Source organism: Acidovorax sp. HDW3 (assembly GCF_011303755.1).
Lineage (GTDB): Bacteria > Pseudomonadota > Gammaproteobacteria > Burkholderiales > Burkholderiaceae_C > Paenacidovorax.
Map to the genome: position 1 here is coordinate 2,540,039 of NZ_CP049885.1, position 111,540 is coordinate 2,651,578.

The 111,540-nt window shown below is 67.1% G+C and carries 105 protein-coding genes and 2 tRNA genes (1 of these 107 running past the window's edge); 37 read left to right on the forward strand and 70 right to left on the reverse strand.

Annotation, left to right across the window (positions count from 1 at the left end; genetic code table 11):
* The first annotated feature begins 21 nt into the window (after positions 1-21).
* From G7045_RS11655 to G7045_RS11675, 5 genes are read left to right on the forward strand one after another with little or no spacing between them, the layout of a single operon-like run.
* Entirely contained in the window at positions 22-2,133 is a 2,112-nt protein-coding gene (locus G7045_RS11655; protein ID WP_166159795.1) for a TonB-dependent receptor domain-containing protein, read from the forward strand.
* A 17-nt stretch (positions 2,134-2,150) separates the two neighbouring features.
* A complete protein-coding gene (locus tag G7045_RS11660; RefSeq protein WP_166159796.1) occupies positions 2,151-3,203 on the forward strand; it encodes an ABC transporter substrate-binding protein in 1,053 nt (350 codons plus the stop codon).
* A 14-nt stretch (positions 3,204-3,217) separates the two neighbouring features.
* Positions 3,218-4,009, forward strand: a complete 792-nt coding sequence (locus G7045_RS11665) for an ABC transporter permease (protein ID WP_166159797.1) — start codon at positions 3,218-3,220, stop codon at positions 4,007-4,009.
* Positions 4,006-4,806, forward strand: coding sequence for an ABC transporter ATP-binding protein (locus G7045_RS11670; RefSeq protein WP_166159798.1), 801 nt, complete (start codon positions 4,006-4,008; stop codon positions 4,804-4,806). The genes G7045_RS11665 and G7045_RS11670 overlap by 4 nt, the downstream gene beginning before the upstream one ends.
* Before the next feature lie 38 nt (positions 4,807-4,844).
* Positions 4,845-6,080 carry an NnrS family protein gene (locus tag G7045_RS11675; RefSeq protein WP_166159799.1) on the forward strand — a complete coding sequence of 412 codons (1,236 nt, stop codon included), beginning with the start codon at positions 4,845-4,847 and terminating at the stop codon, positions 6,078-6,080.
* A gap of 41 nt (positions 6,081-6,121) precedes the next feature.
* Here G7045_RS11675 and recG read toward each other — a convergent pair whose 3' ends face one another.
* Complete coding sequence (gene recG / locus G7045_RS11680) at positions 6,122-8,251, reverse strand: ATP-dependent DNA helicase RecG (RefSeq protein WP_166159800.1); 2,130 nt, start codon at positions 8,249-8,251, stop codon at positions 6,122-6,124.
* Between the two features lie 104 nt (positions 8,252-8,355).
* On the opposite strand from recG, the gene G7045_RS11685 reads away from it, so the two are divergent.
* The 7 genes from G7045_RS11685 to G7045_RS11715 all read left to right on the forward strand — a co-directional run bounded on the left by G7045_RS11685 (position 8,356) and on the right by G7045_RS11715 (position 16,836).
* Positions 8,356-9,606: an HD-GYP domain-containing protein gene (locus tag G7045_RS11685; RefSeq protein ID WP_166159801.1), complete on the forward strand. Its 1,251-nt coding sequence runs from the start codon at positions 8,356-8,358 to the stop codon at positions 9,604-9,606.
* A gap of 96 nt (positions 9,607-9,702) precedes the next feature.
* Positions 9,703-10,794 (forward strand): tRNA preQ1(34) S-adenosylmethionine ribosyltransferase-isomerase QueA, encoded by a 1,092-nt coding sequence (queA, locus tag G7045_RS11690; RefSeq protein ID WP_166159802.1) that lies wholly within the window; start codon positions 9,703-9,705, stop codon positions 10,792-10,794.
* A 119-nt stretch (positions 10,795-10,913) separates the two neighbouring features.
* On the forward strand, positions 10,914-11,186 hold the full coding sequence (locus tag G7045_RS11695; RefSeq protein ID WP_166159803.1) for a hypothetical protein: 273 nt from the start codon (positions 10,914-10,916) through the stop codon (positions 11,184-11,186).
* Positions 11,173-11,487 carry a hypothetical protein gene (locus G7045_RS11700; protein WP_166159804.1) on the forward strand — a complete coding sequence of 105 codons (315 nt, stop codon included), beginning with the start codon at positions 11,173-11,175 and terminating at the stop codon, positions 11,485-11,487. Before G7045_RS11695 ends, G7045_RS11700 begins: the two co-directional genes overlap by 14 nt.
* Complete coding sequence (locus tag G7045_RS11705) at positions 11,484-13,085, forward strand: PepSY domain-containing protein (protein WP_166159805.1); 1,602 nt, start codon at positions 11,484-11,486, stop codon at positions 13,083-13,085. Before G7045_RS11700 ends, G7045_RS11705 begins: the two co-directional genes overlap by 4 nt.
* 5 nt (positions 13,086-13,090) lie before the next feature.
* A complete protein-coding gene (locus G7045_RS11710) occupies positions 13,091-15,223 on the forward strand; it encodes a TonB-dependent siderophore receptor (RefSeq protein ID WP_166159806.1) in 2,133 nt (710 codons plus the stop codon).
* Entirely contained in the window at positions 15,223-16,836 is a 1,614-nt protein-coding gene (locus tag G7045_RS11715) for an enterochelin esterase domain-containing protein (protein ID WP_166159807.1), read from the forward strand. The genes G7045_RS11710 and G7045_RS11715 overlap by 1 nt, the downstream gene beginning before the upstream one ends.
* A gap of 11 nt (positions 16,837-16,847) precedes the next feature.
* Here the strand turns inward: G7045_RS11715 and G7045_RS11720 are convergent, their stop codons facing one another.
* Positions 16,848-18,437 carry a GMC family oxidoreductase gene (locus G7045_RS11720; protein WP_166159808.1) on the reverse strand — a complete coding sequence of 530 codons (1,590 nt, stop codon included), beginning with the start codon at positions 18,435-18,437 and terminating at the stop codon, positions 16,848-16,850.
* A gap of 132 nt (positions 18,438-18,569) precedes the next feature.
* Here G7045_RS11720 and G7045_RS11725 point away from each other — a divergent pair, with 132 nt between their 5' ends.
* The 3 genes from G7045_RS11725 (at position 18,570) to G7045_RS11735 (ending at position 22,183) form a co-directional block, all read left to right on the forward strand.
* Positions 18,570-19,418, forward strand: coding sequence for a 3-hydroxybutyryl-CoA dehydrogenase (locus G7045_RS11725; RefSeq protein ID WP_166159809.1), 849 nt, complete (start codon positions 18,570-18,572; stop codon positions 19,416-19,418).
* Positions 19,419-19,526: 108 nt separating this feature from the next.
* Positions 19,527-20,573 (forward strand): serine/threonine protein kinase, encoded by a 1,047-nt coding sequence (locus G7045_RS11730; protein ID WP_166159810.1) that lies wholly within the window; start codon positions 19,527-19,529, stop codon positions 20,571-20,573.
* 50 nt (positions 20,574-20,623) lie between these two features.
* Positions 20,624-22,183, forward strand: coding sequence for a glycosyltransferase family 39 protein (locus G7045_RS11735; RefSeq protein WP_166159811.1), 1,560 nt, complete (start codon positions 20,624-20,626; stop codon positions 22,181-22,183).
* A 49-nt stretch (positions 22,184-22,232) separates the two neighbouring features.
* On the opposite strand, the gene G7045_RS11740 is transcribed toward G7045_RS11735, so the two are convergent.
* The 6 genes from G7045_RS11740 to petA all read right to left on the reverse strand — a co-directional run bounded on the left by G7045_RS11740 (position 22,233) and on the right by petA (position 26,364).
* Positions 22,233-22,308, reverse strand: a tRNA-Thr gene (locus G7045_RS11740).
* A 31-nt stretch (positions 22,309-22,339) separates the two neighbouring features.
* Complete coding sequence (locus G7045_RS11745; protein ID WP_166159812.1) at positions 22,340-22,825, reverse strand: ClpXP protease specificity-enhancing factor; 486 nt, start codon at positions 22,823-22,825, stop codon at positions 22,340-22,342.
* A 22-nt stretch (positions 22,826-22,847) separates the two neighbouring features.
* Complete coding sequence (locus tag G7045_RS11750) at positions 22,848-23,459, reverse strand: glutathione S-transferase N-terminal domain-containing protein (protein ID WP_166159813.1); 612 nt, start codon at positions 23,457-23,459, stop codon at positions 22,848-22,850.
* Positions 23,460-23,558: 99 nt separating this feature from the next.
* On the reverse strand, positions 23,559-24,317 hold the full coding sequence (locus tag G7045_RS11755) for a cytochrome c1 (RefSeq protein WP_166159814.1): 759 nt from the start codon (positions 24,315-24,317) through the stop codon (positions 23,559-23,561).
* 16 nt (positions 24,318-24,333) lie between these two features.
* Positions 24,334-25,749 carry a cytochrome bc complex cytochrome b subunit gene (locus tag G7045_RS11760; RefSeq protein WP_166159815.1) on the reverse strand — a complete coding sequence of 472 codons (1,416 nt, stop codon included), beginning with the start codon at positions 25,747-25,749 and terminating at the stop codon, positions 24,334-24,336.
* 15 nt (positions 25,750-25,764) lie between these two features.
* Positions 25,765-26,364, reverse strand: coding sequence for a ubiquinol-cytochrome c reductase iron-sulfur subunit (gene petA / locus G7045_RS11765; protein WP_166159816.1), 600 nt, complete (start codon positions 26,362-26,364; stop codon positions 25,765-25,767).
* A gap of 163 nt (positions 26,365-26,527) precedes the next feature.
* Between petA and mscL the strand changes: the two genes are divergently transcribed.
* Complete coding sequence (gene mscL, locus G7045_RS11770; RefSeq protein WP_166159817.1) at positions 26,528-26,950, forward strand: large conductance mechanosensitive channel protein MscL; 423 nt, start codon at positions 26,528-26,530, stop codon at positions 26,948-26,950.
* Between the two features lies 1 nt (position 26,951).
* Here mscL and pdxA read toward each other — a convergent pair whose 3' ends face one another.
* Both pdxA and G7045_RS11780 read right to left on the reverse strand, forming a co-directional pair.
* A complete protein-coding gene (pdxA, locus tag G7045_RS11775; protein WP_166159818.1) occupies positions 26,952-28,004 on the reverse strand; it encodes a 4-hydroxythreonine-4-phosphate dehydrogenase PdxA in 1,053 nt (350 codons plus the stop codon).
* Between the two features lie 56 nt (positions 28,005-28,060).
* The gene (locus G7045_RS11780; RefSeq protein WP_166159819.1) at positions 28,061-28,810 is read right to left on the reverse strand and encodes a Nif3-like dinuclear metal center hexameric protein; all 750 of its coding nucleotides are present in this window, start codon (positions 28,808-28,810) and stop codon (positions 28,061-28,063) included.
* Positions 28,811-28,877: 67 nt separating this feature from the next.
* Here G7045_RS11780 and G7045_RS11785 point away from each other — a divergent pair, with 67 nt between their 5' ends.
* Entirely contained in the window at positions 28,878-30,020 is a 1,143-nt protein-coding gene (locus G7045_RS11785; RefSeq protein WP_166159820.1) for a trypsin-like peptidase domain-containing protein, read from the forward strand.
* A 13-nt stretch (positions 30,021-30,033) separates the two neighbouring features.
* Here G7045_RS11785 and tatC read toward each other — a convergent pair whose 3' ends face one another.
* The 9 genes from tatC to galE form a co-directional block, all read right to left on the reverse strand.
* Complete coding sequence (gene tatC / locus G7045_RS11790) at positions 30,034-30,825, reverse strand: twin-arginine translocase subunit TatC (RefSeq protein ID WP_166159821.1); 792 nt, start codon at positions 30,823-30,825, stop codon at positions 30,034-30,036.
* Between the two features lie 55 nt (positions 30,826-30,880).
* Positions 30,881-31,351, reverse strand: coding sequence for a Sec-independent protein translocase protein TatB (tatB, locus tag G7045_RS11795; protein WP_166159822.1), 471 nt, complete (start codon positions 31,349-31,351; stop codon positions 30,881-30,883).
* 24 nt (positions 31,352-31,375) lie between these two features.
* Positions 31,376-31,621: a Sec-independent protein translocase subunit TatA gene (gene tatA, locus G7045_RS11800; RefSeq protein ID WP_166159823.1), complete on the reverse strand. Its 246-nt coding sequence runs from the start codon at positions 31,619-31,621 to the stop codon at positions 31,376-31,378.
* 94 nt (positions 31,622-31,715) lie between these two features.
* The gene (locus G7045_RS11805; protein ID WP_166159824.1) at positions 31,716-32,072 is read right to left on the reverse strand and encodes a histidine triad nucleotide-binding protein; all 357 of its coding nucleotides are present in this window, start codon (positions 32,070-32,072) and stop codon (positions 31,716-31,718) included.
* A 33-nt stretch (positions 32,073-32,105) separates the two neighbouring features.
* Positions 32,106-32,501 (reverse strand): hypothetical protein, encoded by a 396-nt coding sequence (locus tag G7045_RS11810; RefSeq protein WP_166159825.1) that lies wholly within the window; start codon positions 32,499-32,501, stop codon positions 32,106-32,108.
* A complete protein-coding gene (locus G7045_RS11815) occupies positions 32,498-32,881 on the reverse strand; it encodes a phosphoribosyl-ATP diphosphatase (RefSeq protein ID WP_166159826.1) in 384 nt (127 codons plus the stop codon). Before G7045_RS11815 ends, G7045_RS11810 begins: the two co-directional genes overlap by 4 nt.
* 5 nt (positions 32,882-32,886) lie before the next feature.
* The gene (gene hisI / locus G7045_RS11820) at positions 32,887-33,276 is read right to left on the reverse strand and encodes a phosphoribosyl-AMP cyclohydrolase (RefSeq protein ID WP_205737240.1); all 390 of its coding nucleotides are present in this window, start codon (positions 33,274-33,276) and stop codon (positions 32,887-32,889) included.
* A gap of 111 nt (positions 33,277-33,387) precedes the next feature.
* A complete protein-coding gene (hisF, locus tag G7045_RS11825; protein ID WP_166159828.1) occupies positions 33,388-34,167 on the reverse strand; it encodes an imidazole glycerol phosphate synthase subunit HisF in 780 nt (259 codons plus the stop codon).
* Positions 34,168-34,212: 45 nt separating this feature from the next.
* Entirely contained in the window at positions 34,213-35,229 is a 1,017-nt protein-coding gene (galE, locus tag G7045_RS11830; protein ID WP_166159829.1) for a UDP-glucose 4-epimerase GalE, read from the reverse strand.
* A 93-nt stretch (positions 35,230-35,322) separates the two neighbouring features.
* Here galE and G7045_RS11835 point away from each other — a divergent pair, with 93 nt between their 5' ends.
* The 8 genes from G7045_RS11835 (at position 35,323) to G7045_RS11870 (ending at position 48,809) form a co-directional block, all read left to right on the forward strand.
* Positions 35,323-38,133 carry a bifunctional glycoside hydrolase 114/ polysaccharide deacetylase family protein gene (locus G7045_RS11835; RefSeq protein ID WP_166159830.1) on the forward strand — a complete coding sequence of 937 codons (2,811 nt, stop codon included), beginning with the start codon at positions 35,323-35,325 and terminating at the stop codon, positions 38,131-38,133.
* Positions 38,093-42,016 carry a tetratricopeptide repeat protein gene (locus tag G7045_RS11840; RefSeq protein WP_205737191.1) on the forward strand — a complete coding sequence of 1,308 codons (3,924 nt, stop codon included), beginning with the start codon at positions 38,093-38,095 and terminating at the stop codon, positions 42,014-42,016. Before G7045_RS11835 ends, G7045_RS11840 begins: the two co-directional genes overlap by 41 nt.
* 14 nt (positions 42,017-42,030) lie before the next feature.
* Entirely contained in the window at positions 42,031-42,579 is a 549-nt protein-coding gene (locus G7045_RS11845; RefSeq protein ID WP_166159831.1) for a penicillin-binding protein activator LpoB, read from the forward strand.
* A gap of 16 nt (positions 42,580-42,595) precedes the next feature.
* On the forward strand, positions 42,596-43,936 hold the full coding sequence (locus G7045_RS11850) for a PelD GGDEF domain-containing protein (protein ID WP_166159832.1): 1,341 nt from the start codon (positions 42,596-42,598) through the stop codon (positions 43,934-43,936).
* On the forward strand, positions 43,929-44,933 hold the full coding sequence (locus G7045_RS11855) for a hypothetical protein (protein WP_166159833.1): 1,005 nt from the start codon (positions 43,929-43,931) through the stop codon (positions 44,931-44,933). The genes G7045_RS11850 and G7045_RS11855 overlap by 8 nt, the downstream gene beginning before the upstream one ends.
* Positions 44,930-46,483: a GT4 family glycosyltransferase PelF gene (gene pelF, locus G7045_RS11860; RefSeq protein WP_166159834.1), complete on the forward strand. Its 1,554-nt coding sequence runs from the start codon at positions 44,930-44,932 to the stop codon at positions 46,481-46,483. Before G7045_RS11855 ends, pelF begins: the two co-directional genes overlap by 4 nt.
* Positions 46,471-47,844 (forward strand): exopolysaccharide Pel transporter PelG, encoded by a 1,374-nt coding sequence (gene pelG / locus G7045_RS11865; RefSeq protein WP_166159835.1) that lies wholly within the window; start codon positions 46,471-46,473, stop codon positions 47,842-47,844. Before pelF ends, pelG begins: the two co-directional genes overlap by 13 nt.
* Before the next feature lie 86 nt (positions 47,845-47,930).
* Entirely contained in the window at positions 47,931-48,809 is an 879-nt protein-coding gene (locus G7045_RS11870) for a spherulation-specific family 4 protein (RefSeq protein ID WP_166159836.1), read from the forward strand.
* On the opposite strand, the gene G7045_RS11875 is transcribed toward G7045_RS11870, so the two are convergent.
* The 36 genes from G7045_RS11875 to G7045_RS12045 form a co-directional block, all read right to left on the reverse strand.
* Positions 48,778-49,638 (reverse strand): D-hexose-6-phosphate mutarotase, encoded by an 861-nt coding sequence (locus G7045_RS11875; protein WP_166159837.1) that lies wholly within the window; start codon positions 49,636-49,638, stop codon positions 48,778-48,780. The genes G7045_RS11870 and G7045_RS11875 overlap by 32 nt on opposite strands.
* The gene (gene hisA / locus G7045_RS11880; protein ID WP_166159838.1) at positions 49,631-50,374 is read right to left on the reverse strand and encodes a 1-(5-phosphoribosyl)-5-[(5-phosphoribosylamino)methylideneamino]imidazole-4-carboxamide isomerase; all 744 of its coding nucleotides are present in this window, start codon (positions 50,372-50,374) and stop codon (positions 49,631-49,633) included. Before hisA ends, G7045_RS11875 begins: the two co-directional genes overlap by 8 nt.
* Before the next feature lie 27 nt (positions 50,375-50,401).
* Positions 50,402-51,058, reverse strand: a complete 657-nt coding sequence (gene hisH, locus G7045_RS11885; protein ID WP_166159839.1) for an imidazole glycerol phosphate synthase subunit HisH — start codon at positions 51,056-51,058, stop codon at positions 50,402-50,404.
* Positions 51,059-51,100: 42 nt separating this feature from the next.
* Positions 51,101-51,724, reverse strand: a complete 624-nt coding sequence (hisB, locus tag G7045_RS11890; protein WP_166159840.1) for an imidazoleglycerol-phosphate dehydratase HisB — start codon at positions 51,722-51,724, stop codon at positions 51,101-51,103.
* A complete protein-coding gene (gene hisC, locus G7045_RS11895) occupies positions 51,721-52,824 on the reverse strand; it encodes a histidinol-phosphate transaminase (protein ID WP_166159841.1) in 1,104 nt (367 codons plus the stop codon). The genes hisB and hisC overlap by 4 nt, the downstream gene beginning before the upstream one ends.
* An 8-nt stretch (positions 52,825-52,832) precedes the next feature.
* On the reverse strand, positions 52,833-53,267 hold the full coding sequence (locus tag G7045_RS14735; protein WP_240919218.1) for a PIN domain-containing protein: 435 nt from the start codon (positions 53,265-53,267) through the stop codon (positions 52,833-52,835).
* On the reverse strand, positions 53,264-53,539 hold the full coding sequence (locus G7045_RS14740) for a hypothetical protein (RefSeq protein ID WP_240919219.1): 276 nt from the start codon (positions 53,537-53,539) through the stop codon (positions 53,264-53,266). The genes G7045_RS14735 and G7045_RS14740 overlap by 4 nt, the downstream gene beginning before the upstream one ends.
* A 78-nt stretch (positions 53,540-53,617) precedes the next feature.
* Positions 53,618-55,168, reverse strand: a complete 1,551-nt coding sequence (locus G7045_RS11905) for a BCCT family transporter (RefSeq protein ID WP_166159842.1) — start codon at positions 55,166-55,168, stop codon at positions 53,618-53,620.
* Positions 55,169-55,437: 269 nt separating this feature from the next.
* A complete protein-coding gene (locus G7045_RS11910; RefSeq protein WP_166159843.1) occupies positions 55,438-56,523 on the reverse strand; it encodes a tellurite resistance/C4-dicarboxylate transporter family protein in 1,086 nt (361 codons plus the stop codon).
* A gap of 41 nt (positions 56,524-56,564) precedes the next feature.
* Entirely contained in the window at positions 56,565-57,884 is a 1,320-nt protein-coding gene (gene hisD / locus G7045_RS11915; RefSeq protein ID WP_166159844.1) for a histidinol dehydrogenase, read from the reverse strand.
* On the reverse strand, positions 57,881-58,906 hold the full coding sequence (locus tag G7045_RS11920; protein ID WP_166159845.1) for a YhcG family protein: 1,026 nt from the start codon (positions 58,904-58,906) through the stop codon (positions 57,881-57,883). The genes hisD and G7045_RS11920 overlap by 4 nt, the downstream gene beginning before the upstream one ends.
* Complete coding sequence (gene hisG / locus G7045_RS11925; protein ID WP_166159846.1) at positions 58,906-59,541, reverse strand: ATP phosphoribosyltransferase; 636 nt, start codon at positions 59,539-59,541, stop codon at positions 58,906-58,908. The genes G7045_RS11920 and hisG overlap by 1 nt, the downstream gene beginning before the upstream one ends.
* Positions 59,538-60,815 carry a UDP-N-acetylglucosamine 1-carboxyvinyltransferase gene (gene murA, locus G7045_RS11930; RefSeq protein WP_166159847.1) on the reverse strand — a complete coding sequence of 426 codons (1,278 nt, stop codon included), beginning with the start codon at positions 60,813-60,815 and terminating at the stop codon, positions 59,538-59,540. Before murA ends, hisG begins: the two co-directional genes overlap by 4 nt.
* Before the next feature lie 80 nt (positions 60,816-60,895).
* On the reverse strand, positions 60,896-61,141 hold the full coding sequence (locus G7045_RS11935) for a BolA family protein (protein ID WP_166159848.1): 246 nt from the start codon (positions 61,139-61,141) through the stop codon (positions 60,896-60,898).
* Between the two features lie 20 nt (positions 61,142-61,161).
* Positions 61,162-61,917 carry an ABC transporter permease gene (locus G7045_RS11940; protein WP_166159849.1) on the reverse strand — a complete coding sequence of 252 codons (756 nt, stop codon included), beginning with the start codon at positions 61,915-61,917 and terminating at the stop codon, positions 61,162-61,164.
* Positions 61,914-62,831 carry an ABC transporter ATP-binding protein gene (locus tag G7045_RS11945; RefSeq protein ID WP_166159850.1) on the reverse strand — a complete coding sequence of 306 codons (918 nt, stop codon included), beginning with the start codon at positions 62,829-62,831 and terminating at the stop codon, positions 61,914-61,916. Before G7045_RS11945 ends, G7045_RS11940 begins: the two co-directional genes overlap by 4 nt.
* A 49-nt stretch (positions 62,832-62,880) precedes the next feature.
* Complete coding sequence (locus G7045_RS11950; RefSeq protein WP_166159851.1) at positions 62,881-64,167, reverse strand: diguanylate cyclase; 1,287 nt, start codon at positions 64,165-64,167, stop codon at positions 62,881-62,883.
* A gap of 49 nt (positions 64,168-64,216) precedes the next feature.
* Positions 64,217-64,495 carry a lipid asymmetry maintenance protein MlaB gene (locus G7045_RS11955; protein WP_166159852.1) on the reverse strand — a complete coding sequence of 93 codons (279 nt, stop codon included), beginning with the start codon at positions 64,493-64,495 and terminating at the stop codon, positions 64,217-64,219.
* 5 nt (positions 64,496-64,500) lie between these two features.
* Complete coding sequence (locus G7045_RS11960; protein WP_166159853.1) at positions 64,501-65,136, reverse strand: phospholipid-binding protein MlaC; 636 nt, start codon at positions 65,134-65,136, stop codon at positions 64,501-64,503.
* A 3-nt stretch (positions 65,137-65,139) separates the two neighbouring features.
* Positions 65,140-65,955, reverse strand: a complete 816-nt coding sequence (locus G7045_RS11965) for a VacJ family lipoprotein (protein ID WP_370521643.1) — start codon at positions 65,953-65,955, stop codon at positions 65,140-65,142.
* Positions 65,952-66,422, reverse strand: a complete 471-nt coding sequence (gene mlaD, locus G7045_RS11970) for an outer membrane lipid asymmetry maintenance protein MlaD (protein ID WP_166159854.1) — start codon at positions 66,420-66,422, stop codon at positions 65,952-65,954. The genes G7045_RS11965 and mlaD overlap by 4 nt, the downstream gene beginning before the upstream one ends.
* A gap of 13 nt (positions 66,423-66,435) precedes the next feature.
* Positions 66,436-67,218 (reverse strand): lipid asymmetry maintenance ABC transporter permease subunit MlaE, encoded by a 783-nt coding sequence (gene mlaE, locus G7045_RS11975; protein ID WP_166159855.1) that lies wholly within the window; start codon positions 67,216-67,218, stop codon positions 66,436-66,438.
* Positions 67,215-68,045 (reverse strand): ABC transporter ATP-binding protein, encoded by an 831-nt coding sequence (locus G7045_RS11980; RefSeq protein ID WP_166159856.1) that lies wholly within the window; start codon positions 68,043-68,045, stop codon positions 67,215-67,217. The genes mlaE and G7045_RS11980 overlap by 4 nt, the downstream gene beginning before the upstream one ends.
* A 93-nt stretch (positions 68,046-68,138) precedes the next feature.
* Positions 68,139-68,924 carry an amino acid ABC transporter ATP-binding protein gene (locus G7045_RS11985; protein ID WP_304503221.1) on the reverse strand — a complete coding sequence of 262 codons (786 nt, stop codon included), beginning with the start codon at positions 68,922-68,924 and terminating at the stop codon, positions 68,139-68,141.
* The gene (locus tag G7045_RS11990) at positions 68,905-69,558 is read right to left on the reverse strand and encodes an amino acid ABC transporter permease (RefSeq protein ID WP_166159857.1); all 654 of its coding nucleotides are present in this window, start codon (positions 69,556-69,558) and stop codon (positions 68,905-68,907) included. The genes G7045_RS11985 and G7045_RS11990 overlap by 20 nt, the downstream gene beginning before the upstream one ends.
* Positions 69,559-69,662: 104 nt before the next feature.
* The gene (locus G7045_RS11995; RefSeq protein WP_166159858.1) at positions 69,663-70,466 is read right to left on the reverse strand and encodes an amino acid ABC transporter substrate-binding protein; all 804 of its coding nucleotides are present in this window, start codon (positions 70,464-70,466) and stop codon (positions 69,663-69,665) included.
* 161 nt (positions 70,467-70,627) lie between these two features.
* Positions 70,628-72,106, reverse strand: a complete 1,479-nt coding sequence (locus G7045_RS12000; RefSeq protein ID WP_166159859.1) for a glutamate synthase subunit beta — start codon at positions 72,104-72,106, stop codon at positions 70,628-70,630.
* An 81-nt stretch (positions 72,107-72,187) separates the two neighbouring features.
* The gene (locus tag G7045_RS12005) at positions 72,188-76,918 is read right to left on the reverse strand and encodes a glutamate synthase-related protein (protein ID WP_166159860.1); all 4,731 of its coding nucleotides are present in this window, start codon (positions 76,916-76,918) and stop codon (positions 72,188-72,190) included.
* Positions 76,919-77,098: 180 nt separating this feature from the next.
* Positions 77,099-77,797, reverse strand: coding sequence for a transposase (locus G7045_RS12010; protein ID WP_166159861.1), 699 nt, complete (start codon positions 77,795-77,797; stop codon positions 77,099-77,101).
* Between the two features lie 54 nt (positions 77,798-77,851).
* Positions 77,852-78,745: an SAM-dependent methyltransferase gene (locus G7045_RS12015; RefSeq protein WP_166159862.1), complete on the reverse strand. Its 894-nt coding sequence runs from the start codon at positions 78,743-78,745 to the stop codon at positions 77,852-77,854.
* Entirely contained in the window at positions 78,742-79,338 is a 597-nt protein-coding gene (locus G7045_RS12020; protein WP_166159863.1) for a DUF1415 domain-containing protein, read from the reverse strand. The genes G7045_RS12015 and G7045_RS12020 overlap by 4 nt, the downstream gene beginning before the upstream one ends.
* Positions 79,339-79,416: 78 nt before the next feature.
* Positions 79,417-80,607 carry an acetate/propionate family kinase gene (locus G7045_RS12025; RefSeq protein ID WP_166159864.1) on the reverse strand — a complete coding sequence of 397 codons (1,191 nt, stop codon included), beginning with the start codon at positions 80,605-80,607 and terminating at the stop codon, positions 79,417-79,419.
* Positions 80,608-80,628: 21 nt separating this feature from the next.
* Positions 80,629-82,077: a bifunctional enoyl-CoA hydratase/phosphate acetyltransferase gene (locus tag G7045_RS12030; protein ID WP_166159865.1), complete on the reverse strand. Its 1,449-nt coding sequence runs from the start codon at positions 82,075-82,077 to the stop codon at positions 80,629-80,631.
* A gap of 55 nt (positions 82,078-82,132) precedes the next feature.
* Positions 82,133-82,906, reverse strand: a complete 774-nt coding sequence (gene fabI / locus G7045_RS12035; RefSeq protein ID WP_166159866.1) for an enoyl-ACP reductase FabI — start codon at positions 82,904-82,906, stop codon at positions 82,133-82,135.
* A 21-nt stretch (positions 82,907-82,927) separates the two neighbouring features.
* Positions 82,928-83,374: a hypothetical protein gene (locus G7045_RS12040; protein ID WP_166159867.1), complete on the reverse strand. Its 447-nt coding sequence runs from the start codon at positions 83,372-83,374 to the stop codon at positions 82,928-82,930.
* Positions 83,364-85,157 (reverse strand): alpha/beta hydrolase, encoded by a 1,794-nt coding sequence (locus G7045_RS12045; RefSeq protein ID WP_240919220.1) that lies wholly within the window; start codon positions 85,155-85,157, stop codon positions 83,364-83,366. Before G7045_RS12045 ends, G7045_RS12040 begins: the two co-directional genes overlap by 11 nt.
* Before the next feature lie 316 nt (positions 85,158-85,473).
* Between G7045_RS12045 and G7045_RS14845 the strand changes: the two genes are divergently transcribed.
* The 5 genes from G7045_RS14845 to G7045_RS12070 are packed head-to-tail and all read left to right on the forward strand — an operon-like array spanning position 85,474 to position 93,082.
* Positions 85,474-87,087 (forward strand): methyl-accepting chemotaxis protein, encoded by a 1,614-nt coding sequence (locus G7045_RS14845; protein WP_166159869.1) that lies wholly within the window; start codon positions 85,474-85,476, stop codon positions 87,085-87,087.
* A gap of 42 nt (positions 87,088-87,129) precedes the next feature.
* Entirely contained in the window at positions 87,130-89,829 is a 2,700-nt protein-coding gene (locus tag G7045_RS12055) for a bifunctional acetate--CoA ligase family protein/GNAT family N-acetyltransferase (protein WP_166159870.1), read from the forward strand.
* Entirely contained in the window at positions 89,826-90,539 is a 714-nt protein-coding gene (locus tag G7045_RS12060; RefSeq protein WP_166159871.1) for a lysoplasmalogenase, read from the forward strand. Before G7045_RS12055 ends, G7045_RS12060 begins: the two co-directional genes overlap by 4 nt.
* 60 nt (positions 90,540-90,599) lie before the next feature.
* On the forward strand, positions 90,600-91,229 hold the full coding sequence (locus tag G7045_RS12065) for a DUF2760 domain-containing protein (protein ID WP_166159872.1): 630 nt from the start codon (positions 90,600-90,602) through the stop codon (positions 91,227-91,229).
* On the forward strand, positions 91,226-93,082 hold the full coding sequence (locus G7045_RS12070) for an Hsp70 family protein (protein ID WP_166159873.1): 1,857 nt from the start codon (positions 91,226-91,228) through the stop codon (positions 93,080-93,082). The genes G7045_RS12065 and G7045_RS12070 overlap by 4 nt, the downstream gene beginning before the upstream one ends.
* A gap of 74 nt (positions 93,083-93,156) precedes the next feature.
* Here the strand turns inward: G7045_RS12070 and G7045_RS12075 are convergent, their stop codons facing one another.
* The 3 genes from G7045_RS12075 to G7045_RS12085 are packed head-to-tail and all read right to left on the reverse strand — an operon-like array spanning position 93,157 to position 95,399.
* Positions 93,157-93,900, reverse strand: coding sequence for an amino acid ABC transporter ATP-binding protein (locus tag G7045_RS12075; protein ID WP_166159874.1), 744 nt, complete (start codon positions 93,898-93,900; stop codon positions 93,157-93,159).
* Positions 93,897-94,577 carry an ABC transporter permease subunit gene (locus G7045_RS12080; RefSeq protein WP_166160452.1) on the reverse strand — a complete coding sequence of 227 codons (681 nt, stop codon included), beginning with the start codon at positions 94,575-94,577 and terminating at the stop codon, positions 93,897-93,899. The genes G7045_RS12075 and G7045_RS12080 overlap by 4 nt, the downstream gene beginning before the upstream one ends.
* Before the next feature lie 18 nt (positions 94,578-94,595).
* Entirely contained in the window at positions 94,596-95,399 is an 804-nt protein-coding gene (locus G7045_RS12085) for an amino acid ABC transporter substrate-binding protein (protein WP_166159875.1), read from the reverse strand.
* Between the two features lie 333 nt (positions 95,400-95,732).
* Here G7045_RS12085 and G7045_RS12090 point away from each other — a divergent pair, with 333 nt between their 5' ends.
* The 4 genes from G7045_RS12090 (at position 95,733) to G7045_RS12105 (ending at position 101,195) form a co-directional block, all read left to right on the forward strand.
* Positions 95,733-96,638 (forward strand): amino acid ABC transporter substrate-binding protein, encoded by a 906-nt coding sequence (locus tag G7045_RS12090; RefSeq protein WP_166159876.1) that lies wholly within the window; start codon positions 95,733-95,735, stop codon positions 96,636-96,638.
* Positions 96,639-96,827: 189 nt separating this feature from the next.
* A complete protein-coding gene (locus G7045_RS12095) occupies positions 96,828-97,712 on the forward strand; it encodes an amino acid ABC transporter substrate-binding protein (protein WP_166159877.1) in 885 nt (294 codons plus the stop codon).
* Positions 97,713-97,778: 66 nt separating this feature from the next.
* The gene (locus tag G7045_RS12100) at positions 97,779-98,375 is read left to right on the forward strand and encodes a phosphatase PAP2 family protein (protein ID WP_166159878.1); all 597 of its coding nucleotides are present in this window, start codon (positions 97,779-97,781) and stop codon (positions 98,373-98,375) included.
* Between the two features lie 12 nt (positions 98,376-98,387).
* On the forward strand, positions 98,388-101,195 hold the full coding sequence (locus G7045_RS12105) for an Hsp70 family protein (protein ID WP_166159879.1): 2,808 nt from the start codon (positions 98,388-98,390) through the stop codon (positions 101,193-101,195).
* Positions 101,196-101,204: 9 nt separating this feature from the next.
* Here the strand turns inward: G7045_RS12105 and ruvB are convergent, their stop codons facing one another.
* Genes ruvB through ruvA form a run of 4 tightly spaced genes read right to left on the reverse strand, consistent with a single transcriptional unit; the run spans position 101,205 to position 104,706 of the window.
* Positions 101,205-102,257 (reverse strand): Holliday junction branch migration DNA helicase RuvB, encoded by a 1,053-nt coding sequence (gene ruvB, locus G7045_RS12110; RefSeq protein ID WP_166159880.1) that lies wholly within the window; start codon positions 102,255-102,257, stop codon positions 101,205-101,207.
* Positions 102,254-102,892: a DUF4276 family protein gene (locus G7045_RS12115; protein WP_166159881.1), complete on the reverse strand. Its 639-nt coding sequence runs from the start codon at positions 102,890-102,892 to the stop codon at positions 102,254-102,256. The genes ruvB and G7045_RS12115 overlap by 4 nt, the downstream gene beginning before the upstream one ends.
* Complete coding sequence (locus tag G7045_RS12120) at positions 102,889-104,112, reverse strand: AAA family ATPase (RefSeq protein WP_166159882.1); 1,224 nt, start codon at positions 104,110-104,112, stop codon at positions 102,889-102,891. Before G7045_RS12120 ends, G7045_RS12115 begins: the two co-directional genes overlap by 4 nt.
* Before the next feature lie 21 nt (positions 104,113-104,133).
* Positions 104,134-104,706, reverse strand: coding sequence for a Holliday junction branch migration protein RuvA (ruvA, locus tag G7045_RS12125; RefSeq protein ID WP_166159883.1), 573 nt, complete (start codon positions 104,704-104,706; stop codon positions 104,134-104,136).
* A 54-nt stretch (positions 104,707-104,760) separates the two neighbouring features.
* On the opposite strand from ruvA, the gene G7045_RS12130 reads away from it, so the two are divergent.
* The 3 genes from G7045_RS12130 to G7045_RS12140 are packed head-to-tail and all read left to right on the forward strand — an operon-like array spanning position 104,761 to position 107,029.
* On the forward strand, positions 104,761-105,705 hold the full coding sequence (locus tag G7045_RS12130; protein WP_166160453.1) for a PhoH family protein: 945 nt from the start codon (positions 104,761-104,763) through the stop codon (positions 105,703-105,705).
* 56 nt (positions 105,706-105,761) lie between these two features.
* Positions 105,762-106,226, forward strand: a complete 465-nt coding sequence (gene ybeY / locus G7045_RS12135; protein WP_166159884.1) for an rRNA maturation RNase YbeY — start codon at positions 105,762-105,764, stop codon at positions 106,224-106,226.
* Positions 106,227-106,282: 56 nt separating this feature from the next.
* Positions 106,283-107,029 (forward strand): sulfite exporter TauE/SafE family protein, encoded by a 747-nt coding sequence (locus G7045_RS12140; RefSeq protein ID WP_166159885.1) that lies wholly within the window; start codon positions 106,283-106,285, stop codon positions 107,027-107,029.
* Positions 107,030-107,083: 54 nt separating this feature from the next.
* Here G7045_RS12140 and G7045_RS12145 read toward each other — a convergent pair.
* The 8 genes from G7045_RS12145 to secY form a co-directional block, all read right to left on the reverse strand.
* Positions 107,084-107,160, reverse strand: a tRNA-Met gene (locus tag G7045_RS12145).
* A 25-nt stretch (positions 107,161-107,185) separates the two neighbouring features.
* The gene (gene rplQ, locus G7045_RS12150; protein WP_166159886.1) at positions 107,186-107,584 is read right to left on the reverse strand and encodes a 50S ribosomal protein L17; all 399 of its coding nucleotides are present in this window, start codon (positions 107,582-107,584) and stop codon (positions 107,186-107,188) included.
* Positions 107,585-107,677: 93 nt separating this feature from the next.
* Entirely contained in the window at positions 107,678-108,673 is a 996-nt protein-coding gene (gene rpoA / locus G7045_RS12155; RefSeq protein ID WP_166159887.1) for a DNA-directed RNA polymerase subunit alpha, read from the reverse strand.
* Positions 108,674-108,792: 119 nt separating this feature from the next.
* The gene (gene rpsD / locus G7045_RS12160; RefSeq protein WP_166159888.1) at positions 108,793-109,416 is read right to left on the reverse strand and encodes a 30S ribosomal protein S4; all 624 of its coding nucleotides are present in this window, start codon (positions 109,414-109,416) and stop codon (positions 108,793-108,795) included.
* Between the two features lie 89 nt (positions 109,417-109,505).
* Complete coding sequence (rpsK, locus tag G7045_RS12165; protein ID WP_166159889.1) at positions 109,506-109,910, reverse strand: 30S ribosomal protein S11; 405 nt, start codon at positions 109,908-109,910, stop codon at positions 109,506-109,508.
* An 18-nt stretch (positions 109,911-109,928) separates the two neighbouring features.
* On the reverse strand, positions 109,929-110,294 hold the full coding sequence (gene rpsM, locus G7045_RS12170) for a 30S ribosomal protein S13 (protein ID WP_166159890.1): 366 nt from the start codon (positions 110,292-110,294) through the stop codon (positions 109,929-109,931).
* Positions 110,295-110,317: 23 nt separating this feature from the next.
* Positions 110,318-110,431 (reverse strand): 50S ribosomal protein L36, encoded by a 114-nt coding sequence (gene rpmJ, locus G7045_RS12175; RefSeq protein WP_003050535.1) that lies wholly within the window; start codon positions 110,429-110,431, stop codon positions 110,318-110,320.
* Positions 110,432-110,564: 133 nt separating this feature from the next.
* Positions 110,565-111,540, reverse strand: partial view of a preprotein translocase subunit SecY gene (gene secY / locus G7045_RS12180; protein WP_166159891.1) — the 3' portion only. Its footprint extends 344 nt past the window's final position; the window shows 976 of its 1,320 coding nt (coding positions 345-1,320); its start codon lies beyond the right edge, outside the window; it ends in the stop codon at positions 110,565-110,567.

The following is a 111,540-nucleotide window of genomic DNA, read 5'->3' on the forward strand; positions in this document are numbered from 1 at the left end:
AAATCACTCTCATTTATTTTTATGGATCGCCTGCTGCCCCTGCTTCGCACCCCCCTGGCCTGTGCCTGCGCTGCGGCGCTGTCACCGTTGCCGGTGCTGGCCCAGTCCACCTTGGCGAGCCTGCCCGCCGTCACCATCAGCGCTGAAGAAGGCAGCGGCGCGCCCCTGGCGCCGTCGCTGCAGGCCGAGCGCGCCCGCCTGGAGCGGGTGCCCGGCGGCACCAACCTCGTCACGCCGCAGCAGGAGGCGCGCCTGGCCACGCTGCGCGACGCGCTCGACTACCAGCCGGGCATCGTCATCCAGGATTTTTTTGGCGCCACGGACCAGCCGCGCCTGAACATCCGGGGCTCGGGCATTCAAAGCAACCCGCTCAACCGGGGCGTGCTGCTGCTGCAAGACGGCCTGCCGCTCAACGAGGCCGACGGCTCCTTCATCATCGGCCTGCTCGAACCGCGCAACGCCGCCCTGGTGAGCGTGCGCCGGGGCGCCAACACCCTGACCCCGGGCGCCACCACGCTCGGCGGCGAGCTTGATTTCCAATCGCTCACTGGCGCCGACGAGCGCGCCCGCGTGCGCAGCGAATACGGCAGTTTTGGCCGGCGCGCACTGCAGGCGGCGCTGGGCCAGGCGGGCCAGGGGTGGGACGGACGCATCAGCGCCAGCGCCGACCGCTACGACGGCTGGCGCCACCACAGCGCCTCGCGCCGCGACGCGCTGCAGGCCAACCTGGGCTGGAAAAGCGGCACGCTGGAAAACCGCAGCTACCTCAGTTGGACGGATTTGCAGTTTGATATTCCCACCGTCGTGCCCAAGGAGCGCGTACACAGCAACCCGCAGGGCGTGCTCGGTGACGGCAACACGCTGCAAGACCAGCTGCTCAACGTCTACCGGCGCGACCCGCGCCGCGCCGCACGCCAGCTGCGCCTGGCCAACCGCACCCTCTGGGGCGACGCCGCACTGCGCCAGGAGCTGGGCTGGTACTGGCAGAGCACCGACGATTTTTTCAACGACCAAACCACCCACTTTGGCACCCAAAGCCACACCAGCGGCCTGCAATGGCAGGCCAGCGGCCAGGTGGGCAGCGCGCTGCACTGGCGCGGCGCCCTGGCCTGGTCGCGCAGCCGCATGGAGCGCACGCTCGACGCCAACAATCCCGCCAACGGCAGCGCCCTGCAGCGCTTTGGCAGCTACGACCTGCAGGCGCAGAACCTGCAAGCGCAGCTGGGCCTGGACTGGCAATGGGCGCCCGCCTGGACGGCACACGCCCAGCTCGGCGCCAGCCGCCAGACGCGCGATGCGCGCGAGCAGCGCACCGGCCAGGCGCTCGACCAAAGCTGGCGTTTTGCCACCCCCAAGGTGGGCGTGAGCTGGACGCCCCAGCCCCGCCAGCGCTGGTGGGCCAGCTTAAGCCGCAGCCAGGAGGCGCCCACGTTCTGGGAGATCGTCAGCGCCAGCGTGCTGCCGCCCAACCCGGCCTCGGCCCAGGCAGCGCTGGTGGCACTGCAGCTGCAGAGCGCCAGCACCTTTGAAATCGGCGGCCAGGGCCGTTGGGGCGAGGGCGCGAACGCGCCGCAGTGGCAAATCACCTACTACCGCAGCGAGGTGCAGGACGAGCTCATGAGCACCGCCGACGCCAACGGCATCAAGATCGGCACCTACAACTACGCTGGCGGCACGCGCCACCAGGGCATAGAGGCCGGGTTCTCGGGCCGCAGCGGCGCCTGGGACTGGCGCAGCTCCTGGACGTACAGCGACTTTCGCTTCAAAGACGGGCGCTACGCCGGCAACCGCATCGCCGGCGTGCCGCGCCACCTGCTCAACGCCGAACTGCTGTGGCGCCACGCCAGCGCCAGCGGCACCTGGCGCATGGGCCCCAACGTGCGCTGGCAACCGGGCGCCACCCCCATCGACCACGCCAACACCCCCGGCAGCACGCAAGACGGCTACGCCCTGCTGGGCCTGAAGCTGGAGTGGAAAAATGGCCCCTGGAACGCCTACCTGCTGGCCGACAACGTCACCGACCGGCGCTACGCCAGCAGCTACGCCATCCGCAACCAGGCCAGCGCCGCCATGCCGGGCTACCTGCCCGGCCTCGGGCGCAGCCTGGCAGCGGGCCTGAGCTACCAATTCTGACCACCCCAAGGCAAGCCATGCAGCCAGCCAGCCCCACCTTCGCGCCCCCACTCTCGACCACCACCGCCACCCGCCGCCAGTTGCTGCAAGGCGCTGGCGCCCTGGGCCTGGCCAGCCTGCTGGCGCCAGCGCCCACCCACGTGCACGCCGCACCCCTGCCGCGCCTGACCCTGGCGGGGCCGCCGGCCATCGTCTCGGCGCCGCTGATCCACATGGCCGAAAGCGGCGCCCTGGCCGCCGTGGCGCAGCAGACCATCTTCCAGCCCTGGCGCGACCCCGACCAGCTGCGTGCCATGGCCATTGGCCAGAAGGCCGATGTGCTGGCCATGCCCAGCAACGTGGCCGCCAACCTCTACAACCGGGGCGTGGGCCTGCGCCTGCTCAACATCTCCACCTGGGGCGCGCTGTGGATCGTCTCGCGCGATGCGCAGCGCACCACCCTGGCCGACTACCGGAGCGAAGAAATTGCCGTGCCCTTTCGCGGCGACATGCCCGACCTGCTGCTGCAACTGCTGGCCACCGAACAGGGCCTGAACCCGGCGCGCGACCTGCAGCTGCGCTACGTGCCCACGCCCATGGAGGCCATGCAGCTGCTCATCACGCGCCGCGTGCGCCACGCGCTGCTGACCGAGCCCGGGGTGTCGCTGGCGCTGCGCAAAACCCAGTCCTTCCCCATTGGCCTGGTCGCACCCGAGCTGCACCGCAGCCTTGATCTGCAGCAGGAATGGGGGCGCCTGCTGCACCGCCCGGCGCGCATTCCGCAAGCGGGCATTGCCGCCATCGGCGCGCTGCGCAGCCAGCCCGAGGTGCTCGCCGCCGTGCAGCAGGCCTACGCCCAATCGGCCGCCTGGTGTCTGGCGCACCCCCAGGAATGCGGCACGATGCTGGCACGCCATATCGACCTGCTCACGCCCGAGGCCGTGATGGACGCACTGCCGCGCAGCCAGCTGCAGGCCGTGCCGGCGGCGCAGGCGCGCAGCGAGCTGGAGTTCTTCTTCGCCCGGCTGCAAGCGCGCAGCCCCGGCCTGATCGGCGGCAAGCTGCCCGAGGCCGGCTTTTACGGCGCCTGACGGAGCGCGCTGCCATGCATCTGCTGTGGTATGGGCTGCGCCGCCTGCCCGCCTACCTCTGGAGCGGCTGGGGCGCCATCGCCAGCTTGCTGCTTTTCATTGCCCTGTGGGAGCTGGGCGCGGCCTGGTACGGGCCGCTGATCCTGCCCGACCCGCTGAGCACCTTCACCACCTTGGCGCAGCTGCTGCAGTCGGGCGCAGCCTGGCCGCAGCTGGCCATTACGGCGCGGCGCGCCCTGCTCGGGCTGCTGCTGGCCCTGGGCCTGGGCAGCAGCCTGGGCCTGCTCGCCGGGCTGTCGATGACGGCGGCCATGATGGCCCGCCCCTGGGTCACGCTGCTGCTGGGTATGCCGCCCATTGCCTGGCTGGTGCTGGCCATGCTGTGGTTTGGCCTGGGCGACGGCACGCCCATCTTCACCGTCTTCGTCGCCTGCCTGCCGGTGGTTTTTGCCGGCGCGCTACAGGGCACGCGCACGCTGGACCTGCACCTCAAGGACATGGCGCGCGCCTACCGCCTGCCCTGGCGGATGCGCCTGTGGGACCTGTACCTGCCGCATGTCGCCGCCTACCTGTTTCCGGCGAGCATCACAGCCCTGGGCTCGTCGTGGAAGGTGGCCGTCATGGCCGAGCTGCTGGCCAGCAGCGACGGCGTGGGCGCCGCCCTGGCGGTGAGCCGCTCGCAACTGGACATGAGCGCCTCCCTGGCCTGGATTTGCGCCGTCGTCGCCAGCTTGCTGCTGCTCGAATACGGCCTGCTCGAACCCATCAAGCGCGGCCTGGAGCGCTGGCGCGAGGCTGGCACATGACGGCAGCGCTGCAAGTACAGGCCCTGAGCCACCGCTACGGCCCGACGCTGGTGCTCGACGGCATCGACCTCACGCTGCACGCCGGCCGCACCCTGGCCCTGGTCGGCCCCTCGGGCTGCGGCAAGACCACGCTGCTGCACCTGTGCGCCGGGCTGCTGGACGTGCAGCAGGGGCAGATCCACCCCGGGCTGCAGCCGGCGGCCGTCATGTTCCAGCAGCCGCGCCTGCTGCCCTGGCTGACGGCGCTGGACAACATCGCCCTGGGCCTGAAAGCGCGCGGCCTGGCACGCGCGCCGCGCCAGGCCCAGGCGCGCACCATGGCGCTGGCCCTGGGCCTGCCCGAGGCGGCGCTGGCGCAGTACCCGGCCGAGCTCTCGGGCGGGATGCAAAGCCGCTGCGCCCTGGCGCGGGCGCTGGTGCTCAACCCGGCGCTGCTGCTGCTCGACGAGCCCTTTGCCGCCCTGGACATCGGCCTGCGCTACCAGCTGCACCAGCTGCTGCTCGAACGCCAGGCGCAGGCCGGCCTGGCGGCGCTGCTCATCACCCACGACCTGATGGAAGCCGTGCGCCTGGCCGACGACGTGCTGGTGCTCGCGCCCACCCCCGGGCGCATCGTGGCGCATTACCAGCCCCCCGGCACAGCCCTGGAGCGCGACGACAGCCTGGTGCACCGCTGCGCCGCCGAGCTGCAGCAGCACCCGGCCGTGCGCGCCGCATTTGACCTGCCCGGCCCCGGCGCCATCGCCGCAGCACTGGGGCGCTGGCAACCCATAAATATCAATCAAAACAGCCTCTAGCCCTTATCCATCAAGCGCGAGCAGCTATCATTTTTGCAATGCCACCCAGCCCCTCTTTCCTGCACCACCGCCACCCCCTGTGGAGCTGCGGGATGCGCCCCTTCTTTTTGCTGGCCATGCTCGCGGCGCCGCTGCTGCTGGCCTGGTGGAGCCTGGCGCTGGCGGCCCACTGGCCGCTGCCGCCCATTGCTGGCGGCGCCCTGGTGTGGCACGCGCACGAGCTGATCCTGGGCTTTGCCATGGCCGCCGTGGCCGGCTTTGTGCTCACCGCCCTGCCCGAGTTCACCGCCACCGCTGGCGCCCGCCCCCAGGCGCTGCAGGCGCTGGTGCTGCTGTGGCTGGGCGCGCGCCTGGGGCTTGTGCTCTCGGGTTGGTGGGGGGCGCCCGCCCTGTGGCTGGCGGCCTGCGCCCAGGTGGGCCTGCCGCTGGGGCTGCTGGCGCAGCTGTGGCCGGCGCTGCGCAGCCCCGCCGGGCGCGCGCACCAGGCGTTTGGCTGGCTGCTGCTGGCGCTGGCGGGCAGCAGCGCCGGGTTTTATGCCGACGCGCTGCGTGGCGCCCCCAGCCTGCGCTGGCTGCACGCCAGCCTGGGCCTCTTGATGCTGCTGACGGTGGTGGCGGCGAGCCGGATTTCGATGCAAATCCTCAACCGCGCCATCGAGCAGCTGCGCCCGGGCGCGCCGCCCTACATCGCCCGCCCACCCCGGCGCCACCTGGCGGCGCTGTGCATCGGCTTGGCGACCGTGGCCGAATTTTTCGCCCCCGCCAGCCACCTGGCCGGCTGGCTGGCACTGGCCGCCAGCGCCGCCGTGCTGCACCTGCTCACCGACTGGCATGTGGGCGCACCGCTGTGGCGGCGGCGTTTTACGCTGCTGCTCTACAGCATGTATTTGTGCATGGCCCTGGGCTACGCCGGCCTGGGCCTGGGCGCGCTCGGCCTGCTCGACGGCGCCTTGGCGGCGGGCCGCCACCTGCTGACCATGGGCAGCGTGGGGCTGGGGATTTTCATCGTCATCGGCATTGCCGGGCGCGCCCACGTGGGCCGCAGGCCCGACCCCGGCCCCTGGCTGGGGCTGGGCGGCGCGCTGCTGCTGCTGGCCACGGCGGCGCGTGTGGCGGCGGCCCTGGGCGCAGCGCCCACGCTCTGGCTCGCCGTGGCCAGCCTGGGCTGGTGCGCGGCGTTTGCCCTGCTGCTGTGGCGCATAGCGCCGGGGCTGTGGCAGGCGCGCAGCGACGGGCAGCAGGGCTGCGCCGGCGTGCTGCCGACGGCGCCCTGACGCTGGGCGTTGACACTGTTTTTTGACCCCGCGCCTTGGCGCTACGCCTTGAGGAAGTCGGCGCGCCCGCCCAGCCAGCGCGCAATGTGCTCGCGCGCGAGTTGCGGGTGCTGCGCCAGCATGACGGGCGCCGTCTCGCGCGCCCAGGCCAGGAGCACGGTGTCGGTGGCCAGGTCGGCAAAGCGCAGCAGCGCATCACCCGACTGGCGCGCCCCCAGGAACTCGCCCGGGCCACGGATCTCCAGATCGCGGCGGGCGATTTCAAAGCCGTCGGTCGTCTCGGCCATGGCCTGCAGGCGCTCGCGTGCGCTCTCGCCCAGGCGGCCGCTGTCGCCCACGCTGTAGAGCAGCACGCAGGCCGAGGCCGCCGCGCCGCGCCCGACGCGCCCGCGCAGCTGGTGCAGCTGGCTCAGGCCAAAGCGCTCGGCGTGCTCGATGACCATGAGCGAGGCGTTGGGCACGTCCACGCCCACTTCGATCACCGTCGTCGCCACCAGCAGGCCCAGGGCGCCGTCTTTGAAGGCTTGCATGACGGCTTTTTTCTCTGCCGCCGCCATGCGCGAGTGCAGCAGCCCCACCTGCACGCCCGGCAAGGCAGCAGCGAGCTCGGCGTGGGTGGCGGTGGCGTTGGAGAGGTCGAGCGCCTCGCTCTCCTCGATCAGCGGGCACACCCAGTACACCTGGCGCCCGGCGGCGAGCTGCGGCGCCAGGCGGGCGATGACCTCGTCCTTGCGGCTGTCGGCAATCACCCGCGTGACGATGGGCGTGCGCCCGGGCGGCAGCTCGTCGATGGTGGAGACGTCCAAATCGGCGTAGTACGTCATGGCCAGGGTGCGCGGGATGGGCGTGGCGCTCATCATCAGCAGGTGCGGCTCCATGCCCTGGTGGCTGAGTTTTTGCCGCAGCGCCAGGCGCTGGGCAACGCCAAAGCGGTGCTGCTCGTCGATGACCGCCAGGCCCAGGCGGGCGAACTGCACCTGCTCCTGGATGACGGCGTGCGTGCCCACGACCAGCGCGGCGGCCCCGCTCTCGACCAGCGCCAGCATGGCGGCGCGCTCTTTTTTCTTTTGCGCCCCGGCCAGCCAGGCGACCTGCAAACCCAGCGGCGCCAGCAGCGGCGTGAGCCAATCGACGAGCTTGCCAAAGTGCTGCTCGGCCAGAATTTCCGTCGGCGCCATGAGGGCGCATTGCCAGCCGGCCTCGATGGCGCGCAGCGCCGCCAGCGCGGCCACCACGGTTTTGCCGGCGCCGACATCGCCCTGCAGCAAGCGGTGCATGGGGCGCGCCAGGGCCAGGTCGGCGTTGATCTCGGCCACCACGCGCTGCTGCGCCCCGGTCAGGGCAAAGGGCAGCGCCGCCTGCAGCTGGCCGGGCAGGTCTTGCGCGCCAGGCGTGAGCACCGGCGCGCGCAGGCGTGCGCGCTGCTGGCGCGCCGCGTGCTGCGACAGCTGCTGCGCCAGCAGCTCCTCGGCCTTGAGGCGCTGCCAGGCCGGGTGGCTGTGGTCTTCGAGCGTGGCGAGCGCCACGTCGGGTTGCGGATGGTGCAAAAAATGTAGCGCGTCACGCAGCATCCACGGGCCTTGCAGGCCAGTTTGCCTATCAAAAACAGCCAGGGGCGGGAGCAGCGGCGCCGGAATCGTCTCGGGCAGGGCGACGCGCTGCAGGGCGCTGGCGATGGCGCGGCGCAGATAGGCTTGGGGCAGCTGCGCCACCGTGGGGTACACCGGCGTGAGCGCCTGGGGCAGCTCGCCGCCCGCCTGGCGAAACGCCGGGTGCAGCATCTGCCGGCCCCAGAAGCCGCCCCGAATCTCGCCGCGCAGGCGCAGGCGCGCGCCCACGGCCAGGGTTTTGAGGTGCGAGGGGTAGAAGCTGAAAAACGTCAGCTCGCAGCGCCCGCTGCCATCGTCCACCACCACCTTGAGCAGGCGGCGCGGGCGCTGCTGCACTTCGCTGCTGACGACCTCGGCCTCGATCTGCGCCACCTCGCCCTCGCGGGCGTTTTTGAGCAAGGTGATGCGCGTTTCATCCTCGTAGCGCAGCGGCAGGTGCAGCGCCAGGTCAATGTCGCGCACCAGCCCGAGTTTGCGCAGCGCCTGCTGGGCAGGGCTGAGGGCGGGGGTGGCGGGTTTTGCAGGCGCGGCGGTGGGGGCAGGGGACGAACGGGCGGGCACGACAAAAGGCTACCACGGCCCCATACTGTGCTGAATCGAACCCTGGGCTACCATCACATTTGGTTTTTTGGTTTTTTGGTTTTTTGGTTTTTTTGGTTTTTTCCATGCTCAAGCGCATTCACGTTCAACATTTGACCTTGGGCATGTACCTGCACGAGTTCTGCGGCTCCTGGATGGAGCACCCGTTCTGGCGCACCCGCTTCCTGCTCGAAGATGCCCACGATCTGGAGTTGATCCACGCTTCAGAGATCCACGAGGTCTGGATCGACGTCAGCAAAGGGCTGGACGTTGCCGCCGGCACGCACAGCGTCTCGCGCGCCGAGGCCGACGCCCAGGCCGAGGCCGATTTGCAGCAGGCCGCCGCCCACAGCGCCAGCGCCCATCCCGCCCCCAACATCCGGCGCCAGCCCAGCCCCATGGTGCAGGAGCTGCGCCGCGCCGCGCAGATTTGCGCTGCCAGTAAAAAAGCGGTGGTATCGATGTTCCACGAGGCGCGCATGGGCCGCGCCGTCGATCCAGCACAAGCGCAAGAGCTGATCGAGGACATGAGCGACTCCATCGCCCGCAACCCCGGCGCCCTGGTCAGCCTGGCGCGGCTCAAAACCGCCGACGACTACACCTATATGCACTCGGTGGCCGTGGCCGCGCTCATGATCTCGCTGGCGCGCAACCTGGGCATGAACGAGGAGGCCGTGCACATCGCCGGCACCGCCGGCCTGATGCACGACCTGGGCAAGGCCAAGATGCCGATGGAGGTGCTCAACAAACCGGGCAAGCTCACGGACGAGGAATTTGCCATCATGCGCGCGCACCCGGTGCACAGCCACGCCATGCTCAAAGACTCGGGCCTGCACCCGCAGGCGCTCGACGCCTGCCTGCACCACCACGAAAAAATGGACGGCACCGGCTACCCCGACCGCCTGCAGGGCGAGCAGATCAGCGTGCTGGCGCGCATGACGGCGATTTGCGACGTGTACGACGCCATCACTTCCAACCGCCCCTACAAAAACGGCTGGGACCCGTCGGAATCGCTGCGCCGCATGGCCGAGTGGAGCAAGGACCATTTCGACGCGCGCCTGTTCCAGGCCTTCGTCAAAACCATGGGCATCTACCCCGTGGGCTCGCTCGTGCGCCTGGGCTCGGGCCGCCTGGCCGTGGTCACCGAGCAATCGCCCGACGCCCTGTTGGCGCCGCGCGTACGGGTGTTTTATTCGACCAAATCGCAGCTGCGCATTCCGCCCGAGCTGCTCGACCTCTCGCGCCCGGGTTGCACGGAAAAAATCGTCGCCCGCGAAGACCCGGCGCAGTGGAATTTTCCGGACCTGAACGACCTATGGAGCAGCGCGGGCGCGTAGTCCGCAAAAAGTCCGCAAGAGACAGCGCCGCGCAGGCGACAATCGCGCCCTGTTTTTTTGCCCTCTTGGCACGGGTCTGTCCGACCCTCAAGCACCATGACCGCTTCTGTCCGCACCTTCACCCTGAGCGATTTCGACTTCGAACTGCCCGAGCTGCTCATCGCCCAGCACCCGGCCCCCGAACGCAGCAGCGCACGCCTGCTCGACGGCCGCGCCAGGGCCCCCACCGACCGCATTTTTCGTGAATTCCCCGGCCTGCTGCAGCCGGGCGATCTGCTGGTGTTCAACGACACCCAGGTGCTCAAGGCGCGCCTGTTTGGCGAGAAGGCCAGCGGCGGCCGCCTGGAGCTGCTGATCGAGCGCGTGCTCGGCGGCAACGAAGTCGTGGCGCACATGAAGGTGAGCAAAAAGCCCCAGAGCGGCGCCACCTTGCACATGGCCGGCGGCGCGCACAGCGGCGGCTTTGATGCCACCTTGCTCGGGCGCTGGCCCGAGGCGGACGGCCCGCTGTTTCGCCTCGCGCTGCAAGGCCCGCAAGGCGAGACACCCTGGGAGCTGATGCAGCAGCACGGCCACCTGCCGCTGCCGCCCTACATCGCACGCCAGCAAAACGCCGCCCACGACCCCGACGCCGCCGAGGATGCCGAGCGCTACCAGACCGTGTTCGCCCGCCAGCCCGGCGCCGTCGCCGCGCCCACCGCCGCGCTGCACTTTGACGCCGGCGTGCTCGCCGCGCTGCAAGAGCGGGGCGTGGAGCGCGCCAGCGTCACGCTGCACGTGGGCGCGGGCACGTTCCAACCCGTCAAAACCGAGAACCTGGCCGAGCACCGGATGCACAGCGAATGGTACGAGGTGCCGCCCGCCACCCTGGCCGCGCTCGAACGCTGCCGCCAGCGCGGCGGGCGCATCGTTGCCGTCGGCACGACGACGGTGCGCACGCTCGAATCATGGGCCCAAAGCGGCCAGCCCAGCGGCGACACCAGCATCTTCATCACCCCCGGCTACCAGTTCCAGGTGGTGGACATGCTGCTGACCAACTTCCACCTGCCCAAGAGCACGCTGCTGATGCTGGTCAGCGCCTTCACCGGCTACGAGCACGCCATGGCGCTGTACCGCCATGCGGTGGCGCAGCGCTATCGCTTCTTCAGCTATGGCGATGCCATGCTGCTGGCGCGCCACAGGCCGTAGCACGTCGATTTTCTGCAGCCGTATTTTTTCCACAACTCCGCACAATCGCCAATAGGAACAATTATCATTACCATTCATTAATTTTCCGCGCACCGGGCTGTTGTCGGTGCACTTGCACCATGACTGTGCCTTTTGTCACCCTCTTGGCCTTGTTGCTGGCCAGTGGGGCCGCCTTGTGCGCCACTGAGCGCGCCGCCACCCGCATCACTGGTGCCAGGGGTTGGTTTTTGTTTTTGTTGTTTACCCTGGGAGCGACCCTGCTGCTGCAAAAGCAGGTGGGCGATATTGAGGCCTGGGCCATCGTCACCGTGGTGCTGATGACCACCCTGCCCTGCATGGCAGCCCTGCTGGGCTGGCAACGCCGCCAGGAGGCCCGCCATGGCCGCCACTAAAACGCACAAAACTGTCCGCCAGAGTCCACCACTGGACTTGCTGCACCACGGCTTGGTGGCGGCCTTGTTGGCAATGCCGCTGGCCATCTGGCTCAGTGGTGCGTTGGTTTATCACGCGCCCTGGGCTGCTGATTCGCTCAACGACATTTCCACCTACCAAGTCACCATGTGGGCCGTACCGCCGCTATGGGCCACAGTGGTCAGCCTGGCCTTTTTAGCACCCAGCAAGCGCGTCCTCTGGGCCGCTCTGCTCACGGGCAACGCCCTGGTCTGGGGCCTGCTGCGGGCGGTGCAGGCATGAAAGCCGCAACGCTGCGCAACTACCTGTCGGTTCACACCTGGACGGGCATTCTGGCCGGCACGCTGCTGTTCATTGCCTTTTACGCCGGGGCACTGTCCATGTTCGTTCCCGAAATCACGCACTGGAGCCGTGCCGAGCCTGCCCGCAACAACGCCAGCCAGGATGGCGATGCCCTGGTCGCTGCTTTCTTTGCCGCACACCCCAGCATAGAAAATGCCACACTGGTGCTGCCTTCGGAATCCAACACCGCCCCCCTCATGCGCTGGGGCCCACGGGGCACTACGCCCCAACAGGTGGAGCTTGACGCCCAGGGCCAACTGCGCCCCGTGGCCGCACCAGCTGGTGAGGCGGGGCGTTTTGTCGATTACCTGCACCGCAAGGGTGGGCTGCCGCTAGCACTGGACAGCGCGGAGCCCGTGATCGGCCTCATCGCCCTCTTGTACGCACTGGCACTGATCTCCGGCGTGGTCGTACTACTGCCTTCGCTGGTCAAGGATTTGTTCGTACTGCGCATCGGGCGCAACGCCAAACGCATGTGGCTGGACCTGCACAACCTGCTGGGCGTGGCCAGCCTGCCGTTTCATGTGGTGATGGCGCTGTCCGCCGCCGTGTTTTGCCTGCACGACTGGATTTACGCCGCCCAGGGCACGCTGATCTACCCCCAGGGTCTGCGCTCCGTCACGGCGCGCACCCAGCCACAGCGCCCGCCCGTCACGCTCGATCGCACCGCCTGGCGCAACCCCACCCAACTCGTGCGGGATGCCGCCCACGCCGTACCCGGCTTTAGCGCCAGCGCCATCGAATACCGGGGCCTGGGTACGCCCAAGGCCAGCGCCTTCATGGCTGGAACGGATGACGCACACTTCAAACGTCGCCCCCGCGAAGGCTTTGCCGTGCTCGACCCCGCCACCGGTGCCTTGGTGCAAAACAATGCGGCACCCGGACAGGGCTCGGCCATGGCGCGCGCAGTGGTCAGCTTTTTTGCCCTGCACTTTGGCAGCTACGGCGGTATGCCCGTGCGCCTGCTTTACGCCGTGCTGGGTGTGATGGGGGCGATGCTGTTCTATACCGGCAACGTACTGTGGATCGAGAGCCGCAGCAAGCGCCTGCGCCAGCGGCCTGGTGTGATGGAGCAGCCGCGCCATGTGCGGGCCATCGCCGCCATCAACCTGGGGGCCAGCCTGGGTTGCGTAGCAGGCATCTCGCTGGCCCTGGTGGCTGCGCGCTGGCTGGGGGCCACACCCTTGGCGCCAGACACGGTGCTGCACAGCACCTACTACGCCACCTTCACCGCCTGCCTGGCCTGGGCTTTGGTACGCGGGGCGCAGCAAGCCACCGTGGGCCTACTGGCCTTTGCCGCCCTGGCCACGGCGCTCATTCCGCTGACCAGCGCCATCATCCCCTTGGTGGCCAGCCTGGCCCCCTGGGCCCAGGTACTGGACAAACCCTATACCAACGGACTGGCCTGGGTCGATGGCCTGTCCGTCGCCGGAGCAGCCTTGCTCGCTGCCACGGCCTGGATCACCCACCGCCAGACGGGCCGCCACCGCAGCACGCCCACCAGCCAGACTGACTTTGCCACCCCTGCTCTGAACTGACACACATGAAACCCTTCGCGTATCCCCCGCACGCCCTGGCCTGCGCCGCCGTCCTCGCCTGCCTGACCACTGCGGCCATCGCACAGACGGGCACACCCACCCCTGCTGCCACAGCCACCCTGCCCGAAGTCGCCGTCACCGGCGGACGCGACCCGGAGGCCCTGCCGGCCCCGGCCCCAGGCGGCAAGGCAGCTCAAGGCCTGCGCCTGGGGGTGTTGGGCAACACCGACCTGATGGATGCCCCCGTGAGCGCCAGCGCCTACACCCAGCAGACCATCCAGGAACAACAAGCCCGCACCCTGGGCGACGTACTGCAAAACGACCCATCGGTACGCTACACCACCAACAGCGGCCACATGCTGGAGCATTTCCGCATCCGAGGTCTGGATGTGAACGGCCCGAGTGTGGCCTATGGCGGCCTCTACGGCATGGCACCCAAGGGCCACATCCCCACCGAAATGATCGAACGTGTGGAAGTACTGCGCGGCCCCAGCACCTTGCTCGGCGGCATGGCACCAGACAACAACCTGGGCGGCGCCATCAACCTCACCCCAAAGCGCGCCGGAGCCCAACCGATCACCGAGCTCACCACCTCGTACTCATCCAATACCTACGTCCAGGCCCATGCCGACGTCGGTCGGCGCTTCGGCCCCGAGGGCCGCCTGGGCCTGCGCTTCAACGGCGCTTATGGCGATGGTGACACTGGCGTCGCCAGCCAGGGCAAGGGCCGGCGCCTGGGCGCACTGGCCATCGACTACCAGGGCGACGACTGGAATCTGGCACTCGATGCCTACAGCAGCCAGGAAAAAATCAAGAACGGCAGTCAAGCCATGTACGGCCTGGCCACACGCCGGGGCAACGTGGTGGCACTGGGCCAGCTCATCGCCGTGCCGAATGCCGACGTCAACGCCTTCCGGGGTACCTACGGCACCTACGCAGACGATGGCCTGATGCTGCGCAGCGAGCTGCGCCTGACTCCGGACTGGACGGCCTACCTCGCTGCGGGTGCCGCCAACAGCCGGGGCCAAGGCCTGATGTTTGGCACACGCATGATCGTCACCCAGGCCAACGGCGCAGCCAAGGGCTATGTCTACAACGTGGACACCATTACCCGCGACCGCGTCGCCGAGCTGGGCCTGCGCGGCCAGTTCAGCACGGGCAGCGTGCGCCACCAGCTCAGCATCACGGCCTCGGTGCTCAATCACCAGGAAGGCAGCAGCAGCCGCGCCGCCGAGGGCTGGAACCAAAACGTTTACCAACCCGTGACGCCGCCCTTCCCGACTGCACCCACGCCAGCCCCGATCACAACCGACAACGACCTGCGCTCGCTGGCCGTGATCGACACCCTGGGGCTGGTGGATGGCCGCGTGCTGCTGACGCTCGGCGCACGCCTACAGAAAGTCAAGCAAATCAACGGCTACGACGAATCGCGCATCTCGCCATCGGTCGGCCTGGTAGCCAAGCCCTGGGGCGAGGACACCGCACTGTTTGCGAACTACATGGAGGGGCTCTCACCCGGCCAGATCGTGCCAAAAAATGCTGGCTACACCAATGAAGGTCAGTCCTTCGCCCCTTACCGCACGCAGCAGGTGGAACTGGGCCTCAAGCACCGCCAGGGCGCACTCACGCACACCGCCAGCCTGTTCCAGATCGACCGGCCAACGCTGATCACGGCAGCCGACGGAAAATCAATGTACGAAGGCGGCAAGCAGCGCCTGCGCGGCGTCGAGTGGACGGTCTTTGGAAAAATCATGCCGTCACTCGACGGGCTCGGTGGCCTTTCCTACCTGCAGGCCAAGCAACGCAATACCGGCAAAGACAGCTATGGCGTACCTAGTTGGACGGCTAACCTAGGCCTGGACTGGGCCACCCCAGTGCAGGGCCTGAGCCTGGGCGGACGCTTGATTTACACCAGCAGCCAGTGGGCGGATTCGGCCAACAAACTCCAGCTGCCAAGCTGGCACCGTTTCGACCTGACCGCCAAGTACAAGACGCGCCTGGGAGCAACCCCCGTGACGCTCCATGGCTACGTCGAGAACCTCACCGGACGCAACGACTGGACAGGCCTGTTCGCCGACGGCTACGCCATGCCCTCGGCACCGCGCACCGTGCGCCTGGCGGCCACCTTCGCGTTCTGATGCGCACGGCTCTGGTGCTCGCCGCTCTGGCCAGCCTCAACCTCCACGCCGCCGAGCCACCACTGGTCATAGGCGCAACACTGCAAGGCCAACTGGCCAGCGGCCAAAGTCAACGCTGGCCGCTGGCCGTGCCCCCTGACCAGGTGCTGCAAGGCGATTTCGATGCTCCTGGTGCCGCCCTCGATCTGCTCGACGCCCAAGGCCAGCACCTACGCCGCCTGGTGGCCGAAGGCAGCAGCCCCCAAGGCTTTACCTGGCAAGTACAGCCGGGCCAGCAATTGCAGGTACGCGAAGGAGCACAGGGTGGCCCCTACCGGCTGCGCCTGCGCCGGGCACTACCACTGGCCCCCGAGGAGCACGCCAGCACCGCACCAGGGAGCCCCCGTCTGCGCGCTCTTGTGCGGACCCTGGCCGAAGGCGGCGTCACCGAGGCCTTCTGGGCCGAGCGCGCACGCGAAGGCACACCCTTGGTCGAACCCTTGCCGGACGGGCAAGCCCTGGTCACCTTTTTGTGGCGTGGTAACGCACAGACACGAAGCGTGCGCCTGTTTGGCAGTCCCTCGGGCAACCACGACCCGCTGCAGCAGCTGGGGGCGAGCGATGTGTGGTGGGCCAGCTTTGCCATGCCACTGTCGGCGCGCCTTTCCTACCGCCTCGCCCCCGACGTGCCGCAGGTGCAGGGCTCGGCACAAGATCGCCGCCGCATGATCCTTGCCACGGCGCAGCGCGACCAACTCAACCGACACACTTTCCCAGCCCTCGCCGAAACGGCGCTCGATGCCTTCCAGGGCTTTTCCGTGCTGGAGCTACCCCAGGCGCCACCCCAGCCGTGGGTCGCGCCGCGCCCCAGCGTGGCTGCAGGCCACCTGGAACAGCACCGCATCGACAGTGCCATCCTAGGCAACCAGCGTCCGCTGTGGCTGTACCGCCCGGCGAACAGCGTGCCCCAAGCGCTGCTGGTACTGTTTGACGCCCATGCCTATCGCGTGGACGTGCCCACACCGACGATCATCGACAACCTGATCGCCGACGGGCTGATTCCCCCCACCGCCGTACTGCTGCTCGCCAACCCCAGCCCCGAGGCTCGCACCACCGAGCTACCGCCCAACCCTGCCTTCGCACGCTTTCTGGACGAAGAGTTGATGCCCTGGGTACAGGCCCAAGGTCTGACACAGCCACCCGAGACGACGGTGATTGCCGGCTCCAGCTACGGTGGCCTGGCCGCCGCCTATGCCGCCCTGGTGCTACCGCAGCGTTTTGGCCGGGTGCTCAGCCTCTCGGGTTCTTTTTGGTGGGCGCCGCCCGGCGAAATACCTGGCTGGACGATGCGCGCCTGGGCCAAGGCACCCGCTGCTGGCGCCGTGCGTTTTTATCTCGACGCTGGACGCTACGAGAGCGCGCGTGGCGGGCAAGACGGCATTTTGGAGAGCAACCGTCACCTGAGCGACGTGCTGCGCGCCAAGGGTTACGCCGTGATTCAGCGCGAGCACGCTACCGGCCACGACTACCTGCACTGGCAGGGAGCACTCGCCTGCGGCCTGGTGGCGCTGCTACGCCCCGAGCGGCTGCCTGAGCTGGCCCCCACCTGCGGCACGGAGCCCACCCCCCCATAGGTTCGCCACGCCTAAGCCGCCTGGCGAATCATGTCCACCGCCTTCTCGGCAATCATCACCGTGGGCGCGTTGGTGTTGCCGCTGACGATGCGCGGCATGATGGACGCATCGACCACGCGCAAGCCCTGCAGGCCGTGCACGCGCAGTTGGGCGTCCACCACGTCCATCGGCCCCGGGCCCATGCGGCAGCTGCCCACGGGGTGGTAGATGGTGTCGGCAAACTGGCGGATGTATTGCTCGATCTGCGCCTCGGTCTGCGCGGCGGCCAGACGCTGCAGCTCGCGCCCACCGTACTGCGCCAGCGCCGGCTGCTGCAGGATGCGCCGCGAGATCTGAAAGCCGCGCACCATGCGCGCCAGGTCGTCGGGGTGGCCCAGAAAATTCGGATCGACCAGCGGCAGCGCCAGCGGGTCGCTGCTGGCCAGGCGCACGCTGCCCCGGCTCTTGGGTTGCAGCAGGCAGACGTGGCTGGAGTAGCCGTGGCCAAACACGGTCTTGCGGCCATGATCGACGAGCTTGCCAATGACGAAGTGCAGCTGCAAGTCCGGCTGCGCCTCGTCCGCTGCACTTTTGAGAAAGCCCCCGGCCTCGGCAAAGTTGGTGGTCAAGGGGCCGCTGCGCTCGCGCCGCCACTGCATCACGCCGCGCAGCACATTGAGCCCGCCACGCACGGAGAGGCCAAACAAATCGGTCAGCTGCGGCGCATTCACCACCTGCACCACGTCGGGGTGGTCGTGCAGGTGCTGGCCGACGCCGGGCAGGTGCTGCTGCACGGCAATGCCGTGGCGCTGCAGCTCCTGGGCCGGGCCCACGCCCGAGAGCATGAGCAGCTGCGGCGAGAGCAGCGCGCCGGCCGACAGCAGCACCTCGCGCCGCGCCCGCACCTGCTTGCGCTGCCCGCCCTGGTGGTATTCGACGCCGACGGCGCGCTGGCCCTCGAACAAGATGCGCGTGGCGTGCGCGCCCGTCAGCACCTGCAGATTGGGCCGCCCCAGATGCGGCGTGAGGTAGCCCTTGGCGGCGCTGTGGCGCTCGCCGTTTTTATGCGTCACCTGGTACATGCCCACGCCCTCTTGCGTGGCGCCGTTGAAGTCGCGGTTGTGCACGTAGCCGGCCTGCACCCCGGCATCGACAAACGCCTGGCTGAAGCGGTTGGGCGAGCGCAAGTCCATGACGTTGAACGGCCCGCCCTGGCCGTGCCAGGCATCGGCGCCGCGCTCGTTGTGTTCGGCGCGCACAAAGTACGGCAGCACGTCGCTCCAGCCCCAGCCGGGGTTGCCCTGCGCGGCCCAGTGGTCGTAATCGGCGTGCTGGCCCCGGATATAGACCATGGCGTTGACCGAGCTGGAGCCGCCCAGCACCTTGCCACGCGGCTGGTAGCCGCAGCGCCCGTTCAGGCCCGGCTGCGGCGTGGTCTCAAACCCCCAGCCAAAGAGCTCAAATTTGGCCACCACCGCCAAGCCAGCGGGGCAGTGGATGAGCACGTTTTTATCTGCCGGCCCGGCTTCGAGCAGGCACACCGTGGTGTTCGGATCCTCCGACAAACGTCCGGCAAGCACGGCGCCGGCCGAGCCACCACCGATCACAATGAAATCAAACATGGTTTTTCTGTCTCCTCCGCGATCACCCGACGCGCAAAAAATGCCTGAGTGATTGATTCACGATAACCGAGGCCCGGGGTGATTGCCGATACCATGTTCGGGGTTCATTTCACTTTGAGGAGGTTTCTCTATATGACGATTCAGACCGTAGGCATCATCGGCGCCGGCACCATGGGCAACGGCATTGCGCAGGCTTGCGCGGTAGTGGGCATTAACGTCGTGATGGTCGATGTGTCCGATGCTGCAGTGCAAAAAGGCATCGCCACCGTCGCCGCCAGCCTCGATCGCCTGATCAAGAAAGAAAAAATCAGCGCTGCCGACAAAGACGCGGCGCTGGCGCACATCCAGGGTTCGACCCGCTATGAAGACCTGCAAAAGGCCGACCTGGTGATCGAGGCCGCGACCGAGAACCACGCCCTCAAGCTCAAGATCCTGCAGCAGGTCGATGCGCTGGTGCCGCCGCAGGTCATCATCGCCTCCAACACCTCGTCGATCTCCATCACCCAGCTCGCCGCATCCACCAGCCGCGCCGAGCGCTTCATCGGTATGCACTTCTTCAACCCGGTACCGATGATGGCGCTGGTGGAGATCATTCGCGGCCTGCAAACCTCGGACGAGACGCACGAGCGCGTCAAGCAACTCGCCGAGCGCCTGGGCAAGACGCCGATCACCGTCAAGAACGCCCCCGGCTTCGTCGTCAACCGCATCCTGGTGCCGATGATCAACGAAGCCTTCTTCGTGCTGGCCGAGGGCCTGGCCACGCCCGAGGACATCGACGCCGGCATGAAACTCGGCTGCAACCACCCCATCGGCCCGCTGGCCCTGGCCGACATGGTGGGCCTGGACGTGTGCCTGGCGGTGATGGAGGTGTACCTCAAGGAATTTGGCGACAGCAAGTACCGCGCCTGCCCGCTGCTCAAGGAATACGTCGCCGCTGGCCGCCTGGGCCGCAAGAGCGGGCGTGGCGTGTACGCCTACTGAGCCTAGATTGCTATTAAATTAATAGCTGCTCGCGCTTTACCAGAAAGCGTTAGCAGCTATTTTTATGCCCAATCCACCCGTCTGCGCACACGGGATGACAATGGCCCCATGCCGCACCGCACCGATACCCCTGCCGACACCGCCCCCCACCCCTACGCCGCCCTGACCCCGGACACCGTGCTCGACGCCCTCGCCAGCGTCGGCCTGTACGGCGATGGCCGCCTGCTGGCCCTGTCCTCGTACGAGAACCGCGTCTACCAGGTGGTGCTCGAAGACGGCAGCAAGGTGGTCGCCAAGTTCTACCGCCCCGGGCGCTGGAGCGCGGCGCAGATTGCCGAGGAACAGGACTTCGCCCAGCAACTCGCCGCTGCCGAGGTGCCGGTGGTCGCCCCCCTGGTGCTGGCCGGGCGCAGCCTGCACCAGCACGCCGGCTTTGCCTTTGCCGTCAGCCCCTGGCGCGGCGGGCGCGCGCCCGAGCTCGACGACCCCGAGGTGCTCGAATGGGTGGGCCGCTTCCTCGCCCGGCTGCACGAGGTCGGCAGCCGCCAGCCCTTCGCCGCACGCCCGCAGCTGTCGTGGCAGCGCTGGGGCCAGGAGGCGCGCGACTGGCTGCTGGCGCACGATTGCGTGCCGCCCGAGGTGCGCAGCGCGTGGCAGCAGGCTTGTGACGAAGCTATAAAAATAATAGCTACTAGCGCTTACCATATGGGCGTTAGCACCGAATTTCACCTACAAGATGCGACCGCGCTGCGGCTGCACGGCGACTGCCACGGCGGCAACATCCTGTGGACGCCGGTACAAGAGCCCGGGGGCGGGCCGCACTTCGTCGATCTGGACGACGCCTGCCAGGGCCCGGCGGTGCAAGACCTGTGGATGCTGCTGTCGGGCGAGCGCGCGCAGCAAACGCGCCAACTCGCCGCCCTGCTCGACGGCTACGAGCAGCTGCGCCCCTTCGACCGGCGCGAACTGGCGCTGATCGAGCCGCTGCGCACCCTGCGCCTGATCCACTACAGCGCCTGGCTGGCGCGGCGCTGGGGCGACCCCACCTTCCCGCAGCATTTCCCCTGGTTTGGCAGCGCCGACTACTGGCGCGAGCAAACCCGCCTGCTGCACGGACAATGCGACGCCATGCGCCACCCGCCGCTGTCGGCCTAAGGTGTTCGCACGCTCATTACACTGACGCCCTTTTGCCCGCAGCCCGCACCATGCCGCCCACCGCCCCGACGCTCAACCTGTTTGGCTGGCACATCGACCCCGACAGCCGCCGCGACATGGGCCGCCTGGCCGCCGCCTTCATCGCCCTGCACCTGCTGCTGTGGACGCTGCTGCCGGCCCTGAGCCACCGCGCCCCGCCCTGGGACAACATCGAGCAGCTGGTGTGGACGCAATCGCTGCAATGGGGCTACTACAAGCACCCGCCCGCACCCACCTGGTGGATGTACTTCTGGACCGAGCTGCTCGGGCGCAAGGTCTGGGTGACGTTCTTTGCCGCCCAGCTCAGCGTCGCCGGCATGTTGTGGTGCCTGTGGCGCATCGCCCTCATCGTCACCACGCCGCTGCGCGCCTTCGTCGCCCTGGTGCTCACCGCCCTCGTCGCCTACCACGGCCTGCGCGGCATCATGGCCAACCACAACACCCTGCAGTTGCTGCCCGTGGGCCTGCTGCTGTGGGCCAGCCTGAGCGCCGTGCGCGCCAGCGGCCACCAGCGCTGGCTGCTGTGGGCCGGCGTCGGCGCCGCCGCTGCGCTCACGCTGCTGTCCAAATACAGCGCCCTGGTCTGGTTTGCCGCCATCGCCCTGTGGCTGGCGCAAGACGCGCGGATGCACCGCCTGCGCGCCTGGGCGCCGGTGCTGCTCGCCGCCGCCGTCGCCCTGGCCCTGCTCGCGCCCCACCTGGCGTGGCTGGTGCAGTCTGACTTTGCCAGCCTGCGCTACGCCCAGGATTCGGTGGAAAACGGCAATGCCGGCAACGCCAGCCACTGGACGGATTTCTGGAACTTCTGCAGCGCCCAGATCGGCCGCGTGCTGCCCGCGCTGCTGACCCTGGCACTGCTGCGCTGGCAGCTGCGCCACGCACCCAGGGTGGCGCACAGCACACCCGCTGGCGTGCAGCAAGAAGGCCGCTTCGTGCTGCTGCTGGGCCTGGGGCCGCTGGCCATCACGCTGCTGCTGGGCCTGGGCGGAATGCACCTGGCCGCCTCCTGGGCGACGACGTTCTACGCCCTCTTTGGCCTGTTGCTGCTGCGCTGGCTGCCCGCTGTAGCGCCAGCGGTGCTGCTGCGCCGCACCGTGCTGCTGGGCCTGGGCGCGCAGCTGCTGCTCGCTGGCGGCCTGGCGCTCGGGCGCGGGCTGCTGGTGGACGTGCTCGGGCGCAACGCCCGCTCCAACTTTCCGGCGCCAGCGCTGGCGGCGCAGCTAGGCACCCTCTGGCGCGCCCAGGCACACACGCCGCTGCGCGTGCTCGCCGGCGAAACCTGGCTCGCCGGCAACGTCTCCATCCACCTGCCAAGCCAGCCCCAGGTGTTCATCAACGCCGAACCGGCGCACGCCCCCTGGATCGACACCAACGCCCTGGCACGCTGCGACCTGCTGGTGCTCATCGACCGCAGCCCGGGCACTCCACCAGCGAGCGCCGCCACCCAGGCCCTGATGGCACGCGCCCAGGCCCACGGACAGATCAGCGTGCCCTGGACGTCCCGCCCCCACGGCCCACAGTTGACGGTGGACTGGGGCATCGTGGCGGCGACGCAGCCCGGCTGCGAATGAGACGGGCAAAGAAAAAGCCGCACGTTCAGGGAACTGTGCGGCCTTGATATGGTGCCGGTTGTCGGATTCGAACTGACGACCTACCGCTTACAAGGCGGGTGCTCTACCAACTGAGCTAAACCGGCGAAAGCGCGGATTCTATACCGAATCCGTTGCTTATTTCACACGCTTGAGCGCAGGGCGCGTGCCCGTTGCTGGCGGCGTCGGGGGCTCGTCGTCACCCTCGGGAGAAGTCTCGGCGCGGTGCAGCGGCACCACGCGCTCGTCGCGCTCGCCAGCGATGGCCAAGGGCGCGCTGGGCGTGGCGACCAGCTCCTGCGGTGTCGGCGGCGGAAAAGCCATGCCCTGGCCGTTTTCACGCGCGTAAATCGCTGTCACATGGCTGATCGGGACGATGATTTCACGCGGCTGGCCGCCGAAGCGGGCCTTGAACTCAATGTAGTCATTGCCCAGGTGCAGGGCGCTGGTGGCGTCCATGCTGACATTGAGCACGATTTCGCCATCCTTGACGTATTCGCGCGGCACCTGCACCGAGGTATCGACCCGCACCACGACGTAAGGTGTGAAACCGTTGTCGTTGCACCACTCGTACATGGCACGGATCAGGTAGGGGCGGGTCGAAGGGCTGTCTTGCTCGTTCATGGCAACACTCACTGCAGCACGCTTACTTGCGCATGACCTTTTCAGACGGTGTCAGCGCCTCGATGTAGGCCGGGCGCGAGAAAATGCGCTCGGCGTACTTGAGCAGCGGTGCGGCGTTCTTCGACAGCTCGATGCCGTAGTAATCGAGGCGCCACAGCAGCGGTGCAATCGCCACGTCGAGCATGGAGAAGTTCTCGCCGAGCATGTACTTGTTCTTGAGGAACACGGGCGCGAGCTGCGTCAGGCGATCGCGGATGTGGCTGCGGGCCTTTTCCAGCGCCTTGTCGTTGCCCTTGGTGGCACGCGATTCGAGCGCGTTCACGTGGGTGAACAGCTCTTTTTCAAAGTTGAGCAGGAACAGGCGCACGCGCGCACGATCGACCGGGTCGCCGGGCATGAGCTGCGGGTGTGGGAAGCGCTCGTCGATGTACTCGTTGATGATGTTCGACTCGTACAGGATCAGATCGCGCTCGACCAGGATAGGCACCTGGCCGTAGGGGTTCATCACGCTGATGTCTTCGGGCTTGTTGTACAGATCGACGTCGCGGATCTCGAAATCCATGCCTTTTTCAAACAGCACGAAGCGGCAGCGGTGGGAAAAGGGGCAGGTCGTTCCCGAGTAAAGCACCATCATGGCGAGAGACTCCTAAAAATCAAAAAGAGTGGGACGCCAAAAGCGCCCACTCCGCAAAGGCAACGCCCACCCGAAAACCGGGCGGGCGCGCGTCAGGTCTTATTTGACGTCTTTCCAGTATGCCGCGTTCAAACGCCAGGCAATGACCGTAAAGATCGCCAGGTACAGCAACACCCACAGGCCCAGGCTCTTGCGCTGGTCCTGGGCGGGCTCGCCCATCCACTGCAGGTAGTTGACCAGGTCGCCAACAGCTTTGTCGTACTCCTGTTCACTCATGCTGCCCTTGGTGAGCTGCTCCCAGCCTTTAAAGACATGGGTTTTTTCACCGTTTTTTTCCACCTCGTCAAACAAGGCGCGGCGCTCGCCCTGCATCTGCCACAGCGGGTGCGGCATACCCACGCTGGGGAAGGCCAGGTTGTTCCAGCCGGTGGCCTTGGTGTCGTCGCGGTAGAAGGTACGCAAGAAGGTGTACAGATAGTCAGCCCCGGAGCCCTGGCTACCAGCGCGCGAACGGGCGATCACGGTCAGATCCGGCGGGTTGGCACCAAACCATTCGGCGGCCTGCTTGGGATCAATCGTTGCCTTCATGGTTTCACCGATTTTGTCGGTGGTGAACAGCAGGTTGTCCTTGATTTCCTGCTCAGTCAAGCCGATGTCCTTCAGGCGGTTGTAGCGCATAAAGGCGGCCGAGTGGCAGTTGAGGCAGTAGTTGACAAAAATCTTGGCGCCGTTTTGCAGCGAAGCCTGATCCTTGGTGTTGACCGGGGCCTTGTCCCAGGCGATGCCGCCGGCGTCAGACGCCTGTGCACCGCCGACGATACCCAGGGCCGCAATCAGAGAGAGAAGCAGTTTTTTCATTGTGGTGGTCTCCGGCTCAGTGGGGCTTGAAGTTCACGCGCTCAGGCACGGGCTTGGGCGTGCCCAGGCGGCTCCACCAGGGCATCAGCAGGAAGAAACCAAAGTAGAACAGGGTACCCACTTGCGAGACGCGTTCACCCACGGGCGACGGTGCTTGCGTGCCCAGATAGGCCAGGATCACGAACCACACCACGAAGATCGCGTACATCAGCTTGTGCCAGCTCGGGCGGTAGCGGATCGAGCGCGCCGGGCTGCAGTCGAGCCAAGGCAGGAAGAACAGGATGATGACAGCGCCACCCATGACGACCACACCCCAGAACTTGGCATCGATAGCGAACATCAGGGCGATGACCACAGCAGCAGCCACAGCACTCAGCGCCTTGAACACGCCCGGCGCCTTGAGCAGGCCGAACAGGCCACCCAGACCGACGCAGGCGATCAGGGCGTACATCATTTCGCTGGTGATGGCACGCAGCATCGAGTAGAAGGGCGTGAAGTACCACACCGGAGCGATGTGGTTGGGCGTCTTCAGCGGGTCGGCCGGGATGAAGTTGTTGTACTCCAGGAAGTAGCCGCCGAACTCGGGCGCAAAGAAGATGATGGCCGAGAAGATGAACAGGAAGATGCTCACGCCGAAGATGTCGTGCACCGTGTAGTAGGGGTGGAACGGGATGCCGTCCAGGGGGTGGCCCTTGGCGTCCACCGGCTTGCCGGGGCCCTTGATTTCGATGCCGTCGGGGTTGTTCGAGCCGACGTCGTGCAGCGCCAGCAAGTGCGCCACCACCAGGCCCAGCAGCACCAGCGGCACGGCGATGACGTGGAAGCTGAAGAAGCGGTTGAGCGTGGCGTCACCGACGACGTAGTCGCCACGGATCAGCAGCGCCAGGTCGGGACCGACGAAGGGGATGGCCGAGAACAGGTTCACGATCACCTGGGCGCCCCAGTACGACATCTGGCCCCAGGGCAGCAGGTAGCCCATGAAGGCTTCGGCCATCAGCGCCAGGAAGATGGCGCAGCCGAAGATCCAGACCAGTTCGCGCGGCTTGCGGTACGAACCGTAGAGCAGGCCACGGAACATGTGCAGGTAGACAACGATGAAGAACGCCGAGGCACCGGTGGAGTGCATGTAGCGGATCAGCCAGCCCCAGGGCACATCGCGCATGATGAACTCGACCGACTCGAACGCCTTGGCGGCGTCGGGCTTGTAGTTCATCACGAGGAAGATGCCGGTGACGATCTGGATCACCAGCACCAAGAGCGCCAGCGAGCCGAAGATGTACCAGAAGTTGAAGTTCTTCGGAGCGTAGTACTCCGACATGTGAACCTTGTAGGCGTCAAAAGCCGTCGGGAAACGGTTTTCCAGCCAGTTCATGGTCTTCGCGCCAGCCGAGGCGTTGGGCGAGACTTCCTTGAATTCGCGGTAAGCAGCCATTTGTCAGTGCCTCCCTCAGGCTTTTTTGTCTTCACCGATCAGGAGTTTGGTCTCCGACAGGTACATGTGGGGTGGCACTTCGAGGTTGTCGGGCGCCGGTTTGTTCTTGAACACGCGGCCTGCCAGGTCAAAGGTGGAGCCGTGGCAAGGGCACAGGAAACCGCCCTGCCAGTCGCTGGGCAGCGAGGGCTGCGGGCCCGTCACAAATTTATCGATCGGCGAGCAGCCCAGGTGGGTACAGATGCCAACCACCACCAGAATATCGGGTTTGATCGAGCGGTGCTCATTGCGCGCATACGGCGGCGTGAACTCGTCGGGGTGGCGCTGGGACTGGGGATCGGCCAGCTGGGCATCGAGCTTGGGCAGCTCGGCGAGCTGCTCGGGCGTGCGCTTGATGATCCAGACGGGCTTGCCGCGCCATTCGGCGGTGATTTTCTCGCCCGGCTTGAGGCTGGAGATGTCCACTTCCACCGCCGCGCCGGCGGCCTTGGCCTTCTCGGACGGCTGGAAGGTGCTCACAAAGGGGACGGCAGCAGCCACGCCGCCCACCGCGCCGGCGCAGCCGGACGCAATCAGCCACGTCCGCTTGCCGGAGTCGATCGGAGTTTCACTCATGGGGGGGATCCTCGGTATGCAACGCTATTAGGGTCAACCGCAAATTGTAGCGGAGTGATAATGGTCAATAGGGGGCTGTCCGATGTCAGGGCGCTGCCCTACATCAAGCAAAAATCAACCAGCCAACTTTTTTTGGCGCCGCAACAACACCCGGGAGCTACAGATGAGCATGTTGAAAGAATTTCGTGAGTTCGCCGTCAAGGGCAACGTCATCGATCTGGCCGTGGGTGTGATCATTGGCGGCGCCTTTGGCAAGATCGTCGATTCGGTGGTCGCTGACCTCATCATGCCGGTAGTCGGCCTGGTGTTTGGCAAGCTCGATTTTTCCAATCTGTTCCTCGTCCTGGGCACCATCCCCGAGGGCACGGCGCGCACCCTGGCAGAGCTGAAAAAAGCCGGCGTACCGGTGTTTGCCTACGGCAACTTCATCACCGTGGCGGTCAACTTCCTGATCCTGGCCTTCATCATCTTCATCATGATCAAGCAGATCAACCGCCTGAAGCGCGAAGCCCCGGCGGCCCCCGAACCCGCCACGCCCGAGGACATCGTGCTGCTGCGCGAGATCCGCGACAGCCTCAAGCGCTAAATCACGCCACCCCCGCCAGCTGGCGCGCCATGCGCACAGCGGCGATCAGGCTGGCGGCGTCGGCGCGGCCCTGGCCGGCAATGTCAAACGCCGTGCCGTGGTCCGGGCTGGTGCGCACCAGCGGCAGGCCCAGGGTCACGTTCACGCCCTTGTCCACCCCCAGGTACTTGACCGGGATCAGGCCCTGGTCGTGGTACATCGCCAACACCACATCAAACTCCCCCGGGCGCCCCGGCTGGCTGCGCGCGCGCATGAACACGGTATCAGGCGCCAACGGGCCGTGCACGTCCAGGCCGGCGCTGCGCGCCTGCGCCACGGCGGGGGCGATGACATCAATCTCCTCGCGCCCAAAAAGCCCACCCTCACCAGCGTGTGGATTGAGCCCGGCGACCGCAATGCGCGGCGCGCGCCCCAGGCTGCGCGTGAGCGCCTGGTGCGTGATGTGCAGCGTCTGCAGCACATTGTCGAAAGTCACAGCTTGCAATGCCGCACTGAGCGCAACGTGGATGCTCAGCAGCACCGTGCGCAGCTCGTCGCTCGCCAGCATCATGCGCACCGGCATGTGCGCCAGCACCACGCCGGCGTGGTGCGCAGCCTCGGCCTGCAGCAGCTCGGTGTGGCCTGGGTAGTGCACGCCGGCGGCGTGCAGCGCCTCTTTGTGCAGCGGCGCCGTCACCAGCGCGGCGGCTTCGCCGCGCAGCACGGCCCGCGCCGCCCACTGCACGCAGTCGGCGGCGGCGCGCCCGGCCTCGGCACTCACCTGACCCCAGGGCTGCGGCCCGGGCAGGCCCGGTAGCGGCAGCAGCGGCACGCAGCGCGGCGGCGCCTGCCAGGCCTGCGCCGGCGTCTGCAGCACCGCCACGGGCAGCGGCAATTGGCCCGCCGCCTGCAGGCAGGCGCTGGCGCGGCGCAGGGTTGCCAGCTCGCCGACCACGCAGCAGCCGCGCAGCAGCTCGGGCGCATCCCGAAACGCCTGCACGATGGTTTCCGGGCCGATGCCGGCGCTGTCGCCCTGGGTGATGAGCAGCGGCAGAGGGGGGGCAGAATTTGGCATAAAAACAGGCTCCAGCGCTTTATTTACAAGCGCCAATAGCTATCAAAATAATAGCATTACGCAGGGTTGTCGATGTCGATGAACTGGTGCTCCAGGCCCAGCTCGGCGGCCAGCTGCGCCGCCAGGGCGGGCGCGCCATAGCGCTCGGTGGCGTGGTGGCCGGCAGCGAGGAAGGCGACGCCCGTCTCTCGCGCCAGATGCGCCTGCGGCTCGGAGATTTCGCCAGTAAGGAATGCGTCGGCGCCGGCGGCGATGGCAGCCTCAAAAAAACCCTGCGCCCCGCCCGAGCACCAGGCGACGCGGCGCAGCGCCCGGCCATCGCCCGGCACCAGCGTCACGCTGCGCCCCAGACGCTGCTGCACGTGGGCGACCAGGGCGGCGCCATCGGCAAAGGCGGCGGGGGCGAGAAAGCCCAGTTCCTGCTCGCCAAAGCGCTGCTCGGCCTGCCAGCCCAGCACGCACCCGAGCTGGGCGTTGTTGCCCAGCTCGGGGTGGGCGTCCAACGGCAGGTGGTAGGCGATGAGGTTGATGTCGTGTGCCAGCAGCAGGCGCAGGCGCTCCTTCATCCAGCCGACCACGCGCCCGTCCTGGCCGCGCCAGAACAGGCCGTGGTGCACCAGCAAGGTGTCGGCACCGGCGGCGATGGCGGCCTCGATCAGGGCGCGGCTGGCGGTCACGCCGCTGACGATGCGCGCCACCTGCGCGCGGCCTTCGACCTGCAGGCCGTTGGGGCCGTAGTCCTTGAAGCGCTCGGGCTGCAGCAGCCCATCGAGGCGGCGCAGCAGTTCGGTACGGGAGATACTCATGCGCGGCATTGTCGGCCAGCCATCACCGACAATGGGCGCTTTCCCACCCCTGCAAAGCACAATTTTCATGAAGCGCTTTTGGCTGCTGTTCTCACAGACCGTGACCGTGCTGGTTGCGGCCTACTTCGTCGTCGCCACCTTGCAGCCCGACTGGCTGCGCCGCAGCGCCCATATCTCCAGCGCCGGCGTGACGCTGCTCGAAGCGGCGCCCACGCCCGCTGGCAGCAGTGCCCCGGGCAGCTTCAGCACGGCGGCGCGCAAAGCGGCGCCGGCGGTGGTCAGCATCACCACCAGCAAGGCGGTGCGCCACCCGCGCAGCAACGATCCCTGGTTCCAGTTCTTCTTTGGCGACCAGGCGGCGCAGGCGCAGACCGGGCTGGGCAGCGGCGTCATCGTCAGCCCCGACGGCTACATCCTGACCAACAACCACGTGGTCGAGGGCGCCGACGAGATCGAAGTCACCCTCACCGACAGCCGCCGCGCCGAGGCGCGCATCATCGGCACCGACCCCGAGACGGATCTGGCCATCCTCAAAATCACACTCGACAAGCTGCCCGTGATCGTGCTGGGCAACTCCGACCAGCTCGCCGTCGGCGACCAGGTGCTGGCGATTGGCAACCCCTTTGGCGTCGGCCAGACCGTGACCAGCGGCATCGTCTCGGCCCTGGGGCGCAGCCAGCTGGGCATCAACACGTTCGAGAATTTCATCCAGACCGATGCCGCCATCAACCCCGGCAACTCCGGCGGCGCGCTGGTGGACGTGCTCGGCAACCTGCAGGGCATCAACACCGCGATTTACTCGCGCTCGGGCGGCAGCATGGGCATTGGCTTTGCCATTCCGGTCTCGACTGCGCGCCAGGTGCTCGACGGCATCGTGCGCGACGGCCAGGTGCGCCGGGGCTGGATCGGCGTCGAACCGAACGAGCTCTCGCCCGAGCTGGCCGAAACCTTCGGCGTCAAGGCGGCGCAGGGCGTCATCATCACCGGCGTGCTGCAGGCCGGGCCAGCAGCCCAGGCCGGGCTGCGCCCGGGCGACGTGATCGTGGAGGTGGCGGGGCACCCGGTGCACAACGTCTCGGAGCTGCTGACCCAGGTGGCGGCGCTGCAGCCGGGCGTGAGCGCCGAGCTGCGCCTGCAGCGCGGCAGCGAGGCGCTGCAGCTGCCCATCACCCCCGGCCTGCGCCCGCAGCAGCGCGTGCAGCGGCGCTAAAGCCGGGTCAGGCTCAGGCGGCGTCCGCGCCGCCGTCCTCGTCCGGCGCCTTGGAGACGCGTACGAACCAGCCGGCGGCCAGAATGCCGACCTCGTACAGCAGACACATGGGCACGGCCAGCGCCAGCTGCGAGATCACGTCCGGCGGCGTAACGACAGCGGCAACGATGAAGGCAACGACGATGAAATAACCCCGAAAGGCCTTGAGCTTGGCCACCTCCACCAGCCCAAAGCGCACCAGCAGCATGACGACGATGGGCACCTGGAACGCCAGGCCAAAGGCCAGGTAGAGCGACAAAATCGATTCGACGTAAGAGGCAATATCGGGCGTGGCGGCCACGCTCGCCGGGGTGAAACCCTGGATGAAGGCGAACATCTTGTCGAGCACAAAAAACTGCACGAAGGCGATGCCGACGTACGCCAGCAGACTGCCAAAAAAGATCAGCGGCAGGGCAAACTTCTTCTCGTGGCTGTACAGACCCGGAGCGATAAAGGCCCACATCTGGTAGATCAGCCACGGCAGCACGGCCAGCACCGCCACCAGCAGCAGCACCTTGAGCGGAACGAAAAACGGCGTAAACACACCAACGGCGATGAGCTTGGCGTCCGGCGGCATGTGCGCGCGGATGGGGTGGGCGATGAAGTCGATCAGGCCATTGGGCCCGGGCCAGATGGCCAGCACCGCCACCGCCAGGGCAATGCCATAAACGCAGTACAGCAGGCGGTCGCGCAGCTCCATCAGGTGCTGTACAAAGGGCTGCTCGGTGCCGGCGAGTTCGTCGTTCGGGGGTGGGGTCTGGGACATGGCTAGGAGAAGGGGCGGTCAACAAGCCCCCCGCGCGCCGCAGGCGGGCGCAGATTCAACGGGATTTTTTCGGCCGAAAGCGCGCCACGCGCGCTGCGCCGGACTGCACATGGGTGCGCACGCCGGCACGGGCCTTGTACCAGCGCGGGGTGGTGCCGCGCTTGAGGCGCCAGTTCTTGCCCGGGTTTTGGTACACCGGAACGATCGGGGCACTGTCGGGCGCACTCTCATAGGCATCGTGCAACGAGGCGCTGACCTCGCTCCAGTCTTTTTCAAAGGCCCGGGCTTCGGTCTGTATGGACTGCTCGACGTCGCGCGCCGCACCCTCGACCTGCTCTTTCATCTTGCGCAGCTCGTCCATCTCCATGGTGCGGCTGACCTCGGCCTTGACGTCGGCCACGTAGCGCTGCGCCTTGCCGAGCAAGGTGCCAATGGTGCGCGCCACGCGCGGCAGCTTTTCCGGGCCGATGACGATCAGCGCCACAGCGCCAACCAGCGCCATTTTGGACAGGCCAATGTCGATCATCGCCGTTCAGTGCCTTCCGTGTTTTCAGTGCTTTTGCTTGGCCTGCACGTCGATGGTGTTGGCGTCAGCGGCCTGCTGGTTGGCCACCTGCTGCGCGGGTGCGGCCGGGGTGGTGGCGGCATCGGGGGCGCTGCCGTCCTTCATGCCGTCTTTGAAGCCCTTGACGGCACCGCCCAGGTCGGAGCCGATGTTCTTGAGCTTCTTGGTGCCAAACACCAACACCACGATCAGCAGCACCACCAGCCAGTGCCAAATGGAAAACGAGCCCATGAAAAATCTCCTAAGGAATGCATCAATTGTAGTCGGCAGGCCCGGGTTCACCCGCAGGCGCCCCGGCGCGGCGCAGGGTCAGGCTTGATCGGCGTCAACCCTTGAGCCATGGGCGCGGCCCGCCCATGACGTGCACGTGCAGGTGCTGCACCTCCTGCCCGCCTTCGGCGCCGGTGTTGACGACGATGCGAAAGCCGCCCTCGGGGTACGGGTTGCAGCCCTGCTCGAGCGCCAGACGCGGCGCCAGCGCCATGATGCGCCCGAGCAGCGCCTCGTGCTGCGCCCCCACCTGCGCCATGGAGGCGATGTGCTGCTTGGGGATGATGAGAAAGTGCACCGGCGCCCAGGGGGCGATGTCGTGGAAGGCGTAGAGGTCTTCATCCTCGTAAACTTTTTTCGACGGAATCTGGCCGGCGGCGATTTTGCAAAAAATGCAGTTCGGATCGTGCATGGATGAAAGCGCTCCAAAAATCAGGAACAAAAATCAGGAAGTGACGGCCTGGCTGCGGTTCATCGCCACCATGCCGCGCACGATGCGGTACAGGAACCACAGCGAGATCAGGCTCCAGGCAATCCAGCCCGGCAGCAAAAAGAACAGCCACAGCGGCGCCGTCACCAGGTAGAGCACGCCGGCCCACAGCACCGAGTCGATGCGCCAGGAAAAATGGCTGGCCTGCCAGCTGCCCTGGGCCTCGCCTTTTTTCACCAGGTCGAGCACCAGGGCAATGAGCAGCAGCGCGGCGCTGGGCTGCGCGCCGGGAATGACGGCGGCAACGGCGACGATCAGGTGCAGCACATAGCTCACCCAGCCCCAGGCTTTGAGGCCCTCGGCGCGTTCGTCCTGCACGTCGATGATGTCGGGGTTGTCCTCGGGCCTCATTGCGGCGCCCCTTCCTCCTGCGCGCGCGCCTGGGCTTTGCGCAGGGCTTTTTCCTCGATGCCGCTGGTGCCCTCGCGGCGTTCGAGCTCGGCGATCACGTCCGCCGGCGCCAGGCCGTAGTGGGCGAGCGCGATCATGCTGTGAAACCACAGGTCGGCCACCTCGTACACCAGCTTGTCGGCGCTGGCGCCATGGTCCACGTCCTTGGCGGCCATCACCACCTCGGTGGCTTCCTCGCCGATTTTTTTCAGGAAGGCGTCCGGCCCCTTGTGCAGCAGACGCGCAACGTAGCTGCTGTCGGGGTTGCCGCCCTGCGCGGGCTTGCGGCTTTCAATCACGGCGGCCAGGCGGGCCAGGGAGTCTTGGCTGGTGGAGGTCATGGGGTTTATTTGTAGATGGTTTGCGGGTCTTTCAAGACGGGTTCGACCGCCTGCCAGGCGCCGCCTTGGAGCTCGCTGTAAAAGCAGCTGTGGCGCCCGGTGTGGCAGGCGATGCCGGGTGCGTGCCCGGTTTGCGTCACGCTCAGCAAGATCACGTCCTGGTCGCAATCGAGGCGGATGGAGTGCACGGTCTGCACATGGCCCGATTCCTCGCCCTTGAACCACAGCTTGCCGCGCGAGCGGCTGAAGTACACCGCGCGCCCGAGCGCGGCCGTTTTCTGCAGCGCCTCGCGGTTCATCCAGGCGAACATGAGCACGTCGCCCGTGCCTTTTTCCTGCGCAATCACCGGCACCAGGCCCTTGTCGTCCCAGCGCACCTGCTCCAGCCAATCCATGGCCGACTCCTTTTTTGATAGCTGCTCGCGCTTGATTGGCGCCATATTCAGCTACATATACGATTAAAACCCAAGCAAATCAAGCGCTAGCAGCTCTTGTTTTTATAGCAATCAAAGCCGCACCGGAATGCCGCGTGCGCGCATGTGCTCCTTGGCCTGGCGCACGGTGAATTCACCGTAGTGAAAGATGCTGGCGGCGAGCACGGCATCGGCCCCGCCGAGCGTGACGCCATCGGCCAGGTGGTCGAGGGTGCCGACACCGCCCGAGGCGATCACGGGCACGCCGACGGCGTCGCTCACAGCGCGCGTGAGCGCCAGGTCGAAGCCGCTCTTGGTGCCGTCGCGGTCCATGCTGGTGAGCAAGATCTCGCCCGCGCCCCGGCGCGCCATGTCCTCGGCCCAGCGCACGGCGTCCAGCCCCGTGTTCTTGCGCCCGCCGTGGCTGTACACGTCCCAGCCCTCGCCGCGCTGCGCCAAATCTTCGCCCTGGCGGCGCTTGGCGTCGATGGCGACGACGATGCACTGCGCGCCGTACTTGTCGCTCGCCTGGTTGATGACCTCGGGCGTGGCAATCGCCGCCGAATTGAAGCTGGTTTTGTCTGCGCCCGCGTTCAAGAGCCGGCGCACGTCGGCCACCGTGCGCACGCCGCCGCCCACCGTCAGCGGGATGAAGACCTGGCTGGCCACGGCCTCGATGATGGGCAGGATCAGGTCGCGCCCGTCGCTGGTGGCGGTGATGTCGAGGAAGGTGAGTTCGTCCGCGCCCTGCTCGTTGTAGCGCGCGGCGATCTCGACCGGATCGCCGGCGTCGCGCAGTTCGACGAAGTTGACGCCCTTGACGACGCGGCCACCGGTCACGTCCAGGCAGGGGATGATGCGTTTGGCAAGCATGGCAAATGTTCTACGACTGGGGCGCGCAAGATACCACGGCCACCCCTACGCCTGTGCCAACTGGCGCGCCACGCCGTCCTGCCAGCGCCAGGCGTCCTGGCACATGGCGGCCACGTCGCGCTGCGCACGCCAGCCCAGCAGCTGCTGCGCCAGGGCCGGATCGGCCCAGCAGGCAGCGACGTCGCCGGCGCGGCGCGGCAAGATGCGATAGGGCACGGCGCGCCCACTGGCGGCCTCGAAGGCGCGCACCATCTCCAGCACCGACACCGGCACCCCCGTGCCCAAATTCACCGTCAGCAGCCCCGGGTGCGCGCGCAGGTAGCGCAGCGCCGCCACATGGCCCTCGGCCAGGTCGCAGACGTGGATGTAGTCGCGCAGCCCCGTGCCGTCGGGCGTGGGGTAATCGCTGCCAAACACGCCCAGCGCCTCGCGCCGGCCCTCGGCCACCTGCGCCACGTAGGGCATGAGGTTGTTCGGAATGCCCTGCGGGTCTTCACCGATCAAGCCGCTCTCGTGCGCGCCCACGGGGTTGAAGTAGCGCAGCCGTGCCAGGCGCCACTGGCCGGGGGCGCTGGCGTCAAGATCAGCCAGCACCTGCTCCATCATCAGCTTGCTCCAGCCGTAGGGGTTGGTGGCCGAGCAGGGGAAATCCTCGCGGATCGGCAGGCTCGCCGGATCGCCGTACACCGTGGCCGAGGAGGAGAACACCATGCTGCGCACACCCGCCGCGTCCATGGCCTGCAACAGCGCCACCGTGCCGGCAACGTTGTTGTCGTAGTAGCGCAGCGGCTGCGCCACCGACTCGCCCACGGCCTTGAAAGCGGCAAAGTGCATCACCGCCTCGATGGCGTGGCTGGCAAACAACTCCTGCAGCAGCGCCGCATCGCGCACGTCGCCCTGCACACATTGCACCGCCTGGCCCGTGATCTGCTGCACGCGCTCGAGCACCGAGGGCCGGCTGTTACTGAAGTTATCGAGCACCACAAAACGTTCGCCCGCTGCCGCCAGCGCCACGCACACGTGCGAGCCGATATAGCCCGCGCCACCTGTGACAAGAATCACGCAAAACCCCTTACAAACAATTAACAAATTCAATCGGCGCACACATGCCGATCAACAATTAAATACAATCCGAAGCACATAAGATACCCGACGATGTCTCACCTTTTGCGCACATTTTTCTGGCTCGTTCTCGTGCTGCTATCGCACGGGGCGGGGGCCACTGCCGCCACCCCAGCCGTGGCGCTGTACTACGGCCAGGGCCGGGAGCTGAGCGAATTTCGCACCTTCGACATCCTGGTGGTGGACCCGGACCAGCCCGCCAGCCGCACGCTCGACCGCCAGGCCCTGGCGCCCACCCAAGCCTACGCCTACGTCTCGGTCACCGAGGTGCACCCCACGCGCGGCCATTACCCCGACATTCCCGCCGCCTGGAAGCTGGCGCGCAACCAGGACTGGAAGTCCGACGTCATCGACCAAAGCCAGCCCGACTGGCCCGCGTTTTTTGCCGAGCGTGTCGTCGCGCCGCTGTGGCAGCAGGGCTACCGGGGCTTTTTTCTCGACACGCTCGACTCCTACCGCCTGGCAAAAAAGTTCGACGAAACGCAGCAGCAGCAGGGCCTGGTGCGCGTCATCGAGACGCTGCACCAGCGCTTTCCCGGCATCCGCCTGATCTTCAACCGGGGGTTTGACCTGCTGGCGCAGCTGCCGGGCAAAGTGGAGATGGTGGCCGCCGAGTCGCTCTACCAACGCTGGAACGCCGCCGCCCAGCGCTACGAAGCCGTGCCCGAAGCCGACCGCCAATGGCTGCAAGCGCAGCTGCGGCGGGCGCAACAAGAATTTGGCCTGCCAGCACTGGCCATCGACTACGTGGCACCGCACAACCGCGCCCTGGCACGCCAGACGGCCGCGCGCATCGCTGCCGATGGCTTCATCCCCTGGGTCAGCGACGCCGACTTGGGCAGCATCGGCGTCGGCGCCATCGACCCTGTCGCGCGGCGCGTGCTCGTGCTCTACAACGGCGACGAGGCGCCGGCGCTGAACTACGCCAACGCCCACCGCTACCTGCAAATGCCGCTCAACCACCTGGGCTACGTCACCGACTACGCCGACGTGCGCCAGGGCCTGCCGCAGCAGGTCTGGCCCGACCGCTACGCCGGCATCGTCACCTGGTTCTCCGGCTTCATGCCGCAAGCCCGGCGCCGGGAAGTGGACACCTGGCTGGCAGAGCGCATCGACGACGGCCTGCCGCTGGCCATCGTGGGCGACTTTGGCATGGAGCCCGGCGCCCAGCTCTCGCGCCGCCTGGGCCTGCTGCGCAGCGACAACCCGCTGCAGCCGCCGCTGCGCCAAAGCAACCTGCACCCCATGATGGGACTGGAAGCGCCACCGCCGCTGCCGAGCCAGCAAACCGACCTGCCGCGCCTGACGCCCGCCATGGCGCAGCAGTCCACGCCCCTCATCACCTTCGACGACGCACGCGGCCAGCGCGCCACGGGCGGCGCCATCACGCCCTGGGGCGGCTTTGTGCTCGACCCCGACGTGCTCACTGAAATCCCCGGCACCGAGGCTGCGCGCTGGATCGTCGATCCGTTCGCCTTCGTGCAGCAGGCGCTGCGCCTGCCGCCCCTGCCCGTGCCCGACACCACCACCGAAAACGGCCGTCGCCTGCTGCTGGTGCACGTCGATGGCGACGGCTTCAACTCCCTGGCAGAATTCCCCGGCAGCCCACCGGCAGCACAGGTGCTGCAGCAGCAGGTGTTCGAGAAATACCGTATCCCACAAACCATGTCCATCGTCGAGGCCGAGACCGCCCCCGACGGCCTCTCGCCCCAGCTCAGCCCCCGGCTCGAAGCCATTGCCCGCGCCATGTTCAAGCTGCCCCACATGGAAATCGGCAGCCACACTTACTCACACCCGTTTTTATGGGACCACTCCGTACAGCACGGCCTGTTCCAAAAAGATGGGGAAGCGGCACGGAATCTGCACATCCCCGGCTACCAGATGAATCTGGAGCGCGAGATCGTCGGCTCCAGCCAGTACATCAATACCCGCCTGGCGCCCCCGGGCAAGCGCGTCGTGCTGCTGCAGTGGTCGGGCGACACGGCACCGAGCGCCGAGGCCCTGGCCATCACCGCGCGCGCGGGCCTGCTCAACCTCAATGGCGGCGATACCTCCATCAGCCGCAACAACCCCTCGCTCACCGCCATCGGCGCCCTCGGCATCCGCAAAGACGGCTATTTGCAGGTGTACGCACCCATCACCAACGAAAACATCTACACCCACCTCTGGACCGGGCCGTTCTACGGCTTCGAGCGTGCCATTGAAACCTTCCAAATGACCGACAGCCCCCGGCGCATCAAGCCCGTAGGCATTTACTACCACACCTACTCGGCCTCCAAGCCGGCGGCGCTCAAGGCGCTGCACAAGGTGTACGACTGGGCCCTGGCGCAGCCCCTGCACCCAGTGCACGCGAGCGAATTCGCACGCAAGGTGCAAGATTTTTACGACTTTGCCCTCGCCCGCGACGGCGACGCCTGGCGCCTGCGCGGCCAGGGCCAGCTGCGCACCCTGCGCCTGCCCCCCGCCCTGGGCCAGCCCGACCCGGCAGCCAGCCAAGGCGTCGCCGGCTGGCGCCCCGGCGCCGAAGGCGCCTACCTGCACCTGAGCAGCGCCCACGCCACCTTGCGCACCCGCAGCACGGCCCCTGAACACGCCCAGCCCTATCTGTACGACGCCAACGCCCGCCTGCTCGGCTGGCAGCCCAGCGCCGACGGCCAGCGCACCGAGCTGCGCCTGCAAGGCCACGTGCCACTCGAATTCAGCCTGGCGCAGACACAAGGCTGCCAGGTCCGCCACGCCCAGCGTGCCCTCTCCCCCCTGCCCGGCTCGACCCCGACCGGCGTTCAACGCTACCGCCTGCCCGATGCTGCCGCTGCGCTCGAGATCCTCTGCCCCGCACGTTGAGCGCCCCACGCTCGCGCCCGCCTGGCTGGTGCTGCTGCTGCTGGCCCTGGTCGGCGGCGCGCTGTGGCTGCTGTACCCGCGCCAAAACCTGGAACGGCGCCTGGCCGACGGAGGCGAGAGCGAGCTCTCGACCAACTACCTCACCAATTTGCTGCGCAGCGACCCCGACAACCCGCGCCTGCGCCTGCTGCTGGCGCAGCGCCAGATTGCCCACGGCGAAACCAGCAGCGCCCGCAACACCTTGCAACCCGCGCTCAGCGCCGACGATCCTGCCGTACAGGCCGATGCCCAATGGGCACTATGGGAGCTGAGCTGGTCCGAATACCAACACCACAGCAACCACAGCCCCGACCAGCGCCGCGCCCAATACCAAGCCCTGCGCCGCCAAATCCACCCACTGGCGCAGCACCCCTGGCCACGCACACGCCTGCTGCAGCTGGCCACCCAGGCCAGCGCCCTCGATGAACACGCGCTGGCCCTGGCCCTGAGCCGCCAGCTCGCCCCCAGCGACCCGGCACAGGCCGCGCTGTACTACGCCCAGGCCGCCAAAGAAGCCCTGGGCCGGGGCGACTACGCCGGTTGCGCCCAGCTCTACCTGGCCGCGCGCCACAGCAGCCCAGACCCCCAAGCCGCCCAGCAGTACTACCTGGCCGCCGTGCAAGCGCTGCAATCGGGCAACCAGCCGCAGGCCGCGCTGACGCTGGCCGAACGCGAGATCGGCCCCTGGGCCGACGACCCGGCCATGCTGTACATGCTCACCAACTTGGCGCGCGCCGCCGGACGCCCCGACATTGCCGAGCACTATGTACGCCGCCTGCTGCGCCTGGCACTCCAGCAGCAGTGGCAAGCCCCCGCCGCCACCCTGGCCCAGGCCAGCGCCGACAACCCCAGCAGCGGCTGGCGCCTGCAAACCGTCCGCTGGCAGCACAACCCCGCCCCAACCGCCACCCCAACCATCACCAGCGCCCGCTTCGACGACGGTGCCCACTGGCTGCGCACGCCCGGTCTGCAGGTGGCCGACAAACCCGCCCCAAGCCCCCCTCCCAACGCCACCCCAGGCTTGCCGTTTGACGAAAAAACCTACCTCCTGGGCTACGAAGTCTTTCTTGAAAACCGCGACCTGGCCGACGCCTGGGCCGTGGCCAACGCCGCCGTGCACCAAAAGCCCGATGACATGGCCTGGCGCCTGCGCCTGGCCCAGGTCAGCGAATGGACGGCACGCCCCGCACTGGCCCTGGAAAACTGGTTGCTGGTGGCCCGCCACGGGGGGCAAGAAGACGCCTGGCAGGCCGTACTGCGCCTGGCCCCAGGCCAGTTTGACGACGCCGCCCTGGCGCAAGCGCTGCGCCGTGAACTCGCCCACCGTCCCAGCGACCTGCCCCTGCTGCGCCAGTACATCGACACCCAGGAGCGCCTGGGCGAACCCCGGCCAGCGCTTGACTACCTGCGCCAACACGCCCGCGCGCCCCAGGCGCTGCAATGGCTGGCGCAATTGGCCGAGCGCGCGGGCGAGCCCGACATCGCCCTCGACGCCTGGCGCCAGCTCCTGGCCCAGCCCGCCGAGCGCAGCGTGGCCCGCGCCATGCAAGCGGCTGTGCTGGCCCTGACCCAAGGGCAGGCCGCGCAGGGCCTGGCCTGGCTCGAAGCCGTGCAAGACCTGCCCACAGAAAACCTCGATCAGGCCACCGAACTCTGGCGCATGACCGGCGGCCTGGCCGAAAGCCGCGACCACCACGCCCTCGCCCTGGCCGCCTACCGCAGGCTGGTGAACACGCCCGAGGCCAGCATCGCCGACTACGACGCCCTCATCCGCTTGCTGCTGACGCCGCAGCCCCAAGAAGCCGCACAAATGGCCTGGCTCGCCTGGCAGCAGCACCACCAGCTGCGCCACCTGACACAGGCGCTGACGCTGTGGAGCAACACCGAGCAATGGGCCACCATGGGCCGCACCCTGGCGCAGTTGCAAGCCCAGCCGGCGGCGCAAAAATTGCTGCGCAGCGAACCTCAGCTACTGCGCCTGCAAGGGCTGTACTACCAGCACCTGGGCCAAGCACAGCGCGCACGCCCGTTCTACGAAGCGGCACTGCGCGCCGCCCCCGAGGCCAACGAAATGCGCCAGGCGCTGCTGTGGCTGCTGATAGACGGCAACGACGCCCCTGCCCTGCGCCAGCTGCTGGTGCAGCACGAGGCCCGCTGGAGCGCCAGCAGCGACATGCACGAGAGCCTGGCCTCGGCCTACCAGGCGCTGTCGCAGCCGCAGGTGGCGCTCACGCGCTACCTCACACCGCACCTGGCCGAGCACGAGGACGACTTCCTCTGGCTCATGAACTACGCCGACGCCCTCGACCAGAACCAGCAGGCCGAGCGCGCCTGGCGCCTGCGCCGGCACCTGCTGAGCAAAGAGTGGCAGCAAACGCGCCAAGGCCAGCACCTGGGCCGCGCCCAGGCCCGTGCGCAGTGGCTCAGCCAAGCCGGGCTCGATGCCACGCGGCGCGTGGCCCGCGCCCGCTTGGTGCTGAGCCAAAACCCCGGCGATCCAGGCCTGGCCGTGCTGCGCGAGCTGCTGCGCCTTGATCGCGCGGCGCAAGACGGCAGCGGCTACTCCAACGCGGCAGCAGAGGCCGCCATCGGCTGGCTCCAAGACAGCGGCCAATACAACGCCGAGCGCGGTTTTTTATGGCAGCAATACGCACGCAGCCAGGGCCTGGCCGCCAACCGGCCACTGTGGGCCGAAATCACCATCGCCCTGGCCGAGGACGACCGCGCCAGCACCGGCGAGCTGCTGCAAGCCTTTGACGAGCGCCTGCCGCGCTACGACCGCGTCAACGCCGCCGCCGCCATCGACGCCACGCGCCAGGCACAAAGCGCTGCCTTCGAGACCCAGCAGGCACAAACCGACGACAACCCCCTGCACCTGCAGCTGGCCGAAAACCTGCTCGCCTTCAGCGACCACGCCGGCGCGCGCGTGCAGTACGAGCAGCTCGGCGGCATGGACGAGCTGCAGGCGGGCAGCCTGCTGCACGTGGCCATCCACCCGCGCCTGACGCTGGACGTGGAACTCAAAAGCGTGCGCCGCAGCCAGGTATCGCCCGAGCTGCTGCGCAACATTCCCATCGAAGGCATCGAATCGGTGCTGCTGCGCTGGCGCCACAACGACGGCGAAACCCAGCTGCGCGCCGCGCACCGCGCCGGCTACACCCACACCGCACCGCTGCTGCTGCGCCACGAGCAGCGCCTGGACAACCGCCTGCGCCTGAGCGCCGAAATCGGCCGCCAGCTCGAAAGCGAAGACAGTCTGGCGCTGCGCGTGGCCGGCATGAAAGACCGCTGGGCGCTGAACCTGGCCTACCAGGCCACGCGCCAGGACCGGCTGCTGCTGTCGCACTGGCGCGAACGCTACCAGCTGCAAACCGGCGCTGAAGTCGGGCGCGGGCGCCACAGCGGCATCGAATACAGCCACAGCTACCGCCAGGACACCCCCGGCCTGGAATGGGGCGCCTTCTGGTCCGCGCACAGCTACACCCGACGCGACCCGGCCGACCTGGGCGAACAGGGCCTGGCCTATGCGCAGCGCTTTCTGGCGCCCGAGGTGGGAACACCCGGGCTGGACTATTTCCTGCCGGACAATTTCCGCTTTTACGGCGTGCAAATTTCCACCAACCTGCGCTACGAGCAGGAATACACCCGCGCCCTGCAGCCCTACGCCAGCCTCAGCCGCACCTGGCACAGCAGCCTGGGGCCGGGCTACAGCCTGCGCCTGGGCATGGCCGGCAGCGTGCTCGGCGCCGACCACCTGGCCCTGGGCTTTGGCCTGACACGCTCGGGCGTGCAGTCCCTGGGCCTGACGCGCAGCCTGCTGCTGACTTACCGCCTTCATTTCTAACAACGGGAACCACCATGCGATACCTCCCCCTTCTGCGCCGCCTGCCGTTGCTCGCCGCCGCCGGCGCCCTGGCCCTGCTGGCCGCCTGCTCCACCGTCGAACGCGGCCAGTCCGTGCCGCTCGAACGCGGCGCCAGCTGGGTCGTGCTGCCCTTTGCCAACCAGACCGACACCCCCCTGGCCGGCCAGCGCGCCGAAGCCGTGGCGCAGGCGCTGCTCATCGGCCAGCAGGTCGGCGCCGTGCGCAACGCCCCACGCAGCACGCAGCAAGAAGCACTGTTCAACAGCGACGACAGCCAGCGCCAGGAAGAGGCCCTGGCCTGGGCGCGCGCGCAGCAGGTGCGCTACGCCCTCACCGGCTCGGTGCAGGAGTGGCGCTACAAGGTCGGCGTCGATGGCGAGCCCGCCGTCGGCCTGACGCTGCAGATCATCGACGTCGCCAACGGCAACATTCTCTGGAGCGGCACCGGCGGCCAAAGCGGCTGGAGCCGTGAGGCCCTGACCGCCGTCGCGCACAAGCTCATGCGCAAGCTGCTGCATTCCGGCCTGGCCGACGCCCACTGAAGCGCCGCACCCCGCCATGGCCGCGCCGCAATCGTCCCCCTTGCACCTGCCCGCACAACTGCTGGGTCGGCTGGTCGAACGTCCCTCGCATCCCCTGGCCGTGCTGGGCGAGGCCCTGGCGCTGCCCTTGCTGGCCCTGGCCCTGGGGTTCTGGTGGGCCCCCAATGACCCGCTGCAAACCCAGGGCGCCTTCCCCTGGCCTTGGCTGGCGCCGGTGGTAGCGGCGCTGCGCTACGGCCCCATGGCTGGCCTGGCCAGCGCCAGCGTGCTGCTCGGTGGCTGGTTGCTACTGGAACTCGGACATTGGGATGTTTTTCCACAGATGTATTTCCTCGGCGGCCTCATCCTGACCATGCTGGTGGGCGAGTTCTCCAGCCTGTGGCAAGCCCGCGCGCGCCGCGCCGAGACGCTACAGCAGTACCTGGAGCAGCGCCTGGAACAGCTGGTGCGCCAGCATTACCTGCTGCGCCTGTCGCACGACAAACTGGAGCAAGAACTCATTGGCCGCCCCATGTCGATGCGCGACGCACTGGCGGCACTGCGCGACATTGGCCGCGAGCCCGCCGCCCTGGCGCAGGCCCCCGGCACTTTGCTGCGCCTGCTGGCACAGTTCTGCCAGCTCGAAGCCGTGGCCCTGTACCCCATCACCCAAGACGCACTGCAGACACAGCCCCTGGCCCAGCTGGGCAGCTGCACCCCCCTGCAGACACACGATCCGATGGTGCAGCAGGCACTGCAAATGCGGCGCATGTGCCACATCAGCCAGACCTTGAGCACGCAGCAGCATTCGCGTTACTTGGTGGCAGCCCCCCTGCTCGACCTCGGGGGCGAGCCCTACGGCCTGCTGCTGGTCGAGGACATGCCTTTTTTTGCCCTGCAGGAAGAAAACCTGCAGACCCTGAACCTGCTGCTGGGCTACTACACCGACGGTCTGTCGATGCAGGCCCTGGCCCAGCCCATCGTGCAGGCCCACCCAGAATGCCCGCCGCTGTTCGCCTTTGAGCTGCAGCGCCTGGCGCATATTCACGCCAGCACCGGCGTGCCGAGCATCATCGTTGCGCTCCAGTTCCAGGCTCGGGCGCTGGCGCAGGAGCTACCGCAGCAAATCCTGCGTCTCAAGCGTGAACTCGATGAAACCTGGTTACTACAAAAAAACCAGCAGGCCCTGCTGGCAGTGCTCATGCCGCTGGGCGAGGCCAGCAGCGCCGAAGGCTACATCGCCCGCCTGGAGAGCTGGATGCACCACAAGAGCGGCGGCACGCTCGATGCCGCCGGCATCTTTGTGCAGGTGCTGACGCTGCAAGGCCAAGCCCCCCGGGCCACCGTGGCCCAGCTACAGGCCCTGGCCCATGCTTAACCTCAAGCTCGGAATTTCCGCCATCGGCCTGGAAATAGGCGCCTGGAGTGCGGGCCTGCTGCAGCAGGAGCATTCCGATACCGCGCTGCTGAGCTACCTGCTGCTGCACGGCGCCGCCAGCGTGCTGCTGTCGCTGTCGCTCTTGCCCCTGCTGCCGCCACGCCTGACGCGCCCGCGCTGGGCGGCATTGGCATTGATGGTGGCCTGCAGCTACGCCGTGCCCATTGCCGGTTTCCTCGGGGTGATTGCCGCCTTCGTCGTGCTGCGCCTGTACCGGGGGCAGCTCGGCCTGGCGGCCTTCGAGACACTGCAGACCCCCGAATTCGACCAGCACCAAAAACGCCACAGCGCCATGCGTCAGATCGGCCTGCGCTCCTTTTTGAGCAACCACCAGGCGCCGCTGCACACGCGCCTGCGCGCCATGGCCAGCCTGCAGCATGTGCCGGGGCGTACCGCCTCGCCGCTGCTGCGCGAGGTGCTCAGCGACCCGAGCGAAGACCTGCGCCTACTCGCCTACGGGATGCTCGACAACCTGGAAAAGCGCATCAACCGCAGCATCGACCAGGAGCTGGACGCGCTGCAATCAGCCCAGTCGCTGGAGCAGCAGGAGCAGGTGCAGGCGGGCGCGCAGCGCCTGTCGGACCTGTACTGGGAGCTGATCTACCAGGAGCTGGTGCAGGGCGACCTGCGCCAACACGCCATGGCCGAGTCGCTGCGCTATTGCCAGCAGGTGCTGCAGCAGCAGCCCGGCAACGCGCCGCTGCTGCTGCGCCAGGGCCGGCTGCAGCACGCCCTGGGCCAGCAGGCGCAGGCACGGGCCTCGTACCAGCAGGCGCTGGCGCTGGGGCTGCCGGCCACGCGCGTGCTGCCGTACCAGGCGGAACTGAGCTTCACGGAACGCAACTTTGACCAAACCCGCGCCCTGCTGCAAGAGCTGGGGCAGTGGAACGCGCTGCCGCGCCTGCGCCCCGTGATCGACTACTGGAAGCAGCCATGACCCAGGCCCATCCGCAGGCGGCAAGTGCCGACATCGCCCTGCTGCTCGAAGGCACGTTCCCCTACGTCAGCGGCGGCGTCTCCAGCTGGCTCAACCAGATCATCCGCGCCTACCCCGAGTACCGTTTTGCCATCGTCTTTCTGGGCAGCCGGCGCAGCGACTACGGCACCTTCAAGTACGCGCTGCCGCCGAACGTGGTGCACTTCGAGGAGCATTTCCTGTACGAGCCACCGCACGGCCTGCACGAGCAACCAGCGGCACGCGCCGGCCATGCCGAGGCCGCCGCCCTGGTCGAGCGCCTGCTGCAGGCCCTGGGCGAAGGCGCACAAAGCCCACGGGCGCTGGCGCTGTTCCAGGAGGTGGTACTCGAACTCATGCCCGGCGGCAGCCTGCAGTTGAGCGATTTTCTCTACAGCCGGCGCGCCTGGGACATCCTGTGCCAGGTCTACCGCGAGCACTGCGCCGACCCGTCGTTCGTCGATTTTTTCTGGACCGTACGCATCATGTTCCAGCCGCTGTGGCTGCTCGCACGCGTGGCGCACGATCTGTTGCCGGTGCGCGCCGTGCACTGCGCCAGCACCGGCTACGCCGGCTTTCTCGGCGGTCTGCTGGCGCAGTCGCGCGGCGTGCCGCTGATCTTGTCGGAGCACGGCATTTACACCAAAGAGCGCAAGATCGACCTCTTCAAGAGCGAGTGGATCCGAGACAACCGCAACATCTTCCAGCGCGACCCGAGCGAGCTGTCGTACTTTCGCCAGATGTGGATCCAGTTCTTTGAGTGGCTCGGGCGCTACTGCTACGCCCACGCCGACCCCATCCTGGCGCTGTACGAAACCAACCGCCTGCGCCAGGTGCAAGATGGCGCCGCCGCCGAGCGCACGAGCAACATCCCCAACGGCATCTCGCTCGAACGCTTCGCCCCCTTGCGCGCCCAGCGCCCGACCGAAGTGCCGCCGGTGCTGTGCCTGATCGGGCGGGTGGTGCCGATCAAGGACATCAAGACCTTCATCCGCGCCATGCGCCGCGTCGTCAACCAGCGCCCGGACGCCCAGGGCTGGATCGCCGGCCCCGAGGATGAAGACCCGGCCTACGCCCAGGAATGCCACAACCTGGTGCGCAGCCTGGGACTTGAAGCGCATGTGCATTTTTTGGGTTTTCGCAAAGTCGAGGAGCTGATGCCGCAGATTGGCCTCATCGTGCTGTCCTCGATCAGCGAGGCGCTGCCGCTGGTGCTGCTCGAAGGCTACGCCGCCGGCGTGCCCGCCGTCAGCACCGACGTCGGCTCCTGCCGCCAGCTGGTCGAGGGGCTCGACGCCGAAGACCAGGCCCTGGGCGCCAGCGGCGCCGTGGTGCCGATCGCCGCACCGCAGCAGCTGGCCGACGCCGCCCTGCAGCTGCTGGCCGACCCGGCCACCTGGCAGGCGGCGAGCGCGGCGGCCATCGCCCGCGTCGAACGCTACTACACCGACCGTTTGATGTTTGCCCGCTACCGCCGCGTGTACGAAGACGCGCTGGCGCGCGCGCCGAAAGGACTGCCATGGCCGGCATAGGTTTTGAGCTGCGCCACATGCTGCGCAAAAACACCCTGCTGAGCCTGATGCAGGCCTACGCCTACGCCGGCGTCATTGGCTCGGGGCCCTGGGTGCTGTCCATCGTCGGCATCTTGCTCATCGGTATCTTCAGCGCCAGCGTGGTCGTGCCGGCGCATCTGGTGACGCAGTTCCAGACCTCGGTCACCTACCTCGTGGCCTGCAGCCTGATCTACACCGGGCTGGTGCAACTGGCGTTCACACGCTTCATCTCCGACCGCCTGTTCGAGAAACACAAGCACCTGGTCATGCCCAACCTGCACGGCCTGCTGGTGCTGGTGCTGCTGGGCGCCAGCGCCCTGGCCAGCGTGGCGCTGTTCGTGCTCCTGCCAGAGCAGGGGCTGCTCTACCGCCTGCTGATGCTCGCCGGCTTTACGCTCCTGTGCGGCGTCTGGGTGCTGACGGTGCTGCTCTCGGGCATGAAGCGCTACAAGGCCATCGTGGCGCTGTTTGGCCTGTCGTACACACTCATCGTCGCCAGCGCCTTGCTGCTGCGGCCCTGGGGGCTTGAAGGGTTGCTCGGCGGCTTCGTCCTCGGCCACTACGTGCTGCTGGCGGGCATGTGGCTGCTGGTGGTCAAGGAGTTCAGCCCGACGCGCCAGCTGGTGGCATTCGATTTTTTACAGCCGGACAAGCTCTACCTGTCGCTGGTAGCGATTGGCTTTCTCTACAACCTGGGCATTTGGGCCGACAAGTTCATGTTCTGGTTCTTCCCGCCCACCTCGCAGCCCATCATCGGCGCGCTGCGCGCCTCGCTCATCTACGACCTGCCGGTGTTCCTGTCCTACCTGTCCATCATTCCCGGCATGGCGGTGTTCCTGGTGCGCATCGAGACCGACTTCGTCGAGTATTACGACAAGTTCTACGACGCCGTGCGCGGCGGCGGCTCGCTCGAATACATCGAGACCATGCGCGACGAGATGGTGTACGCCATCCAGCAGGGCCTGGGCGAGATCGCCAAGATCCAGACACTGGCAGTGCTCACCACCTTCGTCGCCGGGCCCTGGGTGCTCGACGCCCTGGGCATCTCGCGCCTGTACCTGCCGCTGCTGTACGTGCAGGTGGTGGGCGCGGGCCTGCAGGTGGGGCTGATGGCGGTGCTCAACGTGTTTTTCTACCTCGACCAGCGGCGCATCGTGCTGCTGCTGTGCGTGCAATTCGTGCTGCTCAACGTGCTGCTCACGGGCTACACCCTGCTGCACGGCGCCGCCCTCTACGGCTACGGCTTTGCCCTGGCCACCTTGCTCACCCTGGCTACGGGGTTGCTGCTGCTCTCGCGCAGCCTGGGGCGACTCGAATACCGCACCTTCATGCTGCAATAGCTACCGCAATTGCCACTGCAATCACCACCGCAATAGCCGCCCCGCCGGGGCAGGCACAATGGCGCCCACCTTGTCCTGGAGCGCCCATGTTGCAACGCAGATTTCTCTACGCCCTGGCCCTGTCCTGCAGCCTCGCTGGCTGCGGCGGTGGGGGCGGCAGCGACAACACCAAGCCAGACCTGCCCCCCACACCACCGGCTCCCAAGATGGAGCCGCTGCAGGTGCTGGTACCGGCGTATTTCTACCCCCTGCCGGGCTCGCCCTGGGAGCAGCTCACGCGCAGCGCACAGGCTGCGCCGCAGGTGACGATCACCGCCATCGTCAACCCCAGCAACGGCAGCGGCAACAAGGCGGAGGCGCCTATCGAGCAGGCCCTGGCCGCGTTCACCCAGGCCGGTGGCAAGGTGCTGGGCTACGTGCCCACGGGCTACGGCAAGCGCTCGGCGGCCGAGGTGCGCCAGCACATCGAGCGCTATTTCACGTTCTATGGCCGGGCCCGTTTCAGCGGTTTTTTCCTCGATGAAATGAGCGCCACCAGCGCCCAGCTGGCCTACTACCAGGGGCTGTACCAGGACATCAAGGCCATCGACGCCCAGCTGCAGGTGGTGGGCAACCCCGGCACCACTCCGATCTCGGGCTACGCCGGCGTGGCCGATACGCTGGTCACTTTTGAAGGCCAGGCCAGCGCCTACGCCGCGTTCCAGGCCCAGCCCTGGCTCTACCAGTACAGCAACCGCAAGCAGGCCATGCTGGTGCACGACGCCGCCGGCTGCGCCGACATGCAAAGCGCCGTGCGCACCGCTGCCAGCAGCGCGCACCGCATGGGCGCGGTCTACGTCACGCACCGGCATTTCGACTATCCCACCCAAACTGGCAACCCTTGGGCTGGGCTGCCAACCTATTGGGACAGCCTGGTGGCGACGGTGGATGCGCTCAACCAGGGCCGGGCGCTGCCGGGTTGCTGAGCTGCAGGCGCTGCCAGCCGCTCCAGCGCGCCCCAGGGGCAAGGGTGACGCGCTGGTCGATCTGCGCCGCCTCCACGCACAGCATCTGCCGGTAGCCATCGGCGGGCATATCGGGCAGCTGCGCGCACAGCGCCGCGCCCGGGTTCCACACCACCACCTGGCCCCAGCTGGCGCTGTGTGTGATGTGCACGGCCAGGCCGTCGCCACCGTCGAGCTGCAAGCTGGCCGCAGACGCCTGCAGCACGCTGTCGTACTCGCCGTCAAAACCGATGGCGCCCTGCTGCCGCCCGTGCCGGTCGGCCACCGCGTCCCAGCGCGCGCAGCCGTCGAGGCCGTGCAGGCGGGTGCGGCCAATGTCGGCCACGCGCAGGTAGCTGTGCAGCGCCGCCGTAAAGTCCCAGGCGCTGGCACTGCAGTTGTGCACGCCCAGCGTTAGCTGCAGCGCCGCCGGCGTCAGCTGCACCTGCAGCTGGGCCGCAAAACCCTGCGGCCACAGGCGGCGCGTGGCCTCATCGTCGTGCAGCACCAGGGTGGCGCCGTCGGCCTGCTGCGCCTGCACCCGCCAAGGCAGATTGCGCGCAAAGCCATGCTTGGGCAAGGGCCCGCGCTGGTTGAACTGGGGAAAGCACAACGGCACGCCGCCCCGGATGGCGCTGCGGCCATCGGCCAGGGCCTGGGGGCTGAGGTACAGGCGCTCCTGCCCGGCGCTGACCCAGGACAGCAGCTGCGCGCCGTGCAGCGCCAGCAGGGCGCTGTCGCCATTGGCGGCCTGCAATGCCAGGCAGGGCAGGCCGCGCCAATGCGTGCGCGCGCCGTGGGTGTCAGGCATGGGCCAGGGCGTCGGCACGCGCCTGGGCGACGGCAAAATCGAGGTCGCCGCTGTAGATGGCGCGGCCGCAGATCACGCCCTGCACGCCTTCGCGTTCGACGGCGCACAGCTGCTCGATGTCGGCCATGCCCGCCAGGCCGCCCGAGGCGATGACGGGGATGGTGAGCGCCTGCGCCAGGCGCACGGTGGCTTCGATGTTGATGCCCGAGAGCATCCCGTCGCGGCCAATGTCGGTGTAGATGATGGATTCGACGCCCCAGTCCTCGAACTTTTTCGCCAGATCGACGACCTCGTGGCCGGTGAGCTTGCTCCAGCCGTCGGTCGCGACCTTGCCGTCCTTGGCGTCGAGGCCGACGATGATGTGGCCGCCAAAGGCGCTGCAAGCGTCTTTCAAAAAGCCCGGATTCTTCACCGCCGCCGTGCCAATGATGACGTAGCGCAGGCCGCCATCGAGGTATTTTTCGATGGTGTCGAGGTCGCGGATGCCGCCGCCGAGCTGCACCGGAATGTCGGCCCCGACCTCCTTGAGGATGGACTGGATGGCGCCGTGGTTCTTGGGCTGGCCGGCAAAGGCACCGTTCAGGTCCACCAGGTGCAGGCGGCGCGCACCGGCATCGACCCATTTGCGCGCCATGGCGGCCGGGTCTTCGCCGAAGGTGGTCGATTGGTCCATATCGCCTTGCTTGAGGCGCACGCAGTGGCCGTCCTTGAGGTCAATGGCGGGAATGAGCAGCATGGTCTACAACAGGTTGGAGTGAAAAAATCAGGGCTTCCAGTGCAGGAAGTTGCGAAACAGCGCCAGGCCGTGGGCGGCGCTTTTTTCCGGGTGGAACTGGGTGGCAAACAGGTTGTCCCGCGCAATCGCGGCGGCAAAGGGGCCGCCGTAATCGGCCTCGCCGGCGCAGTGCGCAGGGTTGGCCGGCTGGGCATAGAAGCTGTGCACGAAGTAGAAATAGCTGCCATCGGGCACGCCCGCCCACAGCGGGTGGGCCTGGCGCTGGCGCACCTGGTTCCAGCCCATTTGCGGCACCTTGAAGCGGCTGCCGTCGGCCTGCAGGCGCCCGGCAAGCTCGAACTTGCGCACCGCGCCTGCGATCAGGCCCAGGCCGGGGGTGTCGCCCTCGGCGCTGTGCTCAAGCAGCATCTGCATGCCAACGCAGACGCCAAACAGCGGCTTGCTCGCCGCTGCTTCGAGCACCGAATCGCGCAGGCCCGATTGGCGCAGCTCGGCCATGCAGTCGGGCATGGCGCCCTGGCCGGGCAGCACCACGCGCTGGGCGGCGCGCACCTGCTCGGGCTCGGCGGTGACGAGCACCTGCCAGCCGCTGCCCTGCGCCGCCGCCTGCACGGCCTGCGAGACGGAGCGCAGATTGCCCATGCCATAGTCCACTACGACGACGGTTTTTGCTTCAAAATTCATAGCTGCTCGCGCTTATCCATCAAGGGCTAGAGGCTGTTTTTATTACAAAGAACCCTTGGTCGAGGGAATGACCCCCGGGGCGCGCGGATCGACTTCGAGCGCCGCGCGCAGGGCGCGGGCAAAGGCTTTGAAAATCGTCTCGCACTGGTGGTGCGCGTTCACGCCCTTGAGGTTGTCGATGTGCAGCGAGACGCCCGCGTGGTTGACGAAGCCCTGGAAGAACTCGAACACCAGCTGCGTATCGAGTTGGCCGATCATGGCGGCGCTGAATTGCACTTCCATGTGCAGCCCCGGGCGGCCGGAAAAATCAACCACCACGCGCGAGAGCGCCTCGTCGAGCGGCACGTAGGCGTGGCCGTAGCGGCGCAGGCCCTTCTTGTCGCCCACGGCGCGGGCAAAAGCCTGGCCGAGGGTGATGCCCACGTCTTCCACCGTGTGGTGGCCGTCGATGTGCAAGTCGCCGTCGCAGCGCACTTCCAGGTCGATGAGGCCGTGGCGCGCAATCTGTTCGAGCATGTGGTCGAAGAAGCCGATGCCGGTGTTCAGGTGCGCGGCGCCGCTGCCGTCGAGGTTGATGCGCACCTGGATGCGCGTCTCGGCGGTGGTGCGGGCAACCTCGGCAATGCGGTCGGTGGCGGTGGCGGGGACGAGTGCAGAAGAAGTCATAGGGAAGCCTGGAGCGCGGCGAGCATTTGGGCGTTGTCAGAGGGGCTGCCCACCGTCAGGCGCAGGCACTGGGCCAGCAGTGGGTGCATTGTAGAAACGTTCTTGACGAGAACCTTGCGGGTTTTCATGCCGTCAAAGGTGCGGGCTGCATCGGGCACGCGGATCAGCACCATGTTGGCCTCGCTGTCCCACACGCGCTCGATGCCGGGCAGGGCGCGCAGCTGCGCCAGCAGCGCGGTGCGCGCGGCGCGCAGCTGCTGCGCCTGGGCGGCAAAGACTTCGGCGTGTTCGAGCGCAAACAGCGCCGCCTCGCAGTTGAGCACGCTGACGTTGTACGGCGGGCGCACCTTGTCCACCTCATCGACCAGCGCCTGCGCGCCAATGAGGTAGCCCAGGCGCACGCCCGCCAGACCGAACTTGGAGAGCGTGCGCATGAGCAGCACATGGCCGTTGCGCGCGGGCTCGGCACGCATCTGCGTGATCCAGCTGCGGCTGGCAAAGGGCTGGTAGGCCTCATCGACGACGACGATACCGCCCACGGCGCCGGCGGCGTCGATGATGCGCTGCATGGCGCCCTCGTCCCACAGCGTGGCCGTGGGGTTGTTCGGGTAGGCCAAAAAGGTAATCGCCGGGCGCTCGGCAGCAATGGCGGCGAGCATGGCGGCTTCGTCCAGCGCAAAGTCATCGGCCTGCAGCGGCACGCCAACAAAGCCCAGGCCCTGCAGCTGCGCGCTCATGGCGTACATGACGAAGCCCGGCACCGGCGCCAGCACCTTGGCGCCGCTCTGGGCGCAGGCCAGGGCGACGAGGCTGATGAGCTCATCCGAGCCGTTGCCCAAAATCAAACGGCAGCCCGCCGGCATGTCGGCGTGCTGTGCCAGCGCGGCGCACAGCTCCTGCGTGCGCGTGCCGGGGTAGCGGTTGAGCGCCAGCTGCCCCAGACGCTGGCCCAGGACGGCCTGCAGCGCGGGCGGCAGGGAAAACGGGTTTTCCATGGCGTCCATCTTCAAGAGGCCCTCGGCGCCTTGCACGTGGTAGGCGTGCAGGGCGCGCACATCGGCGCGAATACGGGCCAGGGCGGCGGCGGTCAGATCAGGCATGGCAAACCTCACAAAGAAACCGGCGGCGCCTGCAGCGCCGGGTGCACGATCTGCACCCCGGCGTACTGCGCGCCATGCGGCAATTGGGTGTTGAGCAGCAGCTCGCAGCCGCTGTGCTGGGCGCAGGCCAGGGCCAGGCAGTCGCCCCAGGGCAGCTGGTGGCGCGCCTCGATGGCCCAGGCCGTCTCCAACGTGGCGGCATCCGTCTTCCAGGGGTTCCAGCTCTGGTAGCGGCGAATGGCGGCGCGCGCATCGCCCTGCGGCAGCGGCGGGCAGGCGCTGGTGCTGCGCTCGTAAAACTCCACCAACGCCTGGCAACTGGTGCGCCCGCTGCGCTGGCGCCACAGGCTATCGAGCCAGTCCAGGGCCGCCTGGTGGGCCGCACCAGCCGCCGTGTTCTCCGCCGCCAGCAGCACCGAGGTATCGACGAACACCGGGGTCATGCGGCCCCCGGGGCTTGTTTTTGCGCATCATTTTGGCCTGTAACCCTTGCTGGACAAGCGCGAGCAGCTATCAAATCAATAGTGTTTTCTGCGGCCCAGCGGCGCTCATCGGTACGCCAGGCGAGGTAGGCGCGCTCGTAGGCGTCTTCGCGCTGGCGCATCTCGGCCATAAAGTCCCCCACCATGCGCGAGACGCTGGTGCCCCGGCGCGCCGCCTCGATGCGAGCCCAGTCGAGCACGTCGTCTTCGACGGTGATGGTGAGGTTTTTCATGGGAACGATAGTACACGAATTTCGTGTTGCACGAATTTCGTGTTGCATGAATTTCGGGTTAATTCGCAGCACATGATTTCACTGCGGTGTCCGCGCCTCCTGCGCCATTTCGCGCGCGATCCAGGCTTCGACCCGCTGGCGCGCGCGCCGTGCCTGGCGCTGCAGGCGCGCATCCTCAGCGTCGAGCACGCGGTACAGGCTGACCATGACCAGCACCAGCAGCAGCGCAAACGGCAGCGCCGCCAGGGTGATCAGGCCCTGCAGCGCCTGCAGGCCGCCGGCGAGCAGCAGCACGGCCGCGATCAGCGCCACCGCCAGCCCCCAGACCACGCGCCGCGCCAGGGGCGGGTCGCCAGCGTGGTCGGTGGACATGCTGGCGAGCACCAGCACCGCCGAATCGGCCGAAGTGACGAAGAACACCACCAGCAGCAAGAGCGCCACCAGCGCCAGCAGCCAGCCCAGGGGCAGCTGGCCGAGCAGCACGAAGAGCACCGTCTCGTACCCCTGCGCCAGGGCGGCGAGCAGATCGACCTGGCCAAAAATCTGCGCCTGCAGCGCTGCGCCGCCAAACACCGCAAACCACGCAAAGCCCAGCAGGCTGGGCGCGAGCACCACGCCAACGACGAACTCGCGCACCGTGCGCCCGCGCGAAACGCGGGCGATGAAGGCGCCCACGAAGGGCGACCAGGAAATCCACCAGGCCCAGTAAAACACCGTCCAGTCAAATGCCCAGGTGCCGTTGGAGAACGGCGACAGGCGCAGGCTCATGGTCACCAGCTGGTTGATGTAGCTGCCCAAGGTGGTGGTGAAGGTGTCGAGGATGAAGGCCGTGGGCCCGAGCAGCAGCACGGCGCACATCAGCAGCGCCGCCAGCACCAGGTTGGCGTTGGAGAGCCACTTCACGCCGCGCTCGACCCCGCTGACGCTCGACGCCATGTACAGGCAAAAGGCGACGCCGATGATGGCCAGCTGCAGCGGCACGCCCGCGCGCAGGCCGAGCACGCGTTCGAGCCCGGCGGCGATCTGGATGGTGCCAAAGCCCAGCGTCGTGGCCACGCCAATGGCGGTGGCGACGACGGCGGCAATGTTCACCCCATGCCCCCAAGGCCCCCGGTGGCGCGCGCCGATGACGGGTTCGAGCATGTCGCTGACCAGCCCGCGCCCACCCCGGTTGTACTGGAACCAGGCCATGGCCAGGCCCATCAGGGCGTAAATCGCCCAGGGGTGCAGGCCCCAGTGGAAAAAAGCGTAGCGCATGGCCGCGCGCGCGGCCTCGGGCGTGGCCGCCGTCAGCCCCTCGGGCGGCTTGGCGTAGTGCGAGATCGGCTCGGCTGCGCCCCAGAACACCAGGCCGATGCCCATGCCGGTGGCAAAGAGCATGGCCAGCCAGCTGCGGTGCGAGAACGCGGGCTCGGCATCCTCGCCGCCAATGCGCAGCCGCCCCAGGCGGCCAAACGCCAGGTAGAGCAAAAACGCCAGCACCATGAACACCACCAGCAGGTACAGCCAGCCGGTGCTGCGCACCACGGGCGCGAGCAGCGCCTGCATGGCGGCGCCAAACGCCTGCGGCGCCAGTCCCGCCAAGCCCACCAGGGCAATGACGAGGGCGATGGAGATACGGTAGACCATAGGCCCCTCCATAAAAAGAACCCACCCACCAGCCCACCAGGGCTGCTGCAACATGAAAAAGCAGGCGCCCAAAGCGCATCAAGGGATGCAGGGCATCAAGGCTGGCTGCTGCGACCAGGCCACAAGGGGGCCGTCAGGCAGCGCGCGCCAGGGGCAGAAGGCGCACTCCGAAAGAGCGCGTTCTGTGCTCTCAAGGGAGAGCAGCGGGCGGGAGTTTGACAACAAGGCGGCAGACCACAGGCCGTGGTAGCGCCAAAGACAGGAAGGGGCTATTTTACCGGCCAGCGCAAAACGCTGCGCACCAGCCGGCGCAGCATCCCTACAAACGCCAGCGCCCAGGCGGCCAGCGCCACCCACCAAAACACCTGCGGCAGGCTGCGCAAAAAGCCAAATTCCATCGCCTTGTCCATCTGCCAGGTACTGGCGGCGTACATGCCCAGCGGGAACACTGCGCCCCAGTACAGCGGGTCGTAATGCAGCGGAAAGCGCCGGTACACATGGCGCCAAATGCCCAACACCAGCAGCATCGGAATCCACCAGGTGCCCGTGGCCCAGTACAGCAGCGTAAAGCCCTTCACAAACGGCAGCAGCTGCGCCAGAAACGGCGCGTGCGGCGCGTTTTGAATCAAGAGCGCGCCCGCCAGCGTGGAGATCGCCATGGCGCCCATATTGATCCAGTACGGCGGCGACAGGTCGCTGGGCGCGAAACGGAAAAAGGTGTAGCGGTAGAAGATGAGCGACATCATCCAGATGTAGAGCATTCCGCCCCACAGCCACATCGACAGCGCCAGCAAATTCAGTTCGAGCCGCAGCGGCTGGCCAATGCGCGCGGCCAACAGGCAGCTGCTGACGGCCAGCGACTGTGTGGCCACCACCGCCAGCAGCCAGGCACCGCTGATGCCCTTGTCCAGCGGCGGCTTGTCCTGCTTGACGGTAAAAGCGGCAAAGATGGTGTAGGTCAGCAGCAGCCACAGCAGCACCGCCAGCGCCCACAGTGCCACGCCCAGCGGCAGGCATTCGAGCTGCACCATGGCCTGGCTGGCCAAAATGCCGGAGGCCGCCACGGTGGTAAAAAACCCCGGCCCGCGCAGGTGGTCGATCAAGTCGCGCCCGAACTGCTGCGGGTAACACCAGGCACGCAGGCCATACAGCAGACACAGCCCGGCGTACTGCAGCAGGTTGAGCCACAGCAGCGCCTGCGCCAGCAGCGCACGCCCCATCATGTGCGCGCCCAGGGCAATGATGCCGGTGGCCATGACCAGGCCAAAGTAGGCCGGAGAAAGCTCCGCCAGCGGCGCGTTCCAGGGGGCAGCATCCACTGGCGCCAAAGGCCGGGGCGGGGGAGATGGTGGCATCGTCATCCTCCTGCGCGGGCCAAGGGGTACAGATCAGGAAGTCAGGCTTTGAGCCGCATTTCCGCCGCCCGCGCGTGCCCCTGCAGGCCCTCGCCGTGCGCCAGCACGCTGGCGATGCGGCCCAGGGTTTGCGCGCCCGCTTCGCTCACTTCAATCAAGCTGCTGCGCTTTTGGAAGTCGTACACGCCCAGGGGGGACGAGAAGCGCGCCGTGCCGCTGGTCGGCAGCACATGGTTGGGCCCGGCGCAGTAGTCGCCCAGGCTCTCGCTGGTGTAGGCGCCCAGGAAGATGGCGCCGGCGTGCTTGAGCAACGGCTCCCAGCGGTGCGGCTCGCGGCTGCTCACCTCCAGGTGCTCGGGGGCGATGCGGTTGGAAATGGCGCAGGCCTCTTCCATGCTGCGCGTGTGGATCAGCGCACCGCGCCCGGTCAGGCTCTTGGCGATGATCTCGGCGCGCGGCATCTCGGGCAGCAGGCGCTCGATCGCGGCTTGCACGGCGGCGATGTAGTCGGCGTCCGGGCACAGCAAAATGCTTTGCGCCAGCTCGTCGTGCTCGGCCTGGCTGAACAAATCCATGGCCACCCAGTCGGCGGGCGTGCTGCCGTCGGCCAGCACCAAAATTTCCGACGGCCCGGCAATCATGTCGATGCCCACCTGGCCGAACACGCGCTTCTTGGCGCTGGCCACATAGGCGTTGCCGGGGCCGGTGATCTTGTCCACCTTCGGCACGGTGGCCGTACCGTAGGCCAGCGCCGCCACGGCCTGCGCGCCGCCGATGGTGAAGGCGCGCGTCACGCCCGCCACGTAGGCAGCAGCGAGCACCAGCGGGTTTTTCTCGCCACGCGGCGTGGGCACGACCATGATGATTTCGGGCACGCCCGCCACATGCGCCGGAATGGCGTTCATCAGCACACTGCTGGGGTAGGCGGCCTTGCCGCCAGGCACGTAGATACCCACGCGGTCGAGCGGCGTGACCTTTTGCCCCAAAAGCGTGCCATCGGCGTCGCGGTAGCTCCAGCTCTCGCCGCAGGCTTTTTTCTGCGCCTCGTGGTACTGGCGCACGCGCGCGGCAGCGGCGCTCAAGGCGTCGCGCTGCGCGGCGGGCAGGGTGTCGAACGCGGCTTTCAATTCCGCCTGCGTCAGCTCCAGCGCGGCCATGCTGGCGGCCTGCAGGCCATCGAAGCGCGCGGTGTACTCCAGCACCGCCGCGTCGCCGCGCTGGCGCACATCGGCCAGGATGGCGGCCACGCGCTCCTCAATGGCGGCGTCCTGCTCGGCCGACCAGTGCAGGCGGGCGGCAAAATCTTGCTCAAAAGTGGCGCTAGCCGTTGACAGGAGCGCGGGAGCAGCTACGAAATTCATAGTTCTTCAGCCGTCAAATGGTGGGTGTTTTGGAGGTAAAACTCATGCAGCTTGGCCCGCAGCAGGGCTTTGTCGGGCAGCTGGGTTTGGTATTCGGCAATCAGCGCGGGCGAGGAGCTGCGGCTCAGGGCGTATTCCACCACTTCGTCGTCCTTGCTGGCACACAGCAGCACGCCGATGGCCGGGCGCTCGTGCGGCTTCTTCACGTCGCGGTCCAGGGCTTCGAGGTAGAAGTTGAGCTTGCCCAGGTATTCGGGCTCGAAGCGCCCCACTTTCAGCTCGATCACCACCAGGCTGTTGAGCCCCCGGTGAAAAAACAGCAAATCGAGCGCAAAGTCGCGTCCGCCGACTTGCAGGGGGTATTCGCTGCCGACGAAACAAAAATCGCGCCCCAGCTCAATCAGGAAGTCCTTGAGCCGCGCCAGCAGCCCCCGGTGCAAATCGGCTTCGGCATGGCCTTGGGGCAGGCCGAGAAACTCGACCACATAGCTGTCTTTGAACACGCTGGCGGCGTCGGCGTGGATTTGTGCCACCAAGGGTGAGACTTTTGCCGGGTGCAGCACGGTGCGCTCGAACAGGGCGGTTTTGAACTGGCGCTCCAGTTCCCGCTTGCTCCATTTTTCCTGGGCCGTCAGGCGCAGGTAGAACTCACGCTCCTCAGGGCGCTTGGCCTGGCCCAGAATGATGAGGTGGTGCGTCCAGGGGATTTGTCGCACCAGTGGTGCGACAAATTCATTGCCCGCATACGCCTCGTAAAACTGCCGCATCCGAAACAGGTTGGCGCGCGTAAAACCGCGCAACCCCGGCTGTGCTTGCGCCAGATAGCGGGCCAGTTGCTCGACCACGCCATCGCCCCACTCGGCGGCGGCGATCTTGCCGCTGATGCGTTCACCGATGTGCCAGTACAGCCCGATCAGCGCGGTATTGACCGCCTGCACCGCCTGCTGGCGGGACTGCGCGATGAGCTGCGCAATGGCGGCAAAGTCGGCCACGGCAGCGGGCGGCGCAGCACTGGGAGGCATCAGCCCATCGCCCCGGCAAAGGCTTCGATGATGGGCTTGAGCCGCGCCTGCTTCAATTTCAGCGCCGCCTGGTTCACGACCAGGTGGCTACTGATGTCCATGATGCGCTCGACCTCGACCAGGTGGTTGGCCTTCAAGGTGTTGCCGGTCGATACCAGATCGACGATGGCGTCGGCCATGCCGGTCAGCGGCGCCAGCTCCATGCTGCCGTAGAGCTTGACCATGTCCACGTGTACGCCCTTGCTGGCGAAGAATTCGCGCGCGATGTGGGTGTACTTGGTGGCCACGCGCAGGCGTGCGCCCTGGCGCACGGCGCCCTGGTAGTCAAAGCCGGCGCGCACGGCCACGCTCACGCGGCATTTGGCAATTTGCAAATCCAGCGGCTGGAACAGCCCCTGGCCGCCGTGCTCGATGAGGGAATCCTTGCCGGCCACGCCCAGGTCGGCGCCGCCGTACTGCACGTAGGTGGGCACGTCGGAGGCGCGCACCAGCACCACGCGCACGTTGTCGTGGTTGGTGGGCAAAATGAGCTTGCGCGATTTCTCCGGGTCTTCGAGCACCGTGATGCCGGCGGCGGCCAGCAGCGGCAGGGTTTCTTCAAAAATCCGGCCTTTGGACAGAGCCAGGGTAATCATGTGCTGATCCTTTCAATGTCCGCGCCCAGGCCGCGCAGCTTGGCCTCCATGGCGTCGTAGCCCCGGTCGAGGTGGTAGATGCGATCGACCACGGTTTCGCCTGCGGCCACCAGGGCGGCGATCACCAGGCTGGCCGATGCCCGCAGGTCGGTGGCCATCACCGTCGCGCCCGAGAGCTGCGCCCCCCCCGTCACCGTGGCCACGCGGCCGTCGATGGCGATGTGTGCGCCCAGGCGCGCGAGTTCGCTCACGTGCATGAAGCGGTTTTCAAAAATGGTTTCGGCCACCACCGCCGTGCCCTGGGCCACGCAGTTGAGCGCCATGAACTGCGCCTGCATGTCGGTCGGAAAGCCCGGGTATTCGGTGGTGCGAAAGCTCTGCGCCTTGAGCTGCGCGCGGCCGGGGCTGCGCACGCCAATGGCCTCAGCCTGGGCGTCGATCTGCACACCGGCTTCTACCAGCTTGTCGATGACGGCGTCCAGGTGGTCGGCGCGGGCGTGGTGCAGCGTGGCCTGCCCGCCGGCGGCGGCGATGGCGCACAAGAAGGTGCCGGCCTCGATGCGGTCGGCCACCACCTGGTGCGTGCAGCCGTGCAGCTTGTCCACGCCCTGGATGCGGATGCGGCTCGTGCCGTGGCCCTCGATCTGCGCGCCCATGGCGATCAGCATCTCGGCCAGGTCGGTAATTTCAGGCTCCTGGGCAGCGTTTTCCAGCACGGTTTCGCCCTCGGCCAGGGTGGCGGCCATGAGGAAGTTTTCTGTGCCGGTGACGGTCACCATGTCGGTGGTGATGCGCGCGCCCTGCAAGCGCGTGCGCCCCGGCGGCAGGCTGGCCACCATATAGCCTTGCTCGACGACGATGTGCGCGCCCATGGCCTGCAGGCCCTTGATGTGCTGGTCCACCGGGCGCGCGCCAATCGCGCAGCCGCCGGGCAGCGACACCCGCGCATGGCCAAAGCGTGCCAACAGCGGCCCCAGCGCCAGCACGGCGGCGCGCATGGTTTTGACGAGCTCGTAGGGGGCCTCGGGCTTCAAGGTATCGGGCGCGACAAAGCTCATGCCGCCGCGCTCGCCGTGCGTCTCGGTGGCCACGCCCATGTTTTCCAGCAGGCGGCGCATGGTGCGCACGTCGTGCAGGCGCGGCACGTTGATCAGATGCACGGGCTCGGCGGTGAGCAGCGCCGCGCACATCTCGGGCAGGGCGGCGTTCTTGGCGCCGGAGATGGTGACCTCGCCCTGCAAGGGGCGGCCACCGCGAATCAGGAGTTTGTCCATGACGGTTTGGAGCCAAATAGGGCTCTAGCGCTTACCAGGCAAGCGCTAGCAGCTATCAAATCAGTAGTAAGCAGAATCCATCAGCCCTGCTGCGCTGCCGCCCATTCGGCCGGCGTGAAAGTCTTCATGGACAGGGCGTGCACCTCGTCGCGCGCCATCTTGTCGCCCAGGGTGGCGTACACGCGCTGGTGGCGCTGGATGGCGCGCTTGCCCTCGAATTCGGGCGAGACGATGACGGCGTACCAGTGGCGGCCATCGCCCTCCAGGGTGATGTAGTCGCAGGGCAGGTGGGCGCTGATGGTGGCTTTGATGTCGTCGGCGGTCATGGCAAGTCCAGGAGAAAGGGTCAATGGCGGATTTTGTAGCCGGTGCGCAGCAGGCGCAGGGCCAGCCAGCTCACCGCAGCCCAGGCGCTGGCGACGATGGCCAGGCTGATCCAGGGCGAGACGTCGCTGCGGCCAAAAAAGCCGTAGCGAAAGCCGTCGATCATGTAGAAAAACGGGTTGAAACGGCTGGCCTGCTGCCAAAACGGCGGCAGGGAGTGAATGGAGTAAAACACGCCCGAGAGAAACGTCATGGGCATGACGATGAAGTTCTGGAACGACGCCATCTGGTCGAACTTGTCGGCCCACAGGCCGGCGATGACGCCCAGCGTCGCCAAAAGCGCCGCGCCCAGCAGGGCAAAGGTAATGATCCACAGCGGCGCGGCAAATTCGGGCCGCGCAAACGCCAGGGTGACGGCAAACACCCCCAGGCCCACGAGCAGCCCGCGCAGCACCGACGAGCCGACGTAGGCCGCAAACCAGGCCCAGTGCGACAGCGGTGTGAGCAGCACGAACACCAGGTTGCCCATGATCTTGCTCTGAATCAGGCTCGACGAGCTGTTGGCAAAGGCGTTCTGCAGCACGCTCATCATCACCAGGCCGGGCACCAGGAAGGCGGTGTAGCTGATGCTGCCGTACACCTTGGCGCTGCCTTCGAGCACGTGGCTGAAGATCAGCAGGTAGAGCACGGCGGTGAGCACCGGCGCAGCCACGGTCTGGAAGGCGACCTTCCAAAAGCGCAGCACCTCTTTGTAGAACAGGGTTTGCCAGCCGGTCATGCGGCCTCCTGCGGCGCGGCGTTCATCACCTGCAAGAACACGTCTTCGAGGTCGGCGCGGCGAATTTCCACATCCTCGGGCGCAATGCCGGCCTGGCGCAGCGCCGCCAGGTGGGCTTCAATCTCGGCCGCGTCGTGCGTGGGCAGTTGCACAATGCGCCCCGTCACCCGCGCCAGCGCCGCCAGCGCTGGCGGCAGCGGCGCGTCGGTCTTGAACTGCAGCACGTTGGCGTTGGCGCTTTTGAGCAGCGCCGTCGTGCTGTCGAGCGCCACCACACGGCCATTTTTGAGCATGGCAATGCGCCCGCACAGGGCCTCGGCCTCCTCCAGGTAATGGGTGGTGAGCAGCACCGTGTGGCCCTGCTTGTTGAGCTGGGCGACGAACTGCCACAGCGTCTGGCGCAGCTCCACATCGACGCCAGCGGTGGGCTCATCGAGCACGATGATGGGCGGCTTGTGCACCAGCGCCTGCGCCACGAGCACGCGCCGCTTCATGCCGCCCGAGAGCTGGCGCATATTGGCGCCCGCCTTGTCGGCCAGGCCCAGGCTTTCAAGCAATTCGTCGATCCAGACGTCGTTGTTTTTGACGCCGAAGTAGCCCGACTGCAGGCGCAGCGTCTCGCGCACGTTGAAAAAGGGGTCAAAAACGATTTCCTGCGGCACGATGCCCAGGCGCTGGCGCGCGGCGGCAAAGTCGGCCTGCACGTCGTGCCCGAGCACGGCCACGCGCCCGCTGCTGGCGCGCGCCAGGCCGGCGAGGATGCTGATCAAGGTGGTTTTGCCGGCGCCGTTGGGTCCGAGCAGGCCGAAAAACTCGCCCTCCTCGATGTCCAGACTCACCCCGTGCAGCGCAGTAAAAGCACCCCGAGGCGTGGCGTAGGTTTTGCAGACGGATTGAAAGGAGATCGCAGGCATAGGGAACCGGCCATTTTACGGGCAGGTTCCCACCCCTGCCGGGCCGGGGTCAGTCGGTATCGGCGGAGGACAGCACGACGCAGTCGCGCCCGCGCCGTTTGGCAGCGTACAGGGCGCGGTCGGCACGCAAAAACATGCCGTCGAAACCGCCATCGCCTGCCGCCAGCAAGGTCACGCCAAAGCTGGCGCTGATGCGCAGATTGGGGGCCAGCGCGTCCAGCGGCAAACTCGCCACCAGCACCCGCAGGCGTTCGGCAATGGCGCCAGCGCCGGCCAGGTCGGTCTCGGGCAGCAAAATGCAAAATTCCTCGCCCCCCGTGCGCGCGCACAGGTCGGTGCTGCGCAGCACGCTCTGGCAGCAGGCGGCAAAGGCGCGCAGCACGTGGTCGCCCATGGGGTGGCCGTAGGCGTCGTTGACCTCTTTGAAGTGGTCGATGTCCATGGTCATGAGCGCCAGCGGCTGGCCATGGCGGCGGCTGCGTTCGAGCTCGCGCTCGGCCTGCGCCCAGAAGCTGCGCCGGTTGGCCAGGCCCGTGAGGCTGTCGCTGCTCGCTTGCTGCTGCAGCTGCTCCTTGAGTTCGTGCAGCTCGGTGATGTCGGTGCTCAGGCCGATGACGGCGGGCAAACCGTCGGGCATCTGCCAGGGCACGATCACGCTCCAGTAGTGGCGCAGCCGCCCCTGCGCGTCGCACAGCGATTCTTCGCTCGTCTGGCGCTGCCCGCTGGCGATGATGGCCCGGTCTTGCGCCCAGAATTTGTCGGCCAGCGCCTGCGGCAGCAGCTCGGTATCGCGCTGACCCACGATGTGCTCGACGGGACGCCCGAGCATCTGCGCCAGCGGCTGGTTGGCGTAGCGAAAGCACCGCTGGCTGTCCTTGACGTAAACCAGGGCGTCGGTGTTGTCGAGGATGGTGTCGAGCAACTCTTTTTGCTCGCGCAGCGCGTCTTCGAGACGCTTTTTCTCGGTGATGTCGTGCGAGATGCCGAGCATTCCAGTGATGCGCCCCGCCGCGTCGCGCAGCGGCTTCTTGATCGACCAGTAGGTGCGCAGCTCGCCGGTGGCGCGGATGAGGTTGCTTTCCTCGCGCGCCAGGGTCTCGCCATCGTGCAGCACGCGCAAATCCGTGGCGCGCAGGGCCTGGCCGATGGCGTCGGGCAGCTCGACAAAATCGCCAAATTCACGCCCGAGCACCGCCTCCAGCGGGTAGCCACCAAGCAAGTCCAGCACCAGCTGGTTGGCGTAGGTGTAGCGCCCCTGCAGGTCGGTGGTGTAAACGAAGGCGCCCACTTCATCGAGCAGCAGGCGGTAAGCATCGGGCGAGGAGGACTGGGGCATAGTCGGCGCACAGACAGCAGCACACAAAACCCCAGTATGCACAAAACGGCTATGCCGTGGCACTCTCCGATAGCAAATCCTCAATACCGTAGCGCTGCGCCATGCTCGCCAGCCCCGCCGGCAAGCCCTTGACGGCAAAAGCCTGGCCCCGCGCCAGGGCGCGGCGGCGGCAAGCGAGCAGCACGGCCAGGGCCGCAGAATCGAAGCGCTGCAAGGCACTGGCATCGACCACCACCTGCGCCCCGGTGAGCGCCTGCAGGCCCTGCAGCAGCAGGCGCAGGCAGGCGCTGGCCTGGCGATGCGTGAGTTCGGGCGGCAGCACCAACATGGGGTTTAGTTCTTCGCGCTCTCGGCGTTGCGCGTCGCCAGGGTGGCAATCAGGCCATCGACGCCCTTGGCGTTGATCTCCTGCGCAAACTGGTTGCGGTAGGTCTCAACCAGCCACACGCCCATGACGTTGAGGTTGTAGATTTTCCAGCCCGTGCCCTCGCCCGGGGTTTGCTCCAGGCGGTAGTCGAGCTGGATCGGCTCGCCCCGGCCACTGACCTCGGTGCGCACCAGCACGTCGGTATCGCCGGCCTTGGCGCGCAGCGGCTTGACGCTGATGGTTTCGTTCTTCACCTGCGCCAGCGCGCCGGCGTAGGTGCGCACCAGCAGGGTTTTGAATTCTTGCTGCAGACGCTCTTGCTGCGCCGGCGTGGCCTTGCGCCAGCCGGGGCCGACGGCAGCGGCCGTCATGCGCCGGAAGTTGACGTGCGGCATGACGATGCGGTCCACCAGGGCGACGATTTTGCCGATGTCGCCGTCCTTGAATGCCTTGTCGGTGCGCAGGGTTTGCAAGGCCTCGTCGGACAGGCGCGCAATCATGGCATCGGGGGCCTCATCGGCGGCCCAGGCAGGCCAGGCAGCCAGGGCGGGGGCAGCGGCCAGGGACAAAGCCAGGCGGTGCAATTGGCGGCGGTGGAGCATGAATTAATCCTCTTCGGGGGGCAGGCGGCCAGCGTTGCTGTCGTCGTCGGCCTGTTTTTTGCGGGGGCGCACCTGACCGGCCTGCTGGGCACGCATCTGCAGGTAGGCGTCGCGGGTGAAGGTGTACTTATCGAGGGCGGCGAATTCGAGCACCGAGCTCACGCCCAGCAGATTGGCGCGCTTATCGACGGCGCGCAACACGTACAGCGAGTTGCGCACGGCGACGTCGTCCACCTTGCGCGTCACGCGGTCGCCCTGCCAATCGACGATGAAGCCAGCACCATCGCGCACGGTGTACGGGCCGAGCGCCGGCACCATCAGATAGGGGCCGGCGGGCACACCCCAGCGCGCCATGGTCAGGCCAAAATCCTGTTTGTGTTTGTGCACGCCAGCCTCGGTGGCAATGTCGAGCAGGCCGCCGAAGCCGAGCACGGTGTTGACGCTAAAGCGCACCGCGCTGTTGAAAGCGCCTTCCACATTGAGCTGCAGCAGGTTGTTGACGAAGGACCAGGCATCGCCGATGTTGGCGAACGCATTCGTCACGCCCAGGCGCGCCGGGCGCGGCACCACGTCTTTGTAGGCGATGGCCACGGGTTTGAAGACGGCGGAGTCCAGGTCTTCGTTGAAGCGGAACATGGCGCGGTTGAAGCCTTCGAACGGATCGTTGGCGACGAACACGGGCACATCATCGGGCGCCTCCATGGGCGCATTCATGGGCGCAGCAGCGCCCTCTTGCGCCAGGGCCGGGCCGGCAAGCAAGGCGGCACCGAGTACGCTGGCGGCGCCGCAGTGGCGTAAAAAAGAGTCAGTGGGGTTCATTTTTTGCTACCACCCTCCTCGGCCTTGCCGTAGAGGAATTGGCCAATCAGGTTCTCCAGCACCACGGCCGATTGGGTCGATGTCACCTTGTCACCGTTGGCGAGGTTTTTCTCGTCCGCCCCCGGGCTGATGCCGATGTATTGGTCACCCAGCAGGCCGCTGGTGAGGATTTTCAAAGAGCTGTCTTTGGGAAACTGGTAACGCTCCTGCAGCGACAGCGTGACCTGTGCCTGGAACATGCTGTCGTCAAAGGCGATGCTCTCGACGCGGCCGACGACCACGCCGGCGCTGCGCACCGCCGCCTTGGGCTTGAGGCCGCCGATGTTGTCGAACAGCGCCGTGACGCGGTAGCCCGACTGAAAATTAAGGTTGAGCAAATTGGCTGACTGCAGCGCCAGGAACAGCAGCGCTGCCGCGCCGATCATGACGAACAGGCCCACCCAAACATCGTTTTTTGATTGCTGCATGAAGTGCGGTCTTTCAAATACTGAACATCAGCGCCGTGAGGACAAAGTCCAGCGCCAGCACGGCGAGCGAGGCCATGACCACGGTGCGCGTGGTGGCGCGCGAGACGCCCTCGGGCGTGGGCTTGGCGCAGTAGCCCTGCAATAGCGCCACAAAAGTCACCGTCAGGCCAAAGACAAAGCTCTTGACGACGCCGTTGCCCAAATCCTGCCAGACATCGACGCCGCTTTGCATCTGGCCCCAAAAAGCCCCACCGTCAACGCCGATCATGAGCACCCCCACGGCCCAGCCGCCGATGATGCCCACAGCGCTGAACACCGCCGCCAGCAGCGGCATGACGAAGACTCCGGCCCAAAAGCGCGGCGCCAGAATGCGGGCCACCGGATCGACGGCCATCATCTCCATGGCCGCCAGCTGCTCGCCCGCTTTCATGAGGCCGATCTCCGCCGTCAACGAGGTGCCCGCGCGGCCCGCAAACAGCAGCGCCGAAACCACGGGCCCGAGCTCGCGCACCAGCGACAAGGCCACCAGCAGGCCCAGCGCCTCCGCCGAGCCGTAGCGCTGCAGCGTGTAGTAACCCTGCAGACCGAGCACAAAGCCAACGAACAGGCCCGAGACGGCAATGATGGAGAGCGAATAATTGCCCAAAAAATGAATCTGCTCGCGCACCAGTGCGCCCCGGCGCAGCGCTGCCGGCAACAGGCGTACGAGCCGAACAAACAGGCGCGCGCCCTGGCCTATGGCCGCGAGCTGCGCGCGCACGGCAAAGCCCAGGTGCGCCGGGTGGTACCACTTCATCGCGCCCCTCCCCGGTAGGAGGCCCCGGCGGGGCCAAAATCTTGCGCCACATCCGGGCCAGGGTAGTGAAACGGCACCGGCCCGGTGGGCAGCGCGTGCACGAACTGCTGTACCAGCGGATCCTCGCTGGCGCGCACCTGCTCGGGCGTGCCCTGCGCCGCGACGCAACCCGGGCCGAGGATGACGACGTGGTCGGCAACGCGAAACGTCTCCTCCAGGTCGTGCGAGACGAGGATGGTGGTCAGGCCCATGGCATCGCCCAGCTCACGGATGAGCTGCGCCGCCGTGCCAAGCGAAATCGGATCGAGCCCGGCAAAGGGCTCGTCGTACATGACGAGCTCGGGGTCGAGCACGATGGCCCGCGCCAGCGCCACGCGCCGCGCCATGCCGCCCGAAATTTGGCTGGGCATGAGGTCGCGCGCGCCGCGCAGGCCCACGGCCTGCAGCTTCATCAGCACGATGTCGCGCACCAGCTCCTCGGGCAGGTCGGTGTGCTCGCGCAGCGGGAACGCAACGTTCTCGAACACGCTCATGTCGGTGAACAAGGCGCCAAACTGGAACAACATACCCATGCGCTGGCGCATGGTGTAGAGCGCCTCGCGCCCCATGGTGCCCACGTCCTGGCCGCCGACCAGCACCTGGCCCTGCTGCGCGCGCTGCTGGCCGCCGATCAGGCGCAGCACCGTGGTCTTGCCCCCGCCCGAGGCGCCCATCAGCGCCGTGACCTTGCCGCGCGGTACGGCGAGCGACAGGTCGCGCAAGATGGTGCGCTCGCCATACCCGAAGGTGACGTTGCGCAGTTCAACCAAGGCTGGTGTGTCCGTCATGCTGGGGAGGGAAAAAAGATGCTGCCGATTGTCAGTGGAAACCCGAAAACGGGTGATGGTAACAGAACATACATTCACGCATGTTTGTAAATATCAGAGCATGTTTTGCAAAAACGCCCGGGTGCGCGGGTGGCGGGGCTGGGCAAAAAATTCTTGTGCCGGCGCTTGCTCCACCAGTTCGCCGCCGTCCATGAAGACCACGCGGTGCGCCACTTCGCGCGCAAAGCCCATCTCGTGCGTGACCACGACCATGGTCATGTGCTCCTGCGCCAGCGCCTGCATGGTGCGCAGCACCTCGCCGGTCAGCTCCGGGTCGAGCGCGCTGGTGGGCTCATCGAACAGCATGATGTCGGGTTGCATACACAGCGCACGCGCGATCGCCACGCGCTGCTTTTGCCCGCCCGACAGGCGCGCGGGGTAGTTGTCGCGCTTTTGCGACAGCCCAACCTTGGCCAGCAGCGCCTCGGCACGGGCCGCGGCCTCGGCGCGGGGCGTACCCTGCACCACCAGGGGCGCCTCGACCAGGTTCTCCAGCACCGTCAGGTGCGGGAACAGATTGAAGTGCTGGAACACCATGCCGGTCTTGGCGCAGATGCGGCGCAGCTCGGCGTCGGGCACGTAGCGGCAATGGCCGGCAGCATCGGTGCGCACCAGGGTTTCGCCCTCGATGGCGATCTGGCCGGCGTCGATGGTTTCGAGGTGATTGAGGCAGCGCAGCAGCGTGCTCTTGCCCGAGCCCGAGGGCCCGATCACCGCCACCACCTCGCCGCGCGCGACTTGCAGCGAGACGCCGCGCAGCACCTCGTTGGCGCCAAAGCGCTTTCTCACGCCCTGGGCGTCGATCATGGGGGCGGCGGCGTTATTGGTCGAAGCGGGCATAGCGTTGCTCCAGGCGCTGGAAGCCCCAGGTCAGCACCAGGGTCATGACGAGGTAGAAGGCGGCGGCGACGATGAAGGGCGTGGTCGTGAAGTCGCGCTGCACGATGCCGCGCGCGGCGCGCAGCAGGTCGTTGAGCGCCAGCACGTAGATGAGGGACGTGTCCTTGACCAGCGTAATCGTCTCGTTGCTCATGGGCGGCAAGATGTTGCGCACCATCTGCGGCAGCACGATGCGGCGCATGGTCTGGGGATAGTTCATGCCCAGCACCTTGGCGGCCTCGTACTGGCCGCGATCGACCGACTGGATGCCGGCGCGGAAAATCTCGGCAAAGTAGGCCGCGTAGTTGAGCGCAAAGGCGGCGACGGCGGCGGGAAAATCTGGCAGGCGAATGCCGATCACCGGCACGAAGGGCAGCGCGAAGTAGATGAACAGCATCTGCAGCATGAGCGGCGTGCCGCGCATGAGCCAGATGTAGCCGTTGACCGCGCCCGACAGGGCCTTGAGCGGCGACAGCCGCGCCAGCGCCAGCACCAGGCCCAGCGGCACGGCCAGCGCCAAGGTGATGACAAACAGCTTCAAGGTGACGACGGCGCCCTGCGCCAGCGGCCCCAGAAGGGAGAAAACGTAATCCATAAAGCCCGTGGCCTCAACGCAAAACACCGGCAGGCCCCAGACGGGCGCTGCCGGTGCGGTATCACACCACGCCTGCCCCCTGTGGGCCGGCGCGGGTGCGAAGCTTACTTGATGATGTTTTTACCGAACCATTGTTCGGCAATTTTGGCGGCGGCGCCGTCAGCCTTCATCTCGCCCAGGGCCTTGTCGAGCTTGCCTTGCAGCTCGGCATCGTCCTTGCGCACGCCAACGCCGTATTCCTCGGTGCCGAAGTTGTCGTCGAGCACGGCGTAGGCGTCGGGCTTCTTGGCGACGTAGTAGCGGCCCACGACTTCATCGACCACCACGGCGTCGAGGCGGCCCGTGGTCAGGTCCATCAGCGCCGTCACGTTGTCGCCAAAGGTTTTGAAGTCTTTAAAAGACTTGAACACCGCATCTTCCTTCTTGATGGCGTCCACGGCGCTCGAACCTTCTTGCGCGCCCACGACCTTGCCGGCCAAATCGGCCTTGGCCTTGATGGCCGAGCCGGCGGGCACGACGATGATCTGGTGGTTTTCCATGTAGGGCGCGGTGAAGGCGATGTTCTGCTTGCGCTCTTCGGTGATGGTCAGGCCGTTCCACAGCGCATCGACGCGCTTGCCCGAGAGCTCGGCCTCTTTCGCGCTCCAGTCGATGGGCTTGAACTCCACCTGCAGGCCCAGGCGCTTGGCGGCCTCCTTGGCCATGTCGATGTCGAAGCCGACGAGCTCGTTCTTCTCGTCACGGAAACCCATGGGCGGGAAGTTGTCGTCCAGGCCGACGACAATCTTGGTCACGGCAGCCGTCGGCGCGGGCGCCGGGGCGGCGGCAGGGGCGGCGGGCTCTTGCTTGGTGCAACCAGCAAACACGGCGCCCAGGGCGACGAGGGCAACAGCGGCGAACTTCTTCATGGCGTAGCGATCCTTGGCAAAAAAGGAACTGGGAAGGGTGACAAACAAAAACCCGCCATTGTCCCATCCCTGGCGGGCTGTACTGAAATCAAGACAGAATCAACATGAAAACAGCTGCTAGTGCTTATGCAGCAAGCGCTAGCAGCTATTAAAACAATAGCTTAACGTGGCAGATCGCTGGCGCCCATCAGGAACTCATCGACCGCACGCGCCGCCTGGCGCCCTTCGCGGATGGCCCACACCACCAGGCTCTGGCCCCGGCGCATGTCGCCGGCGGCAAACACCTTGGCCACGTTCGTGGCGTAGCCGCCCGTAAAGTCGGTGCTGGCGCGGGCGTTGCCGCGCGCATCCTTGTCCACGCCAAAGGCGTCGAGCACGGCAGCGACGGGGCTGACAAAGCCCATGGCCAGCAGCACCAGGTCGGCCTGGTATTCCTTCTCGGTGCCGGGCACCTCGGTGAACTTGCCGTCCTTGAACTCGACCTGCACGGTTTTCAGGCCCGTGAGCTTGCCTTTCTGGCCGATGAATTCCTTGGTGGCGATGGCGAACTCGCGCTGGCAGCCCTCGTCGTGGCTGGAGCTGGTGCGCAGCTTGATCGGCCAGTAAGGCCAGACCAGGGGCTTGTCCTCGGCCAGCGGCGGCATGGGCATGAGCTCGAACTGCGTCACGCTGGCCGCGCCGTGGCGGTTGCTGGTGCCCACGCAGTCGCTGCCGGTGTCGCCGCCGCCGATGACGATGACGTGCTTGCCGTCGGCACGCAGCTGGCCCTTGAGCTTGTCGCCGGCATTCACTTTGTTTTGCTGCGGCAAAAACTCCATGGCGAAGTGCACGCCCGCCAGCTCGCGCCCGGGCACGGGCAGGTCGCGGCTCTGTTCGGCGCCGCCGGTGAGGACGATGGCGTCAAACTCCTGCTGCAGCTGCGCGGGGCTGATGGTTTCCTTGGCCCAGTTCGTCACCTTGCTGCCCTGGCCCAGGCCGTCCTGCGCGCTGCCGACGAAGACGCCGGTGCGAAACACCACGCCCTCGGCTTCGAGCTGGCGCGCGCGCTGGTCGATATGGCCCTTGTCGAGCTTGAAGTCGGGGATGCCGTAGCGCAGCAGGCCGCCGATGCGGTCGTTCTTCTCGAACACCGTCACGCTGTGGCCGACGCGCACGAGCTGCTGCGCCGCCGCCAGGCCGGCCGGGCCGCTGCCGACGATGGCCACCTTCTTGCCCGTCTTGTGCGCCGCCACCTGCGGCTGCACCCAACCCTCGGCCCAGGCGCGGTCGATGATGGCGTGCTCGATGCTCTTGATGCCGACGGCATCGCCGTTGAAGTTGAGCGTGCAGGCGGCCTCGCAGGGTGCGGGGCAGATGCGGCCGGTGAACTCGGGGAAGTTGTTGGTGCTGTGCAGCACGCCGCTGGCGCTCTTCCAGTCGCCGTGGTACACGAGGTCGTTGAAGTCCGGGATGATGTTGTTCACCGGGCAGCCGTGGTTGCAAAACGGCGTGCCGCAGTCCATGCAGCGCGCGGCCTGGGTCTGCGACTGCGCGGGCGTGAGCCCGATGACGAACTCCTTGTAGTTTTTCAGGCGCTCGGTCGGGGCTGGGTAGCCCTCCTCGATGCGCTCGTATTCCATGAAACCGGTGGTCTTGCCCATGATCGTGGGTCCTTCGCTTATGTCTGTGTTCGTGGGGTGCTGCTGCCTTGCGCCTCCCCCAGCGGGGGAGGGGGCTGTGCGTTACTTGGCTGCCACTGCTTCTGTTTTAGGAGCTGCTTGCGCAGGCGTGGCTTGCTCTTGCAGCACTTTTCGCTCATAAATCTCGGCCAGGGCGCGCTTGTACTCGGTGGGGAAGACCTTGACGAAGCGGCTGCGCGCGGCGGCCCAGTTGTCGAGCAGCTCGCGCGCGCGGCGGCTGCCGGTGTAGCGGCTGTGCTCTTCGAGCAGTTTTTTCAGCTGCTCCTCGTCCGTCTGCCCCCGGTGCCAGTGGCCCCGGCCCACGCTGGCGATCTGCTCGTCGGCGGGCAGGATGCGTTCGAGCGTGACCATGGCCAGGTTGCAGCGGCTGTCGAACTTGCCGTCCTCGTCGTAGATGTAGGCCACGCCGCCGCTCATGCCGGCGGCAAAGTTGCGCCCGGTCTTGCCCAGCACGACCACGGTGCCGCCGGTCATGTATTCGCAGCCGTGGTCGCCCACGCCCTCGACCACCGCCGTCGCGCCCGACAGGCGCACAGCGAAGCGCTCGCCGGCGACGCCGGCAAAAAAGGCCTGGCCGCTGGTGGCGCCGAACATCACGGTGTTGCCGACGATGGTGTTGGCCGCAGCGTCGCCCCGGAACTCGTGGCTCGGGCGCACGATGACGCGCCCGCCCGACAGGCCCTTGCCGGTGTAGTCGTTGGCCTCGCCCATCAGGTTGAGCGTGAGCCCCGAGCACAGGAAGGCGCCAAAGCTCTGCCCGCCCGTGCCCTCGAAGTGGACGCGGATGGTGTCGTCGGGCAGCCCCTCGGGGTGCACCTTGGTGACCGCGCCCGAAAGCATGGCGCCCACCGAACGGTTGACGTTCTTGGCCACTTCCATCAGGCGCACGCTCTCGCCGCGCTCAATGGCCGGCTGGCAGCGCTCGATGAGCTTGACGTCCAGCGCCTTCTCCAGGCAGTGATCCTGGTTCTCAACGTGGTAGCGCGGCACGTCGGCCGGCACCTGCGGCTGGGCGAACAGGCGCGAAAAATCCAGGCCCTGCGCCTTCCAGTGCGACAGGCCCTTGCGCATGTCGAGCAGCTCGGTGCGGCCAATGAGCTCGTCGAACGTGCGCACGCCCAACTGGGCCATGATCTGGCGCACTTCCTCGGCAACGAAGAAGAAGTAGTTCACCACATGCTCGGGCTTGCCCGAGAACTTGGCGCGCAGCTGCGGGTCCTGCGTCGCCACGCCCACAGGGCAGGTGTTGAGGTGGCACTTGCGCATCATGACGCAGCCCTCGACCACCAGCGGCGCGGTGGCAAAGCCGAATTCGTCCGCACCCAGCAGCGCGCCGATGACCACGTCGCGCCCGGTCTTCATCTGGCCGTCGGCCTGCACGCGGATGCGGCCACGCAGGCGGTTCAAGACCAGGGTCTGCTGGGTTTCGGCCAGGCCGATTTCCCACGGGCTGCCCGCGTGCTTGATGGACGACCAGGGCGATGCGCCCGTGCCGCCGTCGTGCCCGGCAATCACCACATGGTCGCTCTTGCACTTGGCCACGCCCGCCGCAATCGTGCCCACGCCCACCTCGGACACCAGCTTGACGGAAATATCCGCGTGCGGCGCCACGTTTTTCAGGTCGTGGATGAGCTGCGCCAAATCCTCAATGGAGTAAATATCGTGGTGCGGCGGCGGGCTGATGAGGCCCACGCCCGGCACGCTGTGGCGCAGCGCGCCGATGTAGTCCGACACCTTGCCGCCGGGCAGCTGGCCGCCCTCGCCAGGCTTGGCGCCCTGCGCCATCTTGATCTGGATCTGGTCGGAGGACGACAGGTATTCCGCCGTGACGCCAAAGCGCCCCGAGGCCACCTGCTTGATCTTGGAGCGCAGGCTGTCGCCGTCTTGCAGCTCGATGTCGGCCTCGACCTTGTCAGCGCCGATGATGGTCGAGAGCTTCTCGCCCTTGGTGATGGAGATGCCCTTGAGTTCCTTGCGGTAGCGCGCCGGGTCTTCGCCGCCTTCACCGGTGTTGCTCTTGCCGCCGATGCGGTTCATGGCCACGGCCAGGGTGGCGTGGGCCTCGGTCGAAATCGAGCCCAGCGACATGGCGCCGGTGGCAAAGCGCTTGACGATCTCCTTGGCCGGCTCGACCTCATCGAGGGCAATCGCCTTGGCCGGGTCGAACTGGAACTCGAACAGGCCGCGCAGCGTCATCTGGCGCTGGGTCTGGTCGTTGATGAGCTGGGCGTATTCCTTGTAGGTGTTCCAGTTGCCCGAACGGGTGGAATGCTGCAGCTTGGCGATGGCGTCGGGCGACCACATATGCTCTTCGCCGCGCGCGCGCCAGGCGTATTCGCCGCCGGTCTCCAGCATGGTGGCGAGCACCGGGTCGTTGCCAAAGGCAGCGACGTGGGTACGGATGGCTTCTTCCGCAATCTCGAACACGCCCATGCCCTCGACGCGGCTGGCGGTGCCGGTGAAGTACTTGGCCACGGTGTCGCTGGACAGGCCGACGCACTCGAACAGCTGCGCGCCGCAGTAGCTCATGTAGGTGGACACGCCCATCTTGGACATGATCTTGGACAGGCCCTTGCCAATCGCCTTGACGTAGTTGTAGATGGCCTTGTCGGCACTGAGCGCACCGGGCAGCTCCTGGTGCATGTCCACCAGGGTTTCGAGCGCCAGGTAGGGGTGCACGGCCTCGGCGCCGTAGCCGGCGAGCACGGCAAAGTGGTGCACCTCGCGCGCCGTGCCGGTTTCCACCACCAGGCCGGTGGTGGTGCGCAGCCCCTCGCGCACCAGATGCTGGTGGATGGCCGACAGGGCCAGCAGCGCAGGGATGGCGACCTGGGTGGCCGACAAATGGCGGTCGCTGATGATGAGGATGTTGGCGCCGCCCTTGATCTCATCGACAGCCTGCGCGCACAGCGAGGCCAGCTTGGCCTCCACGCCCTGCTTGCCCCAGATCAGCGGGTAGGTGATGTCAATCGTGGCGCTCTTGAACTTCCCGTGCGTGTGCTGCTCGATCTGGCGCAGCTTGGCCATGCCCTCGAAGTCGAGCACAGGCTGGTGCAGCTCCAGGCGCATGGGCGGGTTCACCTGGTTGATGTCCAGCAGGTTGGGCTTGGGGCCGACGAAGGACACCAGGCTCATGACGATGGCCTCGCGGATCGGGTCGATCGGCGGGTTGGTCACCTGCGCAAACATCTGGCGGAAGTAGTTGTAGAGCGGCTTGCTGCGCCCCGAGAGCACGGCCAGCGGGCTGTCGTTGCCCATGGAGCCAATGCCCTCCTCGCCGTTGGCGGCCATGGGGGCGAGCAGGAACTTGATGTCTTCCTGCGTAAAGCCAAACGCCTGCTGGCGCTCCAAGAGCGGCAGCGTGGATGCAGGCGCCTGGAAGTCGGCCGGAATCTGTACGCTGTCGAGCTTGATGCGCAGGTTCTCGATCCACTGCTTGTAGGGCTTGGTGTTGACGATGTTGGCCTTCAATTCATCGTCTTCGATCAGCCGGCCCTGCTCCAGGTCGATGAGCAGCATCTTGCCCGGCTGCAGGCGCCACTTGCGCAGCACGCGGCTGTCGGGCACGGGCAGCACGCCGGCCTCGGAGGCGAGGATCACCAGGTCGTCATCGGTGACCACATAGCGCGAGGGGCGCAGGCCGTTGCGGTCCAGCGTGGCGCCGATCTGGCGGCCATCGGTAAAGACGATGGACGCCGGGCCGTCCCAGGGTTCGAGCATGGCGGCGTGGTACTCGTAGAACGCGCGGCGGCGCTCGTCCATGCCCTCGTGCTGCTCCCAGGGCTCGGGAATCATCATCATCACCGCCTGGCTGATGGGGTAGCCCGCCATGGTCAAGAGTTCGAGGCAGTTGTCGAAGGTGGCGGTATCCGACTGGCCGGCAAAGCTGATGGGGTAGAGCTTTTGCAGGTCGTCGCCGAGCACGGGCGAGGCCATCACACCCTCGCGCGCCAGCATCCAGTTGTAGTTGCCGCGCACGGTGTTGATCTCGCCGTTGTGCGCCACGTAGCGGTAGGGGTGGGCCAGCGGCCACTCGGGGAAGGTGTTGGTCGAGAAGCGCTGGTGCACCAGGCCGATGGCCGAGACGCAGCGTGGATCCGACAGGTCCTTGTAGTACACGCCCACCTGGTCGGCCAGCAGCAGGCCCTTGTAGACCACGGTGCGGCTGCTCATGCTGGGCACGTAATACTCTTTGCTGTGCTTGAGCTTGAGGGCCTGGATGGCGGCGCTGGCCGTCTTGCGGATGAAGTACAGCTTGCGCTCGAGCGCATCCTGCACGATCACGTCCGCACCCCGGCCAATGAACACCTGGCGCAGGATGGGTTCCTTCTCCTGCACGGTGGGCGACATGGGCATGTCGCGGTTCACCGGCACGTCGCGCCAACCCAGCAGCACCTGGCCTTCGGCCTTGATGGCGCGCTCCATCTCCTGCTCGCAAGCCAGGCGACTGGCGTGCTCCTTGGGCAAAAAGATCATGCCCACGCCGTACTCACCCGCCGGCGGCAATTCAACCCCCTGCTGGGCCATTTCTTCACGGTAGAGCTGGTCCGGAATCTGGATCAGGATGCCGGCGCCGTCGCCCATGAGCTTGTCCGCGCCCACGGCGCCCCGGTGGTCGAGGTTTTCCAGAATTTTCAAAGCGCCGGTGACGATGTCGTGGCGCTTGACGCCCTTGATGTGGGCCACAAAGCCCAGGCCACAGGCGTCATGTTCGTTATGGGAGGCATACAGGCCGTGCTGTTGCAGGTGCTGGATCTCGGCAGCCTTGGTCATCGCGCGCTTTCTCAAAATATCGCAGGGAGGCACAGCGTAATGCATCACACTATGCCGCGCAAGCATAATAATTGGGGTCAGATTCCAATTAATTCCCGATTGATTTTTTTGGTTTTTATTTGGGGACACATCAAATTTGATAGCTATTAGCGCTTATCCAGCAAGCGCTGGAGGCTGTTTTTATTCAGATTCTGGCAGCAGCACCGGGCGCCCGGCCCGGCCTTTGCTCACGCGGCGCGTGGTGCGCTGTTGCAGCGAAGACACGAACTCCGGCGCCCCCAGCGCCCAGCCCGCGTGCGCCGAGCGGGCAATGTCTTGCTGCTCCTGGGCGGCCAGGCCGGCCTGCACCAGGGCGCCGTAGGCCGCCTCGCGGGCAAACGGCGTGTTGCCCAGCGCCCAGTACAGCGCGTGCGGCGTGAGCAGCGGGTCGCTGCGCCGCCCCATGTGGTGCGCGTAGCCCGACCAGGGGAAGTCGCCCGGCGCCGCCACCATGCCGGCGCGCACCGGGTTGAGGTCGATATAGACCATGCAGGCGAGCAGGTAGCGCTCGGTCTGCACGATGGTGCTGCGGTAGCGCCCCTCCCACAGCGTGCCGCTGCGCTGATGGCAGCGGTTGAAGTAGCGCACGTAGCTGCGGCCCACGGCCTGCATCATCAGCGGCAGGCCATCGTGCGTTTGCGGCGTGGCCAGCAGGTGAAAATGGTTGTCCATGAGCACATAGGCGTGCACAGCCACCTGGAATTTGCGCGCCTGCTCCTGCAGCAGCTCCCACATCACGACGCGGTCGGCGTCCTGCAGAAAAATCGGCTGGCGGTTGTTGCCGCGCTGAATGACGTGGTGCGCGAAACCGGGAACGGTCAAACGGGGAAGACGGGCCATGGCGCGATTGTGGCCGACGCCGCCGCCCCCCCCAGGGCCGTGGTTGTGGAGCCCCTACCCCTGGGCCGGTGCCGGCAACACGCCAAAGCGCGGCCCGAGCGTGGCGCGCAGGCCAAATTCATCCAGGATGGCGAGCAGGCGCTCTTGCGCGCTGCGCTTTTTCTGCCCGGTGTAGCGCGCGATGATGAGCTCGTTCTTCATGCTGTGCTCCCAGCCCACGAGCTCGGTCACCGTCACCTGGTAGCCGCTGGCCTCCAGGTACAGGCAGCGCAGCACGTTCGTCAGGTGGCTGCCCAGTTCGCGCGTGTGGAGGGGGTGGCGCCACAGTTCGGCCAGCGGCGTGCGCGCCAGCTGCAGGGCCTTGTTCTGGCGCAGGCCGGCGGCCAGTTCGGCCTGGCAGCAGGGCACCAGCACCATGGCGCGGGCGCGCTTTTGCAGGCCGAAGGCGATGGCGTCGTCGGTGGCCGTATCGCAGGCGTGCAGCGCGGTGACGACGTCAAAGCGCTCGGGCATCCCGGCCTGCTGCGCCGCATCGGCCACGGCCATGCTCCAAAAATGCATACGCGCAAAACCGAGCTGCTGCGCCAGCTGCTGCGAGCGCTGCACCAGCTCGGCGCGCCACTCGATGCCGTGGATCTCACCACGCCCGAGGGCCTTGAAAAACAGGTCGTAGAGGATGAAGCCGAGGTAGGACTTGCCCGCGCCGTGGTCGGCCAGCAGGGGCGCGTGTCCGTCCTGCGCCAGCTCGTGCAGGATCGGCGTGATGAACTGCACCAGGTGCGTGACCTGCTTGAGCTTGCGCCGCGAGTCCTGGTTGATACGCCCCTCGCGCGTGAGGATGTGCAGCTCCTGCAGCAGCGCCAGCGACTGCCCCGGCTGCAGCCCGAGCTGCTCGGCCACCGAGGGCGCGGCGCCCGCCGGCGCCGCCTTGGCCCCGCGCGCCTTCATGCCGAACCTGCGGTCTTGCCGGTGATGGGGCAGCGCGGCCCCACGTCCAGCGCCGCCCAGCCCTCGGGCCCGAGCTGCTGCAGCGTGGCCATGTTGCGTTCGTAGATCATCTCGGCCTCGGGGAATGCCTCCACGGCCTGGTCGATGCTGTCCTCGCGCAGCAAGTGCAGCGTGGGGTACGGCGCGCGGTTGGTGGCGTTGGTGACGTCGTCCGGCGCCGTGCCTTCAAACTGGAACTGCGGGTGAAACGACGCCACCTGCAGGATGCCGCCCAGGTCGAGCACCTCCACCAGCTCGTCGGCGAGTTCGAGGAAGTCGTTGAAATCCAAAAAATCCTGCAGGCAGTGCGGCGCGATCAGCAGCGTGGTGTCGCGCTGGGCAGCGGGCGCCTCGGCCAGGGCTTCGAGCTCGCGCTCCAAATCTTGTAGCAGCTCGCGCGCGTCGGTGGCGACGCTGACGGCGTAATGGATCTGGCCCTTGGTGTGCACCCCCTTGGCAAAGGGGCACAGATTCAGGCCGATCACGGCCCGTTCGAGCCAGCGCACGGTGTCGTCGATGACGGTGGCGGGGGGGAAGGCGTCGGCAGAGGACATGGCGGCCTGCAATGAAGAAAAAAGGGGGCGATTTTAAATCGCCCCCTGCCACAGCACGATGACCGCGCTACCGCAGCGTTACAGCAGCGCCGCCGCCTCGCGCGCGGCCACACGGCCCTCGTCGGTGGGGATGACCCAGACTTCGATGCGGCTGTCGGGCGCGTGCACCGCCCAGGCGGCCTTGCCGTCGGCCTGGCGGTTGCGCTCGGCGTCGATGCGCAGGCCCGTCCAGGCCAGGCGCTCGCACACCTGCTGGCGCAGCACGGCGTCGTTCTCGCCGATGCCACCGCTGAAGGCGAGCAGGTCCAGGCCATCGAGGCAGGCGGTCAGCGCCCCGGTTTCGCGCACCACGCGGTGCGTGAACTGGTCGATGGCGCGCTGCGCGCTGGCGCTGCCGGCCTGGGCCTCAGTGCGCAGGCGGCGCATGTCGGCGCTGATGCCCGAGACGCCGAGCAGGCCCGATTGCTTGTACAGCAGCTTTTCGATGCGCGCGTGGTCCCAGCCCTGCTCCATCAGGTACAGCAGCACACCGGCGTCCAATGCGCCGCTGCGCGTGCCCATCATCAGGCCGTCGAGGGCAGAAAAGCCCATGGTGGTGGCCACGCTGACGCCGTCGCGCGCGGCGCACAGGCTGGCGCCGTTGCCCAGGTGCGCCATGACGACGCGCCCGCGCCCGCGCAGGGTCTGCTCCTGCAGCACCGACATGATGTACTGGTACGACAGGCCGTGAAAGCCGTAGCGGCGCACGCCCTGGGCGCGCAGCTCCTGCGGCAGGGCGAAGGCGTAATCGACCTCCGGCATGTGGGCGTGGAACGCCGTATCGAAGCAGGCCACCTGCGGCACCTGCGGCATGGCGGCGCGAAAGCGGCGTATGCCTTCGAGGTTGTGCGGCTGGTGCAGCGGCGCCAGGGAGTTGAAGCGCGCCAGGCGTTCGAGCACCCCCTCATCGACGCACACGCTGGCGTTGAACTCGCCGCCACCGTGCACCACGCGGTGCGCCACGGCGGCGATGCGCTGCGCCCCGCCTTGCTGCAACACGAGCTGCTGCAGGCGTTCAAGTGCTACCAAAAAAGGAGCTTGTCCCGCTGACACAGCAAGGGTTTGCGTGCATTTTTCGCCCTGAACCTTCCAGTCCATGGCGGGGCTGCCGCCAGGCTCCAGGCCCTGGATACAGCCCGAGAGCACGTGCGGCTGCACCTGACCGCCGAGCAGCGGGTGCAGCGAGAACTTGAGCGAGGACGAGCCCGCGTTGACGGCAAGGATGGCCATGTGTATCTGCCCTCCTGCGCCTTAGCCGCGCTTCCAGGCGTTGGCCTGGGCCTTCTGGCGCAGGTCGTGCGCCACCAGCACGGCGAGCACGGCCGAGGCCACGCGCGCCATCGGGCCGTCGGCGCGGCTGGTCAGGGCAATGGGCACGCGCGCGCCCAGCACCAGGCCGGAGCCGCTGGCGCCCGCCAGGTATTCGAGCTGCTTGGCCACCATGTTGCCGCTCTCCAGGTCGGGCACGGCCAGGATGTCGGCGTCGCCCGCGACCTGCGAAGCAATGCCCTTGATGCGCACCGCATCCATGGAGATGGCGTTGTCGAACGCCAGCGGGCCGTCGAGCAGGCCCCCCGTGATCTGACCGCGATCGGCCATCTTGCACAGGGCGGCGGCGTCCAGCGTCGAGGGGATGCTGGGGGTCACCGTCTCGACCGCCGACAAGATCGCGACCTTGGGCTGCGCCGTGCCGAGCACGCGGGCGAAATCGATGGCGTTTTGCACGATATCGACCTTCTCGGCCAGCGTCGGCGCGATGTTGATGGCCGCATCGGTGATGAGCAACGGCTTGGCGTACAGCGGCACGTCGAAGCGGAACACGTGCGACAGGCGCCGCCCGGTGCGCAGCGCCGGCTGCGCCAGCACGGCCTTGAGCAGCTCGTCGGTGTGCAAGCTGCCCTTCATGACGATGTCCACCTCCTGGCGCGCCGCCATTTCTGCCGCCACTTGGGCGGCGGCGTGGCTGTGTTCGACAGCGATGATCTCGGCACCATCGAGGTTGATGTTGGCCTCGTCGGCCACGCGGCGGATGCGCCCCTCGGGGCCGATCAGCACGGGCTTGATCAGGCCGTGGCTGGCCGCATCCATGGCGCCGCTGAGCGAGCCGGCGTCGCAGGGGTGCACCACGGCGCAGCGCATCACGGGCAGGCCCTGCACCTTGTCGAGCAGGGCGTTGAAACGCGCCTCGGGGTCGAACAGTTGCAGCTGCGGCGCGTGGATGACTGGCACGCGCACTTTTTGCGTCGGCGGCATCAGGTTGGCGTCGCCCTTGAGCACCACCTCGCCCTGTTGGTTGCTCACCTGGCAGTCCATGCGCACGCGCTTTCTCTCGTCGTTCTTCTCTGCCACCGTGGCGACCACGGTCAGGGTGTCGCCCACGCGCACGGGCTTGGTGAACTTGAGTTCCTGGCCCAAATAAATGGTGCCGGGGCCAGGGAACTGGGTGCCAAACAGGGCCGAGATCAGCGCCGCGCCCAACATGCCGTGCGCAATGACGCCATGGAACATGGTGGCGTCGGCGTATTCGGCGTTCAAGTGTGCGGGGTTGATGTCGCCCGAGACGGCGGCAAAGGCGTGAATGTCTTCGAGTGTGATGGTGCGCACCAGGCGCGCGCTCTGGCCGACGCTCAACTCCTCGTAGGTCACGTTTTCCATCCACAGGGCGTCGTTGGCGTTGCTATTGCTGCTGTTGCTGTTCATAGGCTCCAGGCTCCACAAAGAAGGACAAAAAAAGAAGACGACAGAAAAAAGGGGGTCAATCCATGGCGTGCACGCCGGCATCGACGTAGATCGTCTGCCCGGTCATGCCGCTGGCGGCGTCCATGCACAAGAAGGCGCTCAGCTGCGCGATCTCGTCGAGCGTGACCAGGCGCTGCAGCGGCGCCTTGGCCTCGGCCGTGGCCATGAGGTTGTCAAAGTGCGCAATGCCCGAGGCCGCACGCGTGAGGATGGGGCCGGGCGAGACGGCGTGCACGCGGATGCTCTTGCCGCCGAGTTCGAGCGACATGTAGCGCACGGTCGATTCCAGCGCCGCCTTCACCGGCCCCATCAGGCCGTAGTGCGGCACGACCTCGCCCGAGCCCAGATAGGTCATGGCCAGCATGGCGCCGCCGCCTTGCATGTGCGGTGCGCACAGCTTTCCCAGTTCGGCAAAGCTGTGGCACGAGACGCTGACGGCGCGCGCAAAGCCTTCGCGCGAGCTGTCGATGACGTCGCCGTGCAAGTCCGCCAGCGGCGCCCAGGCGATGGAGTGGATGACGAAGTCGAGCCGGCCCATTTTTTGTACCGCGCGATCGACCACGGCCTGCAGCTGGCCCTCCTGCTCCACGTCGCATTCGAGCAGCTCGATATCGAGCGGCGCGGTGTGCGGCTCAACGAACTTGCGCGCTTTTTCATTCAGGCAGGTGGCCACCACCTGCGCACCCAGGGCGCGCATCAGGCGCGCGCAGCCAAAGGCGATGCTGTTGTCGTTGGCGATGCCCAGGATCAGGCCCTTTTTGCCGGCCAGGCTGAACAAGGTGTTGCTCATGGAATTCCCCTCCAAAAAGATTCAGTCGTCGATACCGTCGAACAGCGGGCGCAGGTCCATGCCCGGCGCCTGCGCGTCGTAGCCCTTGGCCAGCAGCCGGTCGTTGGCGGTGTGCAAGATGTCACAGGCCGCCGCTGCGCCCACGCGGTCGCTGTGTGCCATGCGCGCCACAACGTCGTAGCGCAGCACCAGCAGCGCGCGCAGCTCGACGCGCATCCGCGCCTCGCGCGTGCCGGCCTTGGCGCCGCTGCAGTTGGCGTCACATTCGAGCGCCTGCTGGATGTCGGCCGCGCTGTGCAGCGGGATGTCGAGCGTGCGCGCCAAAAAGGCAATGCGCGCGCTCACGGCCTCAAAGCCATTGAGGATGCGGTTCAAGCGCCGCTGTGTGATGGCGCGGCTGGCGCTGTCTTGCGCAGAGGCGGCCGTGGTGGCGTCGGTCTTGGCGTTGGTGGTGGCGTTAGTCGGCATAGCGTGTCATGACGTAGGTTCCGGGGGCGTCGCAGATCACATGCTCAACCGGGATGGGTTGGGCCGGCACCGGCTTGCCCGAGCGCGCGGCGACCCAGGCGTGCATCGCCTCCCACCACGAGCCTTGCACCACCGGGGCGCTTTCCTTCCACTCCTCGGGGTCGATCCAGCCGCTGTTGTCCTCCACACTGTTGACCTGGTAACTGCGCCGAGGGCGGCCGGGCTCGCTGATGATGCCGGCGTTGTGCCCGCCTTCGCACAGGATGAAGGTGACGTGGGTGTCGGTCTGCAGATGAATTTTGTACACCGACTTCCAGGGCGAGACATGGTCCTTGGTCGTGCCCACCACCAACATCGGCGCCTGGATGTCCTTGAGCGCCACGGTGGCGCCGGCCACGCGGTACTGGCCCGAGGCCAGGGCGTTGCGCAGGAACAGCGAATCGAGGTATTCCGAATGCATACGCGCAGGCAGGCGCGTGGTATCGGCATTCCAGCTCATGAGGTCGAAGTTCGGATCGTCCTCGCCCATCAGGTAGCGGCGCGTATTGCGCCCCCACAGCAGGCCACGCGAGGCCAGGAAGACGAAAGAGCCGCCCATTTGCTTGCCCGAGAGGTAGCCGCGCTGGTTCATGCTCTGGCGCAGCACGGCGAGCTGCGCTTCATCGATGAACACGCCCAGCTCGCCGGGCTCGGCAAAGTCGGTCTGCGCCGCCAGCAGCATGACCGAGGCCAGCTCGGGCATGTCGGATGGAATCATGGCCTGCTCGGCCGCCGTGCGCGGCTGGTCTTTCTTGCGCTGCAGACGCCCGAGAACGGCAGCGACGATGGCCAGGAAAGTGCCGCCCAGGCAGTAGCCCATGGCATGCACGCGCGGCGCGCCGCTGCGCGCCTTGACGGCCGCCAGCGCCTCCATCACGCCCAGGCGCAGGTAGTCCTGCATCCCCAGATCGCGGTCCTCGGCGTCAGGGTTGCGCCAGGAAACGATGAACACCGTATGCCCCTGGTCCACCAGGTACTTGACCATGGAGTTGTGCGACGACAAGTCCAGGATGTAGTACTTCATGATGCACGACGGCACGATCAAAATCGGCTCGGGCTGCACCTTGGGCGTGCTCGGACTGTACTGAATGAGCTCGATCAGGGCATTGCGAAACACCACCTTGCCCGGCGTCACGGCCACGTCCTGGCCCACGGCGTAGGGCAACGGCTCCAGCGCCTCGGCGGGCGTGTCGGGGTTGGCCGTGAGCTGATCGAGAAAGTCCTGCTGGAAAAATTTAAAACCCTCCTGCAGCGATTTACCCTGGGTTTCGCGCGCCAGGCGCAGCACCTCGGGGTTGCTCCAGGCCCAGTTCGAGGGCGAGAGCGCATCGAGCGCCTGGCCAGCAAAAAAACTCACCATGTGCAGGTGGTGCTGCGAGACGCCACCGTCTTGCTGCACGGCCTCGCGCCACCAGGCATCGGTGGCCTTGAAGTTTTCTTTCAGGGCGTTGAATGGCCATTGGCGCCAGGCCGGATCGGCAAAGCGCGCATCCTTCTCGGGCACCTGCTCATCGGGCGCCACGCCGGTATTGCGCCAGGCCTGCAGCGCCAGCTCCAACGCACGCTGCGCCAGCACGCTCTGGCGCCCCGGTGCTGCCAAGAGGTGCAAAGCCCAGTCCACCTGCGCCAATGCCAGGGCGATGGGCGAGAGGCCATTGTTGTAACGTGCCGCCTTGGCCTGCACACTCGCATCAAGCTCCCGGGCGCGAGCGCGCAAGCGCTCCTGGGGGTGTTCTGCACTCAAAGGTTTCTCTACCGCCATCGCCAGCTCCTTGGTGTAAAAACAACAACTTACGCCATTGTGATGACATCCATCAAGAACTGTCTTGATAAATGTCACCATAGACTCAGTCCTTCAATCCGCTACGCGCCCCGCCACTTTGCCAGCCTTCTGACCGAAGATGGCATCGGCTTGTCAGTTCGGCGTGCGCCAAGTGCGCAACAATTGTTGAACCCGGTTGCATTGTGCATTGCAACAAAAAGGATTGGAACAGCCCCTGCCCCTGCCTGTTCGTTTGTCTGAGCATCTCAGTCCACTACCACCCAGGAGCCTGTGTTTCATGTCCCCCCTCTGGCAGCGCCTGCGCATTACCCAGCGCTTTGTTTTCATTCTGTGCACCTTTGCGCTCTCGGTACTGGCCATTGGCGGCACCGGGCTGTGGGGCTTGCACGCAGCGCGCAGCAGCATCAAAACCCTGCACGACGAAGCCATGGCGCGCGCCGTGCTCAGCAGCGTCGCCATCGACCACACGCTGCAGACGCGGCTGCAAGTGCTGCTGGCCTTCCAGCACGCGCCAGGCGGGGCGCTGGCCAGCATCCACGAACACCCGGTGGCGCAGCACCTGGATGCCATCCGCGCCAACCAGGCCGAAGCGCTGCAGACGCACCAGCGCATCGAGCACAACCTGAACGCACCGGCCGAGCGGGCACTGTTTGACGCGGCCATGGCGGCGCGCGCGCCCTGGCGGGCGCAGGTGGAAAAAGCCGCGCAAGCGATCGAGGCCAATGACTACAGCCCCGCCGCCATGGCCGCCTTCCTGGCCGCCGGGCGCCAAGAGGGCGAGGCCCTGACGGGCGCCTTCACGCAGCTGCGCCAGTACCAGGTCGAACGCGCCAACGCCGCCTACCAAGAGGCCCAGGCGCACTACGAGCGCGCCCTGTGGGTGCTGGCTTTGGCGGCGCTGCTGCTGATCGCGCCCTCGGCGCTGCTGGCGCTGGCGCTGCTCGCACGCTTGCGCGGGGGCTTTGCCAGCGCCGACAAGGCCAGCTCCGAGGTGGCTGCGCGCAACCTCACCCACGCGGTGGCGCACCCCGGCAGCGACGAGATTGCCGCCCTGCTCGGCCAGATGGAGACCATGCGCCGCAGCCTGGCGCAAACCGTGGGCCAGGTCCGAGATGGTGCGGCGCAAATTGCCGGCGCCTCGCAGCAGGTGGCCGCAGGTTCACTCGACCTGTCGGCGCGCACCGAGCAGCAGGCGAGCGCGCTGGAGCAAACCGCGTCGGCCACCGAGCAACTCTCGGGCACGGTGCAGCAAAACGCCGACAGCGCCACCCAGGCCAACGAGCTGGCCGCCGCTGCCAAAAGCGAGGCGCTGCGCGGCGGCGCGGTGGTGACGCAGATGGTGGACACCATGGCCGCCATCAACCAGTCGGCGGCGCGCATCGTGGACATCATCGGCGTCATCGACGGCATTGCGTTTCAGACCAACATCCTGGCGCTCAACGCCGCCGTCGAGGCGGCGCGCGCGGGCGAGCAGGGCCGGGGCTTTGCCGTGGTGGCCGGCGAGGTGCGCAATCTGGCGCAGCGCAGCGCCGAGGCCGCGCGCGAGGTCAAAACCCTCATTGGCGACGCCGTCACCAAGGCCCAGGCCGGCAACGCCCAGGCGGCGCAGGCCGGCGGCGCCATGCAGGCCATCCAGGGCGGCATCGAGCGCGTGGCCGGCATCGTCGATGAAATCGCCCTCGCCAGCCGCGAGCAGGCCACAGGGTTGGCGCAGATCAACCAGGCTGTGGCCCACCTCGACGGTGTGACGCAGCAAAATGCCGCCTTGGTCGAAGAAACCTCCGCCGCCGCCAGCGCCTTGCAGCAGCAAGCGCAGGCCATGGCCGTGCTGATGTCCAGCTTCACGCTCCCGCAGCAAGAGCAAAATCAGGCTCCAAGGCTTACCAGGTAAGCGCTAACAGCTATTATTTTTATAGTACCAGGGACCCACGCCATGCTCGACAAACACTTTCTCACGCCACTGTTTGCCCCCAGCTCGATTGCCGTCTTCGCCGGCCAGGCCGACGCGCCCGAGACGCTCACGCCACAGGCGGCGGCGCTGCACCGGGCGCTGCGGGCGCAGCGCTACAGCGGGCAGCTGGTGTTTCTCGACCTGCAAGGCACCAGCGGCACGCTGCAAGACCTGCAGCAAACGCGCGCCGACCTGGCGCTCATCGCCCTGCCGCCAGCCGAGCTGGAGGCAGCGCTGCAAGTGGCCGGCCACCTGCACTGCCGCAGCGCCATGATCGTCAGCAGCGGCGTCGATGCCGCGCTGGCGGCGCAGCTGCAGCGCATTGCGCGGCGCGAAGGTATGCACCTGCTGGGCCCGAACTCGCTCGGGATGCAGCGCCCGGCGCTGCAGCTCAACGCCAGCTGCTTTGGCCCGCTGGTGCGCCCGGGGCAGATGGCGCTGGTGAGCCAGTCGGGCTCGCTCACCGCCGCCATGCTCGACTGGGCCAACGGCAACGGCGTGGGTTTTTCCAGCGTCATCTCGCTCGGGCCGCACACCAGTGTCGGGCTGACCGAGGCGCTCGACTTTCTCGCCTGCGACCCGCACACGCACAGCATCGCGCTGTGCATGGAGGGCATCAGCAACGCGCGCCGCTTCATGAGCGCGCTGCGCTCGGCGGCCTACTCCAAGCCGGTGGTGGTGCTCAAGTCGGGCCGGCGCCCGGCGGGCAGCGCGGCGGCGCTCACGCACAGCGCCGCCATCGTCGGCAGCGACGACGTGTTTGACGCCGTGCTGCGCCGCGCTGGCGCGGTGCGCGTGCGCAGCTTCGTCGAGCTGTTCTCGGCCACCAAATGCCTGGCCTCGCGCTACCGCCCGGTGGGCCGGCGCCTGGCGGTGGTGACCAACGGCGGCGGCGCCGGCGTGCTCGCCGCCGACGCTGCCAACGACCAGCAGCTGGAGCTGGGCCTGCTGAGCGCCCAGGCAAGCCAGGCGCTGGCGCCGCAGCTGCCGGCGCAGGCGACGCTCTCCGAGCTCATCGACCTGTCCGAAGACGCCGAACCGGCGCATTACGCCGCCGCCCTCCAGGCTGCGCTCGCCGAGCGCCAGGTCGATGGCGTGCTGGCGCTGTACTCGCCCAAGACCGACAAGGACGCCAACGCCATCGCCGCCGCCGTGGCCGAGGTGAAAAAAGACGCCGACAAGCCCATGCTCTCGTGCTGGCTGGGCGACGCCACGGTGGGCGAGGCGCGCGCCCTGCTGCGCGCCGCCGGCATCCCCACCTTTCGCACGCCCGAGGCGGCAGTGGGCGCCTTTGGCAACATCGCCAACTACCACCAGAACCAGCAGCTGCTGCAGCAGACGCCGCCCTCGCTCACCACCCACCTGGCGCAGCCCGACATCGAGGGCGCGCGCCTGGTGATCGAGGGCGTGCTCGCCGAGCGGCGCAGCGTGCTCACCGAAATGGAATCGAAAACGCTGCTGGCGGCGTTCCACATCCCGGTCACGCGCACACTGCTGGCACGCACCGGCACCGAGGCCATGATGATCGCCACGCAGCTGGGCTTTCCGGTGGCGCTCAAAATCGACTCGCCCGACATCACGCACAAGAGCGACGTCGGCGGCGTCATGCTCAACCTGCACAACGCCACCAGCGTGCGCGACGCCTACGAAGCCATGGTGCAGCGCGTGGCGCACGCCGCGCCGCAGGCGCGCATCCACGGCGTGACGGTGCAGCCCATGGCCAGCGCGCAGCGCGGGCGCGAAGTCTGCATCGGCCTGGTGCGCGACAACCCCTTTGGCCCCGTCATCACCTTTGGCGCCGGCGGCACCATGATCGAGCTCATCGGCGACCGCGCCATGGAGCTGCCGCCGCTCAACCAATTCTTGGCGCGCCGCCTGATCGAGCGCTCGCGCGTGGCGCAGACCCTGGGCGAGTGGCGCGGCGCCAGCAGCGTCGATTGGAGCGCGCTCGAACAGGTGCTGCTGCGCGTCTCGGAAATGGCCTGCGCCCTGCCGCAGCTGCGCGAGATGGACATCAACCCGCTGATCGTCGATGCCCAGGGCACGGTGGCGGTCGATGCGCGCATCGTCGTCAGCGAAGTCAGCAGCAGCAGCGCCAGCGCCCAGGGCGCCTACGGCCACCTGGCCATCATGCCCTACCCCGCGCGCCTGGAGCAGACCTGGCCGCTGCGCGGCGGCGGCGACTACCTGGTGCGCCCGATCCGCCCGGACGACGCGCAGATGCTGCAAGAGCTGGTGCGCAACCTCTCGCCCGAGAGCCGCTACATGCGCTTTGCCTCGCGCCTGGCGGAGCTCACGCCCTCCATGCTGGCGCGCTTCACGCTCATGGACTACGACCGCGACATGGCCCTGGTGGCCGTGCAGCGCACGCGCAGCACCGACGAGGACGGCGCCGAGCACTGGAGCGAGCGCCTGCTGGGCGTCTCGCGCTACGCCATCAACCCCGACCCCAGCAGCTGCGAATTCGCCCTGCTGGTGGCCGACGAGTTTGCCGGCCAGGGCCTGGGCGCGCGCCTGATGTACAGCATCATGGACGTGGCGCGCGAGCGCGGCCTGGCCGAAATCCAGGGCCTGGTGCTGGCCGAGAACAGCAAGATGCTCAAGCTCATGCGCCGCCTGGGCTTTAGCGTGCGCGCCTACCCCGAGGAGCCCGAGTTCAAGCTCGTGGCGCACCCGCTGTGAACCGGCACCTGCCGCGCTGGGCAGCGGCCATCGCCGTCTGCGCCGCGCTCGCCTGCGCCAGCGCCGCCCTGCCCGGCGCACCGGCGCAGGCCCTGCTCAAGCCCCTGCCGCTCACGATTGCTATTATTTGGATAGCTACTAGCGCACGCCTGGTAAGCGCTAGCGGCCAATTCGATCCCAAAGCCCAGGGCCTGCTGCTGCTCGCCCTGGTGGGCTCGCTGGCGGGCGATTTGTTCTTGCTGCGCGAAGACTGGTTTGTGCCCGGCCTGGCGAGCTTTTTGGTGGCGCACCTGGCCTACATCGCCCTGTTTGCACGCGGCCAGCGCTGGCTCGCCTGGCGCGGCGCACTCGCTGCCACGCTGGCCCTGGGCGCCGCCGTGTACGCCCTGCTGTGGCAGGCCCATTTGCCGGCGCCGCTGCGCCTGCCGGTGGCGGTGTACGTCACGGCCATCGCCCTGATGGCGGCGCAGGCGCTCTCGCGTGCGCGCGAGCGCGGCGACCGTGCCAGCCGCGCCGTCGCCCTGGGCGCCTGCATCTTCCTGTGCAGCGACGCCATCTTGGCCACCAACCGCTTCGTTGCCCCGCTGCCGCTGGCGCAGCTGTGGGTGCTGCTGACTTACTACGGCGCGCAGCTGCTCATCGCTTGCGGCATGGTGGCGGGCGCCGGCGTGATAGCCCCGCAGCCGCGCCCGCCCCAGGCCATTGGGTAACATTGCCGCCCTCCGCGCGGCGCCTGTGCGCAGTTGCGTGCGCGCTTCTTGCCTTGGTTTTTGCCCATGAACACACCCCCGTCCTTTCTCAGCCGCGTGGCCATCGCCATCGGCAGCTTTTTCGCCATCCTGGGCAACGCGCCCCTGGCCGCCCAGGTCAGCCGCCTGCGCGCCGGCGAGCCACTGGCCGCCGACGTGCCCCCACGTGAAGTGCGCGTGGAGGTGCCGGTAGAGAAAATCGTCGAAACCCGCATCGAGGTGCCGGTGGAGAAGGTGGTGGAGAAAATCGTCGAGCGCCGCATCGAAGACACCCGCCCCACCGCCGCCCTGCAGCTGCTCGGGCTGCTGCAGCGCCAGGCGCGCTTCGTCGATTTCGTGCAGGAAGACGTGGCCGCGTACAGCGACGCCGAAATCGGCGCCGCCGCGCGCGTGGTGCACGCCGGCTGCCGCCAGGTGCTGCACAGCCATTTCACGCTCGAACCCGTGCGCGCCGAGGCCGAAGGCAGCCGCATCACGCTCGCGCCGGGCTTTGACGCCAGCGCCGTGCGCGTCAGCGGCAACGTGCTCGGCCAGCCGCCCTTTACCGGCACCCTGGCGCACCGGGGCTGGCAGGCAAGCGACGTGCGCCTGCCCGAACTCACCGACACGCAGGCCGCACGCATCCTGGCACAGGCCGAGGTGGAACTATGAATGCTATCAATTCAATAGCTACTGACGCTGTACCAGAGCGCGCTGCAGCCCGTTTTGCCATTGGCATTGACCTGGGCACGACGCACTGCGCGCTGTCCTGGGTCGATCTGCAGGCGAGCGACGGCGAACAGGTGCACCAGGGCGTGCTTGCCGTGCCGCAGCTCACCGGCCCGGCGAGCGTGCAGGCGCTGCCCCTGCTGCCCTCGTTTTGCTACCTGCCGCACGAGAGCGAGCTGCCGGCGCACGAGCGCCAGCTGCCCGGCCAGGCGGCGCAGGACTTCATCGTCGGCGAACTGGCGCGCCAGCGCGGCGCGGCCACGCCGCTGCGCCTGGTGGCCAGCGCCAAGAGCTGGCTGTGCCACAGCGGCGTCGATCGGCGCGGCGCCATCTTGCCGGCGGACGCGCCCGAGGAAGTGGCGCGCATTTCGCCCCTCACGGCCAGCACCCGCTACCTGCAGCACCTGCGCTGGGCCTGGGAGCAGGCCCACCCCGAGGCGCCGCTGGCGCAGCAGCGCGTGACGGTGACCATCCCGGCCTCGTTCGACCCGGCCGCGCGCGAGCTCACCGCTGCCGCCTGCCAGGCGGCTGGGCTGCAGCAGCTGACGCTGCTCGAAGAGCCCCAGGCCGCGCTCTACAGCTGGATCGAGGGCAGCGGCGGCAGCTGGCGCCAGCAGGTGGCGCCGGGCGAGGTGATTTTGGTCATCGACGTCGGCGGCGGCACCACCGACCTGTCGCTCATCGCCGTGCAGGAAGATGCCGGCACGCTGGCGCTGCAGCGCGTGGCCGTGGGCGAGCACATCCTGCTCGGCGGCGACAACATGGACCTGGCCCTGGCCTACGGGGTGGCGCGCCAGCTCGCGGCCGAGGGCAAAACGCTCGACGCCTGGCAGACCCGCGCCCTGGCCCAGGCCTGCCGCAGCGCCAAAGAGCAGCTGCTGGCCGACGCGCAGCTGCAAAGCGTGCCCGTGGTCGTGCCCAGCCGGGGCAGCCGCCTGATTGGCGCGAGCCTGCGCGCCGAGGTCACGCGCGCCCAGGTCGAGCAAACCGTGCTCGAAGGCTTTTTCCCGCAGGTCGATATCAGCGCGCAACCGCAGGCACGCGCGCGCACCGCGCTCACCCAGCTGGGCCTGCCGTACGCGCAGGATGCGGCCGTGACGCGCCACCTGGCGGCCTTTCTCACGCGCCAAAAAGACGCCCTGCCCGGCGACGGCACGCGCCGCTTTGTGCACCCCAGCGCCGTGCTCTTCAACGGCGGCGTGCTCAAGGCCGCGCAGATCGAAGCGCGCCTGCTGGCGCAGCTCAACGCCTGGCTGGCGGCCGACGGCGCGCCGCCCGTGCGCCAGCTCGGCGGCGCCGAACTGGACCTGGCGGTGGCGCGCGGCGCCGCCTACCTGGGCTACGTCGCCCAGCAGGGCCGGGGCGTGCGCATTCGCGGCGGCACGGCGCAAAGCTACTACGTCGGCGTGGAAAGCAATATGCCCGCCATCCCGGGCATGGAGCCGCCGCTGTCGGCCCTGTGCCTGGCGCCCTTTGGCATGGAGGAAGGCAGCGAAGTGACCCTCTGCGGCCAGGAATTTGGCCTGGTGGTGGGCGCGCCGGTGCGGCTGCGCTTTTTTGGCTCCAGCGTGCGCCGCCACGACGAGGTGGGCACGCTGCTGGAGTTCTGGAGCCCCGAGGAGCTGACCGAGCTGCCGGAAATTGCCGCCCAGCTGCCCACCGAGGGCCGCCAGCCGGGCGAGGTCGTGCCGGTGCAGCTGCACGCGCGCGTGACCGAGATCGGCACCCTGGAGCTGCTGGCCGTGCCCGTGGGCGGCAGCGCGCGCTGGAAGGTGGAGCTGGACCTGCGCAGCTGAGGCGGCGCAGGCGCAGGCCCAGACTCAGGCCCAGACTCAGGCCCAGACTCAGGCCCCGGCCCGGGGCTCAAGGCTCAGGTGCTGAGCGTCTGCACGAAGGCGCGCGTGCGCGCGTCCTGGGCGGCGCCAAAGATCACCTCGGACGGCCCGGCCTCGACCACGGCGCCGTCTTGTAAAAAGACGGTGTGGCTCGCCACCTGCGCAGCCAGGCGCAGGTCGTGCGTGGCCATGAGCATGGTCATGCCCTCGCGCGCCAGATCACCGAGCACGGCCACGACTTCAGCGGCCAGGCCGGGGTCGAGCGCCGAGGTGGGCTCGTCGCACAGCAGCACGGCGGGTTCGAGCGCCAGCGCGCGCGCAATCGCCACGCGCTGCTGCTGCCCGCCCGAGAGGTTGGCCGGCCAGGCGTCGGCCTTGTCTTTCAGTCCCACCTTGTCGAGCAGCGCCAGCGCCCGCGCGCGGGCGCGCTCGGGCTCCCAGCGCTTGACGGTGATGAGCCCCTCCATCACGTTCTGCAGCGCGCTCTGGTGCGCAAAGAGCTGAAAGTTCTGGAACACCATGCCGGTCTGCAGGCGGATGCGCTGCACGGCCTCGTGGCCCGGGCGCCGGCCCGGGGCAAAGTCGATGCTGTGCGCGCCCAGCGTCAGGCGGCCAGCGTCGGGCACTTCGAGCAGGTTCACGCAGCGCAGCAGCGTGCTCTTGCCGCTGCCCGAGGGGCCGATGAGCGCCGTCACCTGCTGCGGCGCAATCTGCACGCTGACCGAATGCAGCACCTCGTGGCCGGCAAAGGTCTTGCGGATATTTTCCAAGGCGATCATCGCTGGCCCTCCGCAAACACCGCGTGGCGGCTGAAGTAGCGCTCCATGCGCGTTTGCAGCAGCGCCAGCAGCGAGCACAGCACGAGATACAGCAGCGCCGCCTCGACGTACAGCACCAGCGGCTCGTACGTGACCGAGGCGATGCGCTGCGCGGCCTGGAAAATCTCCGGCACGGTGATGACGGCGGCGAGCGAGGTGTCCTTGACCAGCGCAATGAAGGAATTGGCCAGCGGCGGCACGGCCACGCGCGCGGCCTGCGGCAAGATGGTGCGGCGCAGCGCCTGCGCCCGCGTCATGCCGATGGAGTAGGCCGCATCCCACTGCCCGCGCGGGATGGCCTCGATGGCGCCGCGAATGACCTCGGCGTTGTAGGCGCCGATGTTGAGCGAAAAGCCAATGAGCGCCGCCACCAGCGGGTCGAGCACGATGCCGACGCTGGGCAGGCCGTAGAAGATCACGAACAGCTGCACCAACAGCGGCGTGCCCCGGATCAGCCAGATATAAAACCGCACCAGAGCCACCACCGGCGCCGGTGCGAACAGCCGCGCCAGCGCTGCGCCAAAGGCCAGCAGCAGGCCGGCGATGAACGACAGAACCGCCAGCGGCACGGTGAACTTGATCCCCCCGACCAGCAAGGGCCAGAGGGACTGCCACATCAAAGAAAGCCAATCAGGCACAGACACCTACCCCCGCCTTCACTGCAGCTTGGCCGAGAGGTCTTCGCCAAAGTAGCGCTCGGAGATTTTTTTGTACGTGCCGTCGGCAATGAGCGCATCGAGCGCCTTGTCGATCGCCGTCTTGAGCGGCGCCTGGCCCTTGCGCAGCAAGATGCCCGAGCGGCCAAACTCGGCGCTGTGGTCGGTGGCCACGACCTTGACCTTGGCCTGGGGGCGCTGCTTTTTGAAGTCCAGGTAGGAGAGGTAGTCGTTGACCGTGGCATCGACACGGCTGGCGAGCAAGAGCGCCACCGCATCGTTAAAGCCCTGCACCGCCACCACCTCGGCGCCGTTGCGTTCGGCGAGCTTGGCAAAGTTGCTGCTGATGCTGTTGGCCGAGCGCTGGCCCTTGAGGTCGGCAAAGCCTTTGATGGCGTTGTTGTCCTCGCGCACGATGAGCGCCGCCGCCGAAGCGATGTAGGGCTTGGAAAAATCGTACTTGGCCTGGCGCTCGGGCGAGATGCCGACCTGGTTGATGACGACGTCGTAGCGGTTGGCGTTCAGGCCGGCGATCAGGCCGTCCCACTTGCCCTCGATGAATTCGGCCTTCACGCCCAGCTTGGCGGCAACGGCGCGGCCAATTTCAACGTCAAAGCCGGTGAGCAGGTTGTCTTGCGCCTGGTGAAAAGAAAACGGCGCATACGTGCCCTCGGTGCCGATGCGGATGCTGCCGGCCTTCTGAATCGCGGCCCAGTCGTCGCTGGCGGCCTGCGCCGGCGCCTGGGAGAGCAAGGCCAGGCTGGCAATGCCGGCAGCGAGCCACAGTTTCTTCAAAAGCGTCATGGTGTATTCCTCGTTCTGCGCGGGCATCGCGCTGCAAGCGGGCGAGTATGCGCGCAAGCGCGCCCCGGCAGGGGCAGGGCTTTCGACTGTGATGTCATGTGCTTATGCCCAGCAGGGGCTGTATGGTTTTGTAACTTTCACTGGAGCCACCCGCCTAACCTGCGCTCCTACCTCTTTCATCATCACAACGCAAGTCGGATAATTCCGGGCTTTGCCGCCGGCGGCCTGCCAGCGACAAATTCCGGGCCAGCCACCACTGGCCCCCGCGCTGGCGCCTGCTTCCTATCGCAGCGGTGCCTACCCCCGACGAACTACCGTTCCAGGAACGTCTGCATGTTTTCGCTCTCTCCCTTGGTGCGCCGCCTGTGCTGCGCTGGCGCCCTGTCCCTGACCGCCCTCTCCCCCGTCTCCTCCGCCCTGGCGGCCGACGCCACCCTCAGCAAAATCCAGTCCACCGGCCAGCTGACCATTGGCTACCGCCAGGACGCTGCGCCGCTGTCGTACACCGACGCCAGCGGCAAGCCCATTGGCTACGCCGTGGAAATCTGCCAGCAGCTCGCCAGCCGCCTGCAAAGCCAGCTCAAACTGCCGCAGCTGCAGCTGCAGTACGTGCCGGTGACGATTGCCGAGCGCTTTGACCGCATCGCCGACGGCAAAATCCAGCTCGAATGCGCCGACTCGACCAACACCAAGGCGCGGCGCGAACGCGTCGGCTTTGGCCTGACCTACTACTACGCCGGCGCGCGCATGTTGGTGCGCAAGGACGAGACGCGCGAGCAGCTCTCGCAGATGGGCCAGGCGCGCATCGCCGTCATCGCCGGCACGACCGGCCAGCAAGTGAGCGAGCGCCACAAGGGCGCGACCATGGTGACCGTGGCCAGCACCGAAGAAGGCGCCAAGGCCGTGGCCCAGGGCCGGGCCGACGCTTTTGTGTCTGACGACATCGCCCTCATCGACCAGGCCAAGGTGCTCAAGGGCGCCGTCAAGGTGGTGGGCCCGCGCATGTCGGTCGAGCCGCTGGCGCCGCTGGTGCCCAAGAACGCCCCCGAATTCCAGGCCCTGATCGACCAGGCCATGAAAGACATGTACCGCGACGGCACGGCACGCCAGATTTACCGCAAGTGGTTCGAGCAGCCCCTGCCCACGCGCGACTACGCCCTCGATCTGCCGCCCGACCGCCTGCTGTCCGACACCTTCCGCCGCCCCGACGGCTTCGTCACCGACTGGACGGTGTTGTAAAACAGCTGCTACCTTCATCCCCCAGGGCGCCCTCGGCGCCCTTTTTTACGCCCCTCGGTCGGGTGTTGCAGATAACAAACATAAGACAAACCATGATTGACACCATGCAAATAAAGCATTTCACGATAACCAAGGGTAAACCCCATAATTTCTGCTTCACACCCCTCAACGCCTTCCCAAGAAGCACCCATGACCTCGCTGCCCCTGCGTGCCTGCGCCCTTGCGCTGGCCTCCACCTTCGCCGTCGCCGCCCAGGCCGCTGACGCCACCCTGAGCAAAATCCAGTCCACCGGCCAGCTGACCATCGGCTACCGCAGCGACGAAGCCCCCATCTCTTACGCCGACGCCAGCGGCAAGCCCACGGGCTACGCCGTCGAGATGTGCCAGCAGCTGGCCGCGCGCATTCAAAGCCACCTCAAGCTGCCGGCACTGCAGCTGAACTACCAACCCGTCACCCTGGCCGAGCGCTTTGACCGCATCGCCGACGGCAAGGTGCAAATCGAGTGCGCCGCCACCACCAACACCAAAGACCGCCGCGAGCGCGCCGGCTTTGGCCTGACCTACTACTACGCCAGCACACGCATGTTGGTGCGCAGCAATGAAACCCGCGAGCTGCCCTCGCAAATGAACGGCGCGCGCGTGGCCGTGCTCGCTGGCGGCACCGGCCAGCAGATGAGCCAAAAATTCCCCGGCGCCACCGTGCTGACGGTGGGCAGCACCGAAGAAGGCGCCAAGGCCGTGGCCCAGGGCCGTGCCGATACCTTTCTTGGCGACGACATCGCCCTGATCTTGCAGGCCAAATCCTTGCAAGGCGCCGTCAAGGTGGTCGGCCCGCGCATGTCGGTCGAGCCGCTGGCACCGCTGGTGGCGAAAAACGCCCCGGACTTCCAGGCCCTGGTGACGCAAACCATGAAGGACATGTACCGCGACGGCACGGCGCGCCAGATTTACCGCAAGTGGTTCGAGCAGCCCCTGCCGGCGTACGATTACGCCCTCGATCTGCCGCCCGATCGCCTGCTGTCCGACACCTTCCGCCGCCCCGACGGCTTCGTGACCGACTGGACAGTGCTGTAATTGCGCCTCGCGCGATGACCACACCAGCCGCAGTGGCCTTCGGGTCCTGCGGCTTTTTTTTGCACCATGGAAATCCTCAACCAGTCCCTTTTCCTCTGGCTCAACGCCTCCGAGCACCCCCCCGCCGCCCTGGTGGCGCTGGCGCTTTTCTGTGCCAAATACCTGATCCTGGCCCTGCCCCTGGTGCTCACCCTGGGCTGGCTGCGCGGCAGCCCCAGCACGCGCCAGGCCATGCTCGCTGCCGCCGTCGCCGCTGGCCTGGGGCTGGCCGTGAGCGGCCTGATCGGCCAGCTCTGGCCGCACCCGCGCCCCTTCGTTGCCGGCATAGGCCACACGCTGCTGGCGCACGCACCCACGGCCTCGTTCCCAAGCAACCACCTGACGCTGTGGTGGTGCGTGGCCCTGAGCCTGCTGCTGCACCCGGCCACACGCACCCTGGGCGCGGGTCTGGCGCTGTGGGGCCTGCCCATTGCCTGGGCGCGCATCTACGTTGGCGTGCACTACCCGCTGGACATGCTCGGCGCGCTGCTGCTGGCGCTACCCATGGCCCTGCTGTGCCGCTTTGCCATTGCCAGCTGGCTGCTGCGCCTGTACGAGCTGCTGCAGCCGCTGTACCAGCGCCTGTTCGCCCCCGCCATCCGCCGGGGCTGGGTGCGCCGCTAAACAGCCCACGCCATGACTGACACCGCCCCCCGCTACGCCGTCGGCATCGACCTGGGCACCAGCCACAGCGTGCTCGCCTATGTACCGCTGTCAGCCCCCGCCAGCGACGTCGCCCTGCTGCCCATTCCTCAGCGCAGCAGCGCCAGCGAAGTCCTGGCCCAGCCCCTGCTGCCTTCGGCGCGCTACCAGGGCGCCGAAGGCGAGCTCGGCCCCCACTGGGAGCAGCCCTGGCCGCCGCTGGACGCCAGCACCAGCGCACCCGCCGCCACCGGCCTGTGGGCGCGCAGCCTGGGCACGGCGCAGCCGGGGCGCCTGGTGGCCAGCGCCAAGAGCTGGCTCTCGCACGCCGGCGTCGATCGCAGCGCCGCCATCCTGCCCTGGGGCGCGGGCGACGAGGTCGTCAAAATCTCGCCCCTGGACGCCAGCGCCGCCACCTTGGCGCACCTGCGCCACGCCTGGGATGCGGCCCACCCCGAAGCCCCGCTGGCGCAGCAAGCCCTGGCGCTGACCGTGCCGGCCTCGTTCGACGAAGGCGCGCGCGCCCTGACGCTGCAGGCGGCCACACGCGCGGGCCTGCCACCGCTGCAGCTGCTCGAAGAGCCCAAGGCCGCTTTCCTCGACTGGCTGCTGCTGCAAGGCCCAGCGCTGGCCGCGCAGCTCGCGCACAGCCGCCTGGTGCTGGTGGTGGACATCGGCGGCGGCACCACCGACCTGACCCTGGTGCGCGTGCAGGCCGGCGCCGACGGTGCACCGCCGCAGCTCACGCGCGTGGCCGTGGGCGAGCACCTGATGCTCGGTGGCGACAACATGGACCTGGCCCTGGCGCACCAGCTCGAAGCCGCCTTTGCCGGCCCTGGCGAGCGCCTGGCACCGCCGCGCTTTGCCCAGCTGGTGCAGCGCTGCCGCCTGGCCAAAGAACAGCTGCTGGCCGATGGCGCCCCCGAGCACACCAGCGTCACCCTGCTGGGCAGCGGCAGCCGCCTGCTGGCGCAAACGCGCAGCTGCACCCTCACACGCGCGCAGGTGCAGGCCACCGTGCTCGAAGGCTTCTTCCCCCTGGTGCCCGCCGACGCCGGGCCGGCACGCCGCCAGGGCGCCCTGCGCAGCCTGGGCCTGCCCTACCCGCAGGATGCGGCCATCACCCGCCACCTGGCGCAGTTCCTGGCGCAACAGGCGGGCGGCGACTGGCCCGACACCCTGCTGCTCAACGGCGGCGTGTTCCACGCCCCGGCCCTGGCCGAACGCCTGCTGGCGCAACTCCACGCCTGGCGCGGCGCACCGCTGCGCCTGCTGCACAACCCGCACCCCGACTGGGCCGTGGCACGCGGCGCCGCCGCCCATGCGCAGGCCGTTTACGAGCAAAACAAGGCCCCAGCCCTTGAGGGACAAGCGCCAGCAGCTATCAAAAACAGAGCACCACACATCGGCGGCGGCGCCGCCCGCAGCTACTGGCTGGTGCTGCCCGGCAAAAACGCCAGCGCCCCGGCCCAGGCGCTGTGTCTGCTGCCGCGCGGCACCGAGGAGGGCCTGCGCCTGACGCTCACCGGGCGCCGCTTTGCCCTGCAGCTGGGCCAGCCGGTGCGCTTTGACCTGGTGGCGCGCAGCAGCGGACAGGCCCAGGCCGGGCAGCTGCTGCCCCTGGACGGCGAGGGCTGGCACGAGCTGCCGCCCCTGGCCCACGTGCTGCCCGCCCCCGAAGGCCGCGCCAGCGCCCGGATCGAAGTGCAGCTGCAGGCGCAGATGAGCGAAGTCGGCACGCTGGAGGTGCGCTGCCTCGGCCCCGACGGGCAAAGCTGGCTGCTGCCCTTTGCCGTGCGCGCCGCAAACGCTACCAATTCAATAGCTGCTGACGCTGACCCAGCAAGCGCTAGCGCCCAAAAAAACACCAAAAACCTGGCGGCAGCGCAAGCGCAGATCGAGCGCATCTTCGGCCCCCAGGCCCAGGCCGTGGACGCCAAGGAGGTGCGCCAGCTGCGCGCCGCGCTGGAAAAAACCCTGGGCCCGCGCGCCGACTGGGACATGGCCCTGCTGCGCGCCCTGTTCGACACCCTGCTGGCGCAGGCCAAGCGCCGCCGGCGCAGCCCCGAGCACGAGCGTGCCTGGCTCAACCTTGCCGGCTGGTGCCTGCGCCCGGGCCTGGGCGCGCAGCTCGACGCCTGGCGCCTGCAGCAGCTGTGGCCGCTGTACGCCCAGGGCCTGGGCCATCCGGGCGAGGGCAGCAACTGGACCGAATGGTGGGTGCTGTGGCGGCGCGTCGCTGCCGGCCTGGACGAAGGCCAGCAGCTGCAGGTGCTCGAAGACGTGGCCGGCAAGATGCAGCAGACCGTGCAGCGCACCGCGCGCGCACGCTGGGGCAGCTACGACGACATGCTGCGCCTGTTTGCCGCCATGGAGGCCGTGCCCTGGCAGTACCGCCAGGAGATGGGCCAGTGGATGCTGCAGCGCCTGCAGCGCCCGGGCGAGCCGCAGCACACCTGGTGGGCCATCGGCCGCCTGGCCGCGCGCCAGCCGCTGGCGGCCAACGCCCACCTTGTCATGCCGCCGGCTGCGGCGCAGGAATTTCTGGACGCCACGCTGGCGCAGGACTGGCGCAAGAACGAGCCGGCCATGTTCGCCGCCGTGCAGATTGCGCGCCTGTGCGGCGAGCGCACGCTCGACTTTGACGACGCCGTGCGCCAGCAGGTGCTGCAGCGCCTGCGCAGCAGCGGCGCCCCGGCGCGCTGGCTCGAACCGCTACAGCAGGTGCAGGCCATGAGCGCCGAAGACCGCCAGCGCAGCCTGGGCGACAGCCTGCCGCCGGGGCTGGTGCTGCTGGGTTAAGCGCATGTTCTAAGCCGGGCTCTGCGGCGGCGCCACGCCCAGATGGCGGTAGGCCGCGAGCGTGGCCACGCGCCCGCGCGGCGTGCGCTGCAAAAAGCCCTGCTGGATGAGGTAGGGCTCGATCACGTCCTCGATCGTGCCCGCCTCCTCGCCAATGCTGGCGGCGATGTTGTCCAGCCCCACCGGGCCGCCGTCGAAGCGGTGGATGACGGCTTCGAGCAGCTTTCTGTCCATGACGTCAAAGCCCTCGGGATCGACGTCGAGCATGGCCAGCGCCCGCTGCGCGATGCCGAGGGTGATGCGGCCATCGCCCTTCACATCGGCGTAGTCGCGCACGCGGCGCAAGAGCCGGTTGGCAATGCGCGGCGTGCCCCGGCTGCGCCGGGCGATCTCGATGCTGGCGTCGGCATCCATGGGCGCTTGCATCAGGGCGCTGGAGCGCGTGACGATGCGCGAGAGCTCCTCGGGCGTATAAAACTCCAGCCGTGCGACGATGCCAAAGCGGTCGCGCAGCGGGTTGGTCAACATGCCCGCGCGCGTGGTCGCGCCCACCAGGGTGAAGGGCTGCAGGTCGAGCTTGATGGAGCGCGCCGCCGGGCCTTCGCCGATCATGATGTCGATCTGGTAGTCCTCCAGCGCGGGGTAGAGGATTTCCTCGACCACGGGCGAGAGGCGGTGGATCTCGTCGATGAACAGCACATCGTTCTTTTCCAGGCTGGTGAGCAGCGCCGCCAGGTCTTTGGGCTTTTCCAGCACCGGGCCGCTGGTCTGGCGCAGCTGCACGCCCAGCTCGGCGGCGACGATGTGGCTGAGCGTGGTCTTGCCCAGCCCCGGCGGGCCGAACAGCAGCACGTGGTCGAGCGCCTCGCCACGCTTTTTGGCCGCGCCAATGAAAATTTCGAGCTGCTCGCGCGCTTTCGCCTGGCCCACGTAGTCGCCCAGCAGCTTGGGGCGCAGGGCGCGCTCCAGGGCCTCTTCCTGCGCGTGGGCAGCGCTGGCAGACACCATGCGCCGGGCGGGCGCGGGGGCGGCGGGGGCGAAGTCGTCGGTGTGGATGGTCATGGGGTCACTGATCCCAAATAATCTTGCAGCCCCCGCAGCAACGCCTGCAGACTGGGGGAAGGTACAACAGAAAAATCCATATGCGGTGCAATGGCTTGCGCCCAGGCCAACTTGCGTGCACCAGTCACGCCGCGCACATCCTCCCCCAAAGCCTGGGCCAGTCGCTCCCATGCACCAACGATGGCATCTGGCGCAATATCCGCCAACAAGCGCAATTTCACCTGTGGAAAGGACGCTTTCACGGCAGCGGCGTCCGCCAAGAACCAGCTTTCCGTCTCCTCCACGGCAAGCCGAAACAACACACGGGGCGGACGGCGTGGCAACTGTGCCAACATGCGCTCAAGCGCCTGGAGCAAATCCTGCGGCGCATCATCATCGGCATCAATCAGCACCAAAACCAGCGCTGTTGGGGGTAGCCAGGCCATGCCACGCAATTTGGCCGGGAGCTGATCGAGCAGACCTCGATGCCTGGGATCGGGCGCTGACAGGCACTGGGCCGGCAAACGCCCGCGCCCTTGGTGCGGGTGAATGCGAAAGTGCACATCCTTGTGCAACCCCCAATGGCGCGTCAATATTTCATGCAGCACCGGCACATCGGAGGCCCCTTCCGTCAGCACTTCAATGTATGCCGTCATGGCTGGCCAACACCAAAGTGGTTGCTAAACCACAAACTGCCCGTAGGGATGCCTTCATCAAACATAGCCTGCACCCCGGCGATGTCCGCTGCTCGCAGCACTTGGGTATATCCATCGCGGCCTTTATGCAGCACCCAGACCTCTTCGGGTGTCAGCGCATCGACGAAATAAGGGGAGTGGGTTGTCACCAGCACCTGGGGGCCACGAGGGCGCAACGCAAAAGCTTGCAACTCTTGCGCCAGCACCGCCAACAATTGGTGGTGCAGGCCATTTTCCGGCTCTTCGATCCCAATCAACGGTGCCGGCGCCGGATCTTCCATCAAAAGCAGATAGGCCAACAGCTTGAGCGAGCCATCCGACATGTCTTGTTGATAAAACGGTGTGTCGTAGCCTTGGGCTGAAAACTCCAGCAGTACTCGCCCATCCTGCGTCCGATCGGAACGGATGCTTTGCACCCCCGGCAGTTTCTGGGCAATCAAGCCCAGCGCCGCCTTGAATCCCCGGGGATTCTCGCGCTCAATGAACTGCAAATATTTGGCGAGATTGTCTCCTCGGCGGTTGAGATGGGGATCAGCCCCGTTCATAGGTTGTGTACGCGCCAATTCGGGCACAAAGTACGAAAGGTACCAGCCCGCCAGAAAAGCACGGAACTGTCCAATACGTGGGTGATCCCTCAAGGTACCGAATGTGGCAATGCCCAGCACCTGCCGATCACTCATACGGATATCTATTTTGCGGGCCCCTTCACTGTCTTGCGTTTCCTCCCCCGACCACACGTAGCCCTCACCATCACGCAACTCAAGGAAGCTGTAAGGCCGCCCCGTCGGTTGTCCTTTGCGACGTTGGCGTAACCGCTCATACACCACACAAACCCGGCCACGCGCATCCTGGTCAATCCACAGGCTGTAGCTGATCGGCCGATCCTTGGCTGTCTGGCGAAAGCGCACTTCAAAGCGGATGGGCTCCTGCACGCCCAAGGTGCGCAGACGCTCAAACCCCCCGCGCTGAGGACGGTCACAGGCCGCTTCAACACCATCGTTCAAGCAATCGCCCAAAAATCCCAACGCATCCAGCAACGTCGATTTGCCCACGCCATTGGCACCGATCACCGCCATCAGACGCGGCAAAGCCTCCCCGCTTTGCTGCTCAAAAGTTTTCCCCAGCGTCACGTCTTTGAGGCTGCGGTAATTTTGAATACGGATACCTTCCAGCACTGCCATGGAAATCCTTTCCAGAATTGTCTATTTCGCCAGGGCCTTGAGCGCCAGCTTGATGCCTTCGCTCACACCCACGTCCGCCGGCAGCGCCTTGAGGGCGGCAGCCGCTTCCTTGTCGTTGTAACCCAGGGCCAGCAGCGCCTGCAGGATGTCGGCCTGGGCCTGGCTGTCCGCCTGCGGGCGCGCACCAATGTCGGCGCCGATCTTGCCCTTGAGTTCGAGCAGCAGGCGCTCGGCGGTTTTCTTGCCAATGCCCGGCACCTTGACCAGGCGTGCGCTCTCTTGCAGCGACACCGCCTGCGCCAAATCGGGCACGCCAATGCCCGACAAAATCGCCAGCGCCGTGCGCGGGCCAACGCCGCTGACCTTGATGAGCTCACGAAACGCCTGGCGCTCGGCCGCCGTGGCAAAACCGTAGAGCAACTGCGCATCCTCGCGCACGATGAATTGCGTCAGCAGGCTGACCGTCTCCCCCAGGCCGGGCAGGTTGTAAAACGTGCTCATCGGCACCTGCAGTTCGTAGCCCACGCCGTGGCAATCGAGCAGCACCTCGGGCGGGTTTTTCTCCAACAGCTGGCCGGTCAATTTGCCTATCATCGTCATCCTTTGCCTGCGTCCAAACACTGGACGTTCATCCATGGAATTATCCGCGTGATCCTGCGCCACACCTTCACCCCCCACAACAATCTGCGCCTGTCAAACCTGTGCGGCCCGGCCGACCAGCATTTGCGCACCATCGAGGCCGCGCTGCAGGTGCACATCGCCCACCGCCACGAGCAGTTCAAGATCGACGGCCCCAAGGCCCGCGCCACGCAGGCGCTGGAGCTGCTGCAGGCGCTGTACGAGCAGGCCGAGCGCAGCATCAAGGACGAGACCATCCAGCTCATGCTCGCCGGCGACGCCGAACTGAGCACGACCGAGGGCGAGGCCGTGGTGCTGGCCACGCGCCGCGCCGACCTGCGTGCACGCACCAGCGGCCAGGCGCAGTACCTGGCGCACATCGCCAGCCACGACATCACCTTCGGCATCGGCCCGGCGGGCACGGGCAAGACCTACCTGGCGGTGGCCTGCGCCGTCGATGCGCTCGAACGCGCCAGCGTGCAGCGCATCGTGCTCACGCGCCCGGCGGTGGAGGCGGGCGAGCGCCTGGGCTTTCTGCCCGGCGACCTGGCGCAAAAAGTCGATCCCTACCTGCGCCCACTGTACGACGCACTCTACGACCTGATGGGCCACGAGCGCGTGCACAAGGCGTTCGAGCGCAACGCGCTGGAGATCGCGCCGCTGGCCTTCATGCGCGGCAGAACGCTCAACAACGCCTTCGTCATCCTCGACGAGGCGCAGAACACCACGCCCGAGCAGATGAAAATGTTCCTCACCCGCATCGGCTTTGGCGCCAAGGCGGTGGTCACGGGCGACGTCAGCCAGATCGACCTGCCCCGGGGAATGCCCAGCGGCCTGATCGACGCCGAGCGGGTCTTGAAGCGCGTGCAGGGCATTGCCGTGACGCGCTTTACCAGCGCCGACGTCGTGCGCCACCCGCTGGTGGCGCGCATCGTCGATGCCTACGACGCGCAGCGCACGCGCCGCACCGATTGAATTTACTATTAATTTGATAGCTATTAGCGCTTACCAGATAAGCGCTGGAGGCCAAAATGGCACTGAATCAACTACAGCTGTCGCTGCAATTTGCGCGCCACCCCGAGGCCAGCGCACACCGCGCCGCCCTGCCGCGCCACCAGGTGGCGCGCTGGATTCGCCACGCGCTCGCGCTGGATGCCGAGATCACGGTGCGCATCGTCGGCACCGAAGAAGGACAGCAGCTCAACCGCGACTACCGCCACAAGGACTACGCCACCAACGTCCTGACCTTCGACTACCAGCAAGAGCCCACGGTCTGCGCCGACCTGGTGCTGTGCGCCCCGGTGGTCGAGCGCGAGGCGCAGGAGCAGGGCAAGACGCTGGCCGCGCACTACGCCCACCTGCTGGTGCACGGCACGCTGCACGCCCAGGGCTGGGACCACGAGACCAGCGAGGAGGATGCGCGCGAGATGGAAGCCTACGAAAGCGCCATCCTGCAAGAGCTGGGGTTTGCCGACCCGTACGCCGGCGAGCGTTGAAGTCTTTTGCACGCCAGCGCAGCAATCGCCTGCGGCCGGCACCGTAACATGGGCCGATGCTCGATACCGCCTTGCTGCTTGCCGCCGCCTTTGTCGCCGGCGCCCTCAACGCTGTCGCCGGAGGCGGCAGTTTCCTGACCCTGCCGGCGCTGGTCTTCACCGGCGTGCCGCCGGTGGTGGCCAACGCCACCGGCACCGTCGCCCTGCTGCCGGGCTACATGGCCAGCGCTTGGGGCTTTCGCCAGGACATGGCGGCGCCACCGGGGCTGTCGCTGCGCGCCGTGGTTGTGCTCGCGCTGCTCGGCGGCTCGCTCGGCGCGGCGCTGCTGCTCGTCACGCCCGACGCCACGTTCAAGAAAATCATCCCCTGGCTGCTGCTGGCCGCCACCGCCCTGTTCGCCTTTGGCCCACAGCTGCGCCAATGGGCTGGCGCCGGCCAGCATGGCAGCTCGGCCTTCAAGGCGGGCCTGGGAATGCTGCTGGTGGCCGGCTACGGCGGTTATTTCAACGGCGGCCTGGGAATTTTGCTGCTGGCCCTGTTTGGCCTGCTCGGGCAAACCCAGCTCAACGCCATGAACGGCATGAAGAACCTGGTCTCGGCCCTGCTGACGGCGATTGCCGTCGCCATCTACGCCGCCGGCGGCATCGTGCAATGGCCACAAGCGTTGCTAATGATGCTGGCCGCGACCCTGGGCGGCTACGCCGGCGCCCGTGTGGCGCGCCAGCTGCCAGCTGGCGCCCTGCGCTGGGGCATCGTCACCACCGGGCTGGTGATGGCCGCCATGTTTTTCTACCAACAATAAAAATACGCGACAAAACAAAAAGGGCCTCAGCATTGCTGAGGCCCTTTGGCGTATTGGTTGCGCGGGAAGGATTTGAACCTCCGACCTTTGGGTTATGAGCCCAACGAGCTACCAGACTGCTCCACCGCGCGGCAAGACGCTATTGTAACCTATTTTTTAGGCTGCTGCGGAAGAATCAGCAACTTGTGCCACTTCTTCGCCGCGATCGACCAGTTCGACGTAGGCCATGGGCGCGTTGTCGCCGACGCGGAAGCCCATCTTCAGGATGCGGGTGTAGCCACCGGGACGGGTGTTGAAGCGCGGGCCCAGCACGTTGAACAGCTTGGTCACGCTGTCGCGGCTGCGCAGGCGGTCAAACGCCAGGCGGCGGTTGGCGACGGAATCAACCTTGGCCAGGGTGATCATGGGCTCGATCACGCGGCGCAGTTCCTTGGCCTTGGGGACGGTGGTCTTGATGGCCTCGTGCTCGATGAGCGAGTTCATCATGTTCTGCAGCATCGCCTTGCGGTGCGCGCTGGTGCGGTTGAGTTTACGAAGGCCGTTGCCGTGACGCATGGTGCTTTCCTTTTTACTGAATTAAAACGGGCAGCCGTATCAGGTACTGCCCGGTGCACATAAGCTCTCAAATCGAGAGCCGGGAATTATAGATCAACGCTTGTCCAGACCAGCGGGCGGCCAGTTTTCCAGCTTCATGCCCAGGGTCAGGCCACGCGAAGCCAGCACTTCCTTGATTTCGTTGAGCGACTTGCGACCCAGGTTCGGGGTCTTGAGCAGCTCGTTCTCGGTGCGCTGGATCAGATCGCCAATGTAGTAGATGTTCTCGGCCTTGAGGCAGTTGGCCGAGCGCACGGTGAGTTCGAGCTCGTCCACCGGGCGCAGCAAGATCGGATCGAACGTGGCATTGCTGCGCGCAGAAGTGGCACCAGCGAGCACGCCTTCGATTTCCGGGCCATCGAGCTGGGCGAAAACGGCCAGCTGCTCGACCAGAATCTTGGCCGAAGCGCGCACGGCTTCTTCCGCCGTGATGGCGCCGTTGGTCTCGATCTCGACGACCAGCTTGTCCAGGTCGGTGCGCTGCTCGACGCGGGCGCTCTCGACGGTGTAGCTGACGCGGCGAATCGGCGAGAACGAGGCATCGAGCACGATGCGGCCGATCGCCTTGGTCGGCTCGTCGCCATAGCGGCGCACGTTGCCCGGCACGTAGCCACGGCCCTTCTCGACCTTGATCTGCATATCCAGCTTGGCGCCTTGCGACAGGTGGGCAATGACGTGATCGGGGTTGATGATCTCGACGTCGTGCGGCGTTTGAATGTCGCGCGCCGTGACCACGCCTTCACCATCCTTGCGCAGGCTCAGGGTCACTTCATCACGGTTGTGCAGCTTGAACACCACACCCTTCAAGTTCAGCAGAATGTTGACCACATCCTCCTGCACACCGTCGATGGAGGAGTACTCGTGCAGCACCCCGGCGATGGTGACTTCCGTTGCTGCGTAACCCACCATGGACGAGAGCAGAACGCGGCGCAGGGCATTGCCGAGCGTATGGCCGTAGCCACGCTCGAACGGCTCCAACTCGACCTTGGCGCGGTTATGGCCCAGTTGCTCGACCTGGATTGTCTTGGGTTTCAGCAGATTGGTTTGCATGCAGACTTCCTCTCAATACCCCCAGCTCGTTACGCCGGTAAGGCTGGTGAAGCGCCCCCAGCGCGATGCCTCGCGCTGGGGGAACGGGTTTTAACGCTGGTTCAAAAACAACGCAAAGATCAACGCGAGTACAGTTCGACGATCAGCGATTCGTTGATGTCGGCACCGAATTGGTCACGGTCAGGAACTTGCTTGAACGTGCCTTCAGCCTTGTCAGCCGACACTTCCACCCAAGCGGGGAAGCCCACTTGGCCGGCCAGCTGCAGCGCCTCGACGACACGGGCTTGCTTCTTGGACTTTTCACGCACAGCCACCACGTCGCCGGCCTTGACCATGTACGAGGGGATGTTCACCGACTGGCCGTTCACCACGATGGCCTTGTGCGACACCATCTGGCGTGCCTCGGCGCGGGTGGAGCCAAAGCCCATGCGGTACACGACGTTGTCCAGGCGCGATTCGAGCAGCGACAGCAGGTTGGCACCGGTGTTGCCCTTGCGGCGGTCGGCTTCAGCAAAGTAGCGGCGGAATTGCTTTTCCAGCACGCCGTACATGCGCTTGACTTTTTGCTTTTCGCGCAGCTGCAGACCGAAGTCGGAAGTACGCTGACCCGAGGTGCGGCCATGCTGGCCGGGCTTGGAGTCGAACTTGGCCTTGTCCGCGATCGAGCGACGGGCGCTCTTGAGGAACAGGTCAGTGCCTTCGCGGCGGGAGAGTTTGGCCTTGGGGCCGAGGTAACGTGCCACTTGAATTTCCTTGTGTCATCTACCGCAAAACCATTGCGGGAGCCGCCGGGAGCCTTACAGCCCCAGGCGGCGGTGGGCTTATGGGAAGCTTAGATACGGCGACGCTTTTGCGGGCGGCAGCCGTTGTGGGGAACCGGCGTCACGTCGGAGATCGAGGTGATGCGGATGCCCAGCGCGCCCAGAGCGCGCACCGAAGATTCGCGACCCGGGCCGGGGCCCTTGATCTCGACATCCAGGTTCTTGATACCCTGTTCCATGGCGGCGCGGCCAGCCACTTCGGAAGCCACCTGGGCTGCGAAGGGAGTGGACTTGCGCGAGCCCTTGAAACCCTGGCCACCCGACGAAGCCCACGAGAGGGCGTTGCCTTGGCGGTCAGTGATGGTGATGATGGTGTTGTTGAACGAAGCGTGCACGTGGGCGATGCCGTCGGCGATGTTCTTGCGAACCTTCTTGCGCACGCGCGCTGCTGCGTTATTGGCAGGAGACTTGGCCATGGTGATCCTTCAATCTCTTTACTTCTTCAGAGCCGCTGCGCCTTTGCGCGGACCCTTGCGGGTGCGGGCGTTGGTGCGGGTGCGCTGACCGCGCATGGGCAGGCCACGGCGGTGACGGAAACCACGATAGCAACCGATGTCCATCAAACGCTTGATGTTCATCGTGGTTTCGCGGCGCAGGTCGCCCTCCAGGGTCATGGGGTTGAGCTGGTCGCGGATCTTTTCCAGATCAGCGTCCGTCAAATCCTTGACTTTCTTGGAATAGTCGATACCGCAAGCGTCACAAATCTTGCGCGCCGTGGTGCGGCCGATGCCATAAATGGCGGTCAGACCGATTTCAGCGTGCTTGTGCGGCGGGATGTTGATACCAGCAATACGTGCCATATGCGTCCTCTATGCTTTCCTAATCAACCTTGGCGCTGCTTATGGCGCTGGTCCGTGCAGATCACGCGCACCACACCCTTGCGGCGGATGATCTTGCAGTTGCGGCAGATTTTCTTGACCGAAGCCGAAACTCTCATTTGATTCTCCAAAAAACTTGTCCATCCGTTCGGGCCACCAGCCCGAAACCGGGGCCCTGCACCGCAGGGCACCCCTATACCTCATCCAACCCTGGCGCGCGGCGAACGCGAAAGGGCGCTATTGTGCACTATCTCAGCCGTTGAGGGTAGTCTTGAAGTTGGCCTTCTTGAGCAGCGACTCGTATTGCTGGCTCATCATGTAGTTCTGCACCTGGGCCATGAAGTCCATGGTGACAACCACAATGATCAGCAGCGAGGTGCCACCGAAGTAGAACGGCACGTTGTACTTCAAGATCAAAAACTCTGGCAGCAGGCAGACAAAGGTGATGTACACCGCGCCCACCAGCGTCAAACGCACCAAGATCTTGTCGATGTAGCGCGCCGTCTGCTCGCCCGGACGAATCCCCGGCACAAAGGCACCGCTTTTCTTCAGGTTGTCTGCTGTTTCGCGGCTGTTGAAAACCAAAGCCGTGTAAAAAAAGCAGAAGAAGACGATAGCGGTTGCGTACAGCAGCACGTAAATCGGTTGCCCCGGCGTCAGCGTGCTCGAAATATCGCGCAGCCAACGCATCGACTCACCCGCGCTGAACCAGTTCACCACCGTGGCCGGCAGCAAAATGATCGACGAGGCAAAGATCGGCGGAATCACGCCCGACATGTTGAGCTTGAGCGGCAAATGCGACGATTGACCACCGTAAACCTTGTTGCCCACCTGGCGGCGTGCGTAGTTCACGAGAATCTTGCGCTGCCCGCGCTCGACAAAGACGACAAAGTAGGTCACCAGGCCCACCACGGCAACGATGAAGATCGCAGCGATGATGCTCATGGCGCCGGTGCGAACCAGCTCCAGCAAGCCGCCGATGGAACTCGGCAAACCTGCGGCAATACCGCCAAAAATCAGGATCGAAATACCGTTACCCAAACCACGCTCGGTGATTTGCTCGCCCAGCCACATCAGGAACATCGTTCCTGCCGTGAGGCTGACCACCGCCGTCAGGCGAAAGCCAAAACCAGGAGCGAGCACCAGGCCAGCCGAGCTCTCCAGCGCCACGGCGATGCCGAGCGACTGGAAAATGGCCAGGCCCAGGGTGCCATAGCGGGTGTACTGG

What these genes read in the sequence shown, in the direction of transcription:
- G7045_RS11875 (WP_166159837.1), bottom strand. Translation starts at nt 49,638, where the DNA reads ATGCCTGACACCCACGGCGCGCGCACGCATTGGCGCGGCCTGCCCTGC.
- murA (WP_166159847.1), bottom strand. Translation starts at nt 60,815, where the DNA reads ATGGACAAACTCCTGATTCGCGGTGGCCGCCCCTTGCAGGGCGAGGTC.
- mlaE (WP_166159855.1), bottom strand. Translation starts at nt 67,218, where the DNA reads ATGAAGTGGTACCACCCGGCGCACCTGGGCTTTGCCGTGCGCGCGCAG.
- G7045_RS12095 (WP_166159877.1), top strand. Translation starts at nt 96,828, where the DNA reads ATGACCTCGCTGCCCCTGCGTGCCTGCGCCCTTGCGCTGGCCTCCACC.
- G7045_RS12115 (WP_166159881.1), bottom strand. Translation starts at nt 102,892, where the DNA reads ATGACGGCATACATTGAAGTGCTGACGGAAGGGGCCTCCGATGTGCCG.
- rplQ (WP_166159886.1), bottom strand. Translation starts at nt 107,584, where the DNA reads ATGCGTCACGGCAACGGCCTTCGTAAACTCAACCGCACCAGCGCGCAC.
- G7045_RS11940 (WP_166159849.1), bottom strand. Translation starts at nt 61,917, where the DNA reads ATGACCGGCTGGCAAACCCTGTTCTACAAAGAGGTGCTGCGCTTTTGG.
- G7045_RS12100 (WP_166159878.1), top strand. Translation starts at nt 97,779, where the DNA reads ATGGAAATCCTCAACCAGTCCCTTTTCCTCTGGCTCAACGCCTCCGAG.
- petA (WP_166159816.1), bottom strand. Translation starts at nt 26,364, where the DNA reads ATGAGTGAAACTCCGATCGACTCCGGCAAGCGGACGTGGCTGATTGCG.
- ybeY (WP_166159884.1), top strand. Translation starts at nt 105,762, where the DNA reads ATGGCACTGAATCAACTACAGCTGTCGCTGCAATTTGCGCGCCACCCC.
- G7045_RS12105 (WP_166159879.1), top strand. Translation starts at nt 98,388, where the DNA reads ATGACTGACACCGCCCCCCGCTACGCCGTCGGCATCGACCTGGGCACC.
- G7045_RS11725 (WP_166159809.1), top strand. Translation starts at nt 18,570, where the DNA reads ATGACGATTCAGACCGTAGGCATCATCGGCGCCGGCACCATGGGCAAC.
- G7045_RS11995 (WP_166159858.1), bottom strand. Translation starts at nt 70,466, where the DNA reads ATGAAGAAGTTCGCCGCTGTTGCCCTCGTCGCCCTGGGCGCCGTGTTT.
- G7045_RS11920 (WP_166159845.1), bottom strand. Translation starts at nt 58,906, where the DNA reads ATGCCTCCCAGTGCTGCGCCGCCCGCTGCCGTGGCCGACTTTGCCGCC.
- pdxA (WP_166159818.1), bottom strand. Translation starts at nt 28,004, where the DNA reads ATGCCAAATTCTGCCCCCCCTCTGCCGCTGCTCATCACCCAGGGCGAC.
- hisI (WP_205737240.1), bottom strand. Translation starts at nt 33,276, where the DNA reads ATGGATTGGCTGGAGCAGGTGCGCTGGGACGACAAGGGCCTGGTGCCG.
- G7045_RS11695 (WP_166159803.1), top strand. Translation starts at nt 10,914, where the DNA reads ATGACTGTGCCTTTTGTCACCCTCTTGGCCTTGTTGCTGGCCAGTGGG.
- queA (WP_166159802.1), top strand. Translation starts at nt 9,703, where the DNA reads ATGACCGCTTCTGTCCGCACCTTCACCCTGAGCGATTTCGACTTCGAA.
- G7045_RS11810 (WP_166159825.1), bottom strand. Translation starts at nt 32,501, where the DNA reads ATGAGGCCCGAGGACAACCCCGACATCATCGACGTGCAGGACGAACGC.
- G7045_RS12020 (WP_166159863.1), bottom strand. Translation starts at nt 79,338, where the DNA reads ATGTCCTCTGCCGACGCCTTCCCCCCCGCCACCGTCATCGACGACACC.
- G7045_RS12000 (WP_166159859.1), bottom strand. Translation starts at nt 72,106, where the DNA reads ATGGGCAAGACCACCGGTTTCATGGAATACGAGCGCATCGAGGAGGGC.
- G7045_RS12085 (WP_166159875.1), bottom strand. Translation starts at nt 95,399, where the DNA reads ATGACGCTTTTGAAGAAACTGTGGCTCGCTGCCGGCATTGCCAGCCTG.
- G7045_RS11945 (WP_166159850.1), bottom strand. Translation starts at nt 62,831, where the DNA reads ATGCCTGCGATCTCCTTTCAATCCGTCTGCAAAACCTACGCCACGCCT.
- hisG (WP_166159846.1), bottom strand. Translation starts at nt 59,541, where the DNA reads ATGATTACCCTGGCTCTGTCCAAAGGCCGGATTTTTGAAGAAACCCTG.
- G7045_RS11670 (WP_166159798.1), top strand. Translation starts at nt 4,006, where the DNA reads ATGACGGCAGCGCTGCAAGTACAGGCCCTGAGCCACCGCTACGGCCCG.
- rpsM (WP_166159890.1), bottom strand. Translation starts at nt 110,294, where the DNA reads ATGGCACGTATTGCTGGTATCAACATCCCGCCGCACAAGCACGCTGAA.
- tatC (WP_166159821.1), bottom strand. Translation starts at nt 30,825, where the DNA reads ATGTCCCAGACCCCACCCCCGAACGACGAACTCGCCGGCACCGAGCAG.
- G7045_RS14845 (WP_166159869.1), top strand. Translation starts at nt 85,474, where the DNA reads ATGTCCCCCCTCTGGCAGCGCCTGCGCATTACCCAGCGCTTTGTTTTC.
- G7045_RS11980 (WP_166159856.1), bottom strand. Translation starts at nt 68,045, where the DNA reads ATGACGGACACACCAGCCTTGGTTGAACTGCGCAACGTCACCTTCGGG.
- G7045_RS11720 (WP_166159808.1), bottom strand. Translation starts at nt 18,437, where the DNA reads ATGTTTGATTTCATTGTGATCGGTGGTGGCTCGGCCGGCGCCGTGCTT.
- G7045_RS11815 (WP_166159826.1), bottom strand. Translation starts at nt 32,881, where the DNA reads ATGACCTCCACCAGCCAAGACTCCCTGGCCCGCCTGGCCGCCGTGATT.
- G7045_RS11935 (WP_166159848.1), bottom strand. Translation starts at nt 61,141, where the DNA reads ATGACCGCCGACGACATCAAAGCCACCATCAGCGCCCACCTGCCCTGC.
- G7045_RS11950 (WP_166159851.1), bottom strand. Translation starts at nt 64,167, where the DNA reads ATGCCCCAGTCCTCCTCGCCCGATGCTTACCGCCTGCTGCTCGATGAA.
- G7045_RS12090 (WP_166159876.1), top strand. Translation starts at nt 95,733, where the DNA reads ATGTTTTCGCTCTCTCCCTTGGTGCGCCGCCTGTGCTGCGCTGGCGCC.
- rpmJ (WP_003050535.1), bottom strand. Translation starts at nt 110,431, where the DNA reads ATGAGAGTTTCGGCTTCGGTCAAGAAAATCTGCCGCAACTGCAAGATC.
- G7045_RS12120 (WP_166159882.1), bottom strand. Translation starts at nt 104,112, where the DNA reads ATGGCAGTGCTGGAAGGTATCCGTATTCAAAATTACCGCAGCCTCAAA.
- tatB (WP_166159822.1), bottom strand. Translation starts at nt 31,351, where the DNA reads ATGATCGACATTGGCCTGTCCAAAATGGCGCTGGTTGGCGCTGTGGCG.
- G7045_RS11730 (WP_166159810.1), top strand. Translation starts at nt 19,527, where the DNA reads ATGCCGCACCGCACCGATACCCCTGCCGACACCGCCCCCCACCCCTAC.
- G7045_RS12075 (WP_166159874.1), bottom strand. Translation starts at nt 93,900, where the DNA reads ATGATCGCCTTGGAAAATATCCGCAAGACCTTTGCCGGCCACGAGGTG.
- rpsK (WP_166159889.1), bottom strand. Translation starts at nt 109,910, where the DNA reads ATGGCCAAGTCTCCTGCCAATAACGCAGCAGCGCGCGTGCGCAAGAAG.
- G7045_RS12030 (WP_166159865.1), bottom strand. Translation starts at nt 82,077, where the DNA reads ATGAACAGCAACAGCAGCAATAGCAACGCCAACGACGCCCTGTGGATG.
- G7045_RS11685 (WP_166159801.1), top strand. Translation starts at nt 8,356, where the DNA reads ATGCTCAAGCGCATTCACGTTCAACATTTGACCTTGGGCATGTACCTG.
- G7045_RS11755 (WP_166159814.1), bottom strand. Translation starts at nt 24,317, where the DNA reads ATGAAAAAACTGCTTCTCTCTCTGATTGCGGCCCTGGGTATCGTCGGC.
- G7045_RS11955 (WP_166159852.1), bottom strand. Translation starts at nt 64,495, where the DNA reads ATGTTGGTGCTGCCGCCCGAACTCACGCATCGCCAGGCCAGCGCCTGC.
- G7045_RS12025 (WP_166159864.1), bottom strand. Translation starts at nt 80,607, where the DNA reads ATGGCCATCCTTGCCGTCAACGCGGGCTCGTCCTCGCTCAAGTTCTCG.
- hisB (WP_166159840.1), bottom strand. Translation starts at nt 51,724, where the DNA reads ATGACTTCTTCTGCACTCGTCCCCGCCACCGCCACCGACCGCATTGCC.
- G7045_RS11655 (WP_166159795.1), top strand. Translation starts at nt 22, where the DNA reads ATGGATCGCCTGCTGCCCCTGCTTCGCACCCCCCTGGCCTGTGCCTGC.
- G7045_RS12055 (WP_166159870.1), top strand. Translation starts at nt 87,130, where the DNA reads ATGCTCGACAAACACTTTCTCACGCCACTGTTTGCCCCCAGCTCGATT.
- G7045_RS11715 (WP_166159807.1), top strand. Translation starts at nt 15,223, where the DNA reads ATGCGCACGGCTCTGGTGCTCGCCGCTCTGGCCAGCCTCAACCTCCAC.
- G7045_RS11780 (WP_166159819.1), bottom strand. Translation starts at nt 28,810, where the DNA reads ATGAGTATCTCCCGTACCGAACTGCTGCGCCGCCTCGATGGGCTGCTG.
- hisD (WP_166159844.1), bottom strand. Translation starts at nt 57,884, where the DNA reads ATGAATTTCGTAGCTGCTCCCGCGCTCCTGTCAACGGCTAGCGCCACT.
- G7045_RS11850 (WP_166159832.1), top strand. Translation starts at nt 42,596, where the DNA reads ATGGCCGCGCCGCAATCGTCCCCCTTGCACCTGCCCGCACAACTGCTG.
- G7045_RS12010 (WP_166159861.1), bottom strand. Translation starts at nt 77,797, where the DNA reads ATGGCCCGTCTTCCCCGTTTGACCGTTCCCGGTTTCGCGCACCACGTC.
- G7045_RS11750 (WP_166159813.1), bottom strand. Translation starts at nt 23,459, where the DNA reads ATGATGGTGCTTTACTCGGGAACGACCTGCCCCTTTTCCCACCGCTGC.
- G7045_RS11845 (WP_166159831.1), top strand. Translation starts at nt 42,031, where the DNA reads ATGCGATACCTCCCCCTTCTGCGCCGCCTGCCGTTGCTCGCCGCCGCC.
- G7045_RS11660 (WP_166159796.1), top strand. Translation starts at nt 2,151, where the DNA reads ATGCAGCCAGCCAGCCCCACCTTCGCGCCCCCACTCTCGACCACCACC.
- hisF (WP_166159828.1), bottom strand. Translation starts at nt 34,167, where the DNA reads ATGCTTGCCAAACGCATCATCCCCTGCCTGGACGTGACCGGTGGCCGC.
- G7045_RS11735 (WP_166159811.1), top strand. Translation starts at nt 20,624, where the DNA reads ATGCCGCCCACCGCCCCGACGCTCAACCTGTTTGGCTGGCACATCGAC.
- pelF (WP_166159834.1), top strand. Translation starts at nt 44,930, where the DNA reads ATGACCCAGGCCCATCCGCAGGCGGCAAGTGCCGACATCGCCCTGCTG.
- hisC (WP_166159841.1), bottom strand. Translation starts at nt 52,824, where the DNA reads ATGCCTGATCTGACCGCCGCCGCCCTGGCCCGTATTCGCGCCGATGTG.
- pelG (WP_166159835.1), top strand. Translation starts at nt 46,471, where the DNA reads ATGGCCGGCATAGGTTTTGAGCTGCGCCACATGCTGCGCAAAAACACC.
- G7045_RS11965 (WP_370521643.1), bottom strand. Translation starts at nt 65,955, where the DNA reads ATGAACCCCACTGACTCTTTTTTACGCCACTGCGGCGCCGCCAGCGTA.
- G7045_RS11710 (WP_166159806.1), top strand. Translation starts at nt 13,091, where the DNA reads ATGAAACCCTTCGCGTATCCCCCGCACGCCCTGGCCTGCGCCGCCGTC.
- G7045_RS14735 (WP_240919218.1), bottom strand. Translation starts at nt 53,267, where the DNA reads ATGACCCCGGTGTTCGTCGATACCTCGGTGCTGCTGGCGGCGGAGAAC.
- G7045_RS12015 (WP_166159862.1), bottom strand. Translation starts at nt 78,745, where the DNA reads ATGAAGGCGCGCGGGGCCAAGGCGGCGCCGGCGGGCGCCGCGCCCTCG.
- G7045_RS11910 (WP_166159843.1), bottom strand. Translation starts at nt 56,523, where the DNA reads ATGCCACCATCTCCCCCGCCCCGGCCTTTGGCGCCAGTGGATGCTGCC.
- hisA (WP_166159838.1), bottom strand. Translation starts at nt 50,374, where the DNA reads ATGCTGCTCATTCCCGCCATTGACCTCAAGGACGGCCACTGCGTGCGC.
- G7045_RS12140 (WP_166159885.1), top strand. Translation starts at nt 106,283, where the DNA reads ATGCTCGATACCGCCTTGCTGCTTGCCGCCGCCTTTGTCGCCGGCGCC.
- G7045_RS12070 (WP_166159873.1), top strand. Translation starts at nt 91,226, where the DNA reads ATGAATGCTATCAATTCAATAGCTACTGACGCTGTACCAGAGCGCGCT.
- G7045_RS11960 (WP_166159853.1), bottom strand. Translation starts at nt 65,136, where the DNA reads ATGCTCCACCGCCGCCAATTGCACCGCCTGGCTTTGTCCCTGGCCGCT.
- tatA (WP_166159823.1), bottom strand. Translation starts at nt 31,621, where the DNA reads ATGGGCTCGTTTTCCATTTGGCACTGGCTGGTGGTGCTGCTGATCGTG.
- G7045_RS11840 (WP_205737191.1), top strand. Translation starts at nt 38,093, where the DNA reads ATGCTGCCGCTGCGCTCGAGATCCTCTGCCCCGCACGTTGAGCGCCCC.
- hisH (WP_166159839.1), bottom strand. Translation starts at nt 51,058, where the DNA reads ATGAATTTTGAAGCAAAAACCGTCGTCGTAGTGGACTATGGCATGGGC.
- G7045_RS14740 (WP_240919219.1), bottom strand. Translation starts at nt 53,539, where the DNA reads ATGAAAAACCTCACCATCACCGTCGAAGACGACGTGCTCGACTGGGCT.
- mscL (WP_166159817.1), top strand. Translation starts at nt 26,528, where the DNA reads ATGAGCATGTTGAAAGAATTTCGTGAGTTCGCCGTCAAGGGCAACGTC.
- G7045_RS11870 (WP_166159836.1), top strand. Translation starts at nt 47,931, where the DNA reads ATGTTGCAACGCAGATTTCTCTACGCCCTGGCCCTGTCCTGCAGCCTC.
- G7045_RS12040 (WP_166159867.1), bottom strand. Translation starts at nt 83,374, where the DNA reads ATGCCGACTAACGCCACCACCAACGCCAAGACCGACGCCACCACGGCC.
- G7045_RS11745 (WP_166159812.1), bottom strand. Translation starts at nt 22,825, where the DNA reads ATGAACGAGCAAGACAGCCCTTCGACCCGCCCCTACCTGATCCGTGCC.
- G7045_RS11705 (WP_166159805.1), top strand. Translation starts at nt 11,484, where the DNA reads ATGAAAGCCGCAACGCTGCGCAACTACCTGTCGGTTCACACCTGGACG.
- G7045_RS12005 (WP_166159860.1), bottom strand. Translation starts at nt 76,918, where the DNA reads ATGACCAAGGCTGCCGAGATCCAGCACCTGCAACAGCACGGCCTGTAT.
- G7045_RS11985 (WP_304503221.1), bottom strand. Translation starts at nt 68,924, where the DNA reads ATGCCCGCTTCGACCAATAACGCCGCCGCCCCCATGATCGACGCCCAG.
- rpoA (WP_166159887.1), bottom strand. Translation starts at nt 108,673, where the DNA reads ATGCAAACCAATCTGCTGAAACCCAAGACAATCCAGGTCGAGCAACTG.
- G7045_RS11665 (WP_166159797.1), top strand. Translation starts at nt 3,218, where the DNA reads ATGCATCTGCTGTGGTATGGGCTGCGCCGCCTGCCCGCCTACCTCTGG.
- ruvB (WP_166159880.1), bottom strand. Translation starts at nt 102,257, where the DNA reads ATGACCATCCACACCGACGACTTCGCCCCCGCCGCCCCCGCGCCCGCC.
- mlaD (WP_166159854.1), bottom strand. Translation starts at nt 66,422, where the DNA reads ATGCAGCAATCAAAAAACGATGTTTGGGTGGGCCTGTTCGTCATGATC.
- G7045_RS11855 (WP_166159833.1), top strand. Translation starts at nt 43,929, where the DNA reads ATGCTTAACCTCAAGCTCGGAATTTCCGCCATCGGCCTGGAAATAGGC.
- G7045_RS11700 (WP_166159804.1), top strand. Translation starts at nt 11,173, where the DNA reads ATGGCCGCCACTAAAACGCACAAAACTGTCCGCCAGAGTCCACCACTG.
- G7045_RS11990 (WP_166159857.1), bottom strand. Translation starts at nt 69,558, where the DNA reads ATGGATTACGTTTTCTCCCTTCTGGGGCCGCTGGCGCAGGGCGCCGTC.
- ruvA (WP_166159883.1), bottom strand. Translation starts at nt 104,706, where the DNA reads ATGATAGGCAAATTGACCGGCCAGCTGTTGGAGAAAAACCCGCCCGAG.
- G7045_RS11805 (WP_166159824.1), bottom strand. Translation starts at nt 32,072, where the DNA reads ATGCACGATCCGAACTGCATTTTTTGCAAAATCGCCGCCGGCCAGATT.
- G7045_RS11675 (WP_166159799.1), top strand. Translation starts at nt 4,845, where the DNA reads ATGCCACCCAGCCCCTCTTTCCTGCACCACCGCCACCCCCTGTGGAGC.
- G7045_RS11785 (WP_166159820.1), top strand. Translation starts at nt 28,878, where the DNA reads ATGAAGCGCTTTTGGCTGCTGTTCTCACAGACCGTGACCGTGCTGGTT.
- G7045_RS11905 (WP_166159842.1), bottom strand. Translation starts at nt 55,168, where the DNA reads ATGGTCTACCGTATCTCCATCGCCCTCGTCATTGCCCTGGTGGGCTTG.
- fabI (WP_166159866.1), bottom strand. Translation starts at nt 82,906, where the DNA reads ATGAGCAACACCTTGTTCAGCCTGGCCGGCAAAAAGGGCCTGATCCTG.
- G7045_RS11760 (WP_166159815.1), bottom strand. Translation starts at nt 25,749, where the DNA reads ATGGCTGCTTACCGCGAATTCAAGGAAGTCTCGCCCAACGCCTCGGCT.
- G7045_RS11835 (WP_166159830.1), top strand. Translation starts at nt 35,323, where the DNA reads ATGTCTCACCTTTTGCGCACATTTTTCTGGCTCGTTCTCGTGCTGCTA.